Source organism: Bradyrhizobium sp. NC92 (genome assembly GCF_025200865.1).
In the GTDB taxonomy this organism is placed as follows: Bacteria; Pseudomonadota; Alphaproteobacteria; order Rhizobiales; family Xanthobacteraceae; genus Bradyrhizobium.
Window position 1 is genome coordinate 2,209,959 of record NZ_CP104171.1, and the last position, 112,820, is coordinate 2,322,778.

Below are 112,820 nucleotides of genomic sequence, written 5' to 3' on the forward strand. Positions count from 1 at the left end.
AGCGTCCAGCCCCAGCCGAAAGGATACAAGTTCATGACCTCGATCACGCCGTTTCTCTGGTTCGACAACAACGTCCCCGAGGCCGTCGCGTTCTACAAATCGGTGTTTCCCAACGCCAGGGTCGAGACCGTCAGCGACTTCATGGCGGTGTTCGAGCTGGAGGGCCAGCGCTTCCACGCGCTCAATGGCGGGCCGCAATACCGATTCAACGAGGCGGTGTCGTTCTTCATCAGCGTCGAGACGCAAGGCGAGGTCGATTATTTCTGGAGCCGTCTCACCGCCGACGGCGGTGAGGAATCGAGGTGCGGCTGGCTCAAGGACAAATTCGGCCTGTCCTGGCAGGTCATCCCGACGGCGCTCGGCCGCTATCTCGGCGACCCCGACCGCACCAAAGCGAACCGCGTGATGCAGGCAATGATGGGGATGCGGAAGCTCGTGATCGCGGATCTGGACAGGGCGTATGCGGGGTGAGGGGGACGGTACCGTAGGATGGGCAAAGGCGCTCTTCGCGCCGTGCCCACGCAATGCCGGGACTCATGGAGAAATCGTGGGCACGGCGCTGATGCGCCTTTGCCCACCCTACGAAGCTGGATCCTCGTGGCGAGGAGGCGCGAAGCACCGTCTCGAACCATGCAGGCCCTCATCTCGCCCGCGGCGATCCTTCGAGACGACCGCTGCGCGGTCTCCTCAGGATGAGGTCTGTGGGTGTGGCGCGCTCTCGTAGGGTGGGTTAGCCGAAGGCGTAACCCACCACGTCTGCATCGGCGGCGACAGAAGAGGTGGGTTACGCTGCGCCAACCCAGCCTACGCAGCAATCCACCTAGCCAACTCCCGCCACGGCTCGATCGTCCAATGCCCCGACGCCGCCCCCGACGGCGACGGCAATACAAATATCTCCGGCAAACTCTCATTTCGCATCTGCCGCCCCAGCGCAATCGCAGCTGACGGCCTGCCGTAAAACAAGCTCGCCGCCTTCTTGCTCGTGAACGCAACCGTCCGCGGCCGGTACGTCTCCATCTTCGCCCTGAACCCCGCCACGTCGATCATCTCCGCCGCGATCTGGTGATCCATCCCGGCGCCGGTCTTGCAGAGATCGGTGAAGCCGATCCCGAGCTCGATCAGCTCTGCGAACTCGCCCGGTTGATAGCGCCGCGGCGTGATCCCGGCCGCATGGATCGCGCGCCAGAAGCGGTTGCCGGGATGGGCGTAGTAGTGCCCGACCTCGGCCGAACGCGTCGAGGCGGCGGTGCCGACGAAGACGAGGCGGAGGTTGGGGCAGAGGAGGTCGGGGAGGCGGTGGGCAGCAGCGAATTGCACCTACGGTGAAGGAAAATCATGCATCTTAAAAGTTGTATCTATACTCGTGGGCCTACCTTCGATAAAAGGTCAGAGAAGAACTTCAATCAGTAGTCAATCTCATGCAACGCAAAGCAACATTTCAATCTCTTTCTTGGCTTTGGGATCTGTACAAGCGAAACCTCCTAGATATGGATCCTCCCTATCAGCGGAGAAGCATTTGGAATCAGCCCTATAAGGATTTCTTCATTGACACGGTTCTCAATGAATATCCCTGCCCGGCAATCTTCTTGTATGAAAACATCACTCCTGAAGGGACGGCGCGATACAGCGTTGTCGACGGCAAGCAGCGGCTCCTTACGTTGTTTGAATTTGCCGGCAACCAGTTTCCTGTAGCTTCCGACGCGTCAATAGCTAAGTACCGTGACAAGTATTTCAAAGATCTGGATGACGACGCAAAGCGCAGCTTTTGGCGGTATCAATTTGCCGTAGAGTTTGTCCCCTCCGAAGACGAAAATCTGATCAATACGGTCTTTGATCGAATTAATCGTAACGTATCCAAGATGCCGACGTTCAGGCGTTCTACGAGTCGCTCTTAACCAGGTATGCCGATAGGATGCAGCCTGCCCCTGCAGCAAAGCTCCGCCAACTGCTTGGGAGGGATGTTATTGAAGGGGCGGAATAGGGCGCTATACCGATGGTAAGCTTGCACGGCATTCCATGTGCTTGCGCCTAGTCCGCTATATCTTTCCTAGCGACCATGCTGCGTGGACGCGGTGTAGCTCAGCTACCCAACATTTTTCGATATTTTTGGTGTCCCTCCCGAGCAGCTTCGCTAACTCGAAAAAGCCTGGTCCGGGTTGCATATCGCCGAGCTTATGGACGACAACAACGGTGAGCATCCCTCGTCCCGCCGCGTCTTCTTCCGATGATATCTCGCCAAGGAGATGGAAGAGTCGAGGATCGTGCGGTTCGAGATGGATGCTGCGAATCTGCCTCACCAGATCCGAGTATGCAATCATTCCCCGCAGCTTTGCTCGCTCGACCATGATCGAGCGAGCCTCTTGCTTCGCGGTTTCCCATTCCTGCGCGGAGAATCCGTGCTTCATATCCTTGCGGAGCACTGCGCTGCCCCCTCACAACACCCGATTGCTCTCCTTCACCTTTTCCGCATCCAGATACAAGCTCTCGCCCATCTCCTTGAACTTCGCGCTCATCTTGGCCATGCCGTCCTCGGCCGTGCCCTGCATCGACATCCCCACCGAGTTCGGATCGTTCAGCGTTGCCGCATAGTCCCGCACGTCCTGCGTGATCTTCATCGAGCAGAATTTTGGGCCGCACATCGAGCAGAAATGGGCGACCTTGTGGGCTTCCTTCGGCAGGGTCTCGTCGTGGAAGTTCTTCGCGGTGTCCGGATCGAGGCCGAGGTTGAACTGGTCGGTCCAGCGGAATTCGAACCGGGCGCGGGAGAGGGCGTCGTCACGCAATTGCGCGGCGGGGTGGCCCTTGGCGAGGTCGGCGGCGTGGGCGGCGATCTTGTAGGTGATGACGCCGGTCTTGACGTCGTTGCGGTCGGGCAGGCCGAGATGCTCCTTCGGCGTGACGTAGCAGAGCATGGCGCAGCCGAACCAGCCGATCATGGCGGCGCCGATGCCCGACGTGATGTGGTCGTAGCCCGGCGCGATGTCGGTGGTCAGCGGTCCAAGCGTGTAGAATGGCGCTTCCCCGCATTCCTTGAGCTGCTTGTCCATGTTGATCTTGATCTTGTGCATCGGCACGTGGCCGGGGCCTTCGATCATGACCTGGCAGCCCTTGTCCCACGCGATTTTCGTCAATTCGCCGAGCGTTTCGAGCTCCGCAAACTGGGCGCGGTCGTTGGCGTCGGCGATTGAGCCGGGACGCAAGCCGTCGCCGAGCGAGAACGAGACGTCATACTTGCGCATGAGGTCGCAGATCTCGTCGAAATGCGTATAGAGGAAGCTTTCCTTGTGATGCGCCAGGCACCACTTCGCCATGATCGAGCCGCCGCGGCTGACGATGCCGGTGACGCGACTGGCGGTGAGGTGGATGTATTGCAGGCGCACGCCGGCGTGGATGGTGAAATAGTCGACGCCCTGCTCGCACTGCTCGATGAGCGTGTCCTTGTAGAGCTCCCAGGTCAGCTTGACGGGATCGCCGTTGCACTTCTCCAGCGCCTGGTAGATCGGCACGGTGCCGATCGGCACCGGCGAGTTGCGCAGGATCCACTCACGCGTGGTGTGGATGTTGCGGCCGGTGGAGAGGTCCATCACGGTGTCGGCGCCCCAGCGGATCGCCCACACCATCTTCTCGACCTCTTCCTCGACCGACGAGGTCACCGCCGAGTTGCCGATATTGGCGTTGATCTTGGTCAGGAAGTTGCGGCCGATGATCATCGGCTCCAGCTCGGAATGGTTGATGTTGGAGGGGATGATGGCGCGGCCGCGCGCGATCTCGTCGCGCACGAACTCCGGCGTGATGAAGGCGGGCACCGATGCGCCGAAGCTTTCGCCGTCGGCAAGCGCCGCTTCCGCGCGCTCGAGCTGGGCCTTGCGGCCAAGGTTCTCGCGGGCGGCGACGTAGATCATCTCCTTGGTGATGATGCCGGCACGGGCGAATTCGAGCTGCGTGATCTTGTGGCCGTCGAGGCCGCGCAGCGGCTTGTGATAGGCCGAGAAGGCGCGCGCGGCCTTGTCGGTGGAGACGCTGCCATTGTCCTCCGGCTTGATCTGCCGGCCCTCATATTCCTCGACGCCGCCGCGCTCCAGCACCCATTGCTTGCGATTGCGGGCCAGGCCCGCGTTGACGTCGATGGTGACGCTGGGGTCGGTGTAGGGGCCCGAGGTGTCGTAGACCGGCAGGTTCGGCTCGCCGGCGCCTTCGGACAGGATGATCTCGCGCAAGGGCACGCGGATATCAGGCGCGGCGTCGGGGGTCGCGAAGATCTTGCGCGAGGAGGGCAGCGGGCCGGTGGTGACGGCGGGGACGGTTTTGTCGGGGTTGGAGCGGATGTTCATGGGATCCTCCGGTTAATTCTGGTGTGCGTGCGTTGGAGCGACGGCGGTGACTTCTTGCTCCGTCATTGCGAGCGCAGCGAAGCAATCCAGAAATGCGTCCGCGGAGACGGTCTGGATTGCTTCGTCGCAAGGGCTCCTCGCAATGACGCGTGGTGAGGGCGGGACCTGCATCATGCCGCCTCCTTCGAACCGTCGAGCCATTGCCGCACGCGGGCGTCGGGGTCGGGGTTCTGTGTGACGTCAGACACGACCGCGATTGAGTCCGCGCCCGCCGCAAAAATCTCCGCGGCGTGCTCGAACTTGATGCCGCCGATGGCGACCAGCGGGATGGTGCCGATGCGCTGCTTCCATTCGGTGATCTTCGGAATGCCCTGCGGCTCGAAGCGCATGGATTTGAGCGTGGTGAAGAAGATCGGGCCGAGCGCGACGTAGTCCGGCTTGGCTTTGAGCGCGGTTTCAAGCTCGGCGTCGTCATGGGTGGAGATGCCGAGGGAGAGGCCGGCCTCGCGGATCGCGTTGAGGTCGGCCTCGGCGAGGTCCTCTTGGCCGAGATGCAGATATTTTGCCCCCGCGACGATCGCGGCGCGCCAATAGTCGTTCACCACCAGCTTGGTTTGCGTGTCCTTGGTGATGGCCAGGGCGTCGCTGACGATCTGCAGCGCGTCGGCGTCGTTCAGCTCTTTGGCGCGCAGCTGGATGGTGCCGACGCCGAGCTTGGCCAGGCGTTCGACCCAAGCCAAGCTGTCGACGACGGGATAAAAGCGATCAGGATACGGCATGCCAGAACGGGGTCCCAACGACAGGGGTGGAGGGCGAGGCGAAGTCGCGGGCGTTCATCAGCCCGGCCTCGTAAGCGGTGCGGCCGGCCTCACAGCCGAGGCGGAAGGCGTTCGCCATCGCGACGGGATCGGCGGCTTTGGCGATGGCGGTGTTGAGCAGCACGGCGTCATAGCCGAGCTCCAGCGCCTGCGCGGCGTGGGAGGGCGCGCCGAGGCCGGCGTCGACCACCAGCGTGATGTCGGGCAGCCGCTCGCGCAGCAGCTTCAGCGCATCGCGGTTGGTGATGCCTTTCGCGCTGCCGATCGGCGCGGCCCACGGCATCACCACCTTGCAGCCGGCATCGACGAGGCGGCTCGCGACCGAGAGATCCTCCGTGCAATAGGGGAACACCTCAAAGCCATCCTTGATCAGGATGCCGGCGGCTTCGACCAGGCCGACGACGTCGGGCTGCAGCGTGTCGTTGTCGGCGATGACCTCGAGCTTGATCCAGGAGGTGCCGAACAATTCGCGCGCGAGCTTTGCCGTCGTCACCGCCTCGCGCACGGTGCGGCATCCGGCGGTGTTCGGCAGCACGGTGACCTCGAGCTCGCGGATCAGCTTCCAGAACGCATCTCCGGTCTTGCCGCCGGCGGATTCGCGCCGCAGCGACACCGTGACGATGCTGGCACCGGAGGCGCGGATCGCGCCTTGCATGATCGCAGGCGAGGGATAGAGCGCGCTGCCGATCAGCAGGCGGGAGGCGAAGGTTTTGCCGTAGAAGGTCACCATGTGGGAGGTGTCTCCTTAGTGGATGCTGTCAGCCCAGATGTAGCTGTCATCCCCGCGAAGGCGGGGATCCAGTACGCCGCGGCAGTGCGGCTGGAACCGTGAAGCCGCGGCGTACTGGATCGCCCGGTCAAGCCGGGCGATGACAGGGGAGTGTGGGGCGCGCGCGGGCGCGACAAATAGACAGCAATCATCACCTCACCCTCCCTGCCGCGGCGTGATGATCTCGATCTCGTCGCCGGCCTTCAGGCGCGTCTCGGCCCAGCGGCTTTTCGGCACGACGTCGTAATTGAGCGCGATGGCGAAATGGCTGCCTTCGTAGTCGAGCTCGGCGAGCAGCGCATCGACGCTTGCCGCGCTGACCTCGCGCTGTTCGCCGTTTATGATCACAAGCATTGGACGATCACGCGCATTGCATCACCTCGTTGTCGATCTGGCCGCGCTCGACATAGGCGAGCGTCAGCTCGGCGAGCGCGGGGGCGATCAGGAAGCCGTGGCGGTAGAGGCCGTTGACGCTGATCCTGCGATCGCGAATGCCGATGCGCGGCAAATTGTCGGGAAAAGCGGGACGAAGCCCCGAGCCGAATTCGAGGATGCGCGCTTCGCCGAACGCCGGGTGCACGGTGTAGGCCGCGCCCAAAAGCTCCAGCGCCGAGCGCACGCTGACGCCGGTGTCCTCCGCCTCGATCGAGGTCGCGCCCAGCATGAACAGGCCGTTCTCGCGCGGGATCACATAGAGCGGCCAGCGCGGATGGATCAGCCGCACCGGGCGCGCCAGCTGCACCTCACAGGTCTCGATCAGGATCATCTCGCCCTTGACGCCGCGAAGCTCGCTCTGTTCGTCGCGGGCATTGATGCCGCGGCAATCGATCACGATACCGTCCAGCTCGGCAGCGCTGACGTCGCTGCAGAACTTGATGGTGCCGCCGGCGGCGCGGATGCGCTCGTGCAGCTGCGGCAGCACGCGGCGCGGCTCGACATGGCCCTCGGCGGGGAAGAACAACGCGTCGCGGAAGCGGCCCTCCAGCGACGGCTCGAGCGCGGCAAGGCCGGCGGCATCGAGCCGGCGGTGATGCTCGGTCATGCGCCCGAAGCGCTCGAAATCGTTGCGCTCGCGTGGGTGGGCAACGACCAGCGAGCCGTTGAACGGCGTGTCCGGCAGCTCGCGCCGCCAGAGATCGAGCGAGCGCAAGCCGAGGCGGCTGATGATGGGTTCGGCGATTTCGGCCTCGCAATAGGGCGCGAGCATGCCGCCGGCCCAATGGCTGGTGGCATCCGTCATCGCCTCGTCACCGCGCTCATGCAAGGTGACGGCGTGGCCGGCCTGGGCGAACAGCAGCGCCTGCCAGGCGCCCGCGATGCCTGCGCCGATGATGGAAACCGGTGAATCCGGTCGCTTGGTCGTCTGCAACATCCCTGTCCCTTCGCCGGCATGACCCGGATCAGGTTCAAAGGGTCACCGCGGTCCTGGGCGGTATTGCCCATTTAGCGGTATCTCAGCTCCTCCTCGGAGCACCCCTCGGAACGGTGCCAATGTATGCCAGCAGGGCGGGGTGGTCAACGCGTGTTGCCGCGGAACCCGTCCGTGCCCCGGACGCAGCGCATCACGCAGTGGTGCGCTGCTGAGCCGGGGCCCATTTTGCGGAGGGTGCTGGGTCCCGGCTCTGCGCAGCAGCGTTACCGGACGATGCTTCGCATCGCCTAGGCTGCAGCGCGTCCGGGACACGAGAGCTTACTTGAGCGCCTGCGCCCGCGCGTTGCGGACACGCTGGGCGAGCTTTCTGTGCGTCGGCGCGGCGAACATCGGCTGCGGATTGCCGTTCGGCTCGAGCCAAGGCTGACCCATAGTGCCCTGGCCCATGGTCTCGCCCGCATTGGCGACCTGCACGGCCTCCTGCCGCTGGCGCTTTGCAGCGTAGTAATAGCCGCCCGCGAAATAACGCACGGCTCGCGCGTGATCGCCATTGGCGGCGCGATAGGCGCCGGCGAGGTACTTCACGGCATAGGTCAGGTTGGTGTTGGGATCGCGCAGGCCTGCGGCATCGCCGGTGTAGCCGACCCCGCGCGCGGTCGCGAGCTTGATCTGCATCAGCCCGATGGTGCCGCCGCGGCCGACGAGGTGCGGCTGATAGCGGCTTTCGCGCATGATGACGCGATGCACCAGCGCCTCCGGCACGCCGTTGGCGCGGGCATGGGCGGCAACCATCTCGGCATATTCGGCTTCGCCGGCGAAAGCTGCCTGCGGCAGCGTCAATCCGGCCGCAAGCAGTGCGACAACACGTAAGATTTTCATCGAAATATTCCTCGGCAGAACGGACCCGCACCCCAGCGCGTTAGGCCGTGGGAACACGGCGATGATGTGGCGAAATGTCACCAGCTGCGATTTTCGCCGGCTCGTCGCGTTTACGACTTAAACCTGGGTTAAGCTCCGAGTTGGTGGAGCGCCTTACGCGACAGCGGGTCTGTCCATTCGCGCATTCGCCCAACAATCGTCACTCAAGACCAGCACTCGGGAGAACGTCCATGACCCCTGTAGACATCGACGACATCCCCAAGCAGAACCCTTGTGCACAATGTGGCACACCGATCCCGTTCCCTGACTGGATCGAGCCAGGCGAAGGCCGCGTCTCCTATCTCTGGACCTGCCGCGCCTGCAATTATCGCTTCGAGGCGGTGGCGATCTTCCCGCACGAGGCCATCGAGCATCCGCCGCTCGCGGCTTGATCACGCGGCAAGGCGCGGCGCCTGCGAGACCGGCAATTGCATCCGTACGATCAGGCCATGCGGCTTGCGGTCGTGCAGCGACAGCTCGCCGCCATGGGCGAGTGCGATCGCGCGCGCGATTGACAGGCCGAGCCCGAAGCCGGTGGACTCGTCCATGGTGCGCGCCTCGTCGCCGCGCACGAACGGCTCCAGCATCTCCTGCTTGCGCGCACCCGAAATGCCCGGGCCGTCGTCCTCGACGTCGATGACGAGCGTGGTGTCCGAGACGTCGAGGCGGATCGTCACCTCCGCGCCGAAGCGCACGGCGTTCTCGACCAGGTTGGTGACGCCGCGATGCAGATCGTCGGGACGCGCGACGGCGGTCGCCGCCGCGGGCCCGACATAGTGCACGACATGGCCCATGTCGCCGAACTGATCGGCGACGAGCTGCAGCGTGCTGGCGATGTCGACCAGCGTCACCGCCTCGATCTTGCGGTCGTCGCGCAGCAGCGACAGCACCGATTCCAGCATCGCGCGCATCTGGTCGAGATCCATCAGCATGCGCTTGCGGTTGGCCTCGTCCTCGATGAACTCGGCGCGCAGGCGCAGCCGCGTGATCGGCGTGCGCAAATCGTGGCTGATCGCGGCCAGCATCCGCGTGCGATCCGACATCAGGCGGGCGATCCGCTCGTGCATGCGGTTGAGCGCGCGCGCCACCGCGCGGATCTCCTCCGGGCCGCGCTCGGGCAGCGGCTCGGCGGTGCCGTCGAGGCTGAAATTCTCCGCCGCCTCGGCGAAGGACGACAGCGGCCGCGTCAGCGCGCCCGCCGCCCACAGGCCGAGCACGGTGACGCAGAAGAACGCGCTCACCAGCGCCATCAGCCAGGGCGCGCCCCAGAACCACGGCCGCGGGCCGCCATCGACTTGGCCCGCGATCACGGTGCCGTCGGGCAATTGCACGCCGATACGGGGCTCGATACCGCCTGAAGCCAGCAGTCCGGTCCTGTAGGCGCGGTCGAGATGATGGTGCATCCCGCGCACATGCAAGGTGTCGCTCTCCGCGAGATTGGCCGTGCCGGGCGCCAGCATCTCGATGCCGAGCTTGGGGAAGGCGCGCGCGAGATCGGTGACGAGGCGCGGACGCTCGCTCGCCTCCGCCGCTCCGAGCAACAGCGCGGCATCGGCCAGTTGATGCGCCCGGTCCGGCGACGCATCAGGGCGGTCCGGCCGGCTGATCAGGAAGGCGGTGGTGACGACGAGATGGAGCGCAACGGTCGAGGCCAGCACCAGCGCGGCAATCTGCCCGCCGATCCCGCTGAGATGGAAGAACGAGAACGGCTTCATCGTGGTCCCCCTCAGCGGCTCAGGGGCGCTGCGACCGCTTCGGGGCCTGCTGCCTCAGGTCCCGCGACCTCGGTGCGTGGCGTGAACAGATAGCCGCCGGAGCGCACCGTCTTGATCAGGGTGGGATCGGCCGGATTGGGCTCGATCTTGCGGCGGATGCGGCTGACCAGCACGTCGATGGAGCGCTCGAACGAGCCGGTGTTGCGCCCCTGCGTGAGGTCGAGCAGGCTGTCGCGCGACAAGACGCGGCCGGGCCGCTCGCAGAACGTGCGCAGCAGGTCGAACTCGGCGCTGGTCACTGCGACGCGCGCGCCCTCGGGATTGCGCAGCTCGCGCAGGCGCAGATCGATGCGCCAGCCTTCGAAGGTCAGCATGGAGGCACCTTCGATCGAGCTTGCCGCCTGCGCGGCCGCCTGGCGGCGCAGCACCGCGTTGATGCGGGCGAGCAGCTCGCGCGGGTTGAACGGCTTCGGCAGATAATCGTCCGCACCCATCTCGAGGCCGACGATGCGGTCGACGTCCTCGCCGCGCGCGGTCAGCATGATGATCGGCGTCTGATTTTCTGCGCGCACCTTGCGGCACAGCGTGAGGCCGTCCTCGCCGGGCAGCATGACGTCGAGGATGATGAGGTCGACGCGGTGATCGGCCATGGCGCGCGACATCTCACGGCCGTCGGCGACGGCAGTGACGTTGCAGGCGTTGTTGCGCAGGTATTTCGCAATCAGCGTCCGGGTTTCGCGGTCGTCCTCGACGACCAGGATGTTGGGATTGGGAATGGCCATGCGCCCTTGTTTGTCCAAAATTCGGGTCAAATGGCGAAGATTTTTGTTTCGGATTGTTTCTGGCCGGCTGTCCGCAACGGACGGCAATCGACCGGGCATGGCGCGGCAAGTTCTCGTTAAGCGCGTCGACCCTACCGTGGCGTGGTCCGCAACGAACCCAACGCAAGAACCACGGAGCCATCATGACCTCGATTACGGCGGCCTCCACCGGCAGTCATCTGTCGCTGCTGCAGCGGCTGCAGCAGCAATTGCAATCGCAAGTCTCCGCCGGCGCGATCTCGTCGTCGGACCAGTCCGCGCTCTCGACGGCGCTGACCGACATCGATGAGGCGCTCCAGCAGAGCCGGGCGAGCGACCGGTCGAGCGGCACGCGTCCCTCCAAGGAGGCGATGCAGTCGAAGCTCGACGACCTCATCTCGAAGGAAGTCTCGAACGGGACGCTGACCTCCGAGCAGGCCGAGGAGCTGAAAAGCGTGTTTCAGTCCACCTCAGCGAGCGGTCCCGACGGCGCGGGCGATCCATCGCCGGACGACAATTCGTCGGATTCGTCGACGACCGGTTCGGCCGGCAGCACGTCGGCCGACGCGACGACCAAGGATATCCTCCAGCAATTCCTCAAGGCGCTCCAGCAATCGCAATCGTCGGCATCCTCCTATGGTGCCAATGGCAGCTCAACCGGCAATTCGAGCCTCTCCGCTCTCCTGATCGACTACGAGAGCTGACCTCGGCGACGCCGGGTCGGCGCGGTCCTCGCCGCGACCATGCCTCACCCCAGCGTGCATGGTCGTCGGCGGGGAACCGTGCATCGCAAAATGTTCCTGAGTGACGCAGGAACTAACCTCGTGGATGCTCCGCTCGCGCATTGCGCGACGAAATTGCGGCGCGCACGGAACTGCGCGTGATCAGAGCTGTTTTCTCCGCACAAGGTTTTCGCAAGGAGAGGACAACATGATGAAATCGATCGTCACCGGCCTCGCCGGTACCGCCCTGCTCGCGACCGTCGCGTTCGCGCAAACGCCGCCCGCCACCACCGACAAGGCGGCCCCTGCGGCCACCGCAACGACCACGACGGCTTCCGGCCAGTGGCGCACCTCGAAGATGGACGGCCTGAAGGTCTACAACGAGGCCAACGAGAACATCGGCACGATCAACGACCTGCTGATGGACAAGAACGGTGACATCAAGATCGCCGTGATCGGCGTCGGCGGCTTCCTCGGCATGGGCGAGCATCTGGTCGCCGTGCCCTACGAGAAGCTGAAGTTCGTCAACGAGCCCGTCGCCTATACCGGCACCGGCGCGAACACCGGCGCCAAGCCCGCCGGGACGACGACCGGCGCTGCGACCGGTACCGACAGGCCCGCGGCGCCCGCGGCGACGTCGTCCGCGTCGAAATGGTATCCGGACCACGCCGTGTTCAATGCCAGCAAGGACGAGCTGAAGAACATGCCGCAGTTCAAGTACGCGGAGTAATGCGGTTCGCGTAACGGCCTGAACGAAGCGCGCCTGGTTTTCACCGGGCGCGCTGTCGTGTCTTCGTCCGCCCGCGTCATTGCGAGGAGCTGTTGCGACGAAGCAATCCAGAGCTATCTCCGCGGATGCATTTCTGGATTGCTTCCGCCTTCGCCGAGGCTTCGGCGGACAAGTCGCTGCGCTCGCAATGACGGAAATTGTGCCGGCAATCAGCCCCCGCCGCCCTTGAGCCTTTCATTGCGCCGGCGCAGGGCTTCCAGGGTGGCGAGGAGGATGACCGAGATTGTCGTCAAAATCACCGCCGCTGCGGTGATGGTGGGGCTGATGTTTTCGCGGATGCCGCTGAACATCTCGCGCGGCAGGGTGCGCTGCTCGGGACCTGCCATGAACAGCACGATCACCACCTCGTCGAAGCTGGTCGCGAAGGCGAACAGCGCGCCTGACGCCAGGCCCGGCAGGATCAGCGGCAGGATCACGCGACGGAAGGCTTCGAGCGGCGAGGCGCCGAGCGAGGCGGCGGCGCGTGCCAGATTGGTGTCGAAGCTCTGCAGCGTCGCACCGACCGTGATCACCACGAAGGGTGTCGCCAGCGCGGTGTGAGCCAGGATCAGGCCGAGATAGCTGCCCGTCAGCCCGATCGGTGCGAAGAAGAAGTACAGGCCGACCGCGGTGATGACCCCGGGCACGACCACCGGTGACAGCACGAAGGCCAGCACGAGCGGCTTGAACCGGCTCTTCCACTGCGCCAGCCCCAGCGCGGCCATCGTCCCAAGGACCATGGACAGCAGCGTCGAGGCGACACCGATGATCATGCTGTTCTTGAGCGAGTTCATCCAGCGCGGCGAAGTGATGAAGTCGTCGTACCAGCGCAAGGAAAGGCCCGGCAGCGGATAGGTGAGGTACGCGCTAGAGCTGAACGACAGCGGCATGATCGCAAGGATCGGCGCGATCAGGAAGATGAACACCAGCGTGGAGACAACGATGGTCGCGGTCCACGCGATGCGCTGGCTGGGCGTGCGCAAGGAGGAATTGTCGCTCAATTCTTCATCCCTCCCGTGACTTGCTGGCCCTGCACCAGCTTGCCGTAGACGAGAGCGAGCAGAACGGTGGCCAGCAGCAGCACCGCACCCAGCGCCGAAGCAAGGCCCCAATTGGCCGTCTCGGTCGTGTAGAGCGCGATGAAGTAGCTGATCATCTGGTCGGCGGCGCCGCCGACGAGGGCCGGCGTGATGTAGTAGCCGAGCGCCAGGATGAAGACGAGCAGGCTGCCCGCGCCGATGCCGGGCAGCGTCTGCGGCAGATAGATCCGCAGGAAGGCGGTGAGGGGTGGCGCGCCGAGCGAGGCGGCGGCCCGCATGTAAGCAGGCGAGATCGCCTTCATGATGCTGTACAGCGGCAGGATCATGAACGGCAGCAGGACGTGGGTCATGGCGACGCAGACGCCGAAGCGGTTGTAGATCAGGCGGAGCGGCGCGTCGATGATGCCAAGCCAGTGCAGGCTGTCGTTGACGACGCCCTTGCTCTGCAACAGGACGATCCAGGCGCAGGTGCGGACCAGGAGCGACGTCCAGAACGGCAGCAGCACGAAGATCATCAAGAGGTTCGACCGGCCAGGCGGCAGCGTCGCCAGGAGGTAAGCGACCGGGAAGCCGAGGATCAGGCAGAGGGCCGTGACACCGAGGCTGATGAGAAAGGTGCGGAGGAAAATGTCGCGGTAGATGGCCTGATCCGGTGGAGCAGCGACGATCGCGCCGTCCGCGTTCCGCGTCAGGTCGAGCGCAGCGAGCAGGTAGAAGCCGGTGATCGGGCCGCTCGCGTCCTTGATCGTGGTCCAGGTGGCGCGTTCGCGCCAGGCGGGGTTGATCTTGCCCAGCGTCTCCTTGGCCGTCCCAGGCTCCGGCACCGCCTTCAGATTGCGCGCCGTGCTGGTCAGGATCGTGCGGAAGCCGTTGAGCGCGTAGTTGAGCCGTTTGGCCGCAAACGCGACGGTGCCGGCGGCGCGCGCCGCCAGGATGTCGCTTGCCAACGCCGCATAGGCCTTCTCATCCGGCAGGTCCTTGCCGTCCCAGCTGGCGAGAGCCGCTGTTGTTTGCGGCAGGACCTGACGCACCTCCCAGTCCTCGGCCGCGCGCCACAGCATACCGGCAATCGGGCCTGCGAAGGTGAAGAGCAGAAACAGCAGAAGCGGCAGGACCAGCGCCAACGCCTTGACCTGGCGTGTCCGCTCAGCGCGCCTCAATCGGCGTTTGAGCGGCACCTCGGTCTGCGCATTGGCGCCGGGCAGGGACGTGGTTGTCATGGCGTGAGCCTCGTTGACGAGAGGCCTGAGCAAGCGCCTCGTCCTTCGAGACGACCGCTTCGCGGTCTCCTCAGGATGAGGCTCATCGACATGGGTGCCTGCAAAGTCGCCGCCACAAATCCCGCCCTCATCCTGAGGGCCCGCCGCAGGCGGGCGTCTCGAAGGATGCGCCGCGGGCGAGCTCTTCGCGACATTCTTCCCTCCGCCTGTGCCGCACGCCGGTACTGTCGCGCGCTATTTCGCGGCCCACTTGTTGAAGCGCTCGGTCAGGCGGTCGATGTTCTCGAGCCAGAAGGCGACGTTGATCTCGACCGCGTTCTTGATGTTGTCGGGCGCTGTCGGCAGGTCCTTCAGAACGGCGGGCGGGAGCCGGCCGGCGGCGTCCTTGTTCGAAGTCCCGTAAGCAATGTTCTCCGACAGCTTGGACTGGTTCTCCGCCTTGCCGACGAAATCCAGGAACTTGTAGGCCGCGTCCTTGTTCGGGCTCCCCTTCAGAATGACCCAGCTGTCGAGGGTGAACAGCGCGCCGTCCCACACCATGCCGAAGTTCTTCTTTTCGTTCTTGTTCGCGGTGTCGATGCGGCCATTGTAGACCGAGGTCATCGCCACCTCGCCGGAGGCGAGCAATTGCGGCGGTTGCGCGCCGGCCTTCCACCAGACGAGGTCGCCCTTGATGGTGTCGAGCTTCTGGAACGCGCGCTCAACGCCCTCGTCGGTCGCCAGCACGTGGTAGACGTCCTTTGGTGGGACGCCGTCGGCCATCAGCGCGATCTCCAGCGTGGTCTTCGGACCCTGACGCAGAGCGCGCTTGCCCGGAATCTTCTTGGTGTCGAAGAAGTCGGCCCAGCCCTTCGGGGCCTCCTTCAGCTTGTCCTTGTCGTAGCCGAGCACGAAATCGTAGAGGATGGCGCCGACGCCGCAAGGATTGACCGACGGCGGGATATAGGCAGCCTCGCCGCCGATCTTGGAATAGTCCAGCTTCTCGAACAGGCCTTCCTCGCAGCCGACCGCGAGCTCGTCGCTCTCGACCTGGACGACATCCCAGGTGGCGGCACCTCCCTGCACCTTGGCGCGCAGCACGCCGACGCCGCCGTCCCAGGATTCGTCGTTCATCGCAACGCCGGACGCCTTCTTGAACGGCTCGAAATAGACCTTCTTCTGGGCCTCCTGATACGCGCCGCCCCACGAGACGACGGTGAGGTCACGCGCCTCTGCGATCGTGGCCAGCGCAGCACTGGCGCTCAGTGCCGCGGCGAAACCCAGAGCAATCTTGCGCTTCAGCATGGTCTTCGTTCCTTCTTTATGTGAGTTGCGTTGACATTGATTGTTTCAGCTTCGCCGGCGGCAGATCAGACCGGATCGAGGGCGAGGCAGTCCTCCGGGCGGAAGGTGATGAATACGGTTCCGCCATGTTTCAGGCTGTCATGCGCTCCCGGCTGAAGCTTGACCATGAACTCGGCGTTGCCGGCGACATCGAGCACGGCCAGCGCGTGATCGCCGAGATAGATCGTGTTCTGGACCGTCGCCGGGAGCCGGTTCGGTCCCTCACCGGAATTGCCATTCGTGACGATTGCGACACGCTCCGGCCGCACCGACAGGGAGGTCGATGCGCCCGCGCCTGACACGTTGACCGCCCGTGCTGTCACGGTGCCGCCACCGGCCAGCGCGACGCTGCAATAGTCCTTGTCGATCGTCTCGACGGTGCCGGCGAGCACATTGTTCTCGCCGATGAAATGGGCGACGAAGCTGTTCACGGGATGCTCATACAGCGCGTCGGGGCGGTCGATTTGTTGCACGATGCCGTCGTTGAAGACGGCGATGCGGTCCGACATGGTGAGCGCTTCGCTCTGGTCGTGGGTGACATAGACGATCGTGATGCCCATCGTCTCGTGCAGCTGCTTGATCTCCAGCTGCATCTGCTCGCGCAGACGCTTGTCGAGGGCGCCGAGCGGCTCGTCCATCAGCACGAGCTGCGGATTGAACACCAGCGCGCGAGCCAGCGCCACGCGCTGCTGCTGACCGCCGGACAATTGCCCGGGCCGCCGGTGCGCCAGGGTTTCCATCTTGATCATGCGCAACGCCGCGTTGACGCGCTCTTGCGTTTCCGCCTTGCTCGACTTGCGAACCGATAGCGGGAAGGCGATGTTTTCCGCGATCGTCAGGTGCGGAAACAGCGCGTAGTTCTGGAACACCATGCCGATGTCGCGCCTGTGCGGCGGCACGTTCTTGATCGGCCGGTCCGCCAGGTAGATCTCGCCATGGGTCGGCACCTCGAAGCCTGCCAGCATCATCAGCGTGGTCGTCTTGCCCGAGCCCGAGGGGCCGAGCAGGGTGATGAACTCGCCCTTCCTGATATCGAGGTCGAGGTTCTTCACCACGAGATGCTCGCCATCATAGGTCTTCTGAATGCCTGAAAAACGCACCAGCGCCGGCGCAGGCGTGACCATGCCGGCTTCCATGTTGTCCTCGCGGTGTCCCCTACAATGCCGTGCGAGATTAGCATCCTGCAGCGAGAATGCCAGCGGCGCAAGCGACGAGGAATTGTGAGGGTCCGGCGAGCGGCAGGGCTATCGCATTTCAGAGCTCCTCCCTGCCGCCATCCTTCGAGACGCCCGCCTTGTCAAGCGGGTTACGTCGCGGTCGACGTCAAATGAAGGCAAATTGCTGCGGCTACGAAACAAGCCAATCCAAGCCCGGTGCCAACTGCCGGTCCCCAAAACCAATATCGAAGCGATAGGCCGACATAAAGGCCTGCCACCGCAATTGCGGTAAATTGAAGCGATGGCGACAAAGCGAAGTCTGGAAAGCATTTCCAAGCGATAGTTAGAAATGCGCCCCCGAAAAGGATCAAGCTGACGCTATGACTGATATTGAATCCGACCCACGCATCCCAGACGAGAACATCTGGACTAAGCCCTAGTCGAGCTCGTTCCATCGCAGTACGCACACCATGATCAACGGGGACTAAAGCGCGAGGTACCCACTGATCCCTCAGGATCAAAAATAAATGGTAGGTGCCGAGCGTCAAAAATACCGTCGCTCCCAATGACAAAAACCCTCGCGCCATGATCATTCATTCCTGGTCATTTGTTGCAGAGCAATTGCCGCTCGAAAGGACACTTTACCCCGCGGCTTCGATGTTCTATAAAAGTGCACGATCGTGCACTTTGTCAATATGCACGTGCTTGCACTGGGCCGGGGACACACTCGGGTCCTCAATGCACATTGAAACATTGAATTTGTAAGCGAGTTGGGTCAGAGCGGCGGCGATCGTCTCAATACTGGGTATTGGAATAGCCCGACCCTACCTTGGCGTTCATTATATTGAAGATATCTTGATCGGCTGGAGTCTCGGAATCGTCTGCGGCCTCATTGCAACTTCTCAGGAGAATAACATCGCCGAATTGTGGAGGGCCATCTTACTAAAATGGCGGATGGCGACGGTTATTGCGGCGGGGGCACTTCTCGTGTTGGCGTTCGCAATTGTTCGCTGGCAAATCAATCTCCAGCTCCGGTTGCTGCTTGGGTATGTAGGCGCTGCAACGGGTGTGCTGATTGGTCGGCACCTCGAACTACGGCGTGTGGGCTTCGATCCGCAAAGCGGAACATGGGCATCAAAGCTCGTTCGCTTTGTTTTGACCATTGCAATTGCGCTAGGCGTACTTATCGGTCTTGGGCGGGTTTCTGCGACCTTTGCTCAAGTGGACAGTATTGCCGGCTATGCACTGCAATACTTGCGTTATACCTGCGTGGGCCTTGTCGTGGTTTTCGGGGCGCCCTTCGCATTTGCTCGCTTGGGCCTAGCAACGTGTGCTGTAAAGTGATCTGGCCTCTGGTTTGCCGTCTCCTCTGCAGGCAGCGGCGCTCCTGCACGATTGACTCTCGATTCATGCAGACAGGCAAAGCTCCAGTACAATGATTACCTCCAAAGCTGTTCAAACTCGCGAACGGATCATTGGTGAAGCACTTTCGCAGGGAAGGCGGCGCGGGTACGCCATCGTCAGTTTGGCGGACATTGCAGAGGCCCTGGAGTTATCAAAAAGCGCTGTCTTCAAGCACTTTGGTGCAAAGGAGGCTCTGCAACTCGCAGTTATGGAGGAGCTTGCAAGGCGCTTCACTCACCATGTGTGGTACCCCGCCAGGGGCTTACCAACAGGTGTTCCACGTTTGGACAGCATATTTAACAGCTGGCTGGCATGGATATCGGACGACGACGGAGGGTGTGGCCTCGTGCAAGCCCAGATTGAGTTTGACGATTGTCCAGGTCCAGTGAGGGCTTACTTGAAGAAGCAGCAGAGAGTTTGGAATAAGACCCTGGCCCGTGAATTCGCTGCGGCCTCGCGACGCGAAGCTCAAGATCCGATGGTGCATCAATTCGCGTTCGAGTTTCGAAGTTTTATGTTCGGTTTAAACCAGAGTTTTCGCCTGTTGGAAGATCCTGGTGCTCGCACAATGACAACTCGCGCCTATCAAGCGCTGCTTGAGCGTGTCGTTCCAAATCGGTGACGGCTTTGCGCGAGATGGTACCGCGAAGGGGCCCCCTTCAGGATGAGGGCGGAGTGCGCGGATGCAGTCTCAGAGGGCTGCGACGCCGAATAGCCTCATCCTGAGGAGGCGCGTAAGCGCCGTCTCGAAGGACGAGGCCTGCGCGCAGGCCGCGCAACACGTCAAATGCGATAGCCCTGCGGTGAGTGGGGGACGCGCTACATTCCCGACAGCTTCGTCACGAATACGTTCAGCGAGCCGCCGGCCTCCGCGACCACGCGCAGGGTCTTGGAGTCGAAGGCGATGTCGGCGAGAGTGAGGCTGTCGATCTTGGCCTCGACCTTGAGGCCGTCCTCGCTCTTCTGGTAATCGGCGATCGCGGCCGCGATCTTCTCGCGGGCGTTGGCAGCGATCGGCTTCAGATCGAGGGTTGCCTTCTGCAGCAGCGCCTGCTGCATCTGCGGCACCGCCGCGCGGGCGGCGGCGCCCAACAGGCCGAAGGCAGCCTCGGATTCCACGGCGAGCTGGATATCGGTGAGCCGCAGCGTCTGCTGGCCCTGGTCGAGCACCGGCCGCCCCCAGATGTGCACATTCGCCTCGGCGCCGAGGCCGAACCAGCTCTTCTTCTCCTTGGCGCGCACCAGAAGCGAGATCAGCAGCCGGTCACCCGAGGGGATGACGTTGGCGCTCTTGACCGTGACGTCGACCGGACCGGAGCCGTCCTCGGGATAGGTGCGGCCGACCATCTGCGCGGTGATCAGCTTGTTGATCTCGGTGAAGGGCACGTCGATTGGCACGCCGATGTTCACGCCGGTGCCGGTCGGCGGCACGATCGAGATCTTGTCGGGGAATGGACAGTCCGGCTTGGTCTGCGTCGAGGTCACGCGTGTCTCGGCTTCGAGGCCGAGCAGCAAGGTCACGGCCTGCGCATCGACGCGCGGCTGCGCCGCGATCGCGCGCACTGGCTTCATCTCGAGCCAGAGCGGCGGCAGCGCTGCCGAAGCGCTGGATCCTTGCAGCGGGATCGAGCGGCAGGCCTTGATCCATTGCGCTTTGGCATTCTCGCGCAGGCTGGGATCGCTGCGGATGCGCTCGGAGACGGCGTTGATCTGCTCGCCGACGGTCTTGTCGATCAGCGGCTTGACCTGCGCGGGCACGTTGACCTTGGCGCCGGCGACGTTGACGTTGGTGTCGCCGAGATTGACCTGGGCGCCGAGATTGGGCTCCAGATGCCAGGCGGCGGCGAGCTTCGGGCGCGAGGTGACGACGACGTTGCCCTTGATCTCCGCGCTCGCGTTCAGGTTCTTGATGTTGACCGCGCCGATCCGCTTCGCGGCGTCACCGCCGAGCACGCTGCCTAGCGCGTCGCCGAGCGCGCCGGTAGCCTTCGACGACAGCGAGCCCGTCACGTTGAGCTTGCCCGTGAGCGGGGTTGAAATCGTCAGCACGTCCTTGTCGCCGTTTGCCGCCATCGGGCCGCGGACGGCGGACCAGCCGATATCGGCGTTCTCCAGGATCTGCGAGATCGGGTTGTCGGCCTTCCCGGCGAAATTGCGCGGCGCGGCTTTCTCGGCCTGCTCGCGGATCGCCGACAGCGCGATGGCGACCGGCGCGATCACGATGGAGCTCTTCGAAGCCGGCGGCAGCGGCGGCAGCTGCGCGACCGGCGGCGCCGAATTCGTCGCGCGCGGCGACAGCAGGTCCATCGCCTTCAGGCTGATGAAGAACGACGCCGCGAGCACCGCGACGTCGATCAGGATAGTCTTCAGATTCCACGTCAGACGCATCAATCCCCCAAGCCGCCCGGGCGGGGATTCTACAGGGCGGGCGAGGAGGGCGCTAGAGCGCACCGGTGGGGTGGAATTGGGGCGAAGGTTAACGGGTGTGAACGGGACGTTGCCGCGTATTGCGGGGCTAGCCGTGCCGCGGACGGCGGACCGCTCTCACCTTGCCGCGATCTCCGCCACCGCAATAGAAGCGGTCACCGCCGTCGGACTCCAGGCCCGAGACCATGGTGCCAGCGGGCATGTCGAGCTGCTCGAGCACCTTGCCCGTTTCAGGATCGATCCGCCTGATATCACTGTCCTCGCCTTCCCAGGTGCCATGCCAGAGCTCGCCATCCACCCAGGTCACGCCGGTGACGAAGCGCTTGCTCTCGATGGTGCGGAGGATCTTGCCCGTCTCGGGATCGATCTGATGGATCTTGCGCTCGCGATATTGTCCGACCCAGAGCGAGCCCTCGGCCCAGGCCAAGCCGGAATCGCCGCCGCCGCCGGGCGCCGGAATCGTGCCGAGCACCTTGCCCGAGGCCGCATCGATCTTCTGGATGCGGTCCTCGGCGATCTGGAACAGATGCCTTCCGTCGAACGCCGTTCCCGCATGAGCGGCGACGTCGATGGAGCGCGCGATCTTGCCGTCGGCCGGATCGACCGCGTTCAACTTGTCGCCGGAGGCGAACCAGACATGCGTGCCGTCATAGGTGACGCCATGCACGGCCTCAACGCCTGGAAAGGGCCCATACTCCGTGACGATCTCGGCGGCTGAACGTTTCATGTGCTCGATCCCTGTGCTTAACGCGCATCCTATGTCTTCAGGAGCGGTGTGGGGAGTAACAAGCCTGTCGGGAAACCGGGGACGGGCGGTGTCATCCAGCGGCGCGCCCGTCCGTGTCCGAACGATTGCACCTTGCCCGACCGCGCCAGGTCTTCGAGGGCGCGCTGCACGGTGCGCGGGCTGATGCGAAGCGCAAGTGCGAGTGCCGAGCTCGACCATGGCTCGCCGTCGGCGAGAAAGGCGAGGACAGCGGCGTGCTTTTCCTCATCGGGCCGCGCCAGCACGAGGACGTCGCGCGTCTTCCGCGGCGCCAGCACGAAGCCCTGCTGCGTCGCGCTGATGTCGGCCAGTGGCTCGAGCTGGGTGCGGAGCCGTCCGATCTCGACGCGCAAGCGCGCGCGGTGCGATTCGTCGGCGTGCCTGGCTTGAAATGCGCCCGAGATCAGCGTCTCGCGCGAGACATCCGCGGGCCATGCCTGCGCCAGGAGACGCGCGAGCGCGAACAGCACGGGACGCGTTCCGAGCGACACCGCGACGCCTTGCCTGCGCACAACGTGATGGAAGGTGTCCACGACGAGCGCCGTCGAGGTCGCCAGCCGTTCGACCTCTCCCAGCAACAACGGATGTTCGCTGCCGCGCGCGATCAGGCGTGCTGCCGGCGTGACGAGGATCAGGTTCGCGCTGTCCACCTCGGCCAGGAGCGCCGGGATGCTGGCAAGGCGCGCCGCGTCAGCCGCGCGGCTGAGCGCCGCGCGCGCGTCTTTCGTTCTGAGTCGCCTGATGGCGATGCCGGCGACCACGAGTTCGCGGACGACTTGGGACGCGGGCGGGAGCGGCGTGGGACGGACCTCGGCCAGCGTGCGCTCGGCCTCGTCAAGGCGCCCGACCAGAAGCAGGCGGCGCGCCTCGATATGGCCTGCATGGGCGGCATTGACGAGATCGCCGTGCTTTTCGAGCGTCGCGCGGGCCGCCGCGAGCGTCTTCACCGGCCAGTTCAGATCGCGCGAGACCAGCGCGATCTCGGCTTCGGCCACCAGGCATCTTGCGCGGGCCACCGCCTCGCGCGGTCCGAAGGCGCGCGCAGCGCTCCGCAGCAGCGCCTTGGCCTTGGCGAGATCGCCGAGCTGCGCCATCGCGATGCCGCGCAGCGCCAGCGACGGTGCGTCGTTGCGCAGCGCGACGCGGTTCAGCGCGCCAAGCGGATCGCCGGCCTCCAATGCGCGCGCGGCGGCCGTGATCAGCGACTCCATGTCAATCCCGCCACACTTGTTACTCCCACCGCGCAACCGCTTGGTGCCAGAAATCGTTGGCAGGACGTCAAGCAAAAGCTTTGGAGAGTCATGATGACATCAGCAGAAAAGGCCGGAACCAACGGACAGACCGCCATGCAGACCCCGCCGGTGGTGTCGGCGCACGACTGGGAGGCCGCCCGCCAGCAACTGCTCGTGAAGGAAAAGGCGCATACCCGTGCCCGCGACGCCCTGGCCGCCGAGCGCCGGCGCATGCCATGGATGGAAGTTAGCAAAACCTATGCGTTCGAGGGGCCCGGCGGCAAGGTCAGCCTGGCTGATCTGTTCCAGGGCCGGCGACAGCTGATCGTCTACCGCGCCTTCTTCGAGCCCGGCGTGTTCGGCTGGCCCGATCATGCCTGCCGCGGCTGCTCCATGGTGGCCGACCAGGTCGCCCATGTCTCGCACTTGAACGCCCGCGATACCACGCTGGTGTTCGCCTCGCGCGCGCCGCAGGCCGACATCATCAGGCTGAAGCAGCGGATGGGCTGGACCATGCCCTGGGTCACGGTCACCGACAGCTTCGATGCCGATTTCGGCGTGGACGAATGGCACGGCACCAACGTGTTCTACCGCGACGGCAACCGCATCTTCCGCACCTATTTCGTCAAGAGCCGTGGCGACGAGCAGATGGGCGGCACCTGGAACTATCTCGACATCACCCCGCTCGGCCGGCAGGAGGTCTGGGAGGATTCGCCTCCGGGCTATCCGCAGACCCCGACCTACAAATGGTGGAACTGGCACGACAGCTACACAGACGGTGCGGCGCCCGACAAGCGGTGGGTGGAGATCTCGGACGCCGGCGAGAAAGCCTTCCGCGAGGAGGCCGCAGGAGAACGGCAATGACCGGTCCGGTCAGCGCGGCCCCCGGCGTCAGCCCCGACGCTGTGGCGGCCGCGCGCCACCTCGCCAGATGGCTGGGCCTGGCGGCCACGCCGACCTTCGCGATGATGGCGCTGCTGACGGCCATGCTCGGCGGTGGCCCGGCGGACATGCTGTGCGGCGCCGGGCAGGGCTCGCTGCTAGGCGGGATGGTGCCGATGTATCTCCTGATGAGCGCGTTTCATGCAGCGGCGTGGCTGAGGTTGATCGCGGAGTGGCGGGGCGCAGCCGCCTAGACTAGCGCAGCTTCAGCCCAAACACTTCCTCGAACAGGCCGAGCATCGCGGCCCATGACCGCCGATCCGCGGCGGCATGGTAGGCGTGGTTCGGCAAGGCGGCGCCGACGAGCTCCGGATTGGTGAAGCCATGCGCCGCGCCGCCATAGACGTTGACCTGCCAGTCCACGCCGGTCCTGCGCATATGCTCCTCGAAGCTCCCAAGCTGGGCCATCGTCACCAGCGCATCGGCGGCGCCGTGGCAGACCAGAACCTTGGCCTTGATATGGGCAGCACGATCCGGCTTCAGGCTCGTGAGTCCGCCATGGAAGGAGACGACTGCGGCGAGCGTCGCGTCGGTTTGCGCCAGCTCGAGCGCGGTGGTGCCGCCGAAGCAATAGCCGATGGCGGCAAGCGTCATGACGTCGACCGCCTCGTGCCCTGACAGGGCGAGGTGCGCCGCCTGGGCCCGCCCGCGCCAGCGCTCTTCGTCGGCTCGCAGCTCGTTCATCAGCTTGATCGCTTCGGGGACGTCGGGCGCCGTCCTGCCGCCGCCATAGAGATCGGCCACCAGCACGGCGAAGCCGAGCCCGGCCAGTCGTTCCGCGCAGGTGATCGCATGCGTCCCGATTCCGCGGGCGTCGGGAAACAGCACGACGCCGGGGCGCCGGCCTGATGTTGCGTCGTCCGTGACCAGGATGCCCTGGAGCTCGGCGGTGTTATCGCGATAGGGAAAGGGTGTTTGTGTCATGCGCGTGCCATGGCTGCTGAAGCCAGGCTAGCGAGCAACCGCAAGCCTGCGCAAGTGCTGCCTCTAGCGCTGCCCTGCCGCCGATTGCAGATAGGCGATCACGCGGGTGGCCTCTTCCGCCGAGATACCGCCATAGGGCTGCATCTTGTGGCCGGACACGACCTCGTCCGGCTTGACCATGAAGCGGGTGAGCTTGTCCTGGTCCCAGGCGAAGCCGGCGTCCTTCATCGACGAGGAGTAATTGTAGTCCTGCAGCGAGCCGGCCTTGCGTCCGACGATCTTGTTCAGATTGGGACCGAGGCGATTGTCGCCCTCCTTCATGGAGTGGCAGGTGCGGCAGGAATTGTTGAAGGCCTGCTGGCCCGTGTCGTCACCCGCGGGTTGCTGCGCGATCGAGCAGGGCGCGGACACGAGCAGCGCCAGTGCTCCGGCGCCGGCGTGCAGCCATGGGCGTTGCGAGGGGTGCCTTCGTGGTCGCATTTGCGCCTCCATCGGGGATCGCGCCGCAGCACGCGGGATGTCGAGGGCAAACGAAAACGGCCCCGGTGGGTTCCGGGGCCGTTCGCGTCATGATGTCCTGTCGTTTTAGCGGTTCGTGGCGCCGAGGTCTGCACGACGCTCGGTCATCGGCAGCACGATCACCTTGGTGCCGACGTTGACTCGGGAATAGAGGTCGGTGACGTCCCCGTTGGTCATGCGGATGCAGCCGGAGGAGACGCGCTTGCCGATGGTTTCGGGGGCGTTGGTGCCGTGGATGCGGTAGATGGTGCCGCCGAGATACATCGCGCGGGCCCCCAACGGGTTGCCGGGGCCGCCGGCCATGTGGCGCGGCAGATAGGGCTGGCGGGCGATCATCTCCGGCGGCGGAGTCCAGGCCGGCCACTCGGCCTTGCGGCTCACCGACTGGACGCCGGACCAGGTGAAGCCGTCGCGGCCGACGCCGATGCCGTAGCGCAGCGCCTGGCCATTGCCGAGCACGTAATAGAGATAGGTGTTGGGCGTATCGATGATGATCGTGCCCGGGGCTTCGCGCGTTGCGTAAGAGACGGTCTGGCGACGGAAGCGGGCCGGCATCTCGACCGCGTCCTGATCCTCGGACGGCTCGGTCTGGTAGGGCGCCTGATAGGGCTGATACGGTTGATAGGGCTGCAGCGGCTGCGGCGCGGTCATCGGCGGCAGCGGCTGGAAGAACGGGAAGATCTGCACCGGCGCCGCCTTGGCTGCGCTAGCGAACGCGATGGCGGAGACCGCGACTGCACTGAGCGCAACCGCGCGCGAAAGCGTCTTGAACGTGTCCAGATTGAACATGTGATCGCCCCTGTTTGCTCGGTGTTTTGCTCACCGCGGCACCATTGCGGTGCTCCGTTGCCTAAAGTCCTAACGGCAAAACGTTTCGGGACATTTGCGCGGAAAACCGAAAACGGTTTCACGGCGGCAAGAATTGTTTCATGACAGTTTCGTGGCTCCGCGGGCCCGTTAACGAACAAAACAGCACGCCGACCCTTCTGTGACGTCACACGCCTGAAATATCCTTCGTTGATGGTCGATGCCTGAGAATCATCAAACTCTCGGGATTTTCCCATGCGGGTATTAATCGCGACCGACGCCTGGCATCCGCAGGTCAATGGGGTGGTGCGCACCCTGACCTCGCTGGCGAATGCGGCCAAGGCCCTCGATGTCGAGATCGACTTCCTCACCCCCGACGGCTTTCCGTCCTGGCCGCTGCCGACCTATCCGGGCCTGCGCTTTGCGCTGCCGAGCGGAAAGGAGATCGCGCGGCGGATCGAGAGGTGCGCGCCGGAGGCGCTGCATATCGCCACCGAAGGCCCGATCGGCTGGGCCGCGCGTGCCTATTGCCGCCGCAACCGGCTCGCTTTCACCACCTCCTACACGACACGCTTTCCGGAATACGTCTCGGTGCGGACCGGCATCCCCGCTGGCGTCGGCTATGCGGTGCTGCGCCACTTCCACGATGCCGCCGCGATGACGATGGTGGCGACGCCTTCGCTGCGGCAGGAGTTGTCCGAGCGCGGCTTCAAGCGGCTCGGCTTCTGGACGCGCGGCGTCGACACCGAGCTGTTTCATCCCGACGCTCCGGCTGAGCTCGACCTGCCGCGCCCGATCTTCATGACGATGGGGCGCGTGGCGGTGGAGAAGAATCTCGAAGCGTTCCTCTCGCTCGACCTGCCCGGCACCAAGGTCGTCGTCGGCGACGGCCCGCAGAAGGCGGCGCTGGAGAAGAAATATCCGGACACGGTATTCCTCGGCGAGAAGAAGGGTGTGGATCTCACCGCGCACCTCGCCTCCGCCGACGTGTTCGTGTTTCCGAGCCTGACCGATACGTTCGGCGTGGTGCAGCTCGAGGCGCTCGCCTGCGGCACGCCGGTTGCGGCGTTTCCGGTCACGGGACCGAAGGACGTCATTGCCGATCATCCGATCGGCGCCATCGACCACGATCTGCGCACCGCGTGCCTGCGCGCGCTCACCATGTCGCGTCAGACCTGCCGCAATTTCGCGCTGGAGCGCTCCTGGGAGAACAGCGCGCGCCAGTTCGTCGGCAACCTCACCTCACTGCAGCCCAGCCGCGTCCTGCGCGCCTCGCCTCGCATGGCGCGGCGGCCGGTACGCGGTTGATCGTCCATTCGAACCACAGCGAGAACCTCATCGATGGCTAAGATCATGAACCTTGACGGCACCCAGCAGCTCGACCTCACGCGCGGCACGGTCGAGCAGGCCTATGACCGCTGGGCGCCGGTCTATGATCTCGTGTTCGGCGGCGTGTTCGCCAAGGGCCGGCAGGCCGCGATTGCGGCCACCAACAAGATCGGCGGCCGCGTGCTCGAGGTCGGCGTCGGCACCGGCATCTCGCTGCCGCTCTACGCGCCGAACCTGCGCATCTTCGGCACCGACATCTCGGAAGCGATGCTGGACAAGGCGCGCCGCCGCGTCAGCGAAGGCAATCTGAAGAACGTCGAGGGCCTCGCGGTGATGGACGCCGAGAAGCTCGAATTCCCCGACAACTCGTTCGACGTCGTGATGGCGCAATACGTCGTCACCGCCGTGCCGAACCCGGAGAAGGCGCTCGACGAATTCGCCCGCGTGCTGCGTCCGGGCGGCGAATTGATCATCCTCACCCGCGTCAGCGCCGACACCGGCATGCGCCGCTTCATCGAGCAGAAGCTGCAGCCGGTGGTGCGTCCGCTCGGCTTCCGCACCGCCGAGTTCGCCTGGTCGCGCTACGCCAAATGGCTCGCCGGCGCGCGCGGCATCGAGCTTGCCGAGCGCCGCTTGATTCCGCCGCTGGGGCACTTCTCGCTGGTGCGCTTCCGCAAGATCGACGTCGCCAAGGCAGCGTGAGCTCACGCGTCGCGTGCGTCATCGCGCCGCTGCACATCGTCACATGACAAAATGATGATGTCACACGGCCTACATCGAATCTCTGTAAATCCTGAACCCGAAAGCATTTTGGGGGAGAGCATGATCAAGAACTATCTCGAGCAGCTGCGGATCCAGCGCTGGGACGACCATCGCTACTATCACCACAGCCGCATCAATCAGAGCCTGCACTTCGTCAGCGCGCTGAGCTTCCTCTTCGCCTATGTCTGGCTGTTCATCGATCCCGTCGTCTCCGCCCTGGTCGGCTGGCTGGTCTCGATGACCTCGCGCCAGGCCGGCCACTTCTTCTTCGAGCCGCACACTTACGACCACATCAACCAGGCGACGCACGAGTACAAGGAAGAGATCAAGGTCGGCTACAATCTACAGCGCAAGGTGGTGCTGATGGCGATCTGGGCGCTGTCGCCGCTGGTCCTGGTCATCGATCCCACCCTGTTCGGCCTGTTCACGCCGTGGGCCAGCGCGACCGATTTCATGCGGCAGGTGGCGAAGATCTGGCTCGTGGTCGGCGGCGGCGGCCTGTTGTTCCGCACCGTGCATCTGTTCTTCATCCGTGACGTCGAGACCGGCCTCGTCTGGATGACCAAGATCCTGACCGACCCCTTCCACGACCTGATGCTCTATCGCGGCGCTCCGCTCGCCTTGATGCGCGGCGAACTGATGGACCCCGGCCTGCACCTCAACCCCGAGCACACACTGGGCTTCATCGACGAGCCCGTGCTCGAAGAGCAGCACGCCTGAGCGCGCTGGTCCCACCAAGCACTTCGATGTCCAATGGTTGCGTCATGCCCGGGCTTGTCCCGGGCATCCACGTGTGGGGGGCAGTCGCTGCGGCTTCTTCGCCTCGCCCCGCCTGCGGGGAGAGGCCGGAACGCGTCGTAGATGCGATCCGGGTGAGGGGGAGTCTCTGCGGGGGCGCTGCCAGACGGTCGTCCGCCAACTTTCACCGCGCGCGCGGAGAGTCCCCCTCACCGCAACCCTCTCCCCGCAAGCGGGGAGAGGGGGAGGATGGACCTCGCCCCGGAATGACGGTTGTAAGGGGAAGGGCCTCAGCGCCCGAAGCGCTTGGCCAGCATCTCTTTCAGGATCTGGCGCTTGATCTGCTTGTTGGTGAGCGCGCCGTCGTGCCACCAGAAGCCGTCGGCCTTCATCTTCTGCGCGGCGCGGACGAAGCGGTCGGCGACCTCGGTGAAGTCGGCGTCGGTGTAGTTGAGGCTGAAGATCAGCCGGCCGGTGCCGACCCAGCTCAACGCCAGGCCTTCGGCGCGCAGATAATATTGCAGCATCCAATTGTAGCGGGACGGCGTGGTGTATTTCACCGTCCAGATCGAGGAGAAGTTGGCGAAGCGCACCGGCAGGTCGGCATCCTGCATCATCTCGTTGAGCTTCCTGACGCGGCCGTTCCAGGTCTCCTCCAGCCCGTCATAGACGGCGCGGAAGTTCGGGCTGGCGAGGCGGCTCAGGAACTCGTCCATCGCCGTCATGACGTAGGGGTGCGAGTTGAAGGTGCCGCGGGCGAAGCAGATGTCGGCGGGGCGGTCGTCGCGGAAGCGGCGCATCAATTCGCGCTTGCCGCAGACCACGCCGACCGGCAGGCCGCCGGCGAGGCTCTTGCCGTAGGTCACCATGTCGGCCTTGACGCCGAAATATTCCTGGGCGCCGCCGGCGGCGAGGCGGAAGCCGACAAAGACCTCGTCGAAGATCAGCACGATGCCGCGCTGGTCGCAAACCTCGCGCAGCTTCTTCAGCCACTCGGTGTACGCCGCGCGATCGAAATTGCCGCCGCGGGAGGAATCGACCAGCGAGGAATCGCCGGGTGCGTTGGCGTTGGGATGCAGCCCCTGCAGCGGGTTGACCAGCACGCAGGCGATGTCCTTGCGCGTGCGCAGGACGTGCAGAGTCTTCTCCGACATTTCGGCGAGGGTGTAGGTCTCGTGCGCAGGAATGGGATTGCCGACGCCCGGCTGCACGTCGCCCCACCACCCGTGATAGGCGCCGGCGAAGCGAACGAGATGCGTGCGCTTGGTGTGGTAGCGCGCCAGCCGCACCGCCTGCATCACGGCTTCGGTGCCGGACATGTGGAACGAGACCTCGTCGAGGCCCGAGATCTGGCAGAGCCGCTGCACATTCTCGAGGATGACGGGATGGTAGGGGCCGAGCACGGGGCCGAGCGCATGTGCGCGCCTCTCGGCGCCCTCGATGCACTCCTTGTAGAAATCGTTGCCGAAGATGTTGACGCCGTAGGAGCCCGTGAGGTCGTAAGCAGTGTTACCGTCGACATCGGTGACGGTGACGCCGCGCGAGGATTCCATGAAGGTCGAGGTGCCCAGATGCTCGCGCACCAGGCGCGAGAACTGGAACGGCACGCGGTAGCTCTCGGTGAAGTTCAGGTCGGAGATCGTCTCAGCCGCTTCCTTCGTCATCGCGCGGCCCTTGGGGTAACGCTCGGCGTAGAGAGCTGCGAGGCGGAAGAAGGCGTCCTTGCGCTGGGCCACGATGTTCGCGGGCGCGCCGTCGCAACCGAAATATTTGTCGCCTTCGAACTCGTAGAACGGGAGCAGCTTTGCCACCCGGCGCGACATCTTGGAGTGCCCCGCGAGCGAGCGGTGCTTGGCGCGGGAGAGTTCAACCCGCGCCTTGATCTTCGGGAGGACGGCGGCAGCGGACGCTGCGGCGGCCACGGACATCGAGAGAATCGGGAGTGTCGTTTCCATGACAACAAGCGCTAATACTGTGAGCTGACAGATTCATGACAGTCAAAGCCCTCATCGCCTCTTTCACCCAGCAGGAAGACCTCAACTTCCTGTTGACCAACCGCATCCCCCGCGCGGCCTTGACCCGCTTCATGGGCTGGTTCTCCAAGATCGAGAATCCCCTGGTGCGGGACTTCTCGATCGCGCTGTGGAAGCTGTTCTCCGACCTCGACCTGTCGGAGGCGCGCAAGTCTCATTTCAGGAGCCTGCACGACTGCTTCACCCGGGAGCTGAAGCCGGGCCTGCGGCCGTTTGATCCCGACCCATCCATTGTCGCAAGCCCCTCGGACGGCATCGTCGGCGCTCATGGAAAGATCGCCGACACCGAGCTGTTCCAGGTCAAGGGCGCGCCCTATTCGCTGCTGGACTTGCTTGGCGACTCAGCGCTGGTCGAGCAGCACCGCAACGGCTCCTTCGTCACGCTGCGGCTGACCTCGAGCATGTATCACCGCTTCCATGCGCCCTATGACGCGCATATCGAACGTGTCACGCTGATCCATGGCGACGTCTGGAACGTCAACCCGATCGCCTTGAAGCGGGTCGAGCGTCTGTTCTGCAAGAACGAGCGCGCGGTGATCCGGACGCATCTTTCGACCGGCGAAGCGGTGACGCTGGTGCAGGTGGCGGCCATCCTGGTTGCGAGCATCCGCCTGCATTTCCTCGACATGGTGCTGAACGCGCAGACCCGTGGCCCTGTCAACTTTCCCTGCGACGTCAAGGTGAGCAAGGGCGAGGAACTCGGCTGGTTCGAGCATGGCTCGACCATCATCATCCTCGCGCCCGGCGATTTTACCTTCTGCGACGGCATCGCCGAGGGCACGCGCATTCGTGCCGGCCAGGCGCTACTCACAAGAAAGTAGCCTTCAATCCGCCGTCCCCGCCGCCTATATGGTCGGCGGGGACGATTCGACGATACGGATTTGGTGATGGCGCGGGCGCCGGTGATGGCGGCGGGTGGTATTGTGTTGCGGCGGGGAGCGGTGCCGCTGGTTGCAGTCGTGCGTCAGCGCAAGCGCAATGAATGGGTCCTGCCCAAGGGCAAGCTCGACGACGGCGAGACGCCGAAGGAAGCCGCGCATCGCGAGGTGCTGGAAGAGACCGGCCACGACGTCGCCATCCACGAATTTTTGGGCACGCTCGTCTACCAGTCCGGCGGCCGCTCGAAAGTCGTGCATTTCTGGCGCATGGAGGCCGACGGCGGTCCGGTCCGCAAGCTGATGAACGACATCAAGGCGGTCGACTGGCTGACGCTGGACGATGCGATCGCGCGTCTGTCGCGCGAATATGAGCGCGCGTTCCTGACCCAGATCGGCCCGATTGCGCTCGCGGCGGCGGGGCTGCCGCCATCGCCGCGGCAAGAGCCGACGCCGTCGAACGACGACGTGGATGCAGCTTTGCAGACACTGACACCCGCCGAAGCAGCTTCCGTCGACGAACTGCGGCAAGGCCTGTTGCAGAAGGTGAAAGCCTGGCTGCGCGGCGAGGCGTGAGTTGTCATCGCGCCCTGCTTGCGGGTGAGGACGTATCCGCAAGTTAATGCGGCTGTGTGAGCAGCAGCAGCCCTTTCAACGTCGTCATTGCGAGCGCAGCGAAGCAATCCAGAATCTTTCCGCGGAGGGGCTCTGGATTGCTTCGCTGCGCTCGCAATGACGGAGGAGGCTGATCGTGCTCGACGACGCTCCTCAGGGTAAGGGGCGGCGCTGTCACCGCCGCTCTTTCTCCTTTGGAGCGGGCGCCGGCTTGCGCGGCGCTGCGGGGCGTTGTGCGGCGGGTGGGCGCTGCTGGAATCCGCCCTGGCGCTGGATGCCACCGGGCTGCTGGACCGCGGGGGGCTGGCCCAGCTGCGATCCGGTGCGCGGCGCTTGCGGCTGCGGTGTCCCGCCCGGTTGCGGCGGCACGACTCCTCCGGGCTGAATCTGTCCACCACGCTGCGGCTGAATTTGCGGCGTGTTGCTGGGCGCCGTGCCCTGTCCGGCGCGCGGCGCGCCCGTCGGGCGACCAGCGCCCTGTTGCCGTTGCCCTTGCCCCTGCCCGGCACGCGGCGTGCCCGGCTGCACCGCGCCGCCGTGTTGTCCTTGTCCCTGCCGCTGCGGCGGCTGCGCGCCTTGCTGTGTTCCCTGCCGGCCCGGCGTGCCCGGCTGCGGCTGACCCGGACGGTTGTCCTGACGCGGCTGGCCGTTCGGCCGTTGCGGGAATTGGCCTGGGGCCGTCGTCGGCCGCAATTGTTGCTGCTGCGGCGGTTGTGCCGGCCGCGGAATGCGGCTGAGCGCCGTCGGATTGGCGCGACGGAAGTCGCGCTGCTCGATGACGATCTGCCGGCCCGCGGTCTGCGCCAGATGCACCTGGCTGACAAAGCCGCGGTCGCGCGCGATCTGCGGCGCGGGGATCGTGATCGGCACGGCCGCAAAACGCATGACGCCGGCGGTGGCGGCGCCCGGGCGGATCGCAAAGCCGCTCGCGGCTTGCGTCAGCGCGCCGAGCCGCGCGCCGCTCGAGCGGTCGTCGACATCGATGTGGCCGACGCGGCCGTCGGCGTCGGGATAGAGCTTGATGTTGACGTTGCTCGCCCTGTTCGCCGCCGCGCCTTCGGGCACGTCGACGACCCCGGTGGTGCCGCGGATGCCGAGCGTTGCCGTTGGCGTCGTGATCTTCATGTCGCCCGTCTTCGCCACCGCGGCCGCCACGAAGGCAACCGTGCCCTTGCCGACGTCGAAGATCGCCGAATTCTGCTTGCCGCCGTCTTCATAGACGTAATTGTCGATGGTGATCTTCGCGCTCGCCGAGAGATTGAACGTGGTGGTCGTTGAAGGTGATGCCGAGCGCGGAGTTCGACGAGGTCTGCACGACGTCGTTGAGATAGATGTCGTCGCGCACGCGCAGCGGATAGGAATTCTTGTCGCGGATTACGGTCGCGATCCCCGTCACGGTTGCGACGTTGCCGATCGGCTCGACGGCAGCGGGCTGTGCGTCTGCGGACGGTGTCGGGGCGGCCGATGGCGTCGGCGAGGGTGCGGGCGTTGGCTGGGCTTGCGGCTGCGCCTGTGCGAATTCGATCGTCTCGGATGCACGAGCCGCGCTGCTGCCCGCCAGCGGCAATGCCGGCAGCACGAGCGCGAACACGAAGCGGCGCCAAGCCAGCATTGATGTCACGAGGAAGTCCCGATGAGAGCGTGAGGCGAGATGGGTTGATATCAGCCGGACAGAGCTGAATGACGGATGAATGTGTGTGGCACAGGAGAGGCGAACGTTCAAAGGAGCGCGTTGCTCGCGAATGGGATTCAGTCTTCTCCGCAGCGTCATGGCCGGGCTTGTCCCGCCTGCGCGGCCGAAGCCGCTACGGCGCGGCGAAGGCCCGACCATCCACGCTTTGCGGCACTGAGAACGTGGATGCCCGGGACAAGCCCGGGCATGACGAAGAGTGTGCGTGTGTGGGAGCTGACCCGCTCCGCGCGTCAGCTCACGCGCTTCCAGGTCTGGCCTCCGCAGAACATGCCGCCGAAGGCGCAACCCTGCACGCGCATCGCATTCGGACCCTTCATCGAGATCGTCGAGTCGTAATTGCGGCCGGAGTTCGGATCGCGAATGCGGCCGCTCCACTTCGATCCCTCGGGCTTCATGTTGATCAGGATGCGTTCATTGGTCTTCTCGGCATAGCCGCAGAGATTGGCGCCACACTGCTCGACGCGGACATTGCCCTTGTTCTCTTCGGTCGCCCAGACGCCGATCGGCGAGTTCGCCGTAGCCACGGGCGAGGCGGCCACCGGAGCCGGCGCAGGAGCCGCGGCGACGGGAGCGGGTGCGGCAACAGGCGCGGGCGCCGCAACCGGAGCCGGCTGCGAGTTGTCGAAGCCGATAGAAGGAGCGGCAGCAACAGTCGCGGCTGGGGCGGCGGGCGCGGCCGGCGCGGTCGCCTGCACCGGCGCCTGCGGCATGGGCTGCTGCTGCACCGGAGCCGGCGCGGGTTGCGCCGTCGTGGGCGCGGGAGCCGGCGTGGCGTCGACGTCATCGTCCTTGGAGCCACCGAGGCCCTTGAGGTTGATGTTGTTCAGCTTGATCGGCTTGTCCGACAGACCCGGCGCGACGATGGTCACGCAATTGAGCGAAGCGCAGTTGCGCGGCGTCTCGATGCGGATCTGCTGGCCCTCGATCTGGAACGAAATCGAATTGCCGGCATGCGCGGCGGCGGTCGACGCGAGGAAGAGGGCGGTGGCGGCGATGGAGAGCTTGCTCATGACAACCTCCGAAAATGGCGTGGTCCCGAGATGGACCGAAGTCGCTGGTGGATGAAGCGTGGTTCGACCCTACGCTGGGGCGGCTTGGCGTTCTGTGATGGGCGTCACAACGACCTGACGCCGCCTGGGTGATGCAGCGCACATTCGGCCGTGCCTGCGCTGCGTAACGTCGTCGCGACACTGAGGGAGAGGCAGATGCCGCGACTTGCGAGCTGGCTTGGTACATCGATCGCGCTGCTGGCGATGGCGCCGACCGCGCAGGCCGGCTCCTACACGTTCTCGATCGGCGGCCACCGGTTTCATGTCGAGGCGCCGCGCAATTGCCGATCCTCGTCCTGTGTCACCGTGTCCTCCAATCGCGGCCTTCGGCCATCGGACGAGGTCTCCACAGCACCGGCCTTGCAGCCGGCGCCCGCGCCGGTAGTCCAGGCACCGCAGCCAGCTTGTCCGGCGGCAGCGGTCAAGCCGCCACAAGCGGCTGTGGTCGTGCCGCCACCGGCGCCTCCCGTCCTTGCCGCGGCGACGTCGCAGCCCGTGGCGCCACCGCCGGCGCCAAGCTTTGAGATTTCGAGAATGGAGACGCTGAGCCCCGGTCCGCCGCGGGTTGATCTGGAGCGGATCGATCGGCCGAAGACCGCCGCGCTAGAACCGCCGCGCATCGAGCCGCCGGTCATCGTCCCCAGCGCCGAGATCGATCAGACCACAATTGTGGCGCAGGTCAGCGGCGACGACAGCCATGCGCCGCTCGGCGAATGGGAGAGCGCCGGCGCCAAGGGCACGGTCCGCATCGAGCGTTGTGGATCCGCATTGTGCGGCTACGCGCTCAGTGAAGCCTCGGGCCGGGGCGAGAGCGTGCTCGTCAATATGAAGCCGAAGAAGCACGATGTCTGGACCGGGAGCATCTACAGCCGTTCCAGCGGCAACACCTATTACGCGACGATGAGGTTGAAGAGTCCCTCGAAGCTGCACGTCGAAGCCTGCGCGCTCGGCCGCTTCTGGTGCTCCGGCAACGACTGGACGCGGGTCGAGCCGCAGCGGGAGGAGATCACCGCCTCGTCGCAGCCCTCGCGCACGCGGTCGTAGTGTTTTTCCTGCCCTCCAGGGCGGGTTGAGCGAACTGTCGTGTGTTGATCAGCGCTTCTAAATCATCCCGAGCACGATGGCGCCGACGAAGGCCATGGCGAGGTAGGCGGTGATCACGCTCAGTCTGCCGGCGAACGTCATGAGGTCGCTCCGCTGGTCGCGCTTTGCCGCGGCCGTCATGGTTAACAGAGAGTCTTTCACCGAAAAAGTCAGTCTTGCTGTCGCTCATTGGCGGTAGCGGCCGCGCCAGTGCGGCCGGCATGGTTAAGGAATGCTGAAATCGACGTGTTGAAGAGTCTTTAAGTAAATTCACCGAACGTGCGTGCATGACGCGCGGAGTTCGTTTGTATCTCGTCGGCTCCATCGTCCTTGTTTCGCTAGCGGGTTGCGGTCGCGGCTTCTTCCAGGCCGAACGCGAACCGTGGCGGGCCGAGGCGGAAGCCGCATGCCTGAAATCGGGCGCAGTCAAGGAAAGTGCGGACATCGTCCGCATCGACCCGATCTCCGGGCCTGGCAGCTGCGGCGCCGAGTTTCCGCTCAAGGTCGCCGCCATCGGCGAAGGCTCCAGCACCTATGGCTTTGCCGACGAGTCGCTGCGCCCGCCCGGCAGCATCGGCAACCAGCCGCGTTGGCCGGTGCAGCCGCAGTCGAACTATCCGCAGAGCCAAGGCTATCCCGCATCGTCCTATCCGCAGCGCTCGAACTATCCCGAGAGCGCGGTGCGCCAGCCGGCCGGCTATGGTGCATCGTCGGGGCCGATGTCGCTGAACGCACCCGGCGTGGCCGCGCAGGAGGACGAGATCGATCTGCCGCCCGAGGGTACCGATGCCGCGGGTGCGGCGCGCTACATGAACGCACCGAGCTATCCGGCTCGTCCGGCGCCTTACTCGCAGGCGCCGGCACAGCAGCCGCTGCCGCGTCTTGGTCCTGCGCAGGGCAATCCCGTCGCGAGCGTCGGTCCCGTTGCGATCAAGCCGACAGCGACGCTCGCCTGTCCGATCGTGTCCGAGCTCGACCGCTGGCTCGCCGACACGGTGCAGCCTTCGGCGATGCGCTGGTTCGGCGTGCGCGTCGCCGAGATCAAGCAGATCTCCGCCTATTCCTGCCGCGGCATGAACGGCAATCCGCACGCCCACATTTCAGAGCACGCCTACGGCAATGCGCTCGACATTTCGGCCTTCGTGCTCGCTGACGGACGCCGCGTCACCATCAAGGACGGCTGGCGCGGCATGCCGGAAGAGCAGGGATTCCTGCGCGATGTGCAGTCGGGTGCGTGCGCGCATTTCAGCACCGTGCTGGCGCCGGGCTCGAACGTCTACCACTACGATCACATCCACGTCGATCTGATGCGCCGCGCCAGCCGCCGCCTGATCTGCCAGCCCGCCGCGGTGTCGGGCGAGGAGGTCGCCTCGCGCGCCCAGTCGCGCAGACCCTATGCGAGTGCGCGCGAGCCGTCGGTGACCGGTTCACTCGGTGCGCGCAAGAGCACGATGCACAAGCGGGAAGAGGACGAGTACGCCGACGATTAGGCATTACCTTGCGAAAATCGACCTCCACCGTCATTGCGAGCGGAGCGAAGCAATCCAGACTGTCACCGTGGCGGCAGTCCGGATTGCTTCGTCGCATCAGCGCAAAATTGCTTCGCAATTTTGTCGCGAGCTCCTCGCAATGACGAGGAGAGACTGAGATTCATTATGACCGCCGACATCGTCCGCTATCTCACCCACCCGCAGGTGCAAATCGATCCCGATGTGCCGGTGCCGCAATGGGGCCTGAGCCCGCTCGGCCGCGCGCGCACCGAGGCCTTGGCGAATGCAGGCTGGCTCGCAAGCACCAAGCAGATCGTCTCCAGCGGCGAGCGGAAGGCGATCGAGACCGCCGAGATCATTGCCGCTCGGCTCGGACTCATGATCGAGATCCGCGAGGCCATGCACGAAAACGACCGTTCGGCGACCGGTTTCCTGAAACCGGCCGAGTTCGAAGCTGTCGCCGACCAGTTCTTCGCCGCGCCTCATCTCAGCGTGCGCGGCTGGGAGCGCGCTGCGGATGCACAGGCGCGGATCGTGCGCGAGGCTGAGGCAGTGCTGACGCGAAACCGACCCGGCGACGTCCTGTTCGTCGGCCACGGCGCAGTCGGCACGCTGCTGTTCTGTCACTATTCCGGCCATTCCATCGATCGCGTCCACGATCAGCCGGCAGGCGGCGGCAACTACTTTGCGTTCGCGCCGGAAGGGCGTCGCATCCTGCATGGATGGCGCAGGATGGAAGACCTGGGGTCAGCGGCCGGCTGAGGCCCGGCTGTTCAGTGGATGCTGCGTCTTCGGCAAAGCCCAGTTGAGGCGCAAAAATTTGCGCCGTCCCGGTTCGCCTCCAACTCGTTGAATCAAAATCGCTAATCGGGCCAGGACGGGCTTTTCCCGCAATTGGCACGGTCGCTGCAATGATGGTGCTGAAACGAAGCAGCGCAGCCGGCGCTGTGAGCCAGCGGAACCCATCATGCAGATGCCCGTCGCCCCGCCCTACTCCGATCTCGAGCAGCGCGTGCTGTCGCGCATCACGGAGCAGCGATGGCTCGACCTTGCCTCCGAGCTGATCCGAACCGGTCAGCCGCGCTCCGGCAATCCGCTCGATCCCGATCTGCCGCCGGCCGAGGAGGAGGCGATCTCGATGCTGGTCGCGGGCAAGCTCGAGGCCCTCGGCATGGTGGTCACCAAGCACAGTGCGCAGCCGCACCGGCCGAACGTGCTCGGCGTGCTGAAAGGGCGGGAGGGCGCACCGTCGCTGATCCTGAACGATCATCTCGACACCTATCCGGTGGTCGAGCCCGAGAAATGGCACATGACGGATTTCGATCCGTTCAAGGCGACGCGCCATGGCGATCTGCTCTACGCGCGCGGCACGTCGGACACGCGCGGCAACCTTGCCGCATCGCTGCTCGCGGTGCAGGCCTTGATCGAGGAGGGCGTGACGTTCGATGGCACCTTGATGTGCTGCTACACCGTCGACGAGGAGCGTAACGGCACCGAAGGCTCGATCTACATGCTCGAGAAGGTGGGTCTCACTGCCGACTACGAGATCACGGCCGAGCCGACTGCCTGGGGAGATGTCGGCAAAGACTGGGGCATCAACCTCTCGGTGGCCAATTCCGGCCACTGCCTGATCGAGATCACGGTCGAGGGAATCAAGTCGCACATTTGGCGGCCCGATATCAGCGTCAACGCCATCATGGAGGCGGGCAAGCTGCTGCCCAAGCTGAAGGAGATGGCGTTCACCCACGTGCCGAGCAAGTTCATGGGGCATACGCCGCCCTGCTGCTCGGTGGTGCGCATCCGTGGCGGCCTGCCCGGCGAGATGCAGTTCTCGCCGGATGCCTGCACCATCACGCTCGCGGTGGTCGGCATCGTGCCGGGCATGACGCTCGCCAGCGTGATCTCCGACATCGAGCGGCTCGGGCTGGAAACATTTGCCGGAATCAACGACGTCAAGGTCGGAGTGCGCCAGGTGCCCGGCTCGCTGTTCGTCAACGCGACCGAGCCGGTGCCGGTCGAGGAGGAGCCCTGCCGTTCGCTTCGTGCGGTGTATCGGCGGCTGATGGGCCGTGAGCCCGGCGTCAATCGCAAGAATGCCTTCAACGACACCATCCGCTTCCGCGAAGCAGGCATCAATGCGGTCACCTTCGGTCCGGGCGAGGACGGCTGGGCCGTCGACAACGAGAACATCTCGATCACCAAGTCGGTGATGGCAACGCGGATCTATGCACTGACCATCATGCAGATCTTGGGAGTGCGCACATGAGCGTCGAGGCAAGTCCCATGGCCATTCCGATCTCGGCCGACCGTACACGGCGGGGCAGCTTGCGGCTGCCAACAGTGTCGCGGTCGGTGCTGCTCTCGACCCTCACCGTCGCCCTGCTGCTGGCCGCGTGGGTCATCGTTACGGAGATGGGCTGGGCCAACGAACTGTTCCTGCCGAAGCCGCAGGCGGTGTGGGCGGCATTCGTCAAGACCATGACGAAGGGCTACCAGGGCGCCACGCTGCTTCAGCATCTCGGCGCCAGCCTCTACCGCATCCTCGTGGCCTTCGCGTTGGCCTGTCTCGTCGGCATTCCGCTCGGCGTGCTCATGGGCGTCTCGAAAAATGCCCGTGCGCTGCTCAATCCGCTGATCGAGTTCTATCGTCCGCTACCGCCACTCGGGCTCTATACGTTGCTGGTGATGTGGCTCGGCATCGGCGAGAGCTCCAAACTGTCGTTGTTGTTCCTTGCAGGCCTGCCCGGCATCGTGATTTCGACGATCCAGGCCGTCACCAGCGTCGATCCCGTCTACGTGCGTGCCGCGCAATCCCTTGGCGCAACCCGGCGCCACCTGCTCTTTCACGTCTACCTGCCCGCAGCGGGACCACTGATCCTCGCCGGGATGCGCATCTCGCTCGGCTTCACCTACACCGTCCTCGTCGCCGCCGAGATCGTCGCGGCCTCCGCCGGCATCGGCTGGATGATCTGGGATGCCGCGAAATTCCTGCTGTCCGACGTCGTGATCATGGGCCTGATCGTGCTTGGCCTGACCGGCGTCGTGCTCGACCTGATGATGCGCGGAATTGCGAAATTACTGATGCCGTGGGTCCGAACCTGATCCTGATCGAGGAGAGATGAGATGATGAAGAGACTGGTTGCGACGCTTGCATTCGCTGCGCTGACGCTCTCGGCCCCCGCTCGTGCCGAGGACAAGCCGGCCAAGGTGACCGTCGGCTATCTGAATTTGGTGAACGCGCAGCTCGTCACCAAGCATCTCGGCCTGCTGGCCAAGGAGATGCCTGGTGTCGACATCAAATACGTCAAGATCGGTGGCGGCGGCGACATGCTGCGCGCGATCGCCGGAAACGACGTCGATTTCGGCGGCCTCGGCAATCCTCCGACCGCGATCGGCGCGACCCGGGCCCTGCCGATCAAGGGCATCCTGGTGATCAATCTGCTCGACTATGTCGAGTCGATGGTGGTGCGCACCGACAAGAACATCAATTCGCTTAAAGATCTTAAAGGCAAGACGGTCGCCGCGCCGTTCGGATCCACCACACATTACCTGCTGTTGCAGGCATTGAAGGACGACGGCGTCGATCCTGCCTCGCTGAAGATTATCGATCTCGCACCCTCGGACATCGCCTCCGCCTGGCTTCGCGGCGATATCGATGCCGCCTGGTTCTGGGAGCCGAACCTCGACAAGGCCGTCAAGAACGGCGGCAAGATCCTGATCACCTCGGGTGAGATGACCAAGCGCGGCTATCCGACCTGGGACATCGGCGTCGTGATGAATGCTTTTGCGGAAAAATATCCGTCCTACGTCGAGAAGTTCATCAAGGCCGAATGCGAGGGGATCGATTTCTGGCTGAAGAACCCGGAGAAGACGGCCGAGATCATCGCCGAGGAGCTTTCGCTGCCGCTGCCCGATGCGATGCGGATGATGAAGGGCACGGGCATGGTCCCTTGCAACCAGCAGCTCACCGAGGAATATCTCGGCACAACGACAAAGAAGGGCAAGTTCGTCGACACGCTGGTCTCCACGGCCGACTTCCTGGTCAAGCAGGAGCGTCTCCCGAAGCTGCTGCCGCGCGCCGGCTTCGAAGCCTTCATCCAGCCGGCCTATATCGAGAAGGTGATCGGCCGTTGACGCCTGCTGCCGGCGGGCTTGTCTCGCCGGCGCGCCCTGTTCCCATAAGCATGTGACGCCATGGATATCTCGCCTCGCCATCTTCGCGCTGCCTATCGCAACGGCACGCTGAAGCCGTCAGACGTCGCCGCGCACGTGCTGTCGCGCCTGACTGATGCCGACCAGAGCGGTGTCTGGATATCGACGGGAAGGCCCGAGAGCGTCATGGCCGCGGCGCGCGCGATCGATGCCCGCGTCGGCGAGATCGATGAGCTACCGCTCTATGGGCTCGTATTCTCGGTCAAGGACTGCATCGATGTCGCAGGCGAGCAGACGACGTCGGCCTGTCCGGAATTCGCCTATGTGGCGGAGGATACGAGCCCCGTGGTGGCTGACGCGATTGCAGCCGGTGCGATTTATGTCGGCAAGACCAACATGGACCAGTTCGCGACCGGGCTCGTCGGCGTCCGCTCGCCCTACGGCATCGCCCGGAATCCATACAACGCAGACTACATTCCCGGCGGCTCCAGCTCGGGCGCGGCGGTGTCGGTCGCCACCGGCACGTCGTCCTTCGCGTTCGGCACCGACACCGGCGGGTCGGGCAGGGTGCCTGCGTCCTATTGCGGCGTGACCGGCTTCAAGCCGGCGCCGGGCGCGTTCAGCCAGCGCGGGATGGTGTATGCGTGCCGGAGCTTTGACACGATCTCGCTCTACACCCGGGATCCCGCCGACGGCTATGATGTCTATCGCGTGCTGGCGCGGCGCGATCCCGCGGACAGCTTTTCGCCGCTGGAGTTCGCCGGCTGGACAGAGCAGGCGTCCCCGGCGCGGCCGCTGAAGATCGCAACGCCGCGCCTTGATCAGCTCAAGTTCTTCGGCAATCCAGAGACGGAGAGGCTGTTCGGCGACGCGCTGCACCGGCTGCGTCGACTCGACCTGCCGGTCGTGCCGGTGGATTTCTCGCCATTCACCTCGATCAACGATCTGATGTTCTTCGGGCCGTTTCTTGCGGAGCGTGATGTTTCGGTCGGCGCCTTTCTCGACGCCCATCCCGGTGCAGGGGTCAAGATCGTGCGCGATCTCGTTCTCGGCAGCCGGAAGTTCTCGGCCGCCGATGCCTACCGCGCGTTCTACGAAGTGAAGGACGTCCAGCGTCAGCTTCGCGGCTTCTGGGAAGCTCACGATGCGCTGGTGGTGCCGACGGTCGGCACCGTCCTCAGCATTGATGAAGTTGCGCGCGATCCGCTGACGGCCAATTTCAACAACGGCTATTACACCAACTACGCCAATCCGCTCGGGCTCGCCGCGATTGCGGTGCCGAATGCGATGACCGGGGCCGGCGTGCCCTATGGAGTCACGTTCCTGGCGCCGGCGGGGCGGGAGCGCCTGCTCGCTGACCTCGCTTGTGCGTTCACGGCATCGGCGGCCGTGCGTTGAGCGGTCGCACCGCGTTGCAATCGGATGCGATACCTCCTAGCCTTCGAGCCGTCACTCGAAGGGAGACTGGTCGTGGGGCGGGGCCATGCGCATAAAGTCGCCGATCCGGGTGAGCCCTGTGCGGAAGTGCAAGGCGCCGGAACGGGTCGCTATGTGCTGAAGGCGCTGGACAAGTCTGATCTGGACCTGGTGATGCGGACCGGCACGTTGGCGACTTACCAGAACCGCGAACATCTGCTGCGCGAAGGCGAGCCGGCGAACGGCATCCACGTCATTTTGAGCGGGATCGTCGAAAGCACCCATGCCGGCACGCAAGGTCGCGAGCTGATGCTGGCGACATGGGAAGCCGGCGACTTCGTCGGCGCCCCCTACATTCTCGGCAATCACCGCCATAGCTGGTCGGCGCGCGCGCTCGGCCGGGTCGAAGCTTTGCATCTCGACCAGGATGCCATCCGCCGCCTGATCGCACAGTCGCCCTCGTTCGCAGTCGCGCTGATCGAATGTCTCGGCTTCAAGGGCGAGACCTATTCGATGCTGGCGCAGACGCTGGCTGGGCAGAAGGCTGCGGAACGATTGGTGCTGCTGCTGGTGAAGCTGTGCGAGAACGCGGCGCAGGACGAGAACGGTCCGATCTCGCTCGGCCGCCTCACGCAGGCCAATCTCGCGCGCATGATCGGCGCGACGCGGCAGTCGATCAGCCTCATTCTCAACCGTCTCCAGGACGAGGGCATCATCACGACCGGCCCGACCAAGATGGTCGTGAATGATCTCTCGGCGCTGAGGAAGCAGGTCACTGACTAAAGCGCGATGATGTCGTCATCGCGCTTTAGGCTTCGATGGTGCCAGTCCCATGCAGCGCTGCACCTCACCCGGAACGTTGTAGGTGCGCATGATGTGGCGGCTGTCGCGCAAGCCGGACGCCTCGCGTTGCACCACGAACAACCAAAGCGCCTGGCCGGCTTCCAGCACCAGCTTGCGCCTGACCGGTTGCATTGCCGCCGGCACTTCGGTCGCGGCGTGGGCGGCGTCGAACTCGCGCAAACGCGAAAGGCTCTGTTCGAGGGCGCGGCCCATCCGCCCAAGCGCCGAGGCCTGTTCCTGGACGATCTCGTAGTGGAGGATGTCGACTGGCGGGCGAAGATCACGAGACATGGCCGCAATATAGTGTCGCCCGGCCCGCAGGCGCAACGCGCGGCTACCTCGCCTTGTACGCCGCCAGGAACATCCGCGTTGCGCTCTCGACCACCGCGCTCATGCGCTGTTCCGACGGCGCGGGCTCCGCCTGAAACACGAAGGGCAGGAACAGCGAGGCCTTGCACAGTTCCATGAACTGCGAGGCGGCAAGATCGCAATCATCGATCGAAAGATCGCCCGATGCGACACGTGCCTTGAGATAAGCGGAGAGGCGGTTGATGCTCTTGTCCAGCACGCGCGCATAGTAACGCCGGCCGACATCCGGCATGCGCTCCGCGATCGCCATCACGGTGCGGATCGCCGATCCGCCACCGGGCCGGCAGACCAGGTGAAGATAGGCGAGGCCGAACTCCTTCAGCGTGCTCTCGGCCTCGCGGTCGGGATCGAAACTGAACACGACCTGGCCGTGCTGGAGCGCCTCCTGTTCGACGATGGCTTCGAACAGCGCGCATTTGTCGGCGAAGTAGACGTAGAGTGTGCCCTTGGAGACCTGCGCGGCGCGCGCGATCTCGCCCATGCTGGCCCCGTCGAAGCCCAGATCCATGAACACCTTGCGGGCGCCGTCCAGGATCTGGCGGCGCTTGGAATTGTCCTCGTCCTGGACGATACGCAATTGTTCGCTGGCAGCTACAACCATTGGTTTAGGGTCTCGGAAGGTTTTTGGGTCGGGATTAAGCCATGAAACGCCCATAAAGGATTCGCGGCTGTAAGGTCTGTCGGGAATAATGTGTATATTGACCGAACCGTTCGGTCAATGCTATTTGAGATCCACGCGGGGAAACCGCCTGCAACAGCGGCCGCCCTCGGGTTGCGCTTTTTTGGGGAGGCCGTGATGGCCATATCGAGAGATCAGACGGCTCGCGTCCTTCGCCAGGAAACGGCGGAGGACCAGACGGGCGCTGATGCTGCCTCCGAGACACCCGCACCCCCTGCCGAGCAGCTGCGCGCTCACGTGGCCGAGGAAACCAAGCGTCCGACCCGCGAGGCGCCGGAGCAGCCCGTGATCGACAAGCCGGCCGCACCTGCGCCGGACGCGCCCGCCGCCGCTGCGTCCGGTGCGCCAAAGTCCGGCAAGCGCAAATTCGTCCTGATGGGCGTCGGCCTCGTCCTCGCGCTGGCTGTTGCGGGGTATGCCGGCTATTACACTTTGGTCGGTCGCTTCTACATCTCGACCGACGACGCCTATGTGCGCGCCAACAACACCATGCTCGGCGCGCGCGTTGCCGGCCACATCTCCTCGATCCTTGCCGGCGACAACACGTCGGTGCGTGCCGGCGACATCGTCCTCCGCATCGACGACGGCGACTACAGGATCGCGGTCGAGGCCGCCGCGACCAAGATCGCGACCCAGCAAGCCACCATCGATCGCATCGGCCGCCAGGTCGCAGCTCTCGACAGCCAGGTCGCCCAGGCCAAGGCGCAGCTCGTCTCCGCCGAAGCGGGCCTCAAGCGCGCCGACCTCGATTATGAGCGCCAGCAGGCGCTGAGCAGCAAGGGCTTTGCCTCGCGCGCCACCTTCGAAAGCTCGGAAGCCGGACGCGACCAGGGCGCCGCCGCGGTCAAGGCCGCGCGAGCCGCCTACGAGGTTGCCGTCAGCAATGTCGACGTCGCCAAGGCGCAGCAGGCCGAAGCGCAGGCCCAGCTCGCCGAGCTTAAGACCACGCTCGCCAAAGCCGAGCGCGACCTCGGCTTCACGGCGGTGCGCGCGCCGGTGAACGGCACGTTCTCGAACCGCCTTGTCAACACTGGCGACTTCGTCGCGGTCGGACAGCGCCTTGGCAACATCGTGCCGCTGGACGACGTCTATATCGACGCCAACTTCAAGGAGACACAGCTCAAGCGCATCCGCCCGGGCCAGCCGGTGACGATCAAGGTCGACGCCTACGGCATGCGCAAGTTCTCCGGCGTCGTCGACAGCATCGCGGCGGGCGCGGGGTCGGTGTTCACGCTGCTGCCGCCCGACAACGCCACCGGCAATTTCACCAAGATCGTGCAGCGCGTGCCGGTCCGCATCCGCGTGCCCAAATCGGTGGCGAAGCAGAACCTGCTCCGCGCCGGCATGTCGGTCTACGCCACCGTCGACACCAACAAGGGCGCCGCCGACGCCGACAGCGCGGTCGACCTCGACGATCCCACCGCGGTCCATCCGCAGTAGGGATGCTATGATGTTCGAGACGAGCGCCGCTTCGCCTTTCACCTCTCCCGGAGGGAGAGGTCGGATCGCATCGGAAGATGCGATCCGGGTGAGGGGTTACGCTCTCTCGTGGAAGCTGCGGCCCCTCACCCGATTTGCTGCGCAAATAGACCTCTCCCCGATGGGAAGAGGTGGAGCGTGCCCTCTCGCGCGAGCTGAGTGAGAAAATGGCCAACGCCACCACCGCTTCACCTGCCATGATGGCGGATCCCGCTTCGGAGCGCATTGCGCCGAAGCGGCTGTTTGCGTTCATCATCATGGTGTTCGGGATGTTCATGTCGATCCTGGACATCCAGATCGTCTCGGCCTCATTGAGCGAAATCCAGGCCGGGCTGTCGGCGAGCTCCAGCGAGGTCTCCTGGGTTCAGACCGCCTATCTGATCGCCGAGGTGATCGCGATCCCGCTGTCGGGATTCCTGTCGCGCGCCTTCGGCACGCGGCTGTTGTTCGCGATCTCGGCGGCCGGCTTCACCTTCGCGAGCCTGCTCTGCGGCTTCGCCACGACGATCGAGGAGATGATCCTCTGGCGCGCGCTGCAGGGCTTTCTCGGCGCCGGCATGATCCCGACCGTGTTCGCTTCGGCCTACACCGTCTTCCCGCGCACGAAATTCCACATCGTCGGTCCCATCATCGGCCTCGTCGCAACCTTGGCTCCGACCATCGGACCGACGGTCGGCGGCTACATCACCGACGCGATGTCGTGGAACTGGCTGTTCTTCATCAACGTCGTGCCCGGCATCGGCATCACAGTGGGCGTGCTGGCGCTGGTCGATTTCGACGAGCCGCATTTCGAGCTGCTCGATCGCTTCGACTGGTGGGGCTTGTTGTTCATGGCCAGCTTCCTCGGCACGCTGGAATATGTGCTGGAAGAGGGCCCGCAATATCAATGGATGCAGGACACGTCGGTCGCGATCTGCGCCTGGATCTGCGCGATCTCGGCCATCGCCTTCTTCTGGCGCGTGTTCACGGCGGCCGAGCCGATCGTCAATCTGCGCACCTTCTCCGACCGCAATTTCGCCGTCGGATGCACGCTGCAATTCTGCATCGGCATCGGTCTCTACGGCCTGACCTACATCTATCCGCGCTATCTCGCCGAAGTGCGCGGCTACAGCGCGCTGATGATCGGCGACACCATGTTCGTCTCCGGCATCACCATGTTCCTGGTCGCACCGCTGGTCGGCCGGCTCATGGCCAAGCTCGACATGCGCTACATGATCGCGTTCGGCCTCGTCGTGTTCGCGATCGGCTCCTACCAGATGACCTGGATCACCCGCGAATACGATTTCTACGAGCTGCTGGTGCCGCAGATCCTGCGCGGCATCGGCATGATGTTCGCGATGGTCCCGACCAACAACGTCGCGCTCGGCACGCTGCCACCTGACAAGGTGAAGAACGCGAGCGGCCTGTTCAACCTGATGCGCAATCTCGGCGGCGCGCTCGGCCTCGCCGTCATCAACACCGTGCTCAACGACCGCACCGACCTGCATATCACCCGTCTGCAGGAGCGCGTGACCTGGGGCAACACGACCGCGACCGAAACCCTGAGCATGTTCATGCAGAAATTTCAGGGACTTGGCGATTCCACGCTGATGGCCATGAAGCAGCTTTCCCAGCTGGTTCATCGCCAGGCCGTGGTGATGAGCTTTGGCGATGCCTTCTTCATCCTGTCGCTGTTCTATCTCGCCCTCAGTTTCCTGGTGGTGCTGCTGAAGAGACCGCCGTCGCCGTTCGGCGCCGGCGGCGACGGGCACTAATTTGCAACACTCGTGCGTGATCTCGCGCGAGCCCCGTTGCAATCGGCTGGCGACACATCTATAAAGCGCGCCTCATTCATTCGAACCGGGGAGAGATTTGCATGATTTCGTCGCAATCGCAGATCGTACGCCCGCGCTCGATGATCACCTCGATGACGTTCTGGTTCGGTATGTACGCGGCCTGTTAGAGCCCTCTTCCGCCAGCTTCGATTGGGCCAAGGTTTTGGCCGAGCGTCCCGATCGCTTCGTTTCCCAAGTCAAAATCAGTCTTACGTGACGCCGTTGCGGCCTTCGGGCCGACTTGCGTCCATCGATGGAGCCGGCCCGCGCGAAGCGGCCGGATGATGCCATGACCGCTCTGTCCAAGAAGCCTGCGGCGATTCGCGTCGTGCTTCCCTTCGTGTTCAAACATTGGCTGAAGCAGCCGGGGCGCGGCCTCGTCGTGGCCGGCGGCCTGCTCGGCGCAACCGCCGCCGATTTGTTCATGCCGGTCTTCTCCGGACACCTGATCGATGCGCTGACCCGCGGTCCGTCCGACCCCGATGCGCGGCACGCGGCGCTGGTCGCGTTCGGCGCCATCGTGGCGCTGGGCGCGGCCTCGATGGTGCTGCGGCTCGCGGGATTGCAGGCGATCGTGCCGTTCACGCTGCAGATCATGTCCGAGGTCGCGCAGGAGGCGTTCACGCGCGTGCAGCGCTTCTCGACCGACTGGCACGCGAACTCCTTCGCCGGCTCCACGGTTCGGAAGATCACCCGCGGCATGTGGGCGCTCGACCTGCTCAACGACACGCTGCTGCTCGCGCTATTGCCCTCGTTCGTCGTTCTGATCGGCTCGATGATCCTGCTCGGCCTGCACTGGGCCTCGCTCGGCGCGGTGATCGCGCTCGGCGCGCTGGTCTATGTCACCATGACGGTGCTGTTCTCGACCCGCTACGTCGCGCCGGCCGCGCGCGTCTCCAATGCCTGGGACACCAAGGTGGGCGGCACGCTGGCGGATGCGCTGACCTGCAACGCCGTGGTGAAATCCTTCGGCGCGGAACTGCGCGAGGACGCGCGGCTCGCCCGCGTCATCAACCGCTGGGGCGTGCGCGTGCGGCGGACCTGGTTTCGCTACAACTACACCGCCATGGCGCAGCTGACGCTGCTGCTGGGCTTGCGCGCCTCGGTGATCGGCGGCTCCGTTTTGCTGTGGGTCTCCGGCTACGCCTCGCCCGGCGACGTCACCTACGTGCTGACGAGCTACTATGTGATCCACGCCTATTTGCGCGACGTCGGCATGCACATCAACAACCTCCAGCGCTCGGTCAACGACATGGAGGAGCTGGTGGCGATCCACGACGAGCCGATCGGCATCGCCGATGCGGCCAATGCGCAGCCGATCGCGATCGAAGGCGGCGAGATCGTGTTCGACGACGTCACGTTCCACTATGGCGGCCATCGTGCGCCGCTCTATGACGGGCTGTCGCTGACGATCCGCGCCGGCGAGCGGGTCGGCCTCCTCGGCCGCTCCGGCTCCGGCAAGACCACCTTCGTCAAGCTGGTGCAGCGGCTCTATGACGTCACCGGCGGCCGCGTGCTGATCGACGGGCAGGACATCGCGCTGGCCACGCAGCAATCGCTGCGCAGCCAGATCGCGATCGTGCAGCAGGAGCCGATCCTGTTTCACCGTACGCTCGCCGAGAACATCGCCTATGGCCGGCCCGGCGCCAGCTTGGAGGCGATCGAGCAGGCGGCGCGGCTTGCCAATGCGCACGACTTCATCCTGCGCCTGCCGAAGGGTTACGGCACCCTGGTCGGTGAGCGGGGCGTGAAATTGTCGGGCGGCGAGCGGCAGCGCGTGGCGCTGGCGCGCGCCTTCCTGGCGGATGCTCCGGTGCTGATCCTGGACGAGGCGACCTCGAGTCTCGATTCGGAATCGGAGGCGCTGATCCAGGAGGCGATGGAGCGGCTGATGAAGGGACGCACCTCCATCGTGATCGCGCACCGGCTGTCGACGGTGAAGAGCCTCGATCGCATCCTGGTGTTCGACCGCGGCGAGATCGTCGAGCAGGGCACGCACGGTCTGCTCGCGGCCAAGCCCGGCGGCATCTATCGCAGCCTGTTCGAGCGCCAGGTGGTGGAGCTCGGAGAGATCGCAGCAGCGGAATGACGCGCGTGGCCGGTGGACGAATGCCGGCCACGTCGCGTGGGGATGGAACGACATGAAAGACCTGACACACGGCTCTATCGTGAGACACATCCTGGCCATGGCGCCGCCGATCATGGTCGGCATGATCTCGATCATGATCTGCCAGCTGGTCGATCTGTATTTCGTATCTAGCCTCGGCGATGCGGCGGTTGCCGGCGTCGCCGCGGCCGGCAATGCCGGCTTTCTCGTCAATGCCTTGATGCAGGTGCTCGGCGTCGGCACGGTGGCGCTGATCGCGCATGCCGTGGGACGCAAGGACCGGGCGGATGCGAACCTGATCTTGAACCAGGCGGTCGTGCTGTCGGTGCTGGCCGGCCTCTTGACCCTCGTGATCGGCGCAGCGCTGTCGCGCCCTTACATGCGTTCGGTCGCGGCCGACCAGGCCACGATCGAGGCGGGGACCACCTACCTGTTGTGGTTCATGCCGGCGCTCGCGCTGGAATTCGCCATGCAGGTGCTGGCTTCGGCGCTGCGCGCGACCGGGATCGTGCGTCCCGCGATGGTCGTGCGCGCGCTCGCGGTCGCGATCAATATCGCATTGGCGCCGGTGCTGATCTCGGGCTGGGGCACGGGCTGCGCACTCGGTGTCGCCGGCGCGGGGCTGGCGAGCTCGATCGCAGTCGCCGTCGGCGTGCTGATGCTGCTGGCCTATTTCCGCAAGGTCGAGCGCTACGTCGCCTTCAACGCGGCGCAGTGGCGTCCGCAGCCGCGGCACCTGATGCGCATCCTGAATGTCGGCCTGCCGGCCGGCGGCGAGTTCGCGATGATGTTCATCTTCATGGCGGTGGTCTATTACGTGCTGCGCGACTTCGGCGCGGCGGCGCAGGCGGGCTTCGGCATCGGGCAGCGCGTGCTCGGCCTAATTCAGATGCCGGCGCTCGCGATTGCGCTGGCGGCCGCGCCCATCGCCGGCCAGAACGTCGGTGCCGGCAACGGCGCGCGGGTGCGGGAAACCTTTGTCAAGACGGCGCTGATCACCACCGTCGTGGCGGTCGGCTTCATGATCCTCGCGCAGCTGAAGCCGGAGCTGCTGCTGGCCGGGTTTTCCAACGACCGGGAGACGATGGCGATCGCCTTCCTGTTCCTGCGGATCATCTCGCTCAACATGGTGGCGCAGGGCCTCATCTTCACCTGCTCCAGCATGTTCCAGGGCCTCGGCAACACCAGGCCTGTGCTGGTGAGCTCGGTGACGCGCGTGTTCACCTATTCGCTGCCGGTGCTCTGGCTGTCGACGCGGCCGGGTTTCCGCATCGAGCATGTCTGGTATCTCTCGATCGCGGCGACGACGCTGCAGGCCGCAATGAGCCTGTGGCTCATGCGCCGCGAGTTCGGCAAGCGCTTCGCGTCGCAGGACGAGGCCGCGAAGGCAGTGGAAGCCGAGCCGGTCGCGCCTCCGGCCCGTGCTCCCGCGTAGCGAAAGTGACATCCCTCCCACGGCTCCCGCCAGCTTGCGGCGCCGTGGGGCTAATGCGCGCCAAGGCTGTTCCAGACGAGCGTGAGGCCCGACAGAAACAAGAGGCCGAGCACGACATCGCCGAAATGCTTGTCGTTCAGCGCGTGATAGACGCGCGCGCCCGCCCATGCGCCGATCAAGGTGCCCGGAAAGGCGACGGCCGCGAGCCAGACCACTTTGAGCTCGACGAGACCCGATGCGGTCTGCAGCAGCAGTGCGGTGGCGAGCACCGTGAAGTTAAAGAGCTGGAAGATGCCGCGCCGCTCGTGCTTGTTCCAGCCGCGGATATTGGCCCACAGGATCGGCAGCGGCCCCGAGAGCCCAGCGAGGCCACCAAGAATGCCGCCGGCAAAGCCGACCGCGCCGTCGGCAATCCGGCCGCCGGATTTGATCGCGAGCGACCTCTTGTTCAGATAGAGCGCCGTAGAGAAAATCAGGATCAGCACACCGACGCTCAGCTTGAACACTTTTGGATCGGCCGAGGCCACCATCATGGTGCCGAGCGGGACGCCGAGCAGGCCGCCGATCAGGAACGGCCAGACCAGCGAGAGGTTGAAGCTCTTCCACATCGAGGGCAGCGTCGAGGTCTGCGCGATCACCGAGCAGATCAGCACCAAGGGGACCGCGAGCGAGGGCGGCAGCACATAGAGCCAGATGCCGAGCGCCATCAGCGCCGTGCCGAAACCGGCCAGTCCCGAGACGAAGCCGCCGGCGAGCGCGCCGAGCAGCAGCAGGACGTAGGTGAGCGTTTCCAACAGACTGTCCTTGTCGCCAGGGGCGATCCCGAGCTGATCGCCACGGCTCGCATAACATGCCTGCCGGCATGCAGGTCAATCCGTGCCGCATGCAAGCGTGATCTGCGGCGCTCCATCGCCGTCATCGTCGATGATCTAGACGATCTGCCTGGTGTCGGCAGGCTTCTGCAGCGCGCCGACCAGGATGCGCAGCGCCTCCGTCAATTCCGATCTGTTTCGGGCCGCGCCCAGCGAGACGCGTGCCGCCTGCGGCGGTGCCCCGTCGACGGTGAAGGCATCGCCGGCGACGACCGCAAGCCCGTTCCGCAGAAGATGTGCGGCGAGATCGGGTCGCTCTTCCGGCAGTCGCAGCCAGAGATGATGCGCCGCGGGCCTGGCCAGGAACTGAAAACCTTTCAGCGCGCGTTGCGCGAGCTGCTGGCGGCCGACGGCTTCGTTGCGGATAGCGCTGATGATGCGATCGGCAATGCCGCCTTCGATCCAATGCGTCACCAGCGCGACCATCAGGGGCGCCGGCATCTGCACGGTCGCCTGCAGGGAGGTGCGCATGTCCCGCTGCGCGCCACTGTCGGGGGTCACCAGATAGGCAACGCGCAGCGCCGGCGCGATGCATTTTGACAGCGTGGTCGCAAGATATGTTCGCTCCGGAATGAGGTTCGCGATCGGCGAGGCCGCGCGGTCGAGCAGCCCGTAGGCGTCATCCTCGATCAGGATGGTGCCGGCATCGCGGATGATCTTCGCGATCGCGCCGCGCCGCTCGGCGGAAAGCGTCGCCGTGGTCGGATTGTGCAGCGTCGGAATGAGATAGACGGCTTTCGGCTTGTGCACGCGGCACGCCTTTGCCAGCGCATCCGGCAGGATGCCGTCCTCATCCATGGGGACACCGACGAGCTTGACGCCGAGCCGGGCCGCGGCGGCCTTGATGCCGGGGAAGGTGAGGGCTTCGGTCAGCACGGTGTCGCCGGGCCGCGCAACATGGGCGAGCAGGTTGAAGAGGATCGTCTGTGCGCCGGGAAAGATCACCAGCCTATCGGCCTGCGCATGCGCGACGCGGGCGCGCATCCAGCGCGCCGCGACCTCGCGCTCATGCGCGCTGCCGCCGGGCGGCTGGTAGTTAAGATACGCCGTCAGGCCCGATTGCGCGCGGAGGGCTTCCAGCCCGGCGATGATGCGCTCGTCGAGCTGCGCCTCCAGCGGGTGCGGCGGCACATTCATCGACAGGTCGATCGCGACCGGGTGCGGCAGGTCGACCGCGCGCCGCGCGCTGGTCTCCGACACGAACGAGCCCTGTCCGACGCGAGCTTCCATGATGCCGCGGCGCCGCGCCTCGGTGTAGGCGCGCGTCACCGTGGTGAGGTCGATGCCGAGTGCTTTTGCCAGCGCACGCTGCGTCGGCAGCTGTTGACCGCGCACCAGCCTGCCGGCGGCAATATCGGCCTCCATGGCCTCGACGATCCGCTGATAGCGCGGGCCCGAAAGCTCCGAGATTGTAGGGATCCATTCCATGCAATTTGGGCCCATAACCTTTGAATGTATGCATGCAAGATATTATTGTATGGATCGTCGAAAAGGAAGAGGTGTGGGCATGTCTGTCTCTCTGGCAACGGTCTCTCTGGCCAAGGCGATGTGGCGCGGTTTCAGCGGCAAATGTCCGCATTGCGGGGAAGGGCACATGTTCGGCCGCTTCCTGAAGGTGGCGGAGGCTTGCGACCATTGCGGCGAGGAGCTGTTCCACCAGCGCGCCGACGACTTTCCCGCCTATCTCGTGATGGTCGTGGTCGGTCATCTCGTGGTGCCGGCGATCCTCGCGGTCGAGACCGCCTACGCGCCGCCGGAATGGCTGCAGCTCGCGGTATGGCTGCCGGTGACGCTGTTCGCCTCGCTCGCGCTGCTGCAACCCACCAAGGGTGCCATCGTCGGCCTGCAATGGCAGCTCGGCATGCACGGTTTCGAGGCGGGCAAGCTGCGGCGCGAAGCCGGCGAGCTTGCGCCGGTGCTGGTGAAGGACACGCGCGCCGCGTAAGCAGCGTTTACATCGCGCGGCCGGCCGCTACACTCCGTCGTATCAAACAAGAACGATGGAAACGCCGATGGCCGCACGCGCGAAGACCTTCCTGCTCTGTCATGGCGCATGGTCCGGCGGATGGGCCTGGAAGAAGGTGCACCCGCTGATGGCGCAGGCCGGCCACCGCCTGGTGGCGCCGACCTACACCGGGCTCGGCGAGCGCGCGCATCTGGCGAATCCTTCGGTCGATCTCGACACGCATATCCAGGATATCCTCAACGTCATCGCTTTCGAGGATCTCAACGACATCGTGCTGCTCGGCCACAGCTACGGCGGCATGGTCGCGACCGGCGTCGCCGACCGCGCGCGCGAGCGCGTGACGCAGCTGATCTATCTCGATGCCTTCGTGCCGCGTGACGGCCAGTCGCTGTTCGACCTCAACGAGGGCGGACGCGAGCCGATGCGCAAGGCAGTCAGCTCGGGCGACGGCTATCGCATCCCGCCGAACCCGCCGCCGCCGGATACCGCGCAGGCCGATCTCGACTGGCTCAATGCGCGGCGCGTCCCGATGCCGATCAAGTGCTTCGAGACGCGCTTGAGGCTCGAGCACGGCGAGCCGGCGATGCCGCGCAGCTACATCTATTGCACGCGCCTTCCGCCCGGCGATGTGTTCGGGCAGTTCGCCCAGCGCACGAAGAGCGAGGAGGGCTGGCGCTATGTCGAGCTCGACGCCAGTCACGCGCCGAATGTGACGGCGCCGGAGGCGTTGATGAAGGTGTTGAACGAGATCGTCGCGTAGCTCACAGCCGTCATTCCGGCTCGCGAAGCGAGAGCCCGGAATCCATCAGGCAGCGGAGTCGGTGGATGAATGGATTCCGGGTTCGTGCTGCGCACGCCCCAGAATGACAGCAGCCCAAATTGGTGAGGGGTCCGATGCGTTAGCATCGAACCCCTCGTTGCTTCCTTAGCAAGACGCGTTTTCTTCACGCGAACCGGAAACCCACTTCGCTCGAAAACGCTTTAGAGCATCAGCCGGCCTGTAAGCCGGGTTCTGTAGGGCACCGTCCACTTGCGCGAACGATACGTGACGGCCATTCCTCTGGGACCATGTTTGCACACGGCCTCGAGCAACCTACCCGGACGGCGGGCCTGACATCGCCCCGCGGTGTTATCGCTTTCGCGAACAGCCCGCTTAAGCCGTCCCTATTCGGTTTTGCTCCCGGTGGGGTTTGCCCTGCCGGCTCCGTTGCCGGAACCGCGGTGCGCTCTTACCGCACCTTTTCACCCTTACTTCCTCCGAGGAGGGAGCGGTTCGTTCTCTGTGGCACTTTCCCTGGGGTCACCCCCGCCGGACGTTATCCGGCACCGCATGTCAAGGGAGCCCGGACTTTCCTCCCCGGCGGCCTTTCGGCACCTGCCGGAGCGGCCGTCCGGCCGACTGACGGCTTAGGCATGGGCATTTGTGACGGTTTCGTCAAGCCGATATCGCGAGGCACGCTCGGCCAGAAATAATTTATCGTGAAGATGTCGTTTGGCGCGCAACCCGTTCGACTGGATGCCGGCAACACAGCCGAACAACAGGAGTGAAGCGATGCAATACCTGCTGATGATCTACCAGAACGAGGTCGAGTACGCGAAGAACGACGCGGCGACCAGCCAGAAGATGCTGGCCGAATACCAGACCTTCACGCAAGCCATCATCCAGAGCGGCAATTTCAAGGCCGGCGACCGCCTGCAGCCGACCACGACCGCAACGACCGTGCGTGTGCGCGAGGGCAAGACGCTGACGACCGATGGTCCGTTCGCGGAAACGCGCGAGCAGCTCGGCGGCTACTACCTGATCGAAGCCAAGGATCTCAACGCCGCCATCGAGATCGCAGCGCGGATTCCCAGCGCACGCATCGGCTCGATCGAGGTGCGGCCGATCTGGGTGTACGAGAAGTGACGGCTCTCACCTTCGTCATTCCGGGATGCGCCGCAAGGCGCAGGCCCGGAATCCATATCCCCGAATCGTGGTTGTGGATTCCGGGCTCGCGGCTTTGCCGCGCCCCGGAATGACGAGAGGGGAGTGATCGCGTGACATGACCCCTGGCGAGATCGACAAAATCTTCCGCGACGAGGCGGGGCGGACGCTGGCCACGCTGATCCGTCTCGTCGGCGATTTCGATCTCGCCGAGGACGCGCTCCAGGATGCGTTTGCGGTCGCGCTGGAACGCTGGGCGTGTGAGGTCCCCGACAATCCGCGCGCCTGGCTCGTCAATGTCGCCAAGCACAAGGTGATCGACCGCATCCGCCGCCAGGCCGTGTTCCGCGGCAAGCAGCAGGCGCTGGTGCACGAGCTCGAGCTGAATGCGCTGGGCCCCGACGAGCCGCCGGCGATGCTCGACGACGACATGCTGCGGCTGATCTTCACCTGCTGCCATCCCGCCTTCGCGCCCGAGGTGCAGGTCGCACTGACGCTGCGCACCGTCTGCGGGCTGTCGACGGCGCAGGTGGCACGCGCCTTCCTCGTCGGCGAGGAGGCGATGGCGCAGCGGCTCGTCCGCGCCAAGCAGAAGATCAGGCTTGCCGGCATCCCCTATGAGGTGCCGGAGCGCGAGGCGCTGGCGCCGCGGCTCGATGGCGTGCTCGCCGTGATCTATCTCGTCTTCACCGAAGGCTATGTCGCGACCGAGGGCGCGGACCTGATGCGGCCTGATCTGGCGACCGAGGCCATCCGGCTTGGCCGGCTGCTGAACCGGCTGATGCCCGATCGCGCCGGCATCAAGGGCCTGCTGGCCCTGATGCTGCTGCACGACGCGCGCCGCGCCGGGCGACAGACGCCGGCCGGCGACATCGTCCTGCTCGAAGAGCAGGACCGCGCGCTGTGGGACCGCGCGCAGATCGAGGAGGGCCTACGTCTGGTGGAGGATGCGTTGCGCGTGCCGGGCCGGCCGCAGCCCTATGCGGTGCAAGCCGCGATCGCAGCGCTGCATGCGCGTGCGCCGAGCTTCGAAGCCACCGACTGGCCGCAGATCGCAGGTTTGTACGAGGTGCTGCTGCGCATCAATCCGTCACCGGTGATCGAACTCAACCACGCCGCGGCGGTGTCGATGGTCGATGGGCCGGCGCGTGCGCTCGATCTCGTCGATGCGATCGCCGCGCGCGGAGGGCTTCGCGGCTATGAGCTGCTGCCCGCCGTGCGCGCGGATTTGTTGCGGCGGCTCGGCAGGACGAAGGAGGCACGCGAGGCCTATCGGGCGGCGACGGAAGCGACGCAGCTCGAGCCGTTGCGGAGGCTCTATGCGCGACGGATGAGGGAGATGGAATAGGGGCCTCACATGCCGTCATTGCGAGCGCAGCGAAGCAATCCAGGCTATCACCGGGAGACAGTCTGGATTGCTTCGTCGCAAGAGCTCCTCGCAATGACGGCGTGTGCGGCTACGCCGTCACTTCGACGCGACCGGCGTTGCTTCCGCCGGCAGGCTCGCCAGCAGCGCCTGCAAGGTCGACAGCGTCGAGTGATCGGCGACACCGTCCAGCCGCGCCGGGCGGAAATGGCGTTGGAAGGCGGTGACGACTTCCATCGTGGCAGCGTCGTACTTGCCGTTCAGGGGCACGCCATAGCCGTACCTTGCGAGCGCCTGCTGCATGCTCAGCACCGCGTCGCTGATGGTGCCGAGCATCAGGCTCTCGCCGCGGACGATCGGTGCGGGCGTCACCCAATGGCCGACGCCGGAATTGGCCAGCGAATGCCACGGAAATTTCTCGCCGGGATCCTTCTTGCGGGCGGGCGCGACGTCGGAATGGCCGAGCACCCGGTGCGCCGGCACCTTGCGGCGGAGCATGATGCCGCGGCACAGCGCGATCACGGCGGCGATCTGGCGCAGCGGAAACTCCGGATAGCCCCAGTCATGGCCGCGATTGATGATCTCGATGCCGATCGAGCAGGAGTTGATGTCGTCCTCGCCGGCCCAGGAGGAGACGCCGGCGTGCCAGGCCCGCTTGGCCTCGGGCACGCATTGCACGATGCGCCCGTCCTCCAGCACGACATAATGCGCCGACACTTCGGTGCCGGCCGTGCAGAGGCGTGCCAGCGCGCCCTCGACATCGGGCATGCCGGTGTAGTGCAGCAGGATCATGTCCGGCTGCCGTCCCTTGTTGCGCTCGCCATGGTTCGGCGAGGGGATTATGTCCGAGACGATCGAGGAATCGGGCTCGAACGTCCGCAGGCCCGCCACGGTCTTGGGAACCGGGAGAACGCGGTGACGCTTCGAATCAGATCCAGACGGCGTGGACGAACCGGAGGGCATGAGCAGCTCGGACGGACGGCGAGTGGGGCAAGCCCTTCTCTTTACTATTCCTTTACCCTCCATCGCGCGCAATCGCGCGGCGCGGTTAACGGATTCATTTTGGCGATGTGTGTGGATGAAGCATCACTGCCCTCGTTACCTTTTCCACTTGTCATGAACCGAGCAACGCTTTCTTAACGCTAAGGGCCGTTACTGAGGGATGAAGAGCCGACCCGCGTTCGGAGGCGGCCAAAGCGTATTTTGGCTCGAAATCCCATGGCTGCCCGACAAATTCCACTGGGAACACCGGGTTTGTGGCCCGGGACGGCCGGGCTCGGTAACCATGCTGGACAGGGGCTTTGTCGTGGAACCGCCGCGACGCGCAATGATCCGAGGCGTTATGGGCTTGTTCGGCCCCGATCTCGCTTGGGTATCGGGCCGGGCGGTCGGCAGGCGTTGCGCATGAGCTCGGCTCCGCACATCCCCGTTCTTGGCCGTGAGGCCATCGCCCATCTCGCCCCGCGCGAGGGCGGCGTCTATGTCGACGCCACTTTTGGTGCCGGCGGCTATAGCCGCGCGATCCTGGAAGTGGCGGGAACCCGACTCATTGCCATCGATCGCGACCGCACCGCGATTGCCGGGGGTGCCGAACTGGTCGAACGCTCCGCGGGCCGGCTGACGCTGGTCGAGGACCGCTTCTCCAACCTCGCCGAGGTCTGCGCCGCGCAAGGCGTCGACGGCGTCGACGGCGTCGTGATGGATGTCGGCGTGTCCTCGATGCAGCTCGACCAGGCCGGCCGCGGCTTCTCCTTCCGTCTCGACGGTCCGCTCGACATGCGGATGGGGCAGACAGGCGCTACCGCGGCGGACGTCGTCGCGCGCGCCTCCGAAGGCGATCTCGCCGACATCATCTATCTCTTCGGCGAGGAGCGGCATTCGCGCCGCATCGCCCGCGCCATCGTGGCGGACCGGCAGGACACTCCGTTCACGACCACGCGCGCGCTCGCCGATCTCGTCGGCAGGGTGGTGCGATCGAAGCCCGGCGACATTCACCCGGCGACGCGGACGTTCCAGGCGCTGCGCATCTTCGTCAACGAAGAGCTCGAGGAACTCCAGACGGCGCTCGCTGCCGCCGAGCGCGTGCTGAGGCCCGGCGGCCGCCTCGTCGTCGTCTCGTTCCATTCGCTGGAAGACCGCATCGTCAAGAATTTCCTCTCCGAGCGTTCCAAGACCGGCGGCGGCTCGCGGCATCTGCCGGAAGTCGCGCAAATTGCGCCGAGCTTCCAGCTGCTGACGCGGCGGCCGGTCGTCGCCGGCGAGGACGAAGTGGCGCACAATCCGCGCGCGCGCTCGGCAAAGCTGCGCGCCGCCGAGCGCACCTCGGCGCCGGCGCATGAGATCGATGAGGCAACGTCCTGGCCCAAGCTCGCCGACGTGATGAGGGGCGGCTAGCGCATGCGCATCATCCACCTCCTCGTCATCGGCGCGCTGATCTTCGCAGCCGCCCATGTCTACCGCATCAAGATGGACTCCACGGCGCGCACCGAGAAGGTGCTGCGGCTGCGTGCGGAGATCCGCGAGCAGCGCGATGCGATCGCGGGGCTGCGGGCCGAGTGGGCCAAGCTCGATGCGCCTCACCGCCTGCAAGGGCTGTCCGACCGGCATCTGCACCTCAAGCCGGTCAACGGCACGCAATATGATTCGCTGAAGAACCTGCCGGAGCGTCCGCCGCGGATGTTCAGGCCGGGCGAGCCCGATCCGATCGGGGCCATGCTCAAGACCATCGAAGCCGCGAGCGATCCCGACACGGTCACGGGCTCCGTGCCTCAGCGCGAGGACAAGCAATGAGCCCGGCAACGTCTGCAAGACCAACCGAAAAAACGGCCGAGCGGTCAGTTGAGCCTTGGCGGCGGCGGCTGATCCGAAGCCTGCTCTACGGGCGCAACGTCGATCGCGCCGCGAAGGCGCGCGCGCGCGTCGGCCTTGCGATGCTTGCCTTCGCTTCGGTCTACGCCCTGATCGGCGGGCGGCTCGTGATGTTCGCGATCGGCGCCGACGCCCACAGCGCGCGCCGTGCCGCAGCGCAGGAGGTGGTTGCGACCGCGCGGCCCGACATCGTCGACCGCAACGGCGCCATCCTTGCCACCGACGTCAAGGCGGCGAGCCTGTTCGGCGAACCGCGCCGCATCATCGACAAGGACGAGGCGATCGAGCTCTTGACCGCGACCATTCCCGACCTCGACGAGGCCGAGGTGCGCGAGCGCCTGAAGACGCGCAAGGGCTTCGTCTGGCTCAAGCGCGAGGTCACGGCGGCGCAGCAGCAGGCCGTCCACAAGCTCGGCATTCCCGGCATCGGCTTCCTGCGCGAGAACAAGCGGGTCTATCCGACCGGCAACGAGGTCGCCCACCTCATCGGTCTCGTCAACATCGACAACCAGGGGATCGCCGGCCTCGAGAAGTGGCTCGACAATCAGGGGCTCGCCGATCTCCACCGCGCCGGCTTCGCCACCGACCGCTTGCAGAAGCCGATCGAGCTCGCGGTCGATCTGCGCGTCGAGCATGCGCTGCGCGACGAGCTGTTGAAGGCCAAGGACAAGTTCCACGCCAAGGCCGCCTCCGGCATCGTCTCCAACGTCAAGACCGGCGAGATCGTGGCGATGGTGTCGCTGCCCGACTTCGATCCCAACAATCCGAAGGAAGCGCACGATCCCGACCGCATCAACCGCCTGACCACCGGCGTCTACGAGATGGGCTCGACCTTCAAGGCGTTCACGCTGGCGATGGCGCTCGATTCCGGCAAGATCAATCTGAACTCGATGTGGGACGCGCGCGGAAACCTGCACTACGGCAAGTTCACCATCCACGACAGCCATCCGCTCGGCCGTTTCATCAACACCAAGGAAGTGTTCACCTACTCCTCCAACATCGGCGCGGCGCGCATCGCGCTCGGCCAGGGCGTGGAGGCGCACAAGGCGTTCCTCGCCAAGATGGGCCAGATGACGCGGCTGCGCACCGAATTGCCGGAGAGCGCCGCGCCGCTGCTGCCGCGGCGCTGGAGCGAGCTGAACACGGTCACCGCTGCGTTCGGCCAGGGCCTGTCGGTGGCGCCGCTGCAGGCGGTGATGGGCATCAACGCGCTCGTGAACGGCGGCTATCTGATTCCGCCGACATTCATGAAGCGCAGCGAATCCGAAGCCATGGCGATGGCCAAGCGCGTCATCAAGCCGGAGACCAGCGACAAGATGCGGTTCCTGATGCGGCTCAATGCCGAAGTCGGTTCGGCGAGAAAGGCGGACGTCAAGGGCTATTACGTCGGCGGCAAGACCGGCACGTCGGAGAAGGTCATCAATGGCCGCTACGCCAAGAAGCGCGTGCTCAATTCCTTCACGGCGGTGATGCCGTGCGATGATCCGAAGTACCAGGTGCTCGTCATGCTGGACGAGCCGCAAGCGCTGCCGGAAACCCATGGTTTCATCACCTCAGGCTGGAACGCGGTGCCGACCGGCGGCAAGGTGATCGAGCGGATCGCGCCGCTTCTCGGCGTCGAACCGCGGTTCGACCTGCCGCCGTCCGAGCGCCTTATTCTTGCAGCATCCAGGACAACCCAGTAATCAACCGGGTGGGCCATCGCCGGTGCTGAGTCGGGATTGTCCTTTGGAATCGGCTTTCCGGCTGGGCATATCGACTGGAAGACCATGAAGCTGCGCGACCTCTTGGGTCAGGATGTTCCGGGCAATGATGCCGCGATCGAGCCCGCTGCCGCGGCGCTCGAGGTGAGCGGCGTTGCGCTCGACAGCCGCGCGGTGAAACCGGGCGATCTCTTCTTCGCGCTGGCAGGCAGCAAGACCGACGGCGCCCGCTTCGTCGATGCTGCGGTCGCCGCCGGCGCGGTGGCCGTCGTCGGTGACCACGCACCGGCCGCTTGCAAGGTGCCGTTCATCGCGGTCGCCAATCCGCGCCGCGCGCTGGCACTGGCCGCGGCAAGATTTTTCCCGGCGCAGCCTGAGACGATTGCCGCGGTGACCGGAACCAGCGGCAAGACCTCGGTCGCCGCGTTCACGCGCCAGATCTGGGAGCGGCTCGGGCATGCCTCCGCCAGTATCGGCACCATCGGTCTCGTGTCGCAAAAGCGCACCGTCTATGGCTCGCTGACCACGCCGGATCCGATCGCGCTGCACCGGCAGCTGGACGAGATCGCGCGCGAGGGCGTCACGCATCTCGCGTTCGAGGCGTCCTCGCACGGGCTCGATCAATATCGACTCGATGGCGTGCGCATCTCGGCCGGCGGCTTCACCAATCTCTCGCGCGACCACATGGATTACCATCCGACCGTTGCGCATTACCTCGCGGCCAAGCTCCGCTTGTTCCGCGAGCTGGTGCCGCCCGATGGCGCCGCGGTGATCTCGGCCGATCATGATTGCTCGGCGGAAGCGATCGAGGCGGCGACATCGCGCGGCCTGCGCGTCATGGCGGTCGGCCGCAACGGCGATGGCGCAGGCGAGGGCATCCGCCTCACGGAGGCCGTGGTCGACGGTTTCTCGCAAAAGCTCACGGTCGAGCATCGCGGCAGGGCTTACGCGATCCGGCTGCCGCTGGTCGGCGAATTCCAGATCGAGAATGCGCTGGTGTCGGCCGGGCTTGCCATCGGCACCGGCAGCGATGCTGAAAACGTGTTTGCGAGCCTCGAACATCTCGAAGGCGCCAAGGGCCGGCTCGAGCGCGTCGGCGCGCGCAACGGCGCGCCTGTTTTCGTCGACTACGCGCACAAGCCCGACGCGCTGGCGAAGGCGCTGCAGGCGCTGCGGCCTTATGCCAAGCGCAGGCTGGTCGTCGTGTTCGGCGCCGGTGGCGACCGCGATGCCGGCAAGCGTCCGATCATGGGCGAGATCGCGGCGGAGAATGCCGATGCCGTCATCGTCACCGATGACAATCCGCGCAGCGAGAAGCCGGAAGCCATCCGCGCCGCTATCCTCGCCACCGCGAAGGGCGCCCGCGAGATCGGCGATCGCGCCGAGGCGATCCGCGCCGCGATCGAGGACCTGCAGGAGGGCGATGCGCTGCTCATCGCCGGCAAGGGCCACGAGACCGGGCAGATCGTCGGCGGCGAGGTGCTGCCCTTCAGTGATCACGAGGCGGTCGCCGCCGCACTAGCGTCGAGGGTTGCATGAGCGGGCCAATATGGACGGTTGCCGAGGTCGCGCGTGCGCTGGGCGTGGCCGGATCGTTCCCGGAGACGGGAATCGATTTCGTCACCCAGGACAGCCGCCTGGTGAAGCCGGGCAGCCTGTTTGTCGCGCTGAGCGGCACGCCGAGCGGCGGCTTCGTCTCGGCTTTCGCCAGCGCGCGCGACGGCTGGGAATTCGCCGACAAGGCGGAAGCTTCAGGCGCGGTCGCGATCATCGTGCCGCACGAGATCGCGGGCATCCGCATTCCCCAGATCGTCGTCAAGGACACGCTGATCGACGGCCTCTGGGGCCTCGCCCGCGCCGCACGCGCGCGCTTCAATGGCCCGGTGATCGGGCTCACCGGCAGCGCCGGCAAGACCAGCACCAAGGAATTTCTCGCCGCCTATCCGAACGCCTATGCCAGCCCGTCGAGCTTCAACAATTTCTGGGGCGTGCCGCTGACGCTGTGCAATGCCAGGCGGGACGCCAGCCTCTGGGTCGTCGAGATGGGCATGAACCAGCAAGGCGAGATCGCCCGGCTCAGCGAGCTCACGCAGCCGACCGTCGCGCTCATCGTCAACGTCCAGCCGGTGCATCTGGAAAAGCTCGGCTCGCTCGAGGCCATCAGGCGCGAGAAGGTGTCGATCGCGCTCGGCCTGCCCGAGGACGGCGTGCTGGTGCTGCCCGCCGGACTCAAGGCTTCCGAGTGGAAGGGCAAGGTCGTGCGCTTCGGCGGCGAGCATGCCGAGGTGCACGAGGTCGCGCATGCGCCGCACGGCGAGAGCTGGCAGGTCGTGGCCGCGATCGGCAAGAAGGAGATCGCCTTCAGCCTCACCCCTGGCGCGCCGCACCGGGTGCACAATGCGCTGGCTGCGCTCGCCTCGGTTCATGCCGCGCATCTCGATGTCGCGACGCTCGCGGTCAAGCTCGATCGCGTCGGCATCATGACCGGCCGCGGCGTCGAGCAGGCAGTCGGCGATATCACGGTGATCGACGACAGCTTCAACGGCAATCCGGCCAGCGTGGCGGCGGCGCTGCAAAGCCTGCAGGCGCGCAACATGAGCGGTGGCCGCCGCATCGCGATTCTCGGCGACATGCTCGAGCTCGGCGAGGACGCACCGAGCTATCACACCGGCCTCGCCAGGCATCTCGACGGCATTGACGGCGTCTATTGTGTCGGACCGCTAATGCGGTACCTGTTCGACGCTTTGCCATCGGGCAAGGGCCTCGGCTGGCATGACGATCCCGCCACGCTGAAACCGGCCGAGGTCGCAAATCTGCTGAAGGCAGGCGACGTCGTGGTTGTCAAGGGCAGCAAGAAGATGTTCTGGGTCAACAAGTTTGTGCCGGGGCTGGTGGCCGCCTTGCAGGCAAAGGCGTAAACTGCTTGGAAGGCGCCGTTCCCGAATCCCACCCTTTGCGGCGGAAGCCGTCCGTTTCCCGAAACGCGCGGCCCATGACGAAGACCAGCGAATGCGCATGAGGCACCTGGATATGCAAAGGCGCCATAGGACCGTCTGAATGTTTTACTGGCTGATCGAGCTTTCCAACACATTTCCGGGCTTCGGTGCCTTTCGCACCGTCCTGAACGTCTTCCGCTACATCACCTTCCGCACCGGCGGCGCCATCGTGACCGGCGCGCTGTTCGTGTTCCTGTTCGGCCCCTGGATCATCGATCATTTGCGCATCCGTCAGGGCAAGGGCCAGCCGATCCGCACCGACGGTCCGCAATCGCATCTCGCCAAGAAGGGCACGCCCACCATGGGCGGACTGATGATCCTGTCCGGGCTCACGGTCGGCACCGTGCTGTGGGCCAATCCACTCAACCCCTATGTCTGGATCGTGCTGGCGGTGACGCTCGGCTTCGGCTTCGTCGGCTTCTATGACGATTACCTCAAGGTGACCAAGCAGACCACGACGGGGTTCGGCAGCAAGCTGCGCCTCTTGATCGAAGCCGTCATAGCGCTGGTCGCCTGCTACGCGCTGGTGCGGCTGAACCGCGACCCCGCCTCGACCGCGCTGACGATTCCCTTCCTGAAGGATACCGTGCTGCATTTCGGCTGGTTCTTCGTCGTCTTCGGCGCCTTCGTCATCGTCGGCTCCGGCAATGCGGTGAACCTCACCGACGGTCTCGACGGCCTCGCCATCGTGCCCGTGATGATTGCGACCGCGAGCTTTGCGATGATCGCCTATCTCACCGGCAACTTGGTGTTCGCCGACTACCTCCAGATCAAATATGTCGCCGGCACCGGCGAGCTCGCGGTGCTCTGCGGCGCGTTGCTCGGCGCCGGTCTCGGCTTCCTCTGGTTCAACGCCCCGCCTGCCTCGATCTTCATGGGCGACACCGGCTCGCTTGCGCTCGGCGGCATGCTCGGCGCGATCGCGGTCGCGGTGAAGCACGAGATCGTGCTCGCCGTGATCGGCGGATTGTTCGTGCTCGAGGCGGTTTCGGTCATCGTGCAGGTGGTGTCCTTTAAGCTCACGGGCAAGCGCGTGTTCCGGATGGCGCCGATCCACCATCACTTCGAGCAGAAGGGCTGGACCGAGCCGCAGATCGTGATCCGCTTCTGGATCATCTCGGTGATGCTGGCGCTCGCCGGCCTTTCGACGCTGAAGCTGCGGTGACCGATCGATGATCCCCGTCACGTCCTTCGCCGGCAAGACGGTCGCGGTGTTCGGCCTCGGCGGCTCGGGGCTCGCCTCCTGCCATGCGTTGAAAGCCGGCGGTGCCGAGGTGGTCGCCGCCGACGACAACGCCGAGAACGTCGCCAAGGCCGCGCAGGCCGGCTTCATCACCGCGGACTTGCGCAACGTCTCCTGGGCCAAGTTCGCAAGCCTCGTGCTCGCGCCCGGCGTGCCGCTCACCCATCCTGTGCCGCACTGGAGCGTCTTGAAGGCGCGCGAGGCCGGCGTCGAGGTGATCGGCGACATCGAGCTGTTCTGCCGCGAGCGGCGCCGCCACGCACCCGATGCGCCGTTCGTCGCCATCACCGGCACCAACGGCAAGTCGACCACGACGGCGCTGATTGCGCATCTGACCAAGGTCGCCGGTTACGACACCCAGATGGGCGGCAATATCGGCACCGCGATCCTGTCGCTGGAGCCGCCGCGCATGGGCCGCGTCCACGTCATCGAGATGTCGTCCTACCAGATCGACCTCACGCCCTCGCTCGATCCCTCCGTCGGCATCCTGCTCAATGTCAGCGAGGACCATATCGACCGGCACGGCACGATCGAGCATTACGCCGCGGTGAAGGAACGCCTCGTTGCCGGCGTGCAGGGCGGCGGCACCTCGATCGTCGGCGTCGATGACGGCTATTGCCGCGATATCGCCGACCGGCTCGATCGCGCGGGCAAGAACGTGGTGCGCATCTCCGTCAAGAACCCGCTCGCGTCAGGCATTTACGTCGAGCACGGCACCATCGTTCGCGCCTCGGGCGGCGCCCGCAGCGAAGTCGCCGCGCTCGGCGGCATCGGCTCGCTGCGCGGCCAGCACAACGCGCAGAACGCGGCCTGCGCGGCCGCCGCCGCGCTCGCCATGGGCATCAGCCAGGACGTGCTACAGAACGGCCTGCGCAGTTTTCCGGGCCTCGCGCATCGCATGGAGCAGGTCGGCCGCCGCGGCAACGTGCTGTTCGTCAACGATTCCAAGGGCACCAATGCGGATGCCACGGCGCATGCGCTGTCGTCGTTTGCCGACATCTTCTGGATCGCCGGCGGCAAGCCAAAGGCGGGCGGCATTACTAGCCTGACCGGTTTCTTCCCGCGGATTCGAAAAGCCTATCTGATCGGCGAAGCCGCGCAGGAATTTTCCGGAACGCTCGGCTCGGTCGCGCACGAGATCAGCCAGACCCTGGACGTCGCGGTCGAGCACGCCGCGCGGGATGCGGAAGCGTCGGGCCTCACTGATGCCGTCGTGCTGCTGTCGCCCGCCTGCGCCTCGTTCGACCAGTACCGCAATTTCGAGATCCGCGGCACCAAGTTCCGCGAGCTGGTGCAGGCGCTGCCGGGTGTGAAGCCGGTGGTGTAGGACGCGCACTCGTCCGGCCAACTCCGCTGTCGTCGCCCGGCTTGACCGGGCGACCCAGTATTCCAGAGACGGTTGTGATTGAACCGAGGAGCCGCGGCGTACTGGATGCCCCGGTCAAGCCGGGGCATGACAGTGCGTCTTGTGGCCAGAGATCATCGTCAAACATCCGCACTTCCTTAACCCCCCGGTAACCAACGTCGGCGACCAATGGACGGACCTCTGTCCGAAAGCGGCCGCCCATGCTCTCCCGTGAAGAACGCACCCCCTTTTCCGAGTGGTGGTGGACCGTCGACAAGCCGCTGATGGGCGCCATCCTGGGGCTGATGCTGACCGGGGTGATCCTGTCGCTGGCGGCGAGCCCGCCGGTTGCGACCCGCATCGGGCTCGATGCCTTCCACTTCTTCAGCCGCCATGTGCTGTTCCTGGTGCCCTCCTGCATCGTGCTGCTCGGGGTGTCCTTCCTGTCGCCGCGCGCGATCCGCCGCTCGGCCCTGATCATCTTCGCGGCGAGCATCATCCTGATCGTGCTCACGCTCGCCATCGGCCCCGAGGTGAAGGGTTCGCGCCGCTGGATCACGCTGCTCGGCGTCAACATTCAGGCCTCCGAGATCGCAAAACCATCTTTCGTCGTGATCGCGGCCTGGCTGTTCGCGGAATCGACCAGGCGGCCGGAGATGCCGGCGACCTCGATGGCGCTGGTGCTGCTGCTGATGCTGGTCGCGCTATTGGTGATGGAGCCGGATTTCGGTCAGACCATGCTGATCCTGATGGTGTGGGGCTCGCTGTTCTTCATCGCGGGCATGCGCATGATCTGGGTGTTCGGGCTCGCAGGTCTCGGCGCGGCCGGCCTGTTCAGCGCCTATCTTTTCGTTCCGCACGTCGCGGGCCGCATCAAGCGCTTCATGAACCCGGCCTCCGGCGACACTTTCCAGGTCGATACCGCCATGGAGGCCTTCTATAACGGCGGCTGGTTCGGGCTCGGACCCGGCGAGGGCATCGCCAAACGCAGCCTGCCGGACAGCCACACCGACTTCGTCTTCGCGGTCGCGGCCGAAGAGTTCGGCATCATCCTGTGCCTTGCGATGCTGGCGCTGTTCGCCTTCGTCGTCATCCGCACGCTGTCGCGCGCCTATGCCAATGAGGACATGTTCTCGCGCTTTGCCGCTTCGGGCCTTGCGATCCTGTTCGGCGTGCAGGCGGCGATCAACATGTCTGTGAACCTGCAGCTCATCCCCGCCAAGGGCATGACACTGCCGTTCATCTCCTATGGCGGCTCCTCGATCATCTCGCTCGCCTATGGCGTCGGCATGATGCTGGCGCTGACGCGGCTGCGCCCGCGCACCGAGGTCGAGGCGAGCGGCCACGCCGAGGCGATGCGCAGTTACGCGTAAGTCGTCATTGCGAGCGCAGCGAAGCAATCCAGACTGTCCCCGCGGAGGGATTCTGGATGGCTTCGCTTCGCTCGCAATGACGGGACAGACCTTGTAAAAAGGCCCACCATGGACACGTCCCCCCTGATTCTTCTCGCCGCGGGCGGCACCGGCGGCCATCTGTTCCCGGCCGAGGCGCTCGGCGTCGAATTGATCCGGCGCGGCTATCGCGTCCGCCTCGTCACCGACGAGCGCGCGTTGCGCTACAGCGGGCTGTTCAGCAAGGACATGATCGACGTCGTCAGAAGCGAGACCGCGCGCGGCCGCAATCCGCTTCAGCTCGCCTATGCCGGCCTCACGCTCGCCGCCGGCACGCTGTCGGCCTACGCCCTGATCAAGCGGTTGAAGCCCGTCGCCGTCGTCGGCTTCGGCGGCTATCCGACCTTGCCGCCGCTGGTCGCGGCGAAGTTCGCGGGCGTACCCGGCATCATCCACGACGCCAACGCCGTGCTCGGCCGCGCCAACCGGTTCCTGTCGAGCCGCGTGCGCGCCATCGCGACATCCTTGCCCGGCGTGCTCGATCGCGATCCGGCGCTGGCAGGCAAGACGACGACCGTCGGCACGCCGATGCGTCCGGCGATCCTCGCGGCCGCTGCGGTGAAATATGCCGCGCCCGAGCCGAACGGGCCGCTGCGCCTGCTCGTCGTCGGCGGCAGCCAGGGCGCGCGCATCATGGCCGACATCGTGCCTGATACGATCGAGCGACTCGAGCCTGCGCTGTGGAGCCGTCTCATTCTCACCCAGCAGGTGCGCGAAGAGGACATGAGCCGCGTGCGCGCCGTCTACGACAAGCTCAAGATCAAGGCCGAGCTCGCGCCGTTCTTCACGGATCTGCCGGCGCGCCTCGCCTCCAATCATCTCGTGGTATCGCGCTCCGGTGCGGGCACCGTGGCCGAGCTCGCCGCGATCGGCCGGCCCTCCATCCTGGTGCCGCTGCCCGGCTCGATCGACCAGGACCAGTTCGCCAATGCCGGCGTCCTGGTCAAGGTCGAGGGCGCAATCCGGATCCCGCAGACCGAGTTCACCTCCGACCGGCTGGCGTCCGAAATCTCCGCCTTCGCCGCCGAGCCGGCGCGACTTGCCGCGATGGCTGAAGCCGCCCGTGGCGCTGGCCGGCTCGACGCGGCCGAGCGGCTGGCGGATCTCGTGGTCAAGGTTGCGGGAATCTGACGCCTGTTCCGGCCCGGATGGCCAAAAAAGGCCCTTGTCATGCCCCGCGAAAGCGGGGCATCCAGTATCCGACGCAGTTGATTGAATCTCTGGCGTCGCGGAGTACTGGATCGTCCGCTTTCGCGGACGATGACCCCAAGGAAACCACATGAGACTGCCGCGCGAGATCGGACCTATCCACTTCGTCGGGATCGGCGGGATCGGCATGAGCGGCATCGCCGAGGTGCTGGTCAATCTCGGCTATGCCGTGCAAGGCTCGGATGCCGCCGACAATTACAATCTCGACCGTCTGCGCAAGAAGGGCGCGAAGGTCTCGGTCGGCCACAAGGCCGAGAATATCGACGGCGCCGAGGTCGTGGTCGTGTCCTCCGCGATCAAACGCGACAATCCGGAACTGATGGCGGCGCGCGAGAAGCGCATTCCCGTGGTACGCCGCGCCGAGATGCTGGCCGAGCTGATGCGGCTGAAGAGCTGCGTCGCCATCGCCGGTACCCACGGCAAGACCACAACGACGACGATGGTCGCAACGCTGCTCGATGCCGGCGGGCTCGACCCGACCGTGATCAACGGCGGCATCATCAACGCCTACGGCTCCAACGCACGGTTAGGTGCCGGCGACTGGATGGTGGTGGAGGCCGACGAGAGCGACGGCACGTTCCTGAAGCTGCCGACCGATGTCGCGATCGTTACCAATGTCGACCCCGAGCATCTCGATCACTTCAAGACGTTCGAGGCCGTGCAGGACGCGTTCCGTCACTTCGTCGAGAACCTGCCGTTCTACGGCTTTGCCGTGATGTGCATCGATCATCCCGTGGTGCAGAGCCTCGTCGGCAGGATCGAGGACCGCCGCATCATCACTTACGGTGAGAACCCGCAGGCCGATGCGCGCCTGGTCGATCTCACCGCGGGCGGCGGCGGCTCGAAGTTCAAGGTCGTGATCCGCGACCGCAAGACCGGCACCACGCATGAGATCGCCGACCTCGCGCTGCCGATGCCGGGCCGGCACAACGCCTCGAATGCGACGGCTGCAATTGCGGTCGCGCATGAGCTCGGCGTGTCGGACGAGGCGATCCGCAAGGCGCTGGCTGGCTTCGGCGGCGTCAAGCGGCGCTTCACCAAGACTGGCGAGTGGAACGGCGTCACCGTGATCGACGATTACGGCCATCACCCCGTGGAGATCGCGGCCGTGCTGAAGGCAGCGCGCGATTCCTACACCGGCAAGGTGATCGCCGTGGTGCAGCCGCATCGCTACACCCGTCTGCAATCGCTGTTCGAGGAATTCTGCACCTGCTTCAACGACGCCGATGCGGTCGTCGTCGCCGACGTCTATGCCGCGGGCGAAGCGCCGATCGACGGCATCGACCGCGACCATTTCGTCGCGGGCCTGCGCGCGCATGGTCACCGCGAGGTGGTCCCGCTGCCGGCCGCGACGGAACTCGCCGGCATCGTCAAGGGATTGGCGAAACCAGGCGATCTCGTCGTGTGCCTCGGGGCAGGCAACATCACGCAATGGGCGTATGCATTGCCCGGCGAATTGAAGGCGCTGGGGTAACGCGGTGGGATTTCCCGACATCACCCCTTCACTCAAAGCCGCGATGCCCGAGCTGCGCGGCCGGCTGCTGGCGAACCAGTCACTGGCCGAGCTCACCTGGTTTCGCGTCGGCGGTCCCGCGCAGGTGCTGTTCACGCCGGCGGACGAGGACGATCTCGCTTACTTCCTCGCGCATCTGGCTTCCGACGTTCCCGTCTATGTCATCGGCGTCGGCTCCAACCTCATCGTGCGCGACGGCGGCATTGCCGGCGTCGTCATTCGTCTCGCGCCGCGCGCCTTCGGCGAGGCGAGTGCGAGTGGCGACATCGTCACCGCAGGTACTGCCGCGCTCGACAAGCGCGTGGCGGAGGTTGCGGCGTCCGCCAATATCGGCGGGCTCGAATTCTTTTTCGGCATTCCCGGTACGATCGGCGGCGCGCTGCGCATGAATGCCGGCGCCAATGGCGGCGAGACCAAGGACGTGCTGATCGAGGCGCGCGGCGTTGGTCGCGACGGCACGAAGCACGTCTTCTCCAACACCGAGATGAAATTCGTTTACCGCAACAGCGGCGTCGATCCCTCCATCATCTTCACCTCCGCGCGCTTTCGCGGCGAGATCAAAGAGCCAGAGGCCATCCGCGCGCGCATGGCGGAGGTGCAGAGCCATCGCGAGACCGCGCAGCCGATCCGCGAAAAGACCGGCGGCTCGACCTTCAAGAATCCGCCCGGCCATTCCGCCTGGAAGCTGGTGGATGCCGCCGGCTGCCGCGGCTTGCGCGTCGGTGGCGCGCAGGTCTCGGAGATGCATTGCAACTTCCTGATCAACACGGGTGACGCCACCGCGCATGACATCGAGACGCTCGGCGAGACCGTACGCGAACGCGTGAAGGCGAATTCCGGAATTGAGCTACACTGGGAAATCAAGCGGATCGGGGTTTCATGATTTCCGTCGTTCCGGGGCGCGACGAAGTCGCGCCTGCGCCTTTCGGCGCATCCCGGAATGACGATACACATGGGTGACAGGAACATGCGCATCACCATCCTCTTCGGCGGCTCCAACCGCGAACGTCTGGTCTCGGTCGCCACCGCCCAGGCGCTGCATCAGGCGCTGCCCGAGGCCGACCTCTGGTGGTGGGACGTCGAGGACAAGGTGCACGTCGTGCAGTCGAAGCAGCTGCTCGAGCATGCCCGCCCGTTCGAGGACGAGTTCAAGCCGGGCACGTCAGGCGTTCCGCTCGCGCAGGCGCTCGACCGGGCCAAGGCGGAAGATCGCGTGCTGGTGCTCGGCCTGCATGGCGGGCGTGCCGAGAACGGCGAATTGCAGGTGATGTGCGAGGCGCGCGGCGTGCCGTTCACCGGCTCGGGCTCGGCGTCCTCGCATCTCGCCTTCGACAAGATCGCAGCCAAGCATTTCGCTGCGCTCGGCGGCGTCACGCCACCGGCCAACGTCGCGCTTGAAAAGATCGATGAAGCGTTCGCAGAATACGGCCGGTTGATCGCAAAGCCCGCGCGCGACGGGTCGAGCTACGGCCTGATCTTCGTCAACGCCAAGCAGGATCTCGTCGCCGTCCGCAACGCGGCCAAGCATGAAGAGTATGTCATCGAGCCCTATATCGCCGGCGTGGAGGCGACCTGCGGCGTGCTGGAGCGCACCGACGGCTCGATCATCTCGCTGCCGCCGATCGAGATCATTCCGGGTGAGGGCAATTTCGACTACGCGGCGAAATATCTTCTGAAGTCGACCCAGGAGATCTGCCCCGGCCGCTTCGCACCCGAGATCACCGCCGCGCTCAAGGAGCAGGCGATGCTGGCCCATCGCGCAATGTCCTGCACCGGCTATTCCCGCTCGGACTTCATCGTCTCGGACAAGGGCCTCGTCTATCTCGAGACCAACACGCTGCCCGGGCTGACCAAGTCCTCGCTCTACCCCAAGGCGCTGAAAGCCGAAGGCATCGAGTTCGTCGACTTCCTGCGCGGCCTGGTCGAGCTCGCCTGCCAGCGCGTGCGGAAATAGTCAGGACTGGTTAACAGCCGAATCGGCGAAACCGGCCGGTTTGGCGACCAAAACCGGTAAAATGCCGGACATCGCGGCGCAAACGCCTCACATTGCGGGGCAAAATGCGCAAGTCGTTAACGAATTTTACCTTTTGTTTACCAGGACGTCCGAAGGTTAACGCTGGCGGCGCATATGGCGCTTTGGCTGCCGGCGCGAGAGCTGTCGCGGGTGATGTCACCCTCCAGCGAACGCTTTGAAGGGGAGAGGTTTTCTTCTGCTGAAGACCAGCACCCGGCCCGGCACCGAGACGTCATGTTCGCCAGGATCCGCGCGATGTCGCGGGCAAACTGTTGACGAGCTCGTGCAATGGATGGAGCAGGAAGCCTCACCCGGTCGCTTTTCAGATCGCTGAGGCCCCAAGCTGACCTGAAGGCGGCCGCTATCGGAGCGGGCGTGCTTCTGCGCGAGTGGATGCAGGACAAGCACGAAGAGGCGCGCGCTGCCGCCAAGGACAAGGCCAAAGCCAAGGCCAAGGTCAGGGCCGTCGTCGAGCGCGAGCCGCCGCCGCGCGTGGTCGCGCTGGTCGAGCGCTATCTGCCGCGCCGCGTCGGCCTCAGCATGACCGTGCTGCTCCTGATCGGCAGCTGCGGCTTCGGCATCGTCAAGGGCGGCCATCTCCAGGATTTCGTCACCGCGGTCAGCGATGCCCGCAATGCGCTGGCCAATTCCGCCGGTTTCCGCATCACCTCCGTCGTGATCAACGGCCGCAAGCAGCTGACGCAGGACGAGATCCTCGCGATCGGCGGCGTCAGCGGCCGTTCCTCGCTGCTGTTCCTCGATGCCGACGCGGTGCGCGACAAGCTCAAGGCCAATCCCTGGATCGCGGATGCGACCGTGCTGAAGCTCTATCCGGGCCAGCTCATGATCGAGCTGACCGAGCGCAAGGCGTTCGCGCTGTGGCAGGAGGCCGGCCGGCTCTCCGTCATCGCCGACGACGGCGCCGTGCTCGAGCCCTATGTCTCGCGCCGCTTCCTGTCGCTGCCGCTCGTGGTCGGCAAGGGCGCCGACACCCAGGCGCGTGATTTCCTGGCGCTGCTGTCGCGCTACCCGCAGGTCAATTCGGTGACCAAGGCCGCGATCTACGTGGGTGAGCGGCGCTGGAACCTGCGGCTCAAGGACGGTCTCGACATCCGCCTGCCCGAGCAGGACGTCGGCAACGCGCTTGCGACGCTGTCCAAGCTCGACAAGGAAGACCGGCTGTTCTCCCGCGACATCGTCGCCGTCGACATGCGCCTGCCGGACCGGCTGGTGGTGCAGCTCTCCGAGGACGCCGCCAAGGCGCGCGAGGAGCTGTTCAAGGACAAGAAGAAAAAGAAGGCCGGGGATTCCGCATGACCGGTCTCGATCGCACCCAAACGCCGAAGACGCGCCCGATGCCGCACAAGCGCGGCGGCATCGTCGCCTGCCTTGACATCGGAACCAGCAAGATCGCCTGCATGATCGCGCGGCTGAAGCCGTCGCCGCCGAGCGATGCGCTGCGCGGCCGCACCCATGCGGTGGAATTGATCGGCTACAGCCAGATCCAGTCGCGCGGCATGAAGGCCGGGGCGGTGATCGATCTCGGCGAATGCGAGCAGGCGGTGCGCCAGGCCGTCGGACTCGCGGAGAAGATGGCCAAGGTGCGGGTCGAGTCGGTGCTGCTGTCGGTCTCCGGCGGCCGGCTCGCCGGCCAGCTGGTCGAAGCCGCCGCCGACATTCGTGGCGGCGCCGTGACGCCGGCCGATGTCAGCCGCGTCACCTCCACCGGCATGCGCCACGCCACCGGCGAAGGCCGCACCGTGCTGCACGCGCTGCCGGTCGGCTACACGCTCGACGGCGTCAAGGGCATCCGCGATCCCCGCGGCATGGTTGCGCACCAGTTCGGCGTCGACATGAACGTCGTCACCTGTGACGCCACTGTGGCGCGCAACCTGATGCTGGCGGTGGAGCGCTGCCACATCAATGTCGAAGCGATGGCAGCGAGCTCCTATGTGGCCGGCCTGTCGGTGCTGACCGACGACGAGGCCGATCTCGGCGCCGCCGTCGTCGAAATGGGCGCCGGCACCACCACGATTGCCGTTTATTCGGGCGGCCGCTTCGTGCATGCGGCGGGTTTTGCGGTCGGCGGGCAACACATCACGATGGATCTTGCGCGCGGACTCTCGGCGACCATTGCCGATGCCGAGCGAATCAAGACCTTATACGGCACCGTCATCACCGGCGGATCGGACTCGCGTGAGCTGATGTCTGTGCCGACAGCCGGTGACGAGCAGGATCTGCCGCAGATCGTCTCCCGCGCCACCATCGCGAACATCGTCAAGCACCGTGCCGAGGAAGTCTTCGAAATGGTTCGGGACAAGCTGAAGGATTCGCCCTTCGCCGCAGAGCCCAACGGCCGCGTCGTGCTCTCGGGCGGCGCCTCGCAGCTGACCGGTCTCGTCGATCTCGGTACCCGGATTCTCGGCCGCCCCGTGCGGGTCGGCCGTCCGCTCGGTTTTGGCCGGCTGCCCAACGAGGCGAAGAACGCCGCGTTCGCGGTGCCGACCGGACTTCTCGTCTACCCGCAATATGTTCACCTCGAACATGTCGAACCGCGGCATACGCGGCAGCAGGTCAAGACAGGGACCGGCGGATATTTCGGAAAGGTCGGACGATGGCTACGCGAGGGCTTCTGATGACCGCATTCTGCAATCTTCGATTTTCACCAACTCCCGCGGCCACCGGCCGGGGCGAACCCACGCGCGCGTGATCGAGAGGCAACCATGACCATCAGCATCAATGTTCCTGATATTCACGAACTGAAGCCCCGGATCACCGTATTCGGCGTCGGCGGCGCCGGCGGCAACGCCGTCAACAACATGATCACGGCGGGCCTGCAGGGCGTCGACTTCGTGGTCGCCAACACCGACGCGCAGGCGCTGACGATGTCGAAGGCGCAGCGCATCGTGCAGATGGGCACGGCCGTCACGCAAGGCCTCGGCGCCGGCTCGCAGCCGAACGTCGGCGCCGCGGCGGCGGAAGAGGTGATCGACGAGCTGCGCGACCATCTCTCGGGCGCCAACATGGTGTTCGTCACCGCCGGCATGGGCGGCGGCACCGGCACGGGCGCTGCTCCCGTGATCGCCAAGACCGCGCGCGACATGGGCATCCTCACCGTCGGCGTCGTGACCAAGCCGTTCCACTTCGAAGGCGGCCGCCGCATGCGCACCGCTGAAGCCGGCATCAACGAGCTGCACAAGGTCGTGGATACGCTCCTGATCATCCCGAACCAGAACCTGTTCCGGGTCGCCAACGAGAAGACCACCTTCGCCGACGCCTTCGCGATGGCCGACCAGGTGCTCTATTCGGGCGTTGCCTGCATCACCGACCTGATGGTCAAGGAAGGCCTGATCAACCTCGACTTCGCCGACGTGAGAGCGGTGATGAGGGAAATGGGCAAGGCGATGATGGGCACCGGCGAAGCCTCCGGCGACAAGCGCGCGCTGACCGCCGCGGAAGCCGCGATCGCCAACCCGCTGATCGACGACAGCTCGATGAAGGGCGCCAAGGGCCTCCTCATCTCCATCACCGGCGGCAAGGACCTCACCCTGTTCGAGGTCGACGAGGCCGCGACCCGCATCCGCGAGGAAGTCGACCAGGACGCCAACATCATCGTCGGCGCCACCTTCGACGAAGCGCTCGACGGCCTGATCCGCGTCTCGGTCGTCGCCACCGGCATCGAGCAGGCCGCGATCGCCCGCAACAGCCAGGCCACCTCCGCGCCCGTCGCGAACCCGGCGCCGCAGGTGCAGCAGGCTGCCGCCCCGGCCGCCGCTGCCGAGAGCCGTCTCGCCGACCTGACCGCCCGGCTCCGGGCCGACAACCAGCGTCTGGCCGAGCGTGCCCAGAAGCTCGAAGCCCAGACCCCGGTCGCCGCGCCGGCTCCCGCTGTCGCCGCGCCCCGTCAGAACGTCGAGCGCGCTGCGCTCGCCGCCATCGCCGCTGCCGTTGCCGAGGTGCCGCAGGCGCCCGCGCCGCAGACCTATGGCGACGTCACCGTGCGCCCGATCGCGCAGAAGCCGACCCTGTTCCCGGAGCCCGACATGGCCCCGGTCGCGGTGCAGGAGCCGATGACGCCGGATACTTTCATCCCGCCGCAGGCCGAGCGTCCGGCCCGCGCGCCACGCATGCCGCGAATCGAGGAGCTGCCGATGCCGGCCCAGGCCGAGATTCGGCAGGCCCGCGGCGAGGCTGAGGAAGAAACCCCGCAGAAAACCCGCCTGTCGCTGTTGCAGCGCCTCGCCAATGTCGGCCTTGGCCGTCGCGACGAGGAAAGCGAGCCGCCGGTCGCGGCCCGCACCGCCGGTCCCGCCATGCCGCCGCTGCCCGAGCGCCGGCCGCAGAAGACCGTGGCGCAGCAGATCGCATCCAGCGAGCCGGTATCAGAGTATGCCCGCCGTCCTGCGCCGCAGGGCCTGGACGTCCATGGGCGCCCCGCACCTGTTGCGCCGGCGCCACAGGGTGACGACCATCTTGATATCCCGGCCTTCCTGCGGCGGCAGGCGACCTGAGGATTGTTACAATAAGGCAGACGAAAAAAGGTCCCGGCGAGAAGCTTGCCGGGACCTTTCCTTTGGCCCCGGGCATGTCCGGATTGCGCAGCCAAGCAACTGATTTTAAATCATTAATTACGCATTCGGTGGTTCAGTAAAACTGCCGACAGGCACCCCGAACACCGGCGCAATTTGGTTAAGCCTTGGCGCGAATACGGCAGGTTTGGGGTAACAATCGGTAAAAAAGCGTGAGTTGGCGCTGTTTGAGGCAGCAACTATGGTTTGCCGTGACTTGGGGATACGGGGATTCGGTAGTGTCGGCTCTGGCCGGCCAAGCGGGTCTCGTATAAGTCGCAGTGGGTCGTAGTGGGGCGGGTTCCTGATGAAATTTAGCCGGCAAACAACGCTTCGTGCGCAAGCCTCCGTGGCAGGCGTGGGCGTTCATTCCGGTCTTCCCGTTACTGTCACGCTTGGGCCTGCGCCTGTCGACGCAGGTTTTATTTTTGTCCGGACCGGACTTGAGGGAAGTGACCGCGAAGTCCAGGCGACCGCCGACCAGGTGATCGCGACCGACTTTGCCACCGTCCTCGGCGACCGCACCGGTCCGCTGGTGTCCACCGCCGAGCATGTGCTTGCTGCGCTGCGGGGAATGGGTGTGGACAACGCCACCATCGAGATCGACGGTCCCGAAGTCCCGATCATGGACGGTAGCGCCGCGGCCTTCATCGCGGCGATCGACCAGGCCGGCGTCGTCACCCAGCCGGCGCAGCGCCGCTTCATTCAGGTTTTGAAGCCGATCTCGGTCAAGATCGGCGATTCCTTCGGCGAGATCAGGCCCCACGCCAATGGGTTCCGCGTCGAGGTCGAGATCGATTTCACCAATCCCGTCATCGGCCAGCAGGCTTACGCCTTCGACGTCAACCCTGAAGGTTTCCGCCGCGAAGTCGGCCGGGCCCGGACCTTCGGCCTGATGAGCGATGTCGCGCGGCTCTGGAGCGCGGGCTATGCCCTCGGCGCCTCCTTTGACAACACCGTCGTGTTCGATGACGAGCGGCTGCTCAACACCGAAGGCCTGCGCTACGCCGATGAATGCGCCCGCCACAAGGTGCTGGACGTGATCGGCGATCTCTCGCTGGCCGGCCTGCCGCTGCTTGGCGCCTACCGCTCGGTGCGTGGTGGCCACAAGGTCAACCACGCCGTCCTGACCGCGCTGCTCGCCGACCGGACCGCCTGGCGGGTGGTCGAGGGCGAGGCTGCCCGCCGCACCACGCGTCCCGTGGGTGAGGTCGGTCGCGGCATCGTCGGCGGCCGGATCGCTGCGGCCTTCGGACCGGATGTGTCCTGACGCGGCCTGCCGCCTTCGGAACGTGGTTGGCGGCCCCGGGAAACTCCTGGTAACCATGATCGGCTAGCATTGCGGCAGGTTCGCCTTAATCCGGGCGAAATGCCTCCCTATCCGGTTCGTTAACGGTCGTTTTTCGGATACATCGGCGTGGTCGCACGGCAGGCACCACGGTTACATTTCGCGCCCATGAGGGGTTCGTGGGCTGGCGGACACCGCATCACAGGGCGTCAGGGCTTAAACTCATGTCGGCACAGCGTATGACGCGCGGATATTTCTCGATCTCGTCGCGAGCGCGCGGGCTGCTTCAGGCCGTCACCTTCATCATGCTCGCGCTGCCGCTCGCCGGATGTGGCACGGGCGCGCTCTGGGACAAGTTCACCGCCAAGGACGACACCTTCGTCGAGGAGCCCGCCGACAAGATCTACAATGAGGGCCTGTACCTCATGAACGAGAAGAAGGACATGAAGGCGGCGAACAAGAAGTTCGAAGAGGTCGACCGCCAGCATCCTTATTCCGAATGGGCCCGCAAATCGCTGCTGATGTCGGCCTATGCGTCCTATCAGGGCGGCGATTATGACGGCTGCATCGGCGCCGCCACCCGCTACGTCACGCTGCATCCCGGCAGCCCGGACGCGGCCTATGCGCAATATCTGATCGCCGCCTCCCATTACGACCAGATCCCGGACATCAGCCGCGACCAGACCCGCACCGAAAAGGCGATCGCGGCGCTGGAAGAGGTGGTGCGCAAATATCCGAACTCGGAATATGCGACCTCGGCCAAGGCCAAGATCGAGGGCGCACGCGACCAGCTCGCGGGCAAGGAAATGAACGTCGGCCGCTACTACGCCCAGAAGCGCGACTACACGGCCGCCATCAATCGTTACAAGACCGTCGTCACGCAGTACCAGACCACCCGCCATGTCGAGGAGGCGCTGTTCCGCCTGACCGAGGCCTATATGGCGATCGGCATCGTCGGCGAAGCGCAGACCGCGGCGGCCGTGCTTGGGCACAATTTTCCTGACAGCCGCTGGTACAAGGACGCCTATAATCTTGTAAAATCCGGCGGTCTCGAACCGAGCGAGAATCAGGGGTCCTGGATCAGCCGGACCTTCAAGAAGATGGGTCTCGGCTAGGAAATTTGGTTCCATGCTGGCGCGTCTGTCGATCCGTGACATCGTCCTGATCGAACGGCTCGATATCGAATTCGCCTCCGGCCTCGCGGTTTTGACCGGCGAGACCGGTGCAGGCAAATCCATCCTGCTCGATGCTTTTGCGCTGGCGCTCGGCGGCCGCGGCGATGCCGGCCTCGTGCGTCACGGCGCGGAGCAGGGGCAGGTCACGGCGGTGTTCGATGTCCCGAAGAATCACCCTGCGACGAAGATCCTGGCCGAGAACGGCCTGGACGACACCGGCGAGATGATTCTCCGCCGCGTGCAGCTCGCCGACGGCCGCACCCGCGCCTTCATCAACGACCAATCGATCAGCGTGCAGACGCTGAAGGCGGTCGGCACCGCCCTGGTCGAGATCCACGGCCAGCACGACGAGCGCGCGCTGGTCGATGCCGCCACCCACCGCCGCCTGCTCGACGCTTTTGCCGGCCTCGAAAAGGACGTCGCGGCGGTCGAAGCGCTCTGGGACGCGCGCCGCACCGCCAACACCGCGCTGGAGGAGCATCGCGCCGCCATGGAGAGCGCGGCGCGCGAGGCCGATTATCTGCGCCACGCCTCCGACGAGCTGAAGCAGCTCGCGCCCAAGGACGGCGAGGAGACCGCGCTGGCCTCCCGCCGCACCACCATGATGCAGGGCGAGAAGATCGCCTCCGACCTGCGCGAGGCGCAGGAAGCGGTCGGCGGCAATCATTCGCCGGTCGCAGCCCTCTCGGCAGCGGTGCGCCGGCTGGAGCGCCGCGGCGTCAACTCGCCGGCGCTGGTCGAGCCCGCGGTGAAGGCGATCGACGCCGCGATCAACGCGCTGGAGGAAGCCGACCAGCATCTCCAGGCAGCGCTGGCCGCAACCGATTTCGATCCGGCCGAGCTCGAACGCATCGAGGAGCGGCTGTTCGCATTGCGCGCCGCCTCGCGCAAATATTCGACGCCGGTCGACGGGCTCGCCGCGCTGGCCGCCAAATATGCCGCCGACGTCGTCCTGATCGATGCCGGCGCCTCGCGCTTGAAGAAGCTGGAGCAGGCCGCGATCGAGGCAGACAGCCGCTATGCTGCGGCCGCCAAGAAGCTGTCGCTGGCGCGGCAGAAATCGGCGGAGAAGCTAAACAAGGCGGTCAATGCCGAGCTCGCCCCGCTCAAGCTCGAACGCGCCAGGTTCATGACCCAGGTCGAGACCGACGAGGCTGCGCCCGGGCCGCAAGGTTTCGACCGCGTCGAGTTCTGGGTGCAGACCAATCCGGGCACCAAGCCGGGTCCCTTGATGAAGGTCGCCTCCGGCGGCGAGCTGTCGCGCTTCCTGCTCGCGCTCAAGGTCGTGCTGTCCGACCGCGGCTCGGCGCCGACGCTCGTGTTCGACGAGATCGACACCGGCGTCGGTGGTGCGGTGGCCGACGCCATCGGCGGGCGCCTGGCGCGGCTTGCCGGCAAGGTCCAGGTCATGGCCGTGACCCACGCCCCGCAGGTCGCCGCCCGCGCCGACCAGCACCTGCTCATCTCCAAGGACGCCCTCGACAAGGGCAAGCGCGTCGCCACCCGCGTCAACGCACTCGCCGCCGACCACCGCCGCGAGGAGATCGCCCGCATGCTCGCAGGTGCCGAGATCACGGCCGAGGCGAGGGCGGCGGCGGAGAGATTGCTGAAGGCGGCGACGGCTTAGGTTTGTGTCCCGGACGCGCGAAGCGCGAGCCGGGACCCAGAGCTCTCGTCTCATGGGCCCCGGCTCTGCAGCGCACCGCCGAAGAGGCGCAGCGCTGCGTCCGGGGCACGAGATTTCCACAAGCCTTTACCCTCCCGCCCGCTACGTCGTATCCAAGCATCATGGCCAGAGCAGCAAAATCCAAAGCAGCACCGCTACGCGACGTCGCCGATCTCACCAAGGCGCAGGCCAAGGTCGAGCATATGCGGCTCGCGCTCGAGATCGAGGGGCACAACGAGCGCTACTATCAAGAGGATGCGCCGACCGTCACCGATGCCGAATACGACGCGCTGCGCCAGCGCCTCAACGCGATCGAGACGCGCTTTCCCGAGTTCGTCACCGCGGAATCGCCCTCGCAGAAGGTCGGCGCCGCACCGTCGGGGCGGTTCAAGAAAGTCCCGCATGCCGTGCCCATGCTGTCGCTCGACAACGCCTTTGCGGAGGAGGACGTGCGCGACTTCGTTGGTCGCATCGTGCGCTACCTGAAGCTCGACGACGACAAGATCGACTTCTCCGCCGAGCCGAAGATCGACGGCCTCTCGATGTCGCTGCGCTACGAGGGCGGCGAGCTCGTCACCGCCGCGACGCGCGGCGACGGCGCGGTCGGCGAGGACGTCACCGCCAACATCCGCACGCTCGAAGACGTGCCGCAGAAGCTGAAGGGCCGCAACATCCCCGACATCTGCGAGGTGCGCGGCGAGGTCTACATGACCAAGAAGGCGTTCCTGGCGCTCAACGAGCGGCAGAAGGCGGCAGGCGACACCATCTTCGCCAATCCGCGCAATTCGGCCGCCGGCTCGCTCCGCCAGAAGGACCCGACCATCACCGCCTCGCGCCCGCTCGGGTTCTTCGCGTATGCCTGGGGGCAAATGAGCGCGATGCCGGAGGATACGCAGAGCGGCATGATCGGCTGGTTCGAGCGCTGCGGCTTCAAGACCAATCCGCTGACCAAGCTCTGTCACTCGGTCGAGGAGCTGCTCGCGTTTCATCACGCGATCGAGGAGCAGCGCGCAAAACTCGACTACGACATCGACGGCGTCGTCTACAAGGTCGACCGCATCGACTGGCAGGAGCGGCTCGGCTTCGTGTCGCGCACGCCGCGCTGGGGCATCGCGCACAAGTTCCCGGCCGAGCGCGCCATGACGGTTCTGCGCGACATCGAGATCCAGGTCGGCCGCACCGGTTCGTTCACGCCGGTCGGCAAGCTCGAGCCGGTCGGCGTCGGCGGCGTGATCGTGCAGAACGTCACGCTCCACAACGAGGACTACATCAAGGGCATCGGCAACAAGGGCGAGGTGCTTCGCGAGGGGCGCGACATCAGGATCGGCGACACCGTGGTGATCCAGCGCGCCGGCGACGTCATCCCGCAGGTGGTCGACGTCGTCCTGGACAAGCGGCCGAAGACCGCCAGGGAATTCCACTTCCCGAAGAAGTGCCCGTGTCCGCTGCACACCGACGTCGTGCGCGAGGAGACGGCGACGGGCGAGGAGGGCTCGCGCGCCCGCTGCACCGGCGAGTTCGCCTGTCCCTACCAGAAGATCGAGCATCTGAAGCTGTTCGTGTCGCGGCGGGCCTTCGACATCGACGGCCTTGGCGAGAAGCAGCTCCAGTACTTCTTCGACGAGGGCTGGGTGAAGGAGCCCGCCGATATCTTCACGCTGGAGAAGCGCAACGCGAAGCTGAAGCTCGAGGAGGTCGAGGGCTACGGCGCGACCTCGGTGCGCAACCTGTTCGGCGCCATCGAGAGCCGGCGGAAAATTGCGCTGGAGCGCTTCATCTACGCGCTCGGCATGCGCCATGTCGGCGAGACCACGGCGCTGGCGCTGGCGCGCGGCTACGGCTCGTGGGATGCGTTCCACGATGCCTGCCTGAAAGTTGCTGAGGGTGACGAGGAGGCGATGGCCGAGATGGATGCGCTCGACCAGATCGGCGACACCGTGATCAAGAGCATCGCCGATTATTTCGGCGAGAGCCACAATCGCGGCATCGTCGAACGCCTGACCAGGGAGGTCGAGATCGTCGACGCCGAGAAGCCGAAAAGCAATTCGGCCGTCGCCGGCAAGACCGTTGTGTTCACGGGATCGCTGGAGAGGATGACGCGGGATGAAGCCAAGGCCACGGCCGAGCGGTTAGGGGCCAAGGTGTCGGGCTCGGTGTCGAAAAAGACCGATCTCGTCGTCGCGGGCCCCGGCGCCGGCTCGAAGCTCGCGGATGCGAACAAGCACGGCGTCAAGGTGCTGACCGAAGACGAGTGGCTGAAGCTGATCGCGGAGTGAGGGGCACGTCGGCTCCTCACGTTCCGTCGCCATCGCCGAGGCTCCTGTAACAAACGTCCCGTAATGATACGCGGCGGCAAGAGTTCCTTCACCTTTCGCGTTGACCCGATCTTTACCGCTTCACGTCAGGCCGCATTTACCAATGCGCGACGTCGCCCCGTGAAAACACCTGCATTCGCTTGAGTGTGCCGCATGCGCAACGCCGATTAACGCCCCGGCAACCTAAATTAGATACTCACAATAAAGATCGAATTGCACGGATGTACTGAGTTCGATCGGACGAGCGTAAGCGTAGCGTGAGTGTATCGATGTCTGTGTTGCGTAACCATCCGAAGGGCGCGCGGTTCGCGTCCTTCGGCATCGGTCTCTGCATCTTCGCATTGATGCCGAGAGAGACCGGTTATCAGGACATTGCCTCGCTGCTGGCGCGCCAACCCGGCGTCGCTGAGCGGTGGCAGAAGCAGGTGTTCTCTGCTGCGTCCTCGATCCAGCTCGCCACCTACAGTTTTTCCCGTCCCATCGGCACGTCGGTTCCGCAGAGCGCGATGGTTCGGCTCGCCAGCCTCGACGGCCGCGACGTCACCGGCGCGATCAGCCGCAATCCGGCGCTTCAGGCCCCGGCGCGCTACCAGGCTTCCGACTTTCCCAAGGTTGATCGCGCCTTGAAGGGTGATCGTCTCGCAATCGTCGCGCCGACGCAGTCTCCCGAGATCGTCGCGCCGGCTGCAGCCCCGGCCAAGGAAGATCCCGCGACCTCGAACGGCTCGGTGTTCGGCGCCAAGACCGCCGCATTGCCGCCGGCGATGTCGCCGGAATCCGCGGCCGCGCTCGATCCCGAGCTGCAAGAGGCGCTGCGCGCGCCGCCGCTGCCGCAATATTCCAATCCGCCGCAGGCGAGCGAAGCCGCGCGCGCGCTGGCGGTGCAGCCGCTGGAAGCGCTGAAGCGGGCCGCGGCGCCGGCTGCGCCCGCGCGCGATCCCTTCAGCGTCAAGACATCAAACCTGTTTTTCGGCAGCTCCTCGCTCGGCGGCAATCTCGAGACCATCGAGAGCTGGCAGCCCGGCGCCGAGCCGCTGATCGTGATGCCCGACCCCGACATGAAGGTGACGGCCTCGCTGACCCCGCCGACGGCGGAGATCGCCAAGGACATCGAGAGCGGCGAGAGCGTCGCGCCGAAGGGCGAGGTCAACGCCGACAACCAGCGCGCCAAGTCGCCGGCGGAGCGGCTCGCGCTCGACGACAAGTCGCGTGCGAAGTCGGAAAAGTGCCTCGCCGAAGCGGTCTACTTCGAATCCCGCGGCGAGGCCGTGCGCGGCCAGATCGCGGTGGCGCAGGTGGTGATGAACCGCGTGTTCTCCGGCAAATATCCCGACACGGTGTGCGGCGTGGTCTACCAGAACAAGTATCGCCATCTCGCCTGCCAGTTCACCTTCGCCTGCGACAACAATCCCGACGTGATCCGCGAGCCCGAAATGTGGGAGCGCGCCAAGAAGATTTCCAAGGCGATGCTCGACGGCCAGATCTGGCTGCCCGAGGTCGGCAAATCGACGCACTACCATGCCTATTGGGTGCGCCCGTCCTGGGTCGCCGAGATGAAAAAGCTGTACAAGACCGGCGTGCACACCTTCTATCGGCCGCGCAACTGGGGTGACGGCAGCGAGGTGCCGAGCTGGGGCTCGCCGGCGCAGACCGCCGCGCTCTCGGCTGAACTCGCGCAGGAAGCCAAGAGCTCCGCCGAGATGGGCGAGCGGCGGTAGTTTCCTTACCTCTCCTTGCTTGCGCAAATGCGCTCCCTCGCCCCGCTTGCGGGGAGAGGGTTGGGGTGAGGGGGACTCTCCGCGAGGACGGTGAGAGTTGGACTCGCGGAGACTCCCCTCACCCGGAATCCGCGCTACGCGCGCATTCCGGCCTCTCCCCGCAAGCGGGGAGAGGCGAAGACGTCACGCCTCGATGTCCAGCGCGCAATCGAAATTCGGAGCTGAATGCGTCAGGGCGCCGGCCGATGCATAGTCGACGCCGGTTGCCGCGATGGCGGCGATCGAGTCCAGCGTGACGCCGCCGGACGCCTCCAGCTCGAGGCGGCCCTCGTTGAGCCTCACCGCCGCGCGCAGCGTCGCAATGTCCATGTTGTCGAGCAGTACCGCGTCGGCCGTTCCGCTGTCGAGCACCTCGCGCAGCTGCGCCAGCGTATCGACCTCGATCTCGATCTTGACGAGGTGGCCCGCATGGGCGCGGGCGCGCTCCAGCACCGGGCGGATGCCGCCGGCCACCGCGATGTGGTTGTCCTTGATCAGGATCGCATCGTCGAGCCCGAAGCGGTGGTTGAAGCCGCCGCCGCAACGCACCGCGTATTTCTCCAGCGCCCGCAGTCCCGGCGTGGTTTTGCGCGTGCAGCAGATGCGCATCCTGGTGCCTTCGGTGCGCGCGACATAGTCCGCCGTGAGCGTGGCGATGCCCGACAGGCGGCCGACGAAGTTCAGCGCAGTCCGCTCTGCCGTGAGGATGGCGCGCGCAGGGCCCGAGATCGTCAGCACGTGCTGGCCGCGCGCAACCCGCGCGGCATCGCGGACATGTGCGCGTACCTCGATGTCGGGCGACAGCTTCTGCAAGGTCGCGAGCGCCAGCGGCAATCCGGCGATCACGCCGGACTGGCGCGCGACAAGGATGGCCTGCGCGCGCGTCGCTTCCGGGATCGTCGCGAGCGAGGTGATGTCGCCGGCGCGGCCGAGGTCCTCGTCGAGCGCGCGCTCAACGGCCGCCTCGATCGCGAGCGGCGAGAGGAAGGCGTCGGGATAGAGCAGTGAGGTCGGGGTGATCATGGGGCCTCCTTTCAGGCGATCATGGATTGCGCAATGCGTGGCCGCGGGCGTTCCTCGAGGCTCTCCGCGACCTCGCGCGCTGCGGCGAGCGTCGTCATCCTTCTCTGCGCCTGCGCCGGGTTTTCGGCCGGGTGATCGGAGCGGCAATGCGCCCCGCGGCTCTCGCGCCGCGTCCAGGCCGCTGCCGCAACGAGCAGGGCCGAGATCGCCATGTTGCCGAGGGCACCGTGTCCGGCTTTGCGCTCGAGCCTGGCGAAATAGCGCACCGCTTGCGCAAGCCCGTCACCGTCGCGAATCACGCCGACATGTGCGCTCATCGCCGCGCGCAGCCGCTTCACCTCTGCAGCATCCACCGTGCCGGCGCGCGGCGTCACCAAACCGTCGGGAAGCTGGGCGGGCGGGGGCACGGTGCGGCCGGCGATGTCGTCGGCAATGCGGGCGGCATAGACGACGGCTTCGAGCAGGGAATTCGAGGCGAGCCGATTGGCGCCATGCGCGCCGGTGGAGGAGACTTCGCCGGCGGCCCAGAGGCCGTCGATCGAGCTGCGGCCGTGCGCGTCCACCGCGATGCCGCCCATGTGGTAATGCGCGGCCGGCGCGATCGGAATCGGCTGCGCCGCGGGATCGATGCCGGCGGCGATGCAGCTCGCATGCACGGTCGGAAACCTCGTCGCGAAGCGCGCGCCCAGCGCCTGGCGCGCATCGAGGAAGGCGCCGCGCCCGGCCGCGATTTCGGCGAACACGCCGCGGGCCACGATGTCGCGGGGCGCGAGCTCCGCGAGCGGGTGGCGGGCGCTCATGAAGCGCTCGCCGTTGCCATTGATCAGCGTTGCCCCTTCGCCGCGCAGCGCTTCGGTGGCGAGCGGCGCCGGGTCGCGGCCGACCATGATGGCGGTCGGGTGGAACTGGACGAATTCAGGATCGGCAATCACGGCGCCGGCGCGGGCGGCGATCGCAAGACCCGAGCCGCTGGCTTCCGGCGGGTTCGTGGTGACGGCGTAGAGATGGCCGAGCCCGCCGGTCGCAAGCACGATTGCGCGCGAGGCGAGCACGAGCGGCCGTGCCGCGGGATTGCCGGCCTCGCGCAATTGCAGCCCGGTGACCGCGCCGTCCTCGGTCAGCAAGGCTTCGGCGACGCAGCCTTCGATCAAGCGGATCGAGGGCGTGCGGCGCACGGCCTCGCTCAAGGCGGCGATGATCGCGGCGCCAGCGCCATCACCGCGCACATGCACGATGCGGCGCGCGGAATGCGCAGCTTCCCGCCCGACGGCAAGCCTGCCGTCGAGATCGCGATCGAACGGAACGCCATGGGCGAGAAGATCGTGGATGCGCGGCGCCGCCTCGCGCGCGATCCCGAGCGCGACGGCTGCATCGACGAGGCCGCCGCCGACCGCGACGGTGTCGGCGGCGTGGGCCTCCGGCGTGTCGCCTTCAGCCACGGCCGCAGCGATGCCGCCTTGCGCCCATGCGGTGGATGCGCCGTGCCCGAGCGGTGCTGCCGAGATCAAGGTCACCGGCCGCGGCGCGAGCTTCAGCGCGCAGAACAGTCCGGCAAGCCCGCCGCCGACGATGACGACGTCGTCGGTTGAGCGGGTGAGATCGTGGATGGTGTGTTGCATGTTGCTCGCCCTCAATTCTTCAGATTGATCATGCGCTCGACCGAGCGCCGCGCGCGTTCCGCGAGCGCGGGATCGATCGTCACCTCCTCGCGAAGCGTCAGCAGGCTCTCCAGGATGTTCGCGAGCGTGATGCGCTTCATGTGCGGGCAGAGATTGCAGGGGCGCAGCATCTCCACGTCGGGCAGCTCGGCCCGCACATTGTCGGCCATCGAGCATTCGGTGATCATGACCAGCCGCCGCGGCCGCTTTGCGCGCACCCAGTTGATCATGTGCGCGGTCGAGCCGGTGAAGTCGGCTTCCGCCAGCACGTCCGGCGGGCACTCCGGATGCGCGATGATCTGCACCGACGGATCGGCCTCGCGAAAGCTCCGCAGCTCCGCGCCCGTGAAGCGCTCATGCACCTCGCAAGCGCCTTTCCAGGCGATGATCTTCACGTCGGTCTTCGACGCCACGTAAGTGGCAAGGTATCGGTCGGGCAGGAAGATCACGGTCGGGGCGTTCAGGCTCTCGACCACCTGCACCGCATTCGACGAGGTGCAGCAGATGTCGACCTCGGCCTTCACCTCCGCCGAAGTGTTGACATAGGCGACGATCGGCACGCCGGGAAATTTCTCCCGCAGCAGCCGCACGTCCGCACCTTTGATGCTGGCGGCGAGCGAGCAGCCCGCGCGCGAATCCGGGATCAGGACGGTCTTGTCCGGATTGAGCAGCTTCGAGGTCTCCGCCATGAAGTGCACGCCGCATTGGACGATGATGTCGGCCTTCACCTTGGTGGCTTCGACCGCGAGCTGGAGCGAGTCGCCGCCGATATCGGCGACGCAATGGAAGATCTCGGGGGCCTGGTAGTTGTGGGCGAGGATGACCGCGCCCCGTGCGCGCTTCAGCTCGTTGATCGCGTGAATCGTCGGCGCCATCAGCGGCCATTCGATAGACGGGATGACGTGCTTGACACGGTCATAGAGCGGCGCGGTCGCGCGTTCGACCGCCGCCGTCCATTCCAGTGACGGCGTCGGCCATGTCGGTCCGGGGGGCACCGGCGCGGCGCGGGAGGCGGCGATGGCCTGGCCTTGCGGCCGGTTGGCGAAGTCGTCGGGACCGTAAATTCCAGTGATCGGCATTGAAGCCTCCCAGGTGTGGCCAATCGAGTGGCTATTATGCTCAATTTGAGAATATATGGAGCCCGAGAAATCCGGCCGAGAAGGCCGGGCGAACGTCGCTGCTACCAAATATGCTCAATCTGAGTAAATCAAACATAGCACGCACCCGCGCGTGCCGCCAGAGCCTGTCGCACACATTCCCGTCACTGCGCACCTGCCAGACGAGGCCAGATTGAAACGCAATGCTCCCGCGTCAGCTCTTCGTGGAATGCAACCGTTTTTGGCTTGGGATTTTCATGCAGATGCATTAAACGGGCTGTCCCGCGGCTGCTGATTTGCGGATCCGCCAACGACAGACGAGGAAAACCATGTCGACACAGATCGGCGAACTCGCACCGGCCTTGCGTTCCTCCAACTGGCGTACCCCGGCCGTCATCATCCTCTGCGGTTGTGCCATCGGCATGCTCGGCTTCGGCCCGCGCTCGGCGCTCGGCTTCTTCGTGCAGCCGATGAGTCACGAATTCAGCTGGGGCCGTGACGTGTTCGGCCTCGCCATCGCCGTGCAGAATCTGTTGTGGGGACTGGGCCAGCCGTTCGCCGGTGCGGTTGCGGATCGCTTCGGCCTGTTCCGGGTGATGTGCGTCGGCGCGCTGCTCTATGCCGGTGGCCTACTATTGATGCGCTATTCCTCGACGCCGCTGTCGCTGAATCTCGGTGCGGGCGTGATGGTCGGCTTTGGTCTCGCGGGCTGCTCGTTCAACCTGGTGCTGTCGGCCTTCAGCAAGCTCCTCCCGGCAGAGAAGCGCGGGCTTGCGCTCGGCGCCGGCACCGCGGCGGGCTCGTTCGGTCAGTTCCTGTTCGCGCCCATTGGCGTCGCCTTGATCGACAATTTCGGCTGGCAGCAGGCGCTCTCCGTGTTCGGTTTCCTGATGCTGCTGATCATCCCGCTGTCGCTGGCGCTCTCGACGCCGCCGGTGACAACCGCGAGCAGCGCAACGCCCGCGGATGACCAGACCATCACCAAGGCGCTTGCCGAAGCCTTCGGTCATCGCTCCTACGTGCTCCTGGTGCTCGGCTTCTTCACCTGCGGCTTCCAGCTCGCCTTCATCACCGTGCATCTGCCGGCCTTCCTCGTCGATCGCGGCATCTCCGCGCAGACCGGCGGCTGGGTGATCGCGGCAATCGGCCTGTTCAACATCATCGGCTCGCTCAGCGTCGGTTATCTCCAGAACTCACTGCCCAAGCGCTACATCCTCTCGACCATCTATTTCACGCGTGCACTGGCGACGCTCGCCTTCATCATGTTCCCGATCACGCCGTTCTCGGCGATCGCGTTTGGCGCGATCTCCGGCCTGACCTGGCTGTCGACGGTGCCGCCGACCTCGGCGCTGGTGGCGCTGATGTTTGGAACGCGCTGGCTCGCCACGCTCTATGGCTTCGCTTTCGTCAGCCATCAGGTCGGTGGCTTCCTCGGCGTCTGGCTGGGCGGCATCGTGTTCGAAAAGTTCGGTTCCTACACGCCTATCTGGTGGCTCTCGATCCTGTTCGGCGTGCTCTCGGCGCTGATCAATCTTCCGATCGTGGAGAAACCTGTGGCACGGGCGGTTGCGCAGCCGGCCTGATCGGCTAAACATCCCCGACAAACAAAGTCAGGGAGTTCAGTCGTGGCCACATTCAAGGCTGTCAGGATCGACAAGGCGGACAAGGGCACAACCACGCAGCTCACGCAGTTCGACGAAGCCGAACTGATGGAGGGCGACGTCACCGTCCGGGTGGAATGGTCGACGCTGAACTACAAGGACGGTCTTGCGCTCACCGGCAAGGCGCCGGTGGTGCGCCGCTTCCCGATGATCGCCGGCATCGATTTCGCCGGCACGGTCGAAGCCTCCTCGCATCCGCAGTGGAAGGCGGGCGACAAGGTCGTCTGCACCGGCTGGGGCATGGGCGAGACCCATCTCGGCGCCTATGCCGAGAAGGCGCGGGTGAAGGGCGACTGGCTGGTCGCGCTTCCGCAGGGCCTGTCGGCGCGCGACGCCATGGCGATCGGCACCGCCGGCTTCACGGCGATGCTCTCGGTGCTGGCGCTGGAGAAGCACGGCATCTCGCCGAAGAGCGGCCCGGTCGTGGTGACGGGCGCTGCCGGCGGCGTCGGCTCGGTTGCGATCGCCGTCCTGTCCAAGCTCGGCTACCACGTCATCGCTTCGACCGGCCGCGTCTCCGAGGCCGACTACCTGAAGCAGCTGGGAGCTGCCGAGATCATCGACCGCAACGAATTGTCGGCGCCGGCAAAGCCCCTCGCCAAGGAGCGCTGGGCCGGCGGCGTCGACAGCGTCGGCTCGACCACCCTCGCCAACCTGCTCTCGATGACGAAATATGGTGGCGCGATCGCGGCCTGCGGCCTGGCCGCCGGCATGGACCTGCCGTCCTCGGTGGCGCCGTTTATTTTGCGCGGAGTGTGCCTTCTCGGCATCGATTCCGTGATGTGCCCGCTCGAGCCCCGGAAAGCCGCCTGGCAGCGTCTGGCGTCCGACCTGGATCGAACAAAACTATCTGAAATTACTGAGGAAATTTCGCTCGACCAGATTCCGGGGTGGGGCGCGAAAATCCTGGCCGGCCAGGTTCGCGGCCGCGTCGTGGTAAAAATTGTCTAACGGCGTTCAGACTTTACCAACCAAGCTGCTTCAATGTCGCCATGGTTGGTATGGTAAGCAGCGGGTAAAGAGATAAAGGCATCGCCCGCTGCGGGGGTTGGTTCGGAGTTGAGCATGCTTGCGCGTATTGTGTTGGGGGCTGTCACGGCGGCAGCGACGTTTGCGCCGGCCATCGCTGGAAGCATGAACGCCGACGAGGCGCGCCGCTTCGTGGCCGGCAAGGTGTTCGCCTTCACCTGTTTCGACGGCACCCGCGGTGCAGGCCGCATCCTCGACGATCTCGGCGCCGCCGGCGCCGTGCAGTTCTCGGGCTCAGGCCCGGTGAAACACCTTCGCCTGCCCGGCAACACCCTCCAGATCCGCGGCCAGAACGTGTGCGCCTCGATCAAGGGCATCCCGTTCGAGCCCTGCTTCAACCTGGAAAAGACCGACGATCGCAGCTTCCGCGGCTCGGTGTCGGGCATGGGCTTCGCCTATTGCGACTTCCATCACCAGGGCGGCAATCAGATGCTGATGGCGCGCGCCGCAGCGCGGCCGCGCTCGCTGCACAGGCCGGAGCATACCGGTTCGGTTGCCGCCTCGACCACCGAGGTCGCCGCGCGCGTCGAGACGCCGCGTGTCGAAGGCAGCCGGCTCGAGCCGGTGAAGTCCGAGCCGGCGAAGAACGAGGGCCCGCTGGAACTGCGCCGCTCGACGCAGTGAGCTCGCCTGCGCGGGACAACCCGCGCCATTGATCGTCGAAGACATCATCGAACACCAAGCCGGCGCGCCGTAGTCATACGGACCGCGGCCTTCACGCCTTGGTAGCTGTTCGCGCCCCAGTTTGCGCGCGGCCGGGGGGCGGTCCCACGCAAGGGTTCAACGATGTCGCTCTATTTCTTCCGCATCAGCACCGGTCGCTATTCCGGCGCCGCCGACCTGCCGTACGAGTTCGAGGATCGCGCAGCCGCCTGGACCGAGATGACAGAGGTGTGCGCCAATCTGCTCAGCGGCATCGCGCGCAGCCTGAAGCCGAACGCCGAGTGGTGCATGGAGCTGCTCGACGAGAACAAGCAGCCGGTCTTTCGCATCAGCCTCGTCGGCGAGACCATCGGATGCAAGGCCTCGTAGATCCGACTTGAAGCTGCAATTTACAACTATGACGAGATCATATCCCTTCGCGCTCAATCATTTAGCGTGCAAAGTCAGTATTTCTGCGAGGGATCGCGTTAACCAAATCGGAATGTGAAAAGCTCACTTTTTGGGCAGCAGCGCAGTCAATGGCAGGGGGAAGCCGACAACGCCTCGGCTGCGCGTTCCTTCGGGGGAAACATGCCCATGCTGAGCCTTGTTCAGAATCTGAGGATCGGGACCAAGCTGGCGATTGCGTCGGCGCTCGGTGTGCTCCTGGTGGGCGCCATGATCGTGAGCCAGATGCGTGGCAATGCGAGCATTCGCGAGACCAGCCACAGCGCACTTGAACAGCAGGAGATCGTGCGCGACGCCGTCCGGGCCGAGGTTGCCGTTCGCGGCATGCAACTCGCGGTGCGAGATCTTCGTCTCGCCAATAGCGCGGCCGACCTTCAGAAGGCCACCCAGAGATTGGAGGATCAGCAGAAAGCGATGGGCTCGCTGGTCAATGAGATGCTGAAGCTTTCTCACTCGGCCGAAAATCGGACGCGCATGGAGAAGCTGAGATCGCTCGCCGCGGACTACACCAAGGCTGCACAGCAGATCGCCGCGGTGCGCGCCGAAGCCCTCGCCGCGAGCGGCGCTGATGGCGCTTCGCGCGCCGCGAAGCTCAATGAAGAAGCCATTCGCATCGCGCGAGAGGTTACCCTGCCCATCGCAGCTCAACTCGACGCGCTGATCGACCAGATCGCCGACTATGCGAAGCACAAATCCGAAGAGAACAACGCCGCGGCCACCGCAGAGATGAGATCGAGCGAGCAGGTCGGGATGGTGGTCGGCGCGCTCGCCATGCTCGTCCTCGTCTGCTCCTGGTTGATGTCGTTCCTGACCATCGCGCGGCCGATCCGCGCGCTCACCATCGCCATGGACAAGCTTGCCGGTGGCGATTTCTCCGTGGTTCTGCCCGGTCTCGGCCGCAAGGATGAGGTCGGCGGCGTCGCGGCGGCCGTCGAAAAGTTCAAGATCGTGTCTGAGCAGAAGGCGCGCGAGGAAGCTGAAGCCAAGATCAGGCAGGACCAGCTTGCGGCCGCGCAGCGCAAGGCCGAGATGCACAAGCTGGCCGACAGCTTCGAAGCCGCGATCGGTGAAATCGTCGACACCGTGTCCTCGGCCGCGACCGAGCTGGAAGCTTCCGCCTCGACGCTGACCGCGACCGCGGCGCGCGGGCAGGAGGTCACCACCATGGTTGCTGCCGCTTCCGAGGAAGCATCCACCAACGTGCAGTCGGTGGCGTCGGCGACCGAGGAGCTGTCATCGTCGATCACCGAGATCAGCCGGCAGGTGCAAGAATCTGCCCGCGTCGCCGGCGATGCGGTGAACCAGGCCCGCACCACGACCGATCGTGTCGGCGAGCTTTCCGCGGCGGCGGCGCGGATCGGCGACGTGGTCGAGCTGATCAACACCATCGCCGGCCAGACCAATCTTCTGGCGCTCAATGCAACCATCGAAGCGGCGCGGGCCGGCGAGGCGGGCCGCGGCTTTGCCGTCGTCGCCTCCGAGGTCAAGGCGCTTGCCGAGCAGACCGCGAAGGCGACCGGCGAGATCGGCCAGCAGATCGCCAGCATCCAGACCGCCACTGAGCATTCGGTCGGCGCGATCAAGGACATCAGCCACACGATCGAGAGGCTGTCGGAGATCTCCTCGACCATCGCAGCCGCGGTGGAAGAGCAGGGCGCGGCAACGCAGGAGATTTCCCGCAACGTGCAGCAGGCGGCCACGGGCACCCACCAGGTGTCCTCCAACATCACCGACGTGCAGCGCGGCGCGAGCGAGACCGGGTCGGCATCCACGCAGGTGTTGGCAGCGGCGCAATCGCTGTCCAGCGACAGCAGCCGGCTCAAGCTCGAGGTCAGCAAATTCCTCGGCACCGTGCGCGCGGCCTGAAGGCGGCGTCGGCCTTCAGGCAGGCTTGATCTGCAACCGCCACGCGTGGAGGGGCGGTGGTTGCAGAGCGAGGTCGCGCGCTTTTTGGAATCGGTGCGGGCGGCGTGACGGCAGCCGGCGCGAATGCTGCGCTGCACCGAGTTGCGCCCGCATCCCAACGCGAGAAGCCGATGCAGCTGCAAGAAAGAGTTGCAGAGACAACACGATCGCTGCGCGCGAGCCGTATTCTTACGTAGGCTCCTGTTAACGCCTGTTTGCGAGTATGGGCGCAATCCTTCGGGAAAAAGAACCAGCCAGCATTGTTGAACTGACCTCCGCCCGGTCGTCCGTCGTGACGCTGCGGCGCAGGTGATGTGCGCGTTGCCGGGTAATCATCGGGATTGTTGTGATGTCGAAGTTGTCGATCGTCTTCAAGCTGCTGACCGTACTGTCGGTCCTGGTGCTCTCGCTTGCCGGCGTCGGCGTGATGGCGATCGGCACGATGCAGAACATCAACGCCCACACCGTCGAGATTGCGGAGAGCTGGCTGCCGAGCGTGCGTGCGCTCGGCTCGATGCGTGCCGACATCAACGAGCTTCGCGTCGCACTGCGTCTGCACCTGATGCAGGACACTGCCGAAGGCAAGGAGGCCGCGGAGAAGCGGCTGGCAGGCTTGCGTGAGCGCATCGAGAAGACGCGCAAGGTTTACGAGCCGCTGATCACGGTCGCCGAGGAGCGCTCGCTGTACGAGCAATGGACCAAGGCCTGGGCGGAGTATCTGAATGGCGTGCAGGACGTGATGGCGCTGTCGCGCAAGAGCGTCGGCCGCTTCCCGACCGATGCCAACGAGCTGCTGCAGACCAAGGTCGCGAAGATGGCGCAGGCCGCCGATCCCCTGCTGCAGAAGGGCATCGAGCTCAACAACAGGGGCGCCGAGCTGGAGACCAAGCAGGCGGCCGACAGCTACGCCACCGTGTTCCGCGTGCTGGTCGGCATCATCGTCGCTGCCGTCGTGATCGCGATCGGCGCCGCCTACTATCTCGTGCGCGACGTCTCGCGCGGCATCGCCTCGATCATTCGCCCGATGCAGTCGCTCGGCGAGGGCGACCTTTCCGCCGAAGTGCCGCATCGCGGCGAGAAGACCGAGATCGGCTCGATGGCGGATGCGCTCCAGATCTTCAAGGAGGCGTTGATCGCCAAGAAGGCCGCCGACGAGGCGGCGGCGCGCGACGCCGAGGCCAAGATCGAGCGCGGCCGCCGCGTCGACGCCATCACCCGCAATTTCGAGGTCATGATCGGCGAGGTCGTCGAGACCGTGTCGTCGGCCTCGACCGAGCTCGAGGCCTCCGCGGCGACGCTGAGCGGCACCGCGCAGCGCGGCCAGGAGCTCGCAACCGTCGTTGCGGCAGCGTCCGAGGAAGCTTCCACCAACGTCCAGGCGGTGGCCTCAGCCTCCGAGGAGCTGTCGTCCTCCATCACCGAGATCAGCCGCCGCGTGCAGGATTCGGCGCGGATGGCGGCGGAGGCGGTCGAGCAGGCGGCGCGGACCAACGAGCGCGTCAACGCGCTGTCGCAGGCCGCCGCCCGCATCGGCGACGTCGTCGAGCTCATCAACACCATCGCGGGCCAAACCAACCTGCTCGCGCTGAACGCGACCATCGAGGCGGCGCGCGCAGGCGAAGCCGGCCGCGGCTTTGCCGTCGTCGCCTCCGAGGTCAAGGCATTGGCCGAGCAGACGGCGAAAGCGACCGGCGAAATCGGGGCACAGGTTTCGGGCATCCAGGCGGCGACGCAAGAATCCGTCAGCGCCATCCAGGAGATCGGCGGCACCATCGAGCGGCTGTCTGAGGTGTCCGCCGCGATCGCCGCCGCCGTCGAGGAGCAGGGCGCGGCCACGCAGGAGATCTCGCGCAACGTTCAGCAGGCCTCGCTCGGCACGCAGGAAGTGTCGTCCAACATCACCAACGTGCAGCGCGGTGCGATCGAGACCGGCTCGGCCTCGAGCGAAGTGCTGTCGGCGGCGAAGTCGCTGGCGACCGACAGCACCCGTCTGAAGGTCGAGGTCGCGCAGTTCCTCGAATCGGTCCGCGCGGCCTGACGCTTCAGCTGCCGGTCTGCGGCGCAGCCGGCGGCGGTGCGATCTGCCGCCGGAACAGGATGCGCTGGTAGAGCCAGCCGATCGCGACCAGCACGACGCCGAGGCACATGAACGAGAGCGCGCGATAGACGCCGGTCAGCGTCGACATGTCGATCACGAAGGCCTTCAGGATCGTCAGGGCGATCACGGCGGCGGACGCCAGGCGCGCACGCTCGGAGTTGACCAGGATGCCGACCCCGAGCAGCACCACGCCGAAGGCGAGCCAGCCGATCGAATAGGTGTATTGCTCGGCACTCGTGGTGCCGCCGTAGAGCAGGACCGGGCCGTGATAGAAGCGGCGGATCTCGAGCGTCACGTAGGTGAGCGCGAACACCAGGGCGCCACCCGCAATCGTGTTTGCATATGCGACACGGCGGTGTCCCGCCACCGCGTAGGAGAGCAGCAGCATCAGCACGGCCGGCAGCGCATAGCCGAGCAGCAGCAGATTGAACACGAGGCCGCCGACATTGACGCTGGAGAACAGCAGCGGGTTCTCCAGGATCAGGAGGCCGAACACGCTGATGAGGCCGGCGATTGCCGTCAGCACGACCGCGCCGACATCGTGCACGATGCTGTGGCTGCGCAGCCGCAGGCGCTCCAGCCCGATTGCCATGGCGAGCGTGATGCAGACCTGCAGTGCGAATTCGAGCAGCGAGGGCGGCGAGATCATGTCGCCACCGGTCGCAAAATGCCGGATCTCCGTGAAGGCGAGCAGCGCGGTGAACAGGATCGCGGCGGTCTCGACCACGCGCAGCGGCGCGTCGTCGGCGCGACGGCGCAGGAAGATGCTCGCGCCCCAGAACGAGGCGGCCGGCAGGCCATAGCCCCACAACAGCCAGTTGAAGATCGGCGTCGTGCCGACGGCATCGCCGACGATACGCGGATCATAGGCGATGCGCGCGGTGACGATCGCGGCGAAGATGGCAGCCAACCGGCGCAGCACCGGAATCGGCCGCTGCAACGAGATCCAGGCGGTGCCGAGCGACATCAGCGCGAGCGCGATGGTGAGCCAGCCCTTCTCCAGGGCGAAGGTCAGCGCCAGCGCCAGCGCGCCGAGCGTGCCGGTCGCGAACAGCGCGACCGAGGTGGCAACGCCCGGGCGTTCTTCGCGGCGCATCAGCGCCTCGGTCGCCGCGCCAAAGGCCGCGGCGAGCAGCACGGCGAGGATCGCGAACGGGATCGAGCGGTCGAGATGGGCGATGCGCGCATAGAGCGCGACCAGGATGGCGATCGGCGTCGCGACGCCCGCCGCCGACCACACCACGGGAATGATCGCCGAATTCGAGCGGCCCTGCGCGAAAAAGCCCGCGACGCCGAAGCCGGCGGCGAAGATCGCGGCCGTCACCAGATGCAGGGTCACCGCGCTGTCGGTCGCAACCGGGCCGACGCCGGGCATCGGGCCGCCCGGCAGCACCAGCATGTCAGGATTGGCGCGCACCGCCCATTCGGCGAACACGATGAACACGGCCGCCGCGGCTGCGCCCAGCGCGCCGGTCGCCGCCGGTGCACACCAGGCGACGAACAGCGTGCCGCCGACCAGGAGCGTGAATGCGATCAGCGCGAGATCCGCATGCGCGCTCGACAGCACGACCAGCATCGCGCCGAACAGGTAGGCGCCAAGCGCGCCCGACGAGACCGGCTCGATCTCGCCGTCCTCGAAGGTGGGTCCGAACATGAAGCCGCAGACGACGAGCAGTGCGGCGAGCACGAAGCCGACGATGGCGTGGAAGGCGTGCGGCGCGACCTGCACCTGTTCGGTATCGAGACCCGGGAAGATCCAGAGCACCGCGAAGGCAATGGTCGTGACCGCAAGCCAGCGCCACAGCCTGATGCGGGCGAGACCGAAACTCGCGGCCGTCACGACCGCAAGATAGATGTAGAGCGCCCAATAATCCGGCTTGCCCGAGGAGACGAGGATCGGCGTCACGAAGGCGCCGACGACGCCGAGCCCCGCGAGCGCGGGGCCGTGCAGGAGCGCTGCGGCCAGCGTGCCCATCGCAACGATGCCGAGCAGCACGAAGGCCGTCGCAGGCACGAGGAAGCCGTAGAGCGCGTAAGCCGCGTAGATGGTCGCGAAAGCCACCGCCGTTCCGGCCGCGGTGAGGATCGCGGGGATGTTGGCGATCGGCAGCGCCGCGATGCTCGAGATGCTCTCCTTGCGCCGCGTCCATTCGCCGGCGCCCAGCAGTGCAGCGGCGAACAGGCCGCCGAGGAACACGCGCACGCCCGGGCCGAGCAGGCCGGCCTCGATCGAATAACGCACCATGAAGAAGCCGCCGAGCGCGAGCGCAAGCCCGCCGATCCACACCACCCAGCGGGTGCCGAGTCGTTCTTCGAACCCGGGTGCTGCCTCCGGGACCGGAGGGGGCGCATCGGCGCCCGTGCTCGGCTCGAGCGGTGGCGGCGAAATCTCTTCTGTGACGAGCGGCGGCGGCGTCGTTTCAGCTTCCGGCGCCAGCGGCGGCGGCTCGGCGGCTGCAGTCGTCGCGGTTGCTTCGGCCTGCGCCTGCGCCGGCATCAGCGGCGGCGGCTGCACCGGCCGCTGCGCATAAAGCATCTCTTCGAGCGAGTTGAGCCGGCGGCGCAACTCGGTCGCCTGGCTGGATGCCTTGATCGCAATGAGGAAGGCGATGATCGCAATGATCAGCGCAAAGGCGTCAAACGGGCCGTCGAACATGAAGCCTCCAGGCAACCGGCGGGCAGGGGCCGGTACCAAAATATCAGGATCTAGCGCCGGGAGCGCACGCGCAAGCCCGGCGCGGGCCGCTCCTGGAGCACCTCGCGGCGGAAGCGGTAGAGCGCCGCCGGCCGTCCGCCCGTCTGTGTCGACATCACCCCGGTCGGTTCGACCAGGGCTTCCATTTCGACCAGGCGGCGGAAGTTCTGCTTGTGCAGGTGCCGGCCGGAGATCGCCTCCACCGTATGCTGCAGTTCAGTAAGTGTGAACTCAGCCGGCAAAAGTTCAAACACGACAGGACGATACTTCAGCTTTGCGCGCAGCCGCGCGATTGCCGTGGCGAGAATCCGGCGGTGGTCGAACCGCATCGAGGTCCCGAGCGGGGGAAGCGTCTTGCGCGCTAATGCCGCAGGACGGCCGTCGCGGCGCGCCTCCTCGATCAGCCCGGCCTCGTAGAGCAGCTCGTAGCGGTCGAGCACGCGCTCCTCGTCCCAGGGCGCGCCGTCGAGACCGAAATAGAATCGCACCCGATCCTTCCGCGGCAGCGCGCGCGTCGTCTCCGGCGTCTCCTCCTCGGCCCATTTGGTCAGGGCGGGGATGATGTCGCGGGCGATGATCGCCGGCGGCTGCTCGCGCCAGTCTTCCCAGGGGAAGAAACGATACCAGGGCGCGAAGCTCGCCGCGTTTGCCGCGAGCTCGCCATCGACGGGGCGCGTCAGCGCGAGATAGCCGATCGACACCATATGGGCGCCGGTGTCGCCGGCCTCGGCATGACGGCCGCGGTCGCCAAACGTGTAGAGCTGCTCGACATAGCCGAGCCGCAGCCCCGCCTGTCGCTCGACCCAGGCGCGCAGGCCGATCTCGAACGTGCGATGGCTCACCGCGTCGAACGGGCCGAACGGCAGGCCGGCCAGGCCGTCAGCACCGCGCGCGGTGAGGATCAGCGGCTCATGGTCCTCGATCGCGACGATCGCGGCGGTCAGGCCGATCTCGATCGGTGTCAGCAGCGTCTCGCTCATGCGGCTGAGATCGCAGGTGTTGCGAGAAGAATGTCTTCGTTGGTTGAGCCGGTCGCTCCGCGGGCAAGCTGCAACCTCTCCCGCTCGCGGGAGAGGCGTAGGCCGCCCTCGGCGGCCGTAACTAGAGACGCCGAGGCAAAGCCTCGGCTATGGCATAGCGCCGGGTGAGGGCTTTGTCCTCTAGGGGATTGTCCCGTTGCGGAGACACCCTCTCCCGCAAGCGGGAGAGGGGGCGCGGTCCCGTCGTGGTTGCTATTCGACTCCCGCCTCATTCGAGCTCGATCACGAAGGGGCGGCCTTCGACCATCATCGCGCCGGGGCCCATCTCGTCGAGTGCGCGCAGCATGCGGCCCTCGCGTCCCAGCGCGCGGTCGGCGAGACCGACGATGCGCCGGTTCGGCGAGGCGATCGGTGAAGCCGCGCGGATCTTCTTTGCGATCTCGATCTCGTCGCGATGCGGATTGAGTGCACAGACCGCGGCGAAGGCGCTGGCGGTGGAGCGGCTGATGCCGGCATAGCAATGCACCACCAGCGGGGCGCTGCGGTCCCAGCCGCGCACGAAGTTCAGCACCTGCTCGATATGCGTCTCCGACGGCGCGACGAAGCCGTCCATCTCCTCGGTGATGTCGTCCATCGACACCTTGAGATGGTTGGCCGGCAGCACCGACACCGGCCGCGCCACCTGTTCGACATTGGCCATCACGGTCAGCACATGGCTGGCGCCGGTAATGCGGACGGTTTCGGGAAGCGCGGCGAGGGAACAGACGTGGATCATGGCGGGCCTTTTTGCGCCCGATTATAGCGAGCGCTCGTAGCGTGGGCAAAGGCGCATCGCGCCGTGCCCACCATTTCGCAACTGCGCGCATCGCGCTTAGTTTGGTGGGCACGGCGCAAGCGCGCCTTTGCCCACCCTACAGGACCTACGCAAACACGGCGCCAAACCGCTCCAGAAACTGCTTCTCGGCCCGCGCCGCGGTCCAGGGCGTCAGATAGTCGCGCCGGACGCTGTCGGAGAGACCCGGATCCTTCCCGAACAGGCGCCGCGCTTCACTCGCGCTGAAGCCCGCGAGCTCGGTTGCCTCGAGATAAGCCGCACCGCGATCGGCGGCCTTGATGGCCTGCGTGATGTCGTCAGGCAAGACCGGCGGCAAGCCGAAGCGGATGTGGATGGCACCGAGCAGCCGCTTTTCGACCGCCTTGTAATGACCGTCGAGCACGGCCTTGAACGGCGAGATCATGTCGCCGATCACGTATTCCGGCGCATCATGGAGCAGGGCCGCGAGCCGCACGCGCTGGTCGACGCGGGGCATCTCGAGCCGCAGCACGGTCTCTACCAGCAGCGTATGCTGTGCGACCGAAAAGATGTGCGCGCCGAGGGTCTGCCCGTTCCAGCGCGCCACCCGCGCCAGCCCGTGCGCGATGTCGCCGATCTCGATGTCGAGCGGGGAGGGATCGAGCAAATCGAGCCGCCGGCCCGACAGCATGCGCTGCCAGGCGCGGACCTCATCGTTGCGCGTCGCCTTCTTCGCCGTCATTTGGCCTTGAGGCGCGGCTTGCGCTGCGTCTTGCCGCAGGTCGCATGACAGTGGCAATCGACCAGGTGGTCGTTGACCATGCCGGTTGCCTGCATGAAGGCGTAGACGATCGTCGGGCCGACGAATTTGAAGCCGCGCGAAGACAGCTCCTTGGAGATCTGCACCGACAGCGGCGTCGAGGCCGGCACGCTTCCCGTGGTCTTGAAGTGGTTGACCTTGGGCCGTCCGTCCATGAAGTCCCACAGCAGCTTCGAGAAGCCCGGGCCCTTCTCCATGATATCGAGATACGACTTCGCGCTCAGGATCGCGCCTTCGATCTTGGCCTTGTTGCGCACGATGCCGGCATCGCTCATCAGCGCGTGAACCTTCTTGGCATTGTAGCGCGCGATCTTCTCCGGCTGGAAATCGTCGAAGGCTTTGCGGAAATTGTCGCGCTTGCGCAGGATCGTGATCCAGGACAGGCCGGCCTGGAAGCCGTCCAGCATCAGCTTCTCGTACAGCGCGCGGTCGTCAAATTCCGGCACGCCCCATTCAGTGTCGTGATAGGCGACGTAAAGCGGATCTTCCCCCGGCCACGGACACCGCTTCACGCCGTCGGGATGCAGACGTGCAGCGCGGCTCATGCGATGGGCTGCTTGGCTGGAATGCGGACGACGTCGGGTTCAGCGAGCGTCAAAGCCAGCCCCCCAGCGGTGAGCGGCTGGCCCGCATCGAGCGCGTCGGCGACGCGATCGATGCGCACCAGCGCGATGCCCTTGCCGCCGGCGCTCGAGCCCATCGTGCCGACCGGCTTGTCGCCGGCGAGAATGGTCGTGCCCGGCTCGGGCGAGGCGTCCTCGAGCAGCACTTTCACGCTGCGCGTGCGCGCGGTGCCGCGATGCTGCATGCGCGAGACGACCTCCTGGCCGACATAGCAGCCCTTGTCGAAATCGACACCGGCGAGGCGATCCATGTTGGTCTCGTGCGGGAACGCATCGCCGTACATGAAATCGAGCCCGCCGCGCGGCACGCCGAGCGCGATGCGGTGCGCCTCGTAGCCGGCCGCATCGACCAGCTCGGCGCCGATGAGGTCCGACAGTTTCTGCTTGAGGTCTTCCGGGATCAGGATGCGGGTGCCGAGCCCATCGGCCCGCGGATCGGCGAAGGCAAGGTCGGGCTGGGCCGCCGGCTCGCCGTCCCATGCCGCGAGCACGCCGAGGTCGAGGTTGTCCACCGTGACCTTGGCGCGCAGCTTGTAGAATTTCAGCTTGGTTGCGAGGGTGTCCGCCAGCGCCTTCGGGCAGTCGATCAGGAACCCGCCGCCGTGACCCGCGGGCGCTTCCGTGATCAGGAAATCCACGATGATCTTGCCCTGCGGCGTCAGCAGCGCGCCGAATCGCCCCAGGCCAGGTTTCAGCCGGTCCAGGTCGGTGGTGACGAGGCCATTGAGGAAGTTGCGCGCATCCTCACCCGCGACCTTGATCACGCCCCGATCGGGAAGAAACGCTGATTTCATGCGAAAATCTCTTGCGACATGTTGCTCCGGAACGTAAGCCCGCAACGCATAAACGACAAGACCTCGAGCCCTGTGCCCTGAGGATGAGAGAGGCCCCATGACCCAGCGTTTCGATGTGATCCTCAAGGGCGGCACCGTGGTCAACCAGGACGGTGAGGGTGTTCGCGATATCGGCATCACGGGCGGCCGCGTCGCCGAGCTGGGCCCGCTGCCGCAAGGCTCGGCCGCCGAGGTGATCGACTGCAAGGGCCTGCACATCCTGCCCGGCGTGATGGACACGCAGGTGCATTTCCGCGAGCCCGGGCTGGAGCAGAAGGAAGACCTCGAGACCGGTTCGCGCAGCGCCGTGATGGGCGGCGTCACCGCGGTGTTCGAGATGCCCAACACCTCGCCGCTGACCGTGACGGAGGCCACCTTCACCGACAAGGTAAAGCGCGCCCATCACCGCATGCATTGCGATTTCGCCTTCTTCATCGGCGGCACCCGCGAGAACGTGCAGGACCTGCCCGTGCTGGAGCGCGCACCCGGCTGCGCCGGCGTCAAGGTGTTCATCGGCTCGTCCACCGGCGCGCTGCTGGTCGAGGACGACGAGAGCCTGCGCCGCATCTTCCAGGTGATCCGCCGCCGTGCCGCCTTCCATGCCGAGGACGAATACCGCCTCAACGAGCGCAAACCGCTGCGCATCGAAGGCGATGCGCGCTCACATCCGGTCTGGCGCGACGAGACCGCGGCGCTGATGGCGACGCAGCGGCTTGTCAAGCTCGCGCACGAGACCGGCAAGCGCATCCACGTGCTGCATATCTCGACCAAGGAGGAGATCGAGTTCCTGCGCGACCACAAGGACGTCGCCTCCTGCGAGGCGACACCGCACCATCTGACGCTGGTCGCCCCGGAATGCTACGAGCGGCTCGGCACGCTGGCGCAGATGAACCCGCCGGTGCGCGGCGCCGATCATCGCGCCGGCATCTGGCGCGGCATCGAGCAGGGCATCATCGACGTGCTCGGCTCCGACCACGCCCCGCATACGCTGGAGGAGAAGCAGAAGACCTATCCGGCCTCGCCCTCCGGCATGACCGGCGTGCAGACGCTGGTGCCGCTGATGCTCGATCACGTCAACGCGGGTCGGCTCTCGCTGGCGCGGTTCGTCGACCTCACCAGTGCCGGCCCTGCACGCCTCTACAACATGGCCTGCAAGGGCCGCATCGCCGCCGGCTACGATGCCGACTTCACCATCGTCGACTTGAAGCGCAGCGAGACCATCACCAACAAATGGGTGGCGTCCAAGGCAGGCTGGACCCCCTATGACGGCGTTCGCGTCACCGGTTGGCCCGTCGGCACCTTCATTCGCGGCCGCCGCGTGATGTGGCAGGGCGAGCTGGTGACGGCCGCGCAAGGTGAGCCGGTGCGGTTTTTGGAGACGCTGAAGCAGTAGGCGGGCAGGGTCCGCTCCTCGTTCCCCTGTCATGCCCCGCGAAGGCGGGGCATCCAGTACGCCGCGGCTTCTCGGTTCAATTGCCGCCGCCTCTGGAATACTGGATTGCCCGCCTTCGCGGGCAATGACAGAGTGCCCGGCAGCGCGAGCGCAATTTGGAGTGCAGTCAATGCCCCAACCCACGCCCCTCATCACCACGGAGCAGCTCGCCGCTATTCTCGGCGATCCCAATCTCCGGCTTTATGACTGCACGACCTACAACGAGCCGGTGCCGCCCGGTAGCGACGTGCCCTATCGCGCGGTGCCAGGCGACAAGACGTTCGCGGCCGGCCACATTCCCGGAGCCGATTTCCTCGACCTGCAAGGCGAATTCTCCGACACCTCCGCGCGCCCGCTCTTCATGATGCCTGACGTAGCCCAGCTCGAGGCCGCCTTTGGTCGCCACGGCCTCGATGCGAGCAAGACGATCGTGCTCTACAGCATCGGCACTATGATGTGGTCGACGCGGTTCTGGTGGATGCTGCGCTCGCTCGGCGTCGATGCCCGCGTGCTCGACGGCGGCCTCGACAAGTGGAAGGAAGAGGGGCGGCCGATTGAGACCGGTGCACCGAAGGGTTATCCGGCCACGACCTTCGTGGCCGCATCGCGCGCGGGCTTCTTCGTCGATAAGGACACAGTGAAGGCGCGCATCGGCGATGCCTCGACGGTCATCGTCAACGCGCTCTTGCCGCAATTTCACCAGGGCCTCGAGCCGAGCCGCTATGGTCGGCCCGGCCGCGTGCCGGGCAGCGTCAATGTTGCCGCCCCAACACTCGTTAATGCCGACAAGACGCTGACGAATCTTGCGGACGCGGAAGAAAAGTTCGTTGCCCAGGGCGTCACGCGCGACAAGACCGTGATCTGCTATTGCGGGGGAGGCATCTCGGCGACGATCAACCTCTTGCTGCTGACGCAGCTCGGCTACGAGAAGCTGACGCTGTACGATGGATCGATGGGCGAATGGGCGCGGGATCCCTCGCTGCCGATCGAGACAGACTAGGAGGCGGTCCTTACCCACCAGGAAGGTAAGATCCCGGGGAAGAAAATCGGGAACCTTTCCTCTGCGGCTGCATCCAATGTCCGGAGCCAATTGGAGACAGGAAACCCGCCATGCCAGGGACCGCAGCCGGCCTGACCGCCGGCGCCAGGACTTCGGAAGCCGCGCTGGTGGACCGCGCGCGGCGCCGCGACGAGGCCGCGTTGCGCGAGATCATGCAAGCCAATAACCGCCGGCTCTTCAGGCTCGCCCGCGGCATCCTGCGCAGCGACAGCGACGCGGAGGACGTTGTGCAGGAGACCTATGTCCGCGCCTTCACGCATCTCGACGGATTCCTTGGCGAGTCGGCGCTGTCGACGTGGCTGTCGCGCATTGCCATCAACGAAGCCCTCGGACGCGCACGCGGTCGGAAGCCGCAGGTCGAGCTGGGATCGGTGCCGGAGGCAACGCTCGAAGCGCAAATCATCCAGTTTCCGCTTTCGTCCGCCGCAACTGATCCGGAAAAGTCCATGGCCCAACGCGAGATCCAGCGTGTCGTCGAACGCGCGGTCGATGAACTGCCCGAGACCTTCCGCATGGTCTTCATCGCGCGGGTGATGGAGGGGATGAGCGTGGAGGGGACCGCCGAGCTGCTCGGCATCAAGCCCGAGACGGTGAAGACTCGGTTGCACCGTGCGCGCGCGATGCTGCGCGAGAACGTCGAGAAGAAGATCGGTCCGGTCGTGATGGATGCGTTTCCGTTCGCCGGTGAGCGTTGCGAGCGCCTGACGGAGGCCGTGCTCAGGCGGCTTGGCATCGGGGCCTAATTTTTCGGGAACGTTCGCGCGGAATTGGCATCCAACCTGTGCAAGCAACAGTCCGGAACGTTTCCGGCCCACAGGAGTGCCAAGCCATGCTGATCCGATGGAGCGCGGCGGCCGCCGCAGCGATGATGTTGTCGAGTCCCGTTTTGCTGCACGTCGCCAGCGCAGCCGACAAGCCCACCGATCCCCAGATCGCGCATATCGCCTACATCGCGGGCGTGATCGACATCAACGCTGCCAAGCAGGCGCAGAAGAAGGCCAAGAACAAGGATGTCAAGGCGTTCGCTGAAGACATGCTGCGCGACCACGAGGCGGTCAACAAGCAGGCCCTCGCGCTCGTCAAGAAGCTGAACGTCACGCCGGAGGACAACGACACCAGCAAGGCGCTATCGAAGCAGGCGGCCGACAAGCTGGCCGAGCTCGACAAGCTCGATGGCGCGGCGTTCGACAAGGCTTACGTCGCCAACGAGGTCGCCTACCACAAGGCAGTCAATGGCGCCCTGGAGACGCAACTCATTCCGTCTGCGAGCAATGCCGAGCTGAAGAGCCTGCTGCAGACCGGGCTGAAGATCTTCCAAGGCCATCAGCAGCACGCCGAGCACGTTGCGGCCGAGCTGAAATAGGAGCCTCGCATGATGCCGGGACGCCTCGCCACGATCGCGCTTGCGGTCGTCCTCCTGTCGACGATCGTCCCGGCACGCGCCGCGTCGATCGAGATCACGATCACGATGGACAATCTCGTGATTGCTCCGGCTGAGGTATCGGCGAAGATCGGCGATACCATCACCTGGGTCAACAAGGACGTCTTCGCCCACACCGCCACCGCCAGGAACGGCGATTTCGACGTGCCGCTGCCGCCGAAGAAATCGGCGACATCAGTTCTGAAGAAGGCCGGAACGGTCGAGTATTACTGCCGCTATCATCCCAACATGAAAGCGACGCTCAAGATCGAGCCGTGACGAGGGAGCGAATTCCCGCGCGCTGCGGGAACATCTCCCGATGGCCGCGAGACTAATGCTTGTCCGCTGAAAGCGGCTTCCGTGCGATAAGAGCGGCAGACTTCGCGAGGCCTTTCGCCAAGTCATTCATCCGCAACTGGCCCCGCCCGCGTGGCGGGGTCATTTTTCGGAGCGGCCTACTGCCTGGAGATGCCGACCGAGAATTCGCCGTTGCGGATGCGGCCGGGAAAGCCCTCGACGAACTTCGCCACCGCGTCCTCGCCATAGGTGCCGACGAGCTCGGCGAGCGCCGCGAACAGGCTCGCCTGCGCCAGGCAGTCGCCGTCGACGCCGTCATGGCGCGCCTCGGCCCAGGCCTCGTTGAGATAGCTCAGCGCAGCCTGTTTCTGCTCGTGATCGGGCAGCGGCGCGCGGGCGGGGGCGTAGGAAATCGGCTGGCTCATGAAACTCGGTCAGGGCTGGGGCGCGATCCACGGCGATGCGCTGTGCGAGAAGGTGTAGCACGGGCGTTAACGACCGCTAGGCCACATCTTTAAGAACGGTTAACGGCTGTGAACAAAGTCGATGACAGGGTTCCATCACTCGTCATTCCGGGGCGCGCGCAGCGCGAGCCCGGAATCCATCAGGCCACCAACTCTGCGGCTCGATGGATTCCGGGCTCTCGACTTCGTCGAGCCCCGGAACGACGAGAAATCAGTTCGCGTAGCGCGCCGTGAGATCCCGCGAGATCTTCGAGCCTTCCTCGATAAAGCGGCGGATCGCCACCGTCGCGGCCGGCGTGCAGCTGCGATAGGTCTGCTGAAAACCGTTATAGCCGCGGTTGAAGGCGGCGATCATGCGGGTGCGGCGCTCCCCGGAGGGGGTCTCGGCATCGATCAGCGCCTGCATCTCGTTGCGCCATTTGTTGCCCTCGTTCGCCCCGCAGATGCCGCGCAGATAGTGCAGACCGCCCAGGATCTCGGCCAGCCGCTGCAGTCCGCCGTCAAACGGCGCCGCCACGTCCTGGGCTCTCGCAGGCCCGGAGGCGCAGGCGAGAATCACGGCAAAAATGGCCAGAAATCGCATCGACATCGGCGGCTGTATGCCCCCTCGGGACGGCTGGCGCAAGACGGGCCGTCAGGCCCCAAGCAGCCGGTGAGCCGACAGGATGACCTCCTCCAGCCCCCCGGTCAGCTTGAGGTCGCCGAGGCTTGCCAGCGCATCCGGCGCGATCCAGCGGTAATCGTCGAGCTCGTCGTTGAGAGCCGGCTCCCGGGCCGTCCAGCGGGCGGCAAAGGACATGATCAGGTAATGGCCGGCGCCGGCGGTGGCCGGCAGCACCTCGCGCCAGCCGGCAAGGCCAACGATCTCGATACGAAGCCCGGTTTCCTCGTCGACCTCACGGCTCAAGGCCTGATGCAGCGATTCGCCGAACTCGACACGGCCGCCCGGCAGCGAATAGAAGCCCTTGGCGGGCGAGCGGGCGCGGCGGACCAGCAGCACCTTGCCGTCGCGGAAGATCGCCGCGCTGACCGCGAGCTGGGGATGGGCAGGGTGGACGATTGCGGTCAATCGCGCCACCTATCGGGCCGAGTTCGCCATGATGGTGTCGACGTCGGCTTCCGCCCCGCCATTGATGATGCCGCCGCAGGCCGCGATCAGCGGCTTGACCCAGAGGGTGGCCTGCTCGGCGAGGCGCACGCGGGTCGAGTCCTTCTCGACCTCGCGCATCGCCGAGCCGACCGCGGTCAGGATCGAGGTCATGGTATCCGTCATGTGGTCGAACTGGGCACGCACGTTGGGATCGGCCTTCTCATAGGCTTCGATCGCCAAATCCCGCGCCTTGAAATTCGACGCCGTGAAATGCTCGGCATAGGACAGCGGCGTCCAGGTCAGGAAGTCATCCGCGCATTCCGGCATATCCGGCACCATCTCGAGCAGCATCACGGCTTCATTGAAATGGTTGAGATAGTCGGTGGCAAGCCCGGTCCGCGGGTTGATGTTGGCCACGCGCAGCCGTTCGGCCCAGGCGGCCGCCTCGGGGCCCGTCTGTACATGCGTCCGCGCGGGTTGGGTGGCCGTTGAGCTCATCTGCCGCAGTGTTAACGTTCGGGGTTAAAAGGACCTGAACGGACCCTATATAGGCCCCCAAGGATGTGTGGACGCTTCGTCATAACTTCGGCCCCCGCGGCTTTGCGGCAACTGTTCGGCTATGTCGAGCAGCCGAATTTCCCGCCCCGGTACAATGTCGCCCCGACGCAACCGATTCCGGTGGTGCTGGTCGAGAACGGCGCGCGCCGCTTCCGCCTGATGCGCTGGGGTCTGCTGCCGAGCTGGGTCAAGGACCCCCGCGGGTTCACGCTCCTGATCAACGCACGCTCCGAGACTGTGCTGGAGAAACCCGCCTTCAAGAACGCGATTCGCCGCCGGCGCGGCCTGATCCCGGCTGATGGTTATTACGAGTGGAAGACGGAAGCCGGCCGCAGGCAGCCCTTTTTCATCCACCGCGCCGACGGTGCGCCGCTCGGCTTTGCCGCCTTGTTCGAGACCTGGGTCGGGCCGAACGGCGAGGAGCTCGACACGGTCGCGATCGTCACCGCGGCGGCGGGCGAGGATCTCGCCGCTCTGCATGACCGCGTGCCCGTCACCATCAGCCCGCGCGACTTCGAGCGCTGGCTCGACATCAAAGGCGACGAGGTCGATGCGATCCTGCCGCTGATGAGGCCTCCGCACGTCGGCGAATTCGCCTGGCACCCGGTCTCTACCCGCGTCAACCGCGTCGCCAATGATGACGAGCAGCTCGTGCTGCCGATCAGTGCGGAGGAGATCGAGGCGGAGGCCGAGGCGGCGAAGCCGAAGAAAGCGGTGCGGAAGACTGCGGCTGCGTCGTCGGATGACGGGCAGGGATCGTTGTTCTAGGCGCGGTGCCGTAGGGTGGGCAAAGTGCCGTAGGACCTCCTACCCTTGGTCAAGGGGAACGTCCTTATAGGGCAATATGGTAGCGCCGTGCTCGATGCAGTCCAGGACGCTGCGCGCCGGCTTTGCCGGTGCCTTCGGCATCCTGGACAGCATCTGCGGGCGGCGCTCTGGCGCTCGGCAGGTCGGGACGAAGGAATGGTCGCCCGGCCGAACAAAGGAATGGGGCTCACC

Annotated in this window: 104 protein-coding genes, 1 other RNA gene, 2 pseudogenes and 1 riboswitch (1 of these 108 only partly in view); of the genes and pseudogenes, 62 read left to right on the forward strand and 45 right to left on the reverse strand. The window is 65.7% G+C overall.

Going from position 1 to position 112,820, the window contains the following annotated elements; all coding sequences use genetic code 11:
• Positions 1–33: 33 nt before the first annotated feature.
• Entirely contained in the window at positions 34–471 is a 438-nt protein-coding gene (locus N2602_RS10305; protein WP_260382566.1) for a VOC family protein, read from the forward strand.
• Between the two features lie 333 nt (positions 472–804).
• Here N2602_RS10305 and N2602_RS10310 read toward each other — a convergent pair whose 3' ends face one another.
• Positions 805–1,317, reverse strand: a complete 513-nt coding sequence (locus N2602_RS10310; RefSeq protein ID WP_260382567.1) for a mismatch-specific DNA-glycosylase — start codon at positions 1,315–1,317, stop codon at positions 805–807.
• A 101-nt stretch (positions 1,318–1,418) separates the two neighbouring features.
• Here N2602_RS10310 and N2602_RS10315 point away from each other — a divergent pair, with 101 nt between their 5' ends.
• Positions 1,419–1,895 carry a DUF262 domain-containing protein gene (locus tag N2602_RS10315; RefSeq protein ID WP_260382568.1) on the forward strand — a complete coding sequence of 159 codons (477 nt, stop codon included), beginning with the start codon at positions 1,419–1,421 and terminating at the stop codon, positions 1,893–1,895.
• Between the two features lie 141 nt (positions 1,896–2,036).
• On the opposite strand, the gene N2602_RS10320 is transcribed toward N2602_RS10315, so the two are convergent.
• From N2602_RS10320 to N2602_RS10350, 7 genes are all read right to left on the reverse strand, one after another.
• Positions 2,037–2,420, reverse strand: a complete 384-nt coding sequence (locus N2602_RS10320) for a hypothetical protein (RefSeq protein WP_260382569.1) — start codon at positions 2,418–2,420, stop codon at positions 2,037–2,039.
• 12 nt (positions 2,421–2,432) lie between these two features.
• The gene (thiC, locus tag N2602_RS10325) at positions 2,433–4,331 is read right to left on the reverse strand and encodes a phosphomethylpyrimidine synthase ThiC (RefSeq protein WP_260382570.1); all 1,899 of its coding nucleotides are present in this window, start codon (positions 4,329–4,331) and stop codon (positions 2,433–2,435) included.
• Between the two features lie 170 nt (positions 4,332–4,501).
• Positions 4,502–5,110 carry a thiamine phosphate synthase gene (locus N2602_RS10330; protein ID WP_260382571.1) on the reverse strand — a complete coding sequence of 203 codons (609 nt, stop codon included), beginning with the start codon at positions 5,108–5,110 and terminating at the stop codon, positions 4,502–4,504.
• Positions 5,097–5,879: a thiazole synthase gene (locus tag N2602_RS10335; protein WP_260382572.1), complete on the reverse strand. Its 783-nt coding sequence runs from the start codon at positions 5,877–5,879 to the stop codon at positions 5,097–5,099. Before N2602_RS10335 ends, N2602_RS10330 begins: the two co-directional genes overlap by 14 nt.
• A gap of 195 nt (positions 5,880–6,074) precedes the next feature.
• A complete protein-coding gene (gene thiS / locus N2602_RS10340) occupies positions 6,075–6,272 on the reverse strand; it encodes a sulfur carrier protein ThiS (RefSeq protein WP_172787191.1) in 198 nt (65 codons plus the stop codon).
• Between the two features lie 7 nt (positions 6,273–6,279).
• Positions 6,280–7,290 (reverse strand): FAD-dependent oxidoreductase, encoded by a 1,011-nt coding sequence (locus N2602_RS10345; RefSeq protein ID WP_260382573.1) that lies wholly within the window; start codon positions 7,288–7,290, stop codon positions 6,280–6,282.
• Positions 7,278–7,406: riboswitch (TPP riboswitch) on the reverse strand. Its footprint overlaps the gene before it by 13 nt.
• A gap of 202 nt (positions 7,407–7,608) precedes the next feature.
• The gene (locus N2602_RS10350; RefSeq protein ID WP_212254570.1) at positions 7,609–8,169 is read right to left on the reverse strand and encodes a lytic transglycosylase domain-containing protein; all 561 of its coding nucleotides are present in this window, start codon (positions 8,167–8,169) and stop codon (positions 7,609–7,611) included.
• Positions 8,170–8,399: 230 nt separating this feature from the next.
• On the opposite strand from N2602_RS10350, the gene N2602_RS10355 reads away from it, so the two are divergent.
• Positions 8,400–8,600, forward strand: coding sequence for a hypothetical protein (locus N2602_RS10355; RefSeq protein WP_172787194.1), 201 nt, complete (start codon positions 8,400–8,402; stop codon positions 8,598–8,600).
• On the opposite strand, the gene N2602_RS10360 is transcribed toward N2602_RS10355, so the two are convergent.
• Both N2602_RS10360 and N2602_RS10365 read right to left on the reverse strand, forming a co-directional pair.
• On the reverse strand, positions 8,601–9,923 hold the full coding sequence (locus tag N2602_RS10360) for an ATP-binding protein (protein WP_260382574.1): 1,323 nt from the start codon (positions 9,921–9,923) through the stop codon (positions 8,601–8,603).
• Between the two features lie 11 nt (positions 9,924–9,934).
• Complete coding sequence (locus N2602_RS10365; RefSeq protein ID WP_172787196.1) at positions 9,935–10,705, reverse strand: response regulator; 771 nt, start codon at positions 10,703–10,705, stop codon at positions 9,935–9,937.
• A gap of 182 nt (positions 10,706–10,887) precedes the next feature.
• On the opposite strand from N2602_RS10365, the gene N2602_RS10370 reads away from it, so the two are divergent.
• Both N2602_RS10370 and N2602_RS10375 read left to right on the forward strand, forming a co-directional pair.
• Positions 10,888–11,427 carry a hypothetical protein gene (locus N2602_RS10370; protein WP_260382575.1) on the forward strand — a complete coding sequence of 180 codons (540 nt, stop codon included), beginning with the start codon at positions 10,888–10,890 and terminating at the stop codon, positions 11,425–11,427.
• A 226-nt stretch (positions 11,428–11,653) separates the two neighbouring features.
• On the forward strand, positions 11,654–12,175 hold the full coding sequence (locus tag N2602_RS10375) for a PRC-barrel domain-containing protein (protein ID WP_172787198.1): 522 nt from the start codon (positions 11,654–11,656) through the stop codon (positions 12,173–12,175).
• Positions 12,176–12,384: 209 nt separating this feature from the next.
• Here N2602_RS10375 and N2602_RS10380 read toward each other — a convergent pair whose 3' ends face one another.
• The 5 genes from N2602_RS10380 to N2602_RS38910 all read right to left on the reverse strand — a co-directional run bounded on the left by N2602_RS10380 (position 12,385) and on the right by N2602_RS38910 (position 17,547).
• On the reverse strand, positions 12,385–13,215 hold the full coding sequence (locus N2602_RS10380) for an ABC transporter permease (protein WP_260382576.1): 831 nt from the start codon (positions 13,213–13,215) through the stop codon (positions 12,385–12,387).
• Entirely contained in the window at positions 13,212–14,474 is a 1,263-nt protein-coding gene (locus tag N2602_RS10385; protein ID WP_260382577.1) for an ABC transporter permease, read from the reverse strand. Before N2602_RS10385 ends, N2602_RS10380 begins: the two co-directional genes overlap by 4 nt.
• Before the next feature lie 234 nt (positions 14,475–14,708).
• Positions 14,709–15,758, reverse strand: coding sequence for an ABC transporter substrate-binding protein (locus tag N2602_RS10390; protein WP_260382578.1), 1,050 nt, complete (start codon positions 15,756–15,758; stop codon positions 14,709–14,711).
• Between the two features lie 65 nt (positions 15,759–15,823).
• Positions 15,824–16,933: an ABC transporter ATP-binding protein gene (locus tag N2602_RS10395; protein ID WP_172787202.1), complete on the reverse strand. Its 1,110-nt coding sequence runs from the start codon at positions 16,931–16,933 to the stop codon at positions 15,824–15,826.
• Between the two features lie 170 nt (positions 16,934–17,103).
• Complete coding sequence (locus N2602_RS38910) at positions 17,104–17,547, reverse strand: LIC_13387 family protein (protein ID WP_409241894.1); 444 nt, start codon at positions 17,545–17,547, stop codon at positions 17,104–17,106.
• Positions 17,548–17,737: 190 nt separating this feature from the next.
• On the opposite strand from N2602_RS38910, the pseudogene N2602_RS10400 reads away from it, so the two are divergent.
• Both N2602_RS10400 and N2602_RS10405 read left to right on the forward strand, forming a co-directional pair.
• A pseudogene (locus N2602_RS10400) lies at positions 17,738–18,298 on the forward strand (phosphatase PAP2 family protein); the annotation flags it as partial.
• 91 nt (positions 18,299–18,389) lie between these two features.
• Positions 18,390–18,980, forward strand: coding sequence for a TetR/AcrR family transcriptional regulator (locus N2602_RS10405; protein ID WP_260382579.1), 591 nt, complete (start codon positions 18,390–18,392; stop codon positions 18,978–18,980).
• A gap of 197 nt (positions 18,981–19,177) precedes the next feature.
• Here the strand turns inward: N2602_RS10405 and N2602_RS10410 are convergent, their stop codons facing one another.
• The 3 genes from N2602_RS10410 to N2602_RS10420 form a co-directional block, all read right to left on the reverse strand.
• Complete coding sequence (locus tag N2602_RS10410; protein WP_260382580.1) at positions 19,178–20,746, reverse strand: DUF4403 family protein; 1,569 nt, start codon at positions 20,744–20,746, stop codon at positions 19,178–19,180.
• 127 nt (positions 20,747–20,873) lie between these two features.
• Positions 20,874–21,512 (reverse strand): PQQ-binding-like beta-propeller repeat protein, encoded by a 639-nt coding sequence (locus N2602_RS10415; RefSeq protein ID WP_172787204.1) that lies wholly within the window; start codon positions 21,510–21,512, stop codon positions 20,874–20,876.
• Between the two features lie 29 nt (positions 21,513–21,541).
• Positions 21,542–22,762 (reverse strand): helix-turn-helix domain-containing protein, encoded by a 1,221-nt coding sequence (locus N2602_RS10420; RefSeq protein WP_260382581.1) that lies wholly within the window; start codon positions 22,760–22,762, stop codon positions 21,542–21,544.
• Between the two features lie 90 nt (positions 22,763–22,852).
• Here N2602_RS10420 and N2602_RS10425 point away from each other — a divergent pair, with 90 nt between their 5' ends.
• Positions 22,853–23,647 carry a DUF899 domain-containing protein gene (locus N2602_RS10425; RefSeq protein WP_260382582.1) on the forward strand — a complete coding sequence of 265 codons (795 nt, stop codon included), beginning with the start codon at positions 22,853–22,855 and terminating at the stop codon, positions 23,645–23,647.
• Positions 23,644–23,919 carry a hypothetical protein gene (locus N2602_RS10430; RefSeq protein WP_260382583.1) on the forward strand — a complete coding sequence of 92 codons (276 nt, stop codon included), beginning with the start codon at positions 23,644–23,646 and terminating at the stop codon, positions 23,917–23,919. Before N2602_RS10425 ends, N2602_RS10430 begins: the two co-directional genes overlap by 4 nt.
• 1 nt (position 23,920) lies before the next feature.
• On the opposite strand, the gene N2602_RS10435 is transcribed toward N2602_RS10430, so the two are convergent.
• The 3 genes from N2602_RS10435 to N2602_RS10445 form a co-directional block, all read right to left on the reverse strand.
• Positions 23,921–24,649 (reverse strand): dienelactone hydrolase family protein, encoded by a 729-nt coding sequence (locus tag N2602_RS10435; RefSeq protein ID WP_260382584.1) that lies wholly within the window; start codon positions 24,647–24,649, stop codon positions 23,921–23,923.
• Positions 24,650–24,712: 63 nt separating this feature from the next.
• A complete protein-coding gene (locus N2602_RS10440; RefSeq protein WP_409241895.1) occupies positions 24,713–25,141 on the reverse strand; it encodes a c-type cytochrome in 429 nt (142 codons plus the stop codon).
• A 93-nt stretch (positions 25,142–25,234) separates the two neighbouring features.
• Positions 25,235–25,957, reverse strand: coding sequence for a L,D-transpeptidase (locus tag N2602_RS10445; RefSeq protein ID WP_260382586.1), 723 nt, complete (start codon positions 25,955–25,957; stop codon positions 25,235–25,237).
• Positions 25,958–26,230: 273 nt separating this feature from the next.
• Here N2602_RS10445 and N2602_RS10450 point away from each other — a divergent pair, with 273 nt between their 5' ends.
• The 3 genes from N2602_RS10450 (at position 26,231) to N2602_RS10460 (ending at position 28,786) form a co-directional block, all read left to right on the forward strand.
• Positions 26,231–27,283 (forward strand): glycosyltransferase family 1 protein, encoded by a 1,053-nt coding sequence (locus N2602_RS10450; RefSeq protein ID WP_260382587.1) that lies wholly within the window; start codon positions 26,231–26,233, stop codon positions 27,281–27,283.
• Between the two features lie 33 nt (positions 27,284–27,316).
• On the forward strand, positions 27,317–28,006 hold the full coding sequence (locus tag N2602_RS10455) for a methyltransferase domain-containing protein (protein ID WP_260382588.1): 690 nt from the start codon (positions 27,317–27,319) through the stop codon (positions 28,004–28,006).
• Positions 28,007–28,126: 120 nt separating this feature from the next.
• The gene (locus N2602_RS10460; RefSeq protein WP_172787213.1) at positions 28,127–28,786 is read left to right on the forward strand and encodes a hypothetical protein; all 660 of its coding nucleotides are present in this window, start codon (positions 28,127–28,129) and stop codon (positions 28,784–28,786) included.
• A 308-nt stretch (positions 28,787–29,094) separates the two neighbouring features.
• Here N2602_RS10460 and N2602_RS10465 read toward each other — a convergent pair whose 3' ends face one another.
• On the reverse strand, positions 29,095–30,759 hold the full coding sequence (locus N2602_RS10465) for an aminotransferase class III-fold pyridoxal phosphate-dependent enzyme (RefSeq protein WP_260382589.1): 1,665 nt from the start codon (positions 30,757–30,759) through the stop codon (positions 29,095–29,097).
• Between the two features lie 35 nt (positions 30,760–30,794).
• Between N2602_RS10465 and asd the strand changes: the two genes are divergently transcribed.
• Together asd and N2602_RS10475 are read left to right on the forward strand one after the other, a co-directional pair.
• A complete protein-coding gene (asd, locus tag N2602_RS10470) occupies positions 30,795–31,658 on the forward strand; it encodes an archaetidylserine decarboxylase (protein WP_260382590.1) in 864 nt (287 codons plus the stop codon).
• A 66-nt stretch (positions 31,659–31,724) separates the two neighbouring features.
• Positions 31,725–32,288, forward strand: coding sequence for an NUDIX hydrolase (locus tag N2602_RS10475; protein ID WP_260382591.1), 564 nt, complete (start codon positions 31,725–31,727; stop codon positions 32,286–32,288).
• Between the two features lie 213 nt (positions 32,289–32,501).
• Here the strand turns inward: N2602_RS10475 and N2602_RS10480 are convergent.
• Together N2602_RS10480 and N2602_RS10485 are read right to left on the reverse strand one after the other, a co-directional pair.
• Positions 32,502–33,939, reverse strand: a pseudogene (locus N2602_RS10480) (FecR domain-containing protein).
• Positions 33,940–34,250: 311 nt separating this feature from the next.
• Positions 34,251–35,030: a DUF2147 domain-containing protein gene (locus N2602_RS10485; RefSeq protein WP_172787216.1), complete on the reverse strand. Its 780-nt coding sequence runs from the start codon at positions 35,028–35,030 to the stop codon at positions 34,251–34,253.
• 195 nt (positions 35,031–35,225) lie between these two features.
• On the opposite strand from N2602_RS10485, the gene N2602_RS10490 reads away from it, so the two are divergent.
• Positions 35,226–36,113, forward strand: a complete 888-nt coding sequence (locus N2602_RS10490) for a DUF2147 domain-containing protein (RefSeq protein ID WP_260382592.1) — start codon at positions 35,226–35,228, stop codon at positions 36,111–36,113.
• 57 nt (positions 36,114–36,170) lie between these two features.
• Here N2602_RS10490 and N2602_RS10495 read toward each other — a convergent pair whose 3' ends face one another.
• A complete protein-coding gene (locus tag N2602_RS10495; RefSeq protein WP_257187567.1) occupies positions 36,171–36,293 on the reverse strand; it encodes a hypothetical protein in 123 nt (40 codons plus the stop codon).
• A 146-nt stretch (positions 36,294–36,439) separates the two neighbouring features.
• On the opposite strand from N2602_RS10495, the gene N2602_RS10500 reads away from it, so the two are divergent.
• The 7 genes from N2602_RS10500 (at position 36,440) to N2602_RS10530 (ending at position 43,993) form a co-directional block, all read left to right on the forward strand.
• On the forward strand, positions 36,440–37,642 hold the full coding sequence (locus tag N2602_RS10500; RefSeq protein WP_172787218.1) for an extensin family protein: 1,203 nt from the start codon (positions 36,440–36,442) through the stop codon (positions 37,640–37,642).
• Positions 37,643–37,807: 165 nt separating this feature from the next.
• The gene (locus N2602_RS10505) at positions 37,808–38,404 is read left to right on the forward strand and encodes a histidine phosphatase family protein (protein WP_172787219.1); all 597 of its coding nucleotides are present in this window, start codon (positions 37,808–37,810) and stop codon (positions 38,402–38,404) included.
• A gap of 205 nt (positions 38,405–38,609) precedes the next feature.
• Positions 38,610–39,908, forward strand: coding sequence for a M20 family metallopeptidase (locus N2602_RS10510; protein WP_260382593.1), 1,299 nt, complete (start codon positions 38,610–38,612; stop codon positions 39,906–39,908).
• On the forward strand, positions 39,905–40,744 hold the full coding sequence (locus tag N2602_RS10515) for an ABC transporter permease (RefSeq protein ID WP_260382594.1): 840 nt from the start codon (positions 39,905–39,907) through the stop codon (positions 40,742–40,744). Before N2602_RS10510 ends, N2602_RS10515 begins: the two co-directional genes overlap by 4 nt.
• A 21-nt stretch (positions 40,745–40,765) precedes the next feature.
• Positions 40,766–41,776 carry an ABC transporter substrate-binding protein gene (locus N2602_RS10520; protein ID WP_172787222.1) on the forward strand — a complete coding sequence of 337 codons (1,011 nt, stop codon included), beginning with the start codon at positions 40,766–40,768 and terminating at the stop codon, positions 41,774–41,776.
• 60 nt (positions 41,777–41,836) lie between these two features.
• Positions 41,837–43,192 (forward strand): amidase family protein, encoded by a 1,356-nt coding sequence (locus N2602_RS10525; protein ID WP_260382595.1) that lies wholly within the window; start codon positions 41,837–41,839, stop codon positions 43,190–43,192.
• A 72-nt stretch (positions 43,193–43,264) separates the two neighbouring features.
• Positions 43,265–43,993, forward strand: a complete 729-nt coding sequence (locus tag N2602_RS10530; protein WP_260382596.1) for a Crp/Fnr family transcriptional regulator — start codon at positions 43,265–43,267, stop codon at positions 43,991–43,993.
• A 15-nt stretch (positions 43,994–44,008) separates the two neighbouring features.
• Here the strand turns inward: N2602_RS10530 and N2602_RS10535 are convergent, their stop codons facing one another.
• Both N2602_RS10535 and N2602_RS10540 read right to left on the reverse strand, forming a co-directional pair.
• Positions 44,009–44,344 (reverse strand): DUF6665 family protein, encoded by a 336-nt coding sequence (locus N2602_RS10535; protein ID WP_260383639.1) that lies wholly within the window; start codon positions 44,342–44,344, stop codon positions 44,009–44,011.
• A 43-nt stretch (positions 44,345–44,387) separates the two neighbouring features.
• Positions 44,388–45,023: a TetR/AcrR family transcriptional regulator gene (locus N2602_RS10540; RefSeq protein WP_172787226.1), complete on the reverse strand. Its 636-nt coding sequence runs from the start codon at positions 45,021–45,023 to the stop codon at positions 44,388–44,390.
• Between the two features lie 195 nt (positions 45,024–45,218).
• On the opposite strand from N2602_RS10540, the gene N2602_RS10545 reads away from it, so the two are divergent.
• From N2602_RS10545 to N2602_RS10560, 4 genes are all read left to right on the forward strand, one after another.
• Positions 45,219–46,541, forward strand: a complete 1,323-nt coding sequence (locus N2602_RS10545) for an HlyD family secretion protein (RefSeq protein WP_260382597.1) — start codon at positions 45,219–45,221, stop codon at positions 46,539–46,541.
• Between the two features lie 206 nt (positions 46,542–46,747).
• Positions 46,748–48,334, forward strand: coding sequence for a DHA2 family efflux MFS transporter permease subunit (locus N2602_RS10550; RefSeq protein WP_172787228.1), 1,587 nt, complete (start codon positions 46,748–46,750; stop codon positions 48,332–48,334).
• 349 nt (positions 48,335–48,683) lie between these two features.
• Positions 48,684–50,483 carry an ABC transporter ATP-binding protein gene (locus N2602_RS10555; protein WP_260382598.1) on the forward strand — a complete coding sequence of 600 codons (1,800 nt, stop codon included), beginning with the start codon at positions 48,684–48,686 and terminating at the stop codon, positions 50,481–50,483.
• 52 nt (positions 50,484–50,535) lie between these two features.
• Positions 50,536–51,936 (forward strand): MATE family efflux transporter, encoded by a 1,401-nt coding sequence (locus tag N2602_RS10560; RefSeq protein WP_260382599.1) that lies wholly within the window; start codon positions 50,536–50,538, stop codon positions 51,934–51,936.
• Positions 51,937–51,986: 50 nt separating this feature from the next.
• Here the strand turns inward: N2602_RS10560 and N2602_RS10565 are convergent, their stop codons facing one another.
• Positions 51,987–52,730 carry a sulfite exporter TauE/SafE family protein gene (locus N2602_RS10565; protein ID WP_172787231.1) on the reverse strand — a complete coding sequence of 248 codons (744 nt, stop codon included), beginning with the start codon at positions 52,728–52,730 and terminating at the stop codon, positions 51,987–51,989.
• Between the two features lie 135 nt (positions 52,731–52,865).
• Positions 52,866–54,236: a PLP-dependent aminotransferase family protein gene (locus N2602_RS10570; RefSeq protein WP_172787232.1), complete on the reverse strand. Its 1,371-nt coding sequence runs from the start codon at positions 54,234–54,236 to the stop codon at positions 52,866–52,868.
• A 79-nt stretch (positions 54,237–54,315) separates the two neighbouring features.
• On the opposite strand from N2602_RS10570, the gene N2602_RS10575 reads away from it, so the two are divergent.
• Positions 54,316–54,753 carry a DUF983 domain-containing protein gene (locus N2602_RS10575; RefSeq protein ID WP_373569521.1) on the forward strand — a complete coding sequence of 146 codons (438 nt, stop codon included), beginning with the start codon at positions 54,316–54,318 and terminating at the stop codon, positions 54,751–54,753.
• Between the two features lie 67 nt (positions 54,754–54,820).
• Entirely contained in the window at positions 54,821–55,534 is a 714-nt protein-coding gene (locus N2602_RS10580; RefSeq protein ID WP_260382600.1) for an alpha/beta fold hydrolase, read from the forward strand.
• Between the two features lie 225 nt (positions 55,535–55,759).
• On the opposite strand, the gene rnpB is transcribed toward N2602_RS10580, so the two are convergent.
• Positions 55,760–56,177, reverse strand: an RNA gene (gene rnpB, locus N2602_RS10585) — RNase P RNA component class A.
• 149 nt (positions 56,178–56,326) lie between these two features.
• On the opposite strand from rnpB, the gene N2602_RS10590 reads away from it, so the two are divergent.
• Together N2602_RS10590 and N2602_RS10595 are read left to right on the forward strand one after the other, a co-directional pair.
• Complete coding sequence (locus N2602_RS10590) at positions 56,327–56,680, forward strand: YciI family protein (protein ID WP_172787235.1); 354 nt, start codon at positions 56,327–56,329, stop codon at positions 56,678–56,680.
• Between the two features lie 136 nt (positions 56,681–56,816).
• Positions 56,817–58,046, forward strand: coding sequence for an RNA polymerase sigma factor (locus N2602_RS10595; RefSeq protein ID WP_260382601.1), 1,230 nt, complete (start codon positions 56,817–56,819; stop codon positions 58,044–58,046).
• A 117-nt stretch (positions 58,047–58,163) separates the two neighbouring features.
• On the opposite strand, the gene N2602_RS10600 is transcribed toward N2602_RS10595, so the two are convergent.
• Entirely contained in the window at positions 58,164–59,027 is an 864-nt protein-coding gene (locus tag N2602_RS10600; protein ID WP_260382602.1) for an N-acetylmuramoyl-L-alanine amidase, read from the reverse strand.
• Between the two features lie 441 nt (positions 59,028–59,468).
• Between N2602_RS10600 and rsmH the strand changes: the two genes are divergently transcribed.
• The 20 genes from rsmH to N2602_RS10700 all read left to right on the forward strand — a co-directional run bounded on the left by rsmH (position 59,469) and on the right by N2602_RS10700 (position 87,136).
• Positions 59,469–60,458 carry a 16S rRNA (cytosine(1402)-N(4))-methyltransferase RsmH gene (gene rsmH, locus N2602_RS10605; protein ID WP_260382603.1) on the forward strand — a complete coding sequence of 330 codons (990 nt, stop codon included), beginning with the start codon at positions 59,469–59,471 and terminating at the stop codon, positions 60,456–60,458.
• A 3-nt stretch (positions 60,459–60,461) separates the two neighbouring features.
• Positions 60,462–60,854 (forward strand): hypothetical protein, encoded by a 393-nt coding sequence (locus tag N2602_RS10610; RefSeq protein ID WP_212254604.1) that lies wholly within the window; start codon positions 60,462–60,464, stop codon positions 60,852–60,854.
• A complete protein-coding gene (locus N2602_RS10615) occupies positions 60,851–62,617 on the forward strand; it encodes a penicillin-binding protein 2 (RefSeq protein WP_260382604.1) in 1,767 nt (588 codons plus the stop codon). The genes N2602_RS10610 and N2602_RS10615 overlap by 4 nt, the downstream gene beginning before the upstream one ends.
• Positions 62,618–62,701: 84 nt before the next feature.
• Positions 62,702–64,174: a UDP-N-acetylmuramoyl-L-alanyl-D-glutamate--2,6-diaminopimelate ligase gene (locus N2602_RS10620; protein ID WP_260383640.1), complete on the forward strand. Its 1,473-nt coding sequence runs from the start codon at positions 62,702–62,704 to the stop codon at positions 64,172–64,174.
• Positions 64,171–65,553 (forward strand): UDP-N-acetylmuramoyl-tripeptide--D-alanyl-D-alanine ligase, encoded by a 1,383-nt coding sequence (murF, locus tag N2602_RS10625; RefSeq protein WP_260382605.1) that lies wholly within the window; start codon positions 64,171–64,173, stop codon positions 65,551–65,553. Before N2602_RS10620 ends, murF begins: the two co-directional genes overlap by 4 nt.
• Before the next feature lie 139 nt (positions 65,554–65,692).
• A complete protein-coding gene (gene mraY, locus N2602_RS10630) occupies positions 65,693–66,796 on the forward strand; it encodes a phospho-N-acetylmuramoyl-pentapeptide-transferase (RefSeq protein WP_172787242.1) in 1,104 nt (367 codons plus the stop codon).
• Between the two features lie 7 nt (positions 66,797–66,803).
• Positions 66,804–68,201 (forward strand): UDP-N-acetylmuramoyl-L-alanine--D-glutamate ligase, encoded by a 1,398-nt coding sequence (gene murD, locus N2602_RS10635; RefSeq protein WP_172787243.1) that lies wholly within the window; start codon positions 66,804–66,806, stop codon positions 68,199–68,201.
• A gap of 239 nt (positions 68,202–68,440) precedes the next feature.
• Positions 68,441–69,592, forward strand: a complete 1,152-nt coding sequence (gene ftsW / locus N2602_RS10640; protein WP_172787244.1) for a putative lipid II flippase FtsW — start codon at positions 68,441–68,443, stop codon at positions 69,590–69,592.
• 108 nt (positions 69,593–69,700) lie between these two features.
• Positions 69,701–70,801, forward strand: coding sequence for an undecaprenyldiphospho-muramoylpentapeptide beta-N-acetylglucosaminyltransferase (gene murG / locus N2602_RS10645; protein WP_260382606.1), 1,101 nt, complete (start codon positions 69,701–69,703; stop codon positions 70,799–70,801).
• A gap of 148 nt (positions 70,802–70,949) precedes the next feature.
• Complete coding sequence (gene murC, locus N2602_RS10650) at positions 70,950–72,353, forward strand: UDP-N-acetylmuramate--L-alanine ligase (RefSeq protein ID WP_260382607.1); 1,404 nt, start codon at positions 70,950–70,952, stop codon at positions 72,351–72,353.
• Between the two features lie 4 nt (positions 72,354–72,357).
• The gene (gene murB, locus N2602_RS10655) at positions 72,358–73,275 is read left to right on the forward strand and encodes a UDP-N-acetylmuramate dehydrogenase (RefSeq protein ID WP_260382608.1); all 918 of its coding nucleotides are present in this window, start codon (positions 72,358–72,360) and stop codon (positions 73,273–73,275) included.
• A gap of 84 nt (positions 73,276–73,359) precedes the next feature.
• Positions 73,360–74,346, forward strand: a complete 987-nt coding sequence (locus tag N2602_RS10660) for a D-alanine--D-alanine ligase (RefSeq protein WP_260383641.1) — start codon at positions 73,360–73,362, stop codon at positions 74,344–74,346.
• Positions 74,347–74,694: 348 nt separating this feature from the next.
• Positions 74,695–75,723 carry a cell division protein FtsQ/DivIB gene (locus tag N2602_RS10665; RefSeq protein ID WP_172787248.1) on the forward strand — a complete coding sequence of 343 codons (1,029 nt, stop codon included), beginning with the start codon at positions 74,695–74,697 and terminating at the stop codon, positions 75,721–75,723.
• Positions 75,720–77,042 carry a cell division protein FtsA gene (ftsA, locus tag N2602_RS10670; RefSeq protein ID WP_212254613.1) on the forward strand — a complete coding sequence of 441 codons (1,323 nt, stop codon included), beginning with the start codon at positions 75,720–75,722 and terminating at the stop codon, positions 77,040–77,042. Before N2602_RS10665 ends, ftsA begins: the two co-directional genes overlap by 4 nt.
• Positions 77,043–77,129: 87 nt before the next feature.
• Positions 77,130–78,917 carry a cell division protein FtsZ gene (ftsZ, locus tag N2602_RS10675; RefSeq protein WP_172787250.1) on the forward strand — a complete coding sequence of 596 codons (1,788 nt, stop codon included), beginning with the start codon at positions 77,130–77,132 and terminating at the stop codon, positions 78,915–78,917.
• Between the two features lie 364 nt (positions 78,918–79,281).
• Entirely contained in the window at positions 79,282–80,244 is a 963-nt protein-coding gene (lpxC, locus tag N2602_RS10680; RefSeq protein ID WP_172787251.1) for a UDP-3-O-acyl-N-acetylglucosamine deacetylase, read from the forward strand.
• 242 nt (positions 80,245–80,486) lie between these two features.
• The gene (locus tag N2602_RS10685; RefSeq protein ID WP_260382609.1) at positions 80,487–81,377 is read left to right on the forward strand and encodes an outer membrane protein assembly factor BamD; all 891 of its coding nucleotides are present in this window, start codon (positions 80,487–80,489) and stop codon (positions 81,375–81,377) included.
• 13 nt (positions 81,378–81,390) lie between these two features.
• Entirely contained in the window at positions 81,391–83,064 is a 1,674-nt protein-coding gene (gene recN / locus N2602_RS10690; protein ID WP_172787253.1) for a DNA repair protein RecN, read from the forward strand.
• Positions 83,065–83,225: 161 nt separating this feature from the next.
• Positions 83,226–85,379 (forward strand): NAD-dependent DNA ligase LigA, encoded by a 2,154-nt coding sequence (gene ligA / locus N2602_RS10695; protein ID WP_260382610.1) that lies wholly within the window; start codon positions 83,226–83,228, stop codon positions 85,377–85,379.
• Between the two features lie 308 nt (positions 85,380–85,687).
• Complete coding sequence (locus N2602_RS10700; RefSeq protein ID WP_260382611.1) at positions 85,688–87,136, forward strand: cell wall hydrolase; 1,449 nt, start codon at positions 85,688–85,690, stop codon at positions 87,134–87,136.
• A gap of 183 nt (positions 87,137–87,319) precedes the next feature.
• Here N2602_RS10700 and nadC read toward each other — a convergent pair whose 3' ends face one another.
• Genes nadC through nadA form a run of 3 tightly spaced genes read right to left on the reverse strand, consistent with a single transcriptional unit; the run spans position 87,320 to position 90,935 of the window.
• Positions 87,320–88,198, reverse strand: coding sequence for a carboxylating nicotinate-nucleotide diphosphorylase (gene nadC / locus N2602_RS10705; protein ID WP_260382612.1), 879 nt, complete (start codon positions 88,196–88,198; stop codon positions 87,320–87,322).
• 11 nt (positions 88,199–88,209) lie between these two features.
• Positions 88,210–89,817 (reverse strand): L-aspartate oxidase, encoded by a 1,608-nt coding sequence (locus N2602_RS10710; RefSeq protein WP_260382613.1) that lies wholly within the window; start codon positions 89,815–89,817, stop codon positions 88,210–88,212.
• A gap of 11 nt (positions 89,818–89,828) precedes the next feature.
• Positions 89,829–90,935, reverse strand: a complete 1,107-nt coding sequence (nadA, locus tag N2602_RS10715; protein ID WP_260382614.1) for a quinolinate synthase NadA — start codon at positions 90,933–90,935, stop codon at positions 89,829–89,831.
• 347 nt (positions 90,936–91,282) lie between these two features.
• Between nadA and N2602_RS10720 the strand changes: the two genes are divergently transcribed.
• The 6 genes from N2602_RS10720 to N2602_RS10745 all read left to right on the forward strand — a co-directional run bounded on the left by N2602_RS10720 (position 91,283) and on the right by N2602_RS10745 (position 98,696).
• Complete coding sequence (locus N2602_RS10720) at positions 91,283–92,536, forward strand: MFS transporter (RefSeq protein WP_260382615.1); 1,254 nt, start codon at positions 91,283–91,285, stop codon at positions 92,534–92,536.
• Between the two features lie 42 nt (positions 92,537–92,578).
• Positions 92,579–93,565 carry an MDR family oxidoreductase gene (locus N2602_RS10725; protein WP_260382616.1) on the forward strand — a complete coding sequence of 329 codons (987 nt, stop codon included), beginning with the start codon at positions 92,579–92,581 and terminating at the stop codon, positions 93,563–93,565.
• Positions 93,566–93,679: 114 nt separating this feature from the next.
• Entirely contained in the window at positions 93,680–94,267 is a 588-nt protein-coding gene (locus N2602_RS10730; RefSeq protein WP_172787261.1) for a hypothetical protein, read from the forward strand.
• Positions 94,268–94,429: 162 nt separating this feature from the next.
• Positions 94,430–94,675: a DUF6894 family protein gene (locus tag N2602_RS10735; protein ID WP_172787262.1), complete on the forward strand. Its 246-nt coding sequence runs from the start codon at positions 94,430–94,432 to the stop codon at positions 94,673–94,675.
• Between the two features lie 207 nt (positions 94,676–94,882).
• Positions 94,883–96,619, forward strand: coding sequence for a methyl-accepting chemotaxis protein (locus tag N2602_RS10740; RefSeq protein WP_260382617.1), 1,737 nt, complete (start codon positions 94,883–94,885; stop codon positions 96,617–96,619).
• A 388-nt stretch (positions 96,620–97,007) separates the two neighbouring features.
• Positions 97,008–98,696 (forward strand): methyl-accepting chemotaxis protein, encoded by a 1,689-nt coding sequence (locus N2602_RS10745; RefSeq protein ID WP_260382618.1) that lies wholly within the window; start codon positions 97,008–97,010, stop codon positions 98,694–98,696.
• 4 nt (positions 98,697–98,700) lie between these two features.
• Here the strand turns inward: N2602_RS10745 and N2602_RS10750 are convergent, their stop codons facing one another.
• From N2602_RS10750 to N2602_RS10775, 6 genes are all read right to left on the reverse strand, one after another.
• On the reverse strand, positions 98,701–101,412 hold the full coding sequence (locus tag N2602_RS10750) for a DUF2339 domain-containing protein (RefSeq protein WP_260382619.1): 2,712 nt from the start codon (positions 101,410–101,412) through the stop codon (positions 98,701–98,703).
• A 50-nt stretch (positions 101,413–101,462) separates the two neighbouring features.
• A complete protein-coding gene (locus tag N2602_RS10755; protein WP_260382620.1) occupies positions 101,463–102,431 on the reverse strand; it encodes an NrtR DNA-binding winged helix domain-containing protein in 969 nt (322 codons plus the stop codon).
• 268 nt (positions 102,432–102,699) lie between these two features.
• Complete coding sequence (locus N2602_RS10760) at positions 102,700–103,206, reverse strand: tyrosine phosphatase family protein (RefSeq protein ID WP_172787267.1); 507 nt, start codon at positions 103,204–103,206, stop codon at positions 102,700–102,702.
• A 145-nt stretch (positions 103,207–103,351) separates the two neighbouring features.
• Positions 103,352–103,966, reverse strand: a complete 615-nt coding sequence (locus N2602_RS10765; protein ID WP_212254628.1) for a YfbR-like 5'-deoxynucleotidase — start codon at positions 103,964–103,966, stop codon at positions 103,352–103,354.
• Complete coding sequence (locus N2602_RS10770; RefSeq protein ID WP_260382621.1) at positions 103,963–104,589, reverse strand: DNA-3-methyladenine glycosylase I; 627 nt, start codon at positions 104,587–104,589, stop codon at positions 103,963–103,965. The genes N2602_RS10765 and N2602_RS10770 overlap by 4 nt, the downstream gene beginning before the upstream one ends.
• Positions 104,586–105,461, reverse strand: coding sequence for a folate-binding protein YgfZ (locus N2602_RS10775; protein ID WP_260382622.1), 876 nt, complete (start codon positions 105,459–105,461; stop codon positions 104,586–104,588). Before N2602_RS10775 ends, N2602_RS10770 begins: the two co-directional genes overlap by 4 nt.
• A 97-nt stretch (positions 105,462–105,558) precedes the next feature.
• Here N2602_RS10775 and N2602_RS10780 point away from each other — a divergent pair, with 97 nt between their 5' ends.
• From N2602_RS10780 to N2602_RS10800, 5 genes are all read left to right on the forward strand, one after another.
• Positions 105,559–106,893, forward strand: coding sequence for a dihydroorotase (locus tag N2602_RS10780; RefSeq protein WP_260382623.1), 1,335 nt, complete (start codon positions 105,559–105,561; stop codon positions 106,891–106,893).
• 169 nt (positions 106,894–107,062) lie between these two features.
• A complete protein-coding gene (locus tag N2602_RS10785) occupies positions 107,063–107,932 on the forward strand; it encodes a sulfurtransferase (RefSeq protein WP_260382624.1) in 870 nt (289 codons plus the stop codon).
• A 110-nt stretch (positions 107,933–108,042) separates the two neighbouring features.
• Entirely contained in the window at positions 108,043–108,735 is a 693-nt protein-coding gene (locus tag N2602_RS10790) for an RNA polymerase sigma factor (RefSeq protein WP_212254633.1), read from the forward strand.
• Between the two features lie 86 nt (positions 108,736–108,821).
• On the forward strand, positions 108,822–109,355 hold the full coding sequence (locus N2602_RS10795; RefSeq protein WP_260382625.1) for a DUF4142 domain-containing protein: 534 nt from the start codon (positions 108,822–108,824) through the stop codon (positions 109,353–109,355).
• Between the two features lie 9 nt (positions 109,356–109,364).
• A complete protein-coding gene (locus tag N2602_RS10800) occupies positions 109,365–109,691 on the forward strand; it encodes a cupredoxin domain-containing protein (RefSeq protein ID WP_260382626.1) in 327 nt (108 codons plus the stop codon).
• A gap of 176 nt (positions 109,692–109,867) precedes the next feature.
• Here the strand turns inward: N2602_RS10800 and N2602_RS10805 are convergent, their stop codons facing one another.
• The 4 genes from N2602_RS10805 to N2602_RS10820 all read right to left on the reverse strand — a co-directional run bounded on the left by N2602_RS10805 (position 109,868) and on the right by N2602_RS10820 (position 111,761).
• A complete protein-coding gene (locus N2602_RS10805) occupies positions 109,868–110,134 on the reverse strand; it encodes a hypothetical protein (RefSeq protein WP_025034564.1) in 267 nt (88 codons plus the stop codon).
• A gap of 250 nt (positions 110,135–110,384) precedes the next feature.
• Entirely contained in the window at positions 110,385–110,762 is a 378-nt protein-coding gene (locus N2602_RS10810) for a TIGR02301 family protein (RefSeq protein WP_260382627.1), read from the reverse strand.
• 45 nt (positions 110,763–110,807) lie between these two features.
• Positions 110,808–111,242, reverse strand: a complete 435-nt coding sequence (locus N2602_RS10815) for an NUDIX hydrolase (protein ID WP_260382628.1) — start codon at positions 111,240–111,242, stop codon at positions 110,808–110,810.
• Positions 111,243–111,251: 9 nt separating this feature from the next.
• On the reverse strand, positions 111,252–111,761 hold the full coding sequence (locus N2602_RS10820) for a hypothetical protein (RefSeq protein WP_172787278.1): 510 nt from the start codon (positions 111,759–111,761) through the stop codon (positions 111,252–111,254).
• Between the two features lie 63 nt (positions 111,762–111,824).
• Here N2602_RS10820 and N2602_RS10825 point away from each other — a divergent pair, with 63 nt between their 5' ends.
• The gene (locus N2602_RS10825) at positions 111,825–112,589 is read left to right on the forward strand and encodes an SOS response-associated peptidase (protein ID WP_260382629.1); all 765 of its coding nucleotides are present in this window, start codon (positions 111,825–111,827) and stop codon (positions 112,587–112,589) included.
• Positions 112,590–112,815: 226 nt separating this feature from the next.
• Here the strand turns inward: N2602_RS10825 and N2602_RS10830 are convergent, their stop codons facing one another.
• Positions 112,816–112,820 carry the 3' end of an IS110 family transposase gene (locus N2602_RS10830; RefSeq protein ID WP_172789764.1) on the reverse strand. The gene runs 1,249 nt beyond the window's last position, so only the last 5 of its 1,254 coding nucleotides appear in the window; its start codon lies beyond the right edge, outside the window; it ends in the stop codon at positions 112,816–112,818.

Excerpts from the sequence above, each read along its gene's own strand:
- N2602_RS10305 (WP_260382566.1), top strand. The coding sequence starts at position 34 with ATGACCTCGATCACGCCGTTTCTCTGGTTCGACAACAACGTCCCCGAG.
- N2602_RS10315 (WP_260382568.1), top strand. The coding sequence starts at position 1,419 with ATGCAACGCAAAGCAACATTTCAATCTCTTTCTTGGCTTTGGGATCTG.
- thiC (WP_260382570.1), bottom strand. The coding sequence starts at position 4,331 with ATGAACATCCGCTCCAACCCCGACAAAACCGTCCCCGCCGTCACCACC.
- N2602_RS10330 (WP_260382571.1), bottom strand. The coding sequence starts at position 5,110 with ATGCCGTATCCTGATCGCTTTTATCCCGTCGTCGACAGCTTGGCTTGG.
- N2602_RS10335 (WP_260382572.1), bottom strand. The coding sequence starts at position 5,879 with ATGGTGACCTTCTACGGCAAAACCTTCGCCTCCCGCCTGCTGATCGGC.
- thiS (WP_172787191.1), bottom strand. The coding sequence starts at position 6,272 with ATGCTTGTGATCATAAACGGCGAACAGCGCGAGGTCAGCGCGGCAAGC.
- N2602_RS10345 (WP_260382573.1), bottom strand. The coding sequence starts at position 7,290 with ATGTTGCAGACGACCAAGCGACCGGATTCACCGGTTTCCATCATCGGC.
- N2602_RS10350 (WP_212254570.1), bottom strand. The coding sequence starts at position 8,169 with ATGAAAATCTTACGTGTTGTCGCACTGCTTGCGGCCGGATTGACGCTG.
- N2602_RS10355 (WP_172787194.1), top strand. The coding sequence starts at position 8,400 with ATGACCCCTGTAGACATCGACGACATCCCCAAGCAGAACCCTTGTGCA.
- N2602_RS10360 (WP_260382574.1), bottom strand. The coding sequence starts at position 9,923 with ATGAAGCCGTTCTCGTTCTTCCATCTCAGCGGGATCGGCGGGCAGATT.
- N2602_RS10365 (WP_172787196.1), bottom strand. The coding sequence starts at position 10,705 with ATGGCCATTCCCAATCCCAACATCCTGGTCGTCGAGGACGACCGCGAA.
- N2602_RS10370 (WP_260382575.1), top strand. The coding sequence starts at position 10,888 with ATGACCTCGATTACGGCGGCCTCCACCGGCAGTCATCTGTCGCTGCTG.
- N2602_RS10375 (WP_172787198.1), top strand. The coding sequence starts at position 11,654 with ATGATGAAATCGATCGTCACCGGCCTCGCCGGTACCGCCCTGCTCGCG.
- N2602_RS10385 (WP_260382577.1), bottom strand. The coding sequence starts at position 14,474 with ATGACAACCACGTCCCTGCCCGGCGCCAATGCGCAGACCGAGGTGCCG.
- N2602_RS10390 (WP_260382578.1), bottom strand. The coding sequence starts at position 15,758 with ATGCTGAAGCGCAAGATTGCTCTGGGTTTCGCCGCGGCACTGAGCGCC.
- N2602_RS10395 (WP_172787202.1), bottom strand. The coding sequence starts at position 16,933 with ATGGAAGCCGGCATGGTCACGCCTGCGCCGGCGCTGGTGCGTTTTTCA.
- N2602_RS38910 (WP_409241894.1), bottom strand. The coding sequence starts at position 17,547 with ATGATCATGGCGCGAGGGTTTTTGTCATTGGGAGCGACGGTATTTTTG.
- N2602_RS10405 (WP_260382579.1), top strand. The coding sequence starts at position 18,390 with ATGATTACCTCCAAAGCTGTTCAAACTCGCGAACGGATCATTGGTGAA.
- N2602_RS10410 (WP_260382580.1), bottom strand. The coding sequence starts at position 20,746 with ATGCGTCTGACGTGGAATCTGAAGACTATCCTGATCGACGTCGCGGTG.
- N2602_RS10415 (WP_172787204.1), bottom strand. The coding sequence starts at position 21,512 with ATGAAACGTTCAGCCGCCGAGATCGTCACGGAGTATGGGCCCTTTCCA.
- N2602_RS10420 (WP_260382581.1), bottom strand. The coding sequence starts at position 22,762 with ATGGAGTCGCTGATCACGGCCGCCGCGCGCGCATTGGAGGCCGGCGAT.
- N2602_RS10425 (WP_260382582.1), top strand. The coding sequence starts at position 22,853 with ATGATGACATCAGCAGAAAAGGCCGGAACCAACGGACAGACCGCCATG.
- N2602_RS10430 (WP_260382583.1), top strand. The coding sequence starts at position 23,644 with ATGACCGGTCCGGTCAGCGCGGCCCCCGGCGTCAGCCCCGACGCTGTG.
- N2602_RS10435 (WP_260382584.1), bottom strand. The coding sequence starts at position 24,649 with ATGACACAAACACCCTTTCCCTATCGCGATAACACCGCCGAGCTCCAG.
- N2602_RS10440 (WP_409241895.1), bottom strand. The coding sequence starts at position 25,141 with ATGGAGGCGCAAATGCGACCACGAAGGCACCCCTCGCAACGCCCATGG.
- N2602_RS10445 (WP_260382586.1), bottom strand. The coding sequence starts at position 25,957 with ATGTTCAATCTGGACACGTTCAAGACGCTTTCGCGCGCGGTTGCGCTC.
- N2602_RS10450 (WP_260382587.1), top strand. The coding sequence starts at position 26,231 with ATGCGGGTATTAATCGCGACCGACGCCTGGCATCCGCAGGTCAATGGG.
- N2602_RS10455 (WP_260382588.1), top strand. The coding sequence starts at position 27,317 with ATGGCTAAGATCATGAACCTTGACGGCACCCAGCAGCTCGACCTCACG.
- N2602_RS10460 (WP_172787213.1), top strand. The coding sequence starts at position 28,127 with ATGATCAAGAACTATCTCGAGCAGCTGCGGATCCAGCGCTGGGACGAC.
- N2602_RS10465 (WP_260382589.1), bottom strand. The coding sequence starts at position 30,759 with ATGGAAACGACACTCCCGATTCTCTCGATGTCCGTGGCCGCCGCAGCG.
- asd (WP_260382590.1), top strand. The coding sequence starts at position 30,795 with ATGACAGTCAAAGCCCTCATCGCCTCTTTCACCCAGCAGGAAGACCTC.
- N2602_RS10475 (WP_260382591.1), top strand. The coding sequence starts at position 31,725 with ATGGCGCGGGCGCCGGTGATGGCGGCGGGTGGTATTGTGTTGCGGCGG.
- N2602_RS10485 (WP_172787216.1), bottom strand. The coding sequence starts at position 35,030 with ATGAGCAAGCTCTCCATCGCCGCCACCGCCCTCTTCCTCGCGTCGACC.
- N2602_RS10490 (WP_260382592.1), top strand. The coding sequence starts at position 35,226 with ATGCCGCGACTTGCGAGCTGGCTTGGTACATCGATCGCGCTGCTGGCG.
- N2602_RS10495 (WP_257187567.1), bottom strand. The coding sequence starts at position 36,293 with ATGACGGCCGCGGCAAAGCGCGACCAGCGGAGCGACCTCATGACGTTC.
- N2602_RS10500 (WP_172787218.1), top strand. The coding sequence starts at position 36,440 with ATGACGCGCGGAGTTCGTTTGTATCTCGTCGGCTCCATCGTCCTTGTT.
- N2602_RS10505 (WP_172787219.1), top strand. The coding sequence starts at position 37,808 with ATGACCGCCGACATCGTCCGCTATCTCACCCACCCGCAGGTGCAAATC.
- N2602_RS10510 (WP_260382593.1), top strand. The coding sequence starts at position 38,610 with ATGCAGATGCCCGTCGCCCCGCCCTACTCCGATCTCGAGCAGCGCGTG.
- N2602_RS10515 (WP_260382594.1), top strand. The coding sequence starts at position 39,905 with ATGAGCGTCGAGGCAAGTCCCATGGCCATTCCGATCTCGGCCGACCGT.
- N2602_RS10520 (WP_172787222.1), top strand. The coding sequence starts at position 40,766 with ATGATGAAGAGACTGGTTGCGACGCTTGCATTCGCTGCGCTGACGCTC.
- N2602_RS10525 (WP_260382595.1), top strand. The coding sequence starts at position 41,837 with ATGGATATCTCGCCTCGCCATCTTCGCGCTGCCTATCGCAACGGCACG.
- N2602_RS10535 (WP_260383639.1), bottom strand. The coding sequence starts at position 44,344 with ATGTCTCGTGATCTTCGCCCGCCAGTCGACATCCTCCACTACGAGATC.
- N2602_RS10540 (WP_172787226.1), bottom strand. The coding sequence starts at position 45,023 with ATGGTTGTAGCTGCCAGCGAACAATTGCGTATCGTCCAGGACGAGGAC.
- N2602_RS10545 (WP_260382597.1), top strand. The coding sequence starts at position 45,219 with ATGGCCATATCGAGAGATCAGACGGCTCGCGTCCTTCGCCAGGAAACG.
- N2602_RS10550 (WP_172787228.1), top strand. The coding sequence starts at position 46,748 with ATGGCCAACGCCACCACCGCTTCACCTGCCATGATGGCGGATCCCGCT.
- N2602_RS10555 (WP_260382598.1), top strand. The coding sequence starts at position 48,684 with ATGACCGCTCTGTCCAAGAAGCCTGCGGCGATTCGCGTCGTGCTTCCC.
- N2602_RS10560 (WP_260382599.1), top strand. The coding sequence starts at position 50,536 with ATGAAAGACCTGACACACGGCTCTATCGTGAGACACATCCTGGCCATG.
- N2602_RS10570 (WP_172787232.1), bottom strand. The coding sequence starts at position 54,236 with ATGGAATGGATCCCTACAATCTCGGAGCTTTCGGGCCCGCGCTATCAG.
- N2602_RS10575 (WP_373569521.1), top strand. The coding sequence starts at position 54,316 with ATGTCTGTCTCTCTGGCAACGGTCTCTCTGGCCAAGGCGATGTGGCGC.
- N2602_RS10580 (WP_260382600.1), top strand. The coding sequence starts at position 54,821 with ATGGCCGCACGCGCGAAGACCTTCCTGCTCTGTCATGGCGCATGGTCC.
- N2602_RS10590 (WP_172787235.1), top strand. The coding sequence starts at position 56,327 with ATGCAATACCTGCTGATGATCTACCAGAACGAGGTCGAGTACGCGAAG.
- N2602_RS10595 (WP_260382601.1), top strand. The coding sequence starts at position 56,817 with ATGACCCCTGGCGAGATCGACAAAATCTTCCGCGACGAGGCGGGGCGG.
- N2602_RS10600 (WP_260382602.1), bottom strand. The coding sequence starts at position 59,027 with ATGCCCTCCGGTTCGTCCACGCCGTCTGGATCTGATTCGAAGCGTCAC.
- rsmH (WP_260382603.1), top strand. The coding sequence starts at position 59,469 with ATGAGCTCGGCTCCGCACATCCCCGTTCTTGGCCGTGAGGCCATCGCC.
- N2602_RS10610 (WP_212254604.1), top strand. The coding sequence starts at position 60,462 with ATGCGCATCATCCACCTCCTCGTCATCGGCGCGCTGATCTTCGCAGCC.
- N2602_RS10615 (WP_260382604.1), top strand. The coding sequence starts at position 60,851 with ATGAGCCCGGCAACGTCTGCAAGACCAACCGAAAAAACGGCCGAGCGG.
- N2602_RS10620 (WP_260383640.1), top strand. The coding sequence starts at position 62,702 with ATGAAGCTGCGCGACCTCTTGGGTCAGGATGTTCCGGGCAATGATGCC.
- murF (WP_260382605.1), top strand. The coding sequence starts at position 64,171 with ATGAGCGGGCCAATATGGACGGTTGCCGAGGTCGCGCGTGCGCTGGGC.
- mraY (WP_172787242.1), top strand. The coding sequence starts at position 65,693 with ATGTTTTACTGGCTGATCGAGCTTTCCAACACATTTCCGGGCTTCGGT.
- murD (WP_172787243.1), top strand. The coding sequence starts at position 66,804 with ATGATCCCCGTCACGTCCTTCGCCGGCAAGACGGTCGCGGTGTTCGGC.
- ftsW (WP_172787244.1), top strand. The coding sequence starts at position 68,441 with ATGCTCTCCCGTGAAGAACGCACCCCCTTTTCCGAGTGGTGGTGGACC.
- murG (WP_260382606.1), top strand. The coding sequence starts at position 69,701 with ATGGACACGTCCCCCCTGATTCTTCTCGCCGCGGGCGGCACCGGCGGC.
- murC (WP_260382607.1), top strand. The coding sequence starts at position 70,950 with ATGAGACTGCCGCGCGAGATCGGACCTATCCACTTCGTCGGGATCGGC.
- N2602_RS10660 (WP_260383641.1), top strand. The coding sequence starts at position 73,360 with ATGCGCATCACCATCCTCTTCGGCGGCTCCAACCGCGAACGTCTGGTC.
- N2602_RS10665 (WP_172787248.1), top strand. The coding sequence starts at position 74,695 with ATGGATGGAGCAGGAAGCCTCACCCGGTCGCTTTTCAGATCGCTGAGG.
- ftsA (WP_212254613.1), top strand. The coding sequence starts at position 75,720 with ATGACCGGTCTCGATCGCACCCAAACGCCGAAGACGCGCCCGATGCCG.
- ftsZ (WP_172787250.1), top strand. The coding sequence starts at position 77,130 with ATGACCATCAGCATCAATGTTCCTGATATTCACGAACTGAAGCCCCGG.
- lpxC (WP_172787251.1), top strand. The coding sequence starts at position 79,282 with ATGAAATTTAGCCGGCAAACAACGCTTCGTGCGCAAGCCTCCGTGGCA.
- N2602_RS10685 (WP_260382609.1), top strand. The coding sequence starts at position 80,487 with ATGTCGGCACAGCGTATGACGCGCGGATATTTCTCGATCTCGTCGCGA.
- recN (WP_172787253.1), top strand. The coding sequence starts at position 81,391 with ATGCTGGCGCGTCTGTCGATCCGTGACATCGTCCTGATCGAACGGCTC.
- ligA (WP_260382610.1), top strand. The coding sequence starts at position 83,226 with ATGGCCAGAGCAGCAAAATCCAAAGCAGCACCGCTACGCGACGTCGCC.
- N2602_RS10700 (WP_260382611.1), top strand. The coding sequence starts at position 85,688 with ATGTCTGTGTTGCGTAACCATCCGAAGGGCGCGCGGTTCGCGTCCTTC.
- nadC (WP_260382612.1), bottom strand. The coding sequence starts at position 88,198 with ATGATCACCCCGACCTCACTGCTCTATCCCGACGCCTTCCTCTCGCCG.
- N2602_RS10710 (WP_260382613.1), bottom strand. The coding sequence starts at position 89,817 with ATGCAACACACCATCCACGATCTCACCCGCTCAACCGACGACGTCGTC.
- nadA (WP_260382614.1), bottom strand. The coding sequence starts at position 90,935 with ATGCCGATCACTGGAATTTACGGTCCCGACGACTTCGCCAACCGGCCG.
- N2602_RS10720 (WP_260382615.1), top strand. The coding sequence starts at position 91,283 with ATGTCGACACAGATCGGCGAACTCGCACCGGCCTTGCGTTCCTCCAAC.
- N2602_RS10730 (WP_172787261.1), top strand. The coding sequence starts at position 93,680 with ATGCTTGCGCGTATTGTGTTGGGGGCTGTCACGGCGGCAGCGACGTTT.
- N2602_RS10735 (WP_172787262.1), top strand. The coding sequence starts at position 94,430 with ATGTCGCTCTATTTCTTCCGCATCAGCACCGGTCGCTATTCCGGCGCC.
- N2602_RS10740 (WP_260382617.1), top strand. The coding sequence starts at position 94,883 with ATGCTGAGCCTTGTTCAGAATCTGAGGATCGGGACCAAGCTGGCGATT.
- N2602_RS10745 (WP_260382618.1), top strand. The coding sequence starts at position 97,008 with ATGTCGAAGTTGTCGATCGTCTTCAAGCTGCTGACCGTACTGTCGGTC.
- N2602_RS10750 (WP_260382619.1), bottom strand. The coding sequence starts at position 101,412 with ATGTTCGACGGCCCGTTTGACGCCTTTGCGCTGATCATTGCGATCATC.
- N2602_RS10755 (WP_260382620.1), bottom strand. The coding sequence starts at position 102,431 with ATGAGCGAGACGCTGCTGACACCGATCGAGATCGGCCTGACCGCCGCG.
- N2602_RS10760 (WP_172787267.1), bottom strand. The coding sequence starts at position 103,206 with ATGATCCACGTCTGTTCCCTCGCCGCGCTTCCCGAAACCGTCCGCATT.
- N2602_RS10765 (WP_212254628.1), bottom strand. The coding sequence starts at position 103,966 with ATGACGGCGAAGAAGGCGACGCGCAACGATGAGGTCCGCGCCTGGCAG.
- N2602_RS10770 (WP_260382621.1), bottom strand. The coding sequence starts at position 104,589 with ATGAGCCGCGCTGCACGTCTGCATCCCGACGGCGTGAAGCGGTGTCCG.
- N2602_RS10775 (WP_260382622.1), bottom strand. The coding sequence starts at position 105,461 with ATGAAATCAGCGTTTCTTCCCGATCGGGGCGTGATCAAGGTCGCGGGT.
- N2602_RS10780 (WP_260382623.1), top strand. The coding sequence starts at position 105,559 with ATGACCCAGCGTTTCGATGTGATCCTCAAGGGCGGCACCGTGGTCAAC.
- N2602_RS10785 (WP_260382624.1), top strand. The coding sequence starts at position 107,063 with ATGCCCCAACCCACGCCCCTCATCACCACGGAGCAGCTCGCCGCTATT.
- N2602_RS10790 (WP_212254633.1), top strand. The coding sequence starts at position 108,043 with ATGCCAGGGACCGCAGCCGGCCTGACCGCCGGCGCCAGGACTTCGGAA.
- N2602_RS10795 (WP_260382625.1), top strand. The coding sequence starts at position 108,822 with ATGCTGATCCGATGGAGCGCGGCGGCCGCCGCAGCGATGATGTTGTCG.
- N2602_RS10800 (WP_260382626.1), top strand. The coding sequence starts at position 109,365 with ATGATGCCGGGACGCCTCGCCACGATCGCGCTTGCGGTCGTCCTCCTG.
- N2602_RS10805 (WP_025034564.1), bottom strand. The coding sequence starts at position 110,134 with ATGAGCCAGCCGATTTCCTACGCCCCCGCCCGCGCGCCGCTGCCCGAT.
- N2602_RS10810 (WP_260382627.1), bottom strand. The coding sequence starts at position 110,762 with ATGTCGATGCGATTTCTGGCCATTTTTGCCGTGATTCTCGCCTGCGCC.
- N2602_RS10820 (WP_172787278.1), bottom strand. The coding sequence starts at position 111,761 with ATGAGCTCAACGGCCACCCAACCCGCGCGGACGCATGTACAGACGGGC.
- N2602_RS10825 (WP_260382629.1), top strand. The coding sequence starts at position 111,825 with ATGTGTGGACGCTTCGTCATAACTTCGGCCCCCGCGGCTTTGCGGCAA.